The sequence below is a fragment of the Brachyspira suanatina genome (genome assembly GCF_001049755.1).
Classification (GTDB): Bacteria; Spirochaetota; Brachyspiria; order Brachyspirales; family Brachyspiraceae; genus Brachyspira; species Brachyspira suanatina.
The window spans coordinates 1,037,940-1,153,282 of the sequence record NZ_CVLB01000001.1; the positions used below are offsets into that span (position 1 = coordinate 1,037,940).

A 115,343-nucleotide genomic window follows, 5' to 3' on the forward strand; every position below is an offset into this window, starting at 1 on the left:
TAATGTAGTTAACACAGCAGAAAATGAGATGAAGGAGCTTGTCAATTCAATAGAGAATGTATCGAATTTGTCAAGTACAAGCAGTCATAATATGGAGACAATGGACAAGCGAATTAAAGAGTTGCAGTATATCTTCCTTCAGTTGTATAAATTAGTAATATCTTTCAAAACAGAGAAGAGTGAAGAAGAGATAGCAAGGGAGAAGAGTAAATCAACAGCAGTAGATAAGAAGCGAATCAGATTAGAACGTAAGGCCGAGAAAAATAGAATAAAAGAAGAAAAGAGAAGATTGAAAGAGTTGAAAAAAGAAAGTACTAAAGGAAAAAAATAAATTCTATCTTTAAGTATATTTAATATAACTTTTTAGTAATTAAATATAGTTTTAACTAGTAAATTTTATAAAAAATGGTATATTAATATATAAAAATACTTTGTAAAATTAAATAGGTTATTTTTCTAAATATTGATATTATTATACCGAAAATTAAAATAGTAACCCAATATTTTATAGGTTGAATAATATGTTTTTTAAAGTAAATGAGGATAGATTAAAAAGAAGATTAAAATTTTATATACCGATAGCATTCTTGATTATGGCTGCTATCTCAGTTGGTTCCTATTCCATACTATTAAAAACTATTTATCAGCAATCAAGCTCATTAAGAGGATATGTATATATATTTATACTTTTTTTAGCTATTTTTACAGCAGTAAGTATGTTTTTTGACTGTTTAAAAGTGGAAAGAGGAAAATCTATTCCATTAGGAAAAATATATGTTGTAAAATCTGGTATTGCTGTAGTTTTAGTAGCCATTGTTTCCTATACAGTTTATATATTAGATGGAAGTATAACATTATTTGAAATACTTAATATACGTTTAATAATGGTTATATTTTTGATTACTATAGCTATGGCTGTTTCTTCTATATTTTTTAATATATTAGTAAGACCATTGTATAAAAAAACAGGTGGGAAAGAATATTATTTGCCTATGGTTTATAACTTTTTACCTGTATCAATGGCAACAGTAATATTTATAGTTACTTTAATTAATGGTATGCATTACAGATCTGAAATAATTTATGATAGACAGTATGATATGATAATAAAAAAAGGTTATGCTAATGACTTTATTAATAATATTTCAGATTCTTTAGGAAAATATATTGCAATATCTGAAAATATAGTAGCATATATGAATATAATATATAGAAATGATTATACTTTAGAAGATTATACTAGTATATTATCAAGATATTTAAGTACAAGATATGCTAACAATAATAATATATCGTCTGTATCTATGTTTTTGTCAGATATAAAGAATGTTAATATAAATATTAATACTAATGGTGTTGATAATTTATCAATAAATTGGAGATATAATGATATTAATAATTTAGCTAGTATTAATACAAATTCAAGACCTAATATAGCAGGTAATTATTTTACTAGATTAGCTACAGAAACTAATTCTTTGATAGATATAACACCAAATGCTGATACTTTTTATATATATAGTCCTATTGTATTAAATAATAGAAATGTAGGTTTTATTACTTTAGAGGTTAAAAGCTCAGTATATTTAGAAGTATTATCAGATAGTCTATTTAAGGCTAATTTAAATATATTTTTAACAGATGATACATATAATATAAAAGCATCAAATAATCCTTCATTGATAGGTAATACTCAAAGAGATTTGGACAGCAGTGCTATAGGTATAGAAATAAAGAATAGCCGACATAATAATCATAAGAATGGAATAATAGATGTAAATGTAATTTCTTTTAAGGACTCTGATATATTAGCTATAAAGTATTCTTTATTTAATAATTTATATGTTATAAATGTATGGCAGCATAGTAATGCTTATCAAAATCAATTATTTAGAAATACTATAATAAAGGCTTCTGTAGCAATATATTTAGGTTTATTAGCATTTTTATTAGTTATATTGGCTTTGATACTTTCTTTGAGAAAGACTTTAGTATTTGCGAAGAATGTATCAGAATCATTGAGTGAAGGAGAAGGTGATTTAACAATCAGACTTCCAGTTATTAGTAATAATGAATCAGGAGAATTAGTACATTCTTTTAATAAGTTCTTAGAAAAGGTAAAAAATATCATTGTTAGTGTAAAAAACAATNATCAGACTTCCAGTTATTAGTAATAATGAATCAGGAGAATTAGTACATTCTTTTAATAAGTTCTTAGAAAAGGTAAAAAATATCATTGTTAGTGTAAAAAACAATGCTTATACTTTGACAGGTAATATTCAGAACATGAGAGCATCTATTAGTATAAGTATTAGTGATTTTAATACCATTTATAAAGAATTTGAGACAGAGCTTGCTAATTCTAATAAGATAGCAGAATCATCAGCAAATGCTGCTAGAGTAAGCTTTATGCAGCGTACAAGATTTACGGCAGTAAATGAGACAGTTCAGTTGTTATTAGAAAATATTAATGATATTAATGATAAGATGAAGCAGCAGTCAGAAGCGGTATCTAAGACTAGTAGTTCAGTACAGCAGATGATGGCGAATATAGTAACAGTAAGCCATGGAGCAACTAAAGCTAATGATTATGCTAAGATTCTATACACTGAAGCTCAAGATGGAAGTAATATAGGAGAGTCAGTAGTAGATTCTATACAAAGTATTAAAGAATATTCTAAACAGATTACTAATATTACACAGGTAATTCATAATATAGCGGAACAGACTAACCTCTTAGCTATGAACGCAGCGATAGAGGCAGCGCATGCCGGAGAACATGGCCGCGGATTTACAGTAGTAGCGGATAAGATTAGAAAGTTGGCAGAGGATACAGGTGAGAACTCTAAGATTATTAATGAGATAATTGAAGAGACAACTCAGGCAATAGATCATACAGTATCTTTAGCATTCAAGAGTTCTGAATCAATGGAGAAGATATTAGAAGGTTCTAATACTTTAGCGGATTTGATATCAACAATATCCGGTGCGAATGATGAATTAGATATAGGTCGCCGAGAGATCTTGATGAATATTAGCAATTTGAATAGTATTACAGAAGATGTACAGGAATTATCTTTAAAGCAGATGCAGATGAGTTCTGCGGTTAGTCAGAATATTTCTAGTGTAGATAAGTTAGCAGAAGATGTAGTTAATGTAGTTAATACAGCAGAAAATGAGATGAAGGAGCTTGTAAATTCAATAGAGAATGTATCGAATTTGTCAAGTACAAGCAGTCATAATATGGAGACAATGGACAAGCGAATCAAGGAATTGCAGTATATCTTCCTTCAGTTGTATAAATTAGTAATATCTTTCAAAACAGAGAAGAGTGAAGAAGAGATAGCAAGGGAGAAGAGTAAATCAACAGCAGTAGATAAGAAGCGAATCAGATTAGAACGTAAGGCGGAGAAAAATAGAATAAAAGAAGAAAAGAGAAGATTGAAAGAGTTGAAAAAAGAAAGTGCTAAAGGAAAAAAATAATTTTATTAAAAGTTTATGAAAAGAATTAGTTTATTTATTTTTATATTTTCTACTTTGATTTTCAGTATTTTACATTGTGAAATAACACATAAATTCTATTGGAATTTAGAAAAAGGAAAAAGAATAGAATCTGTAAAAACAGCAGATGTAGAATATTATGAAAATGGAATATTGACAAGCACATATAAAGAAAGAAATATAGTTGATTTAACAGTCATTGCCATAGCTCCAAAAGGCGGATATAGAGTAAGCGGAGTATTCAAGATTTTTAGAATGATGAAAGGTGATAAAGTTTTTCATCTTGATGAAGAATATACAAGCGATTTTATAATTCATACTAATGGAAAATTTGAAGTACCTTATAATTATTTTATGCCGAATGTAAGACATGTCCCGACTTTTCCTGATAATGAAGTAAAACTTACTGAATCTTGGAACAGAGAATCTATAGAAATTGTTAAAGTAAATAATGCTCCTAATTTAACAATGGCATTATCATCTGATTATCTATTCGCCAATATTGAAACTAATGATGACGGAAGCAGAAATGCTGTTATACAATATCATATTATGACTGATAAAGATTTACTTCAGGCTGGGCTTTCAAGAAAAGGTTATCCAGAAAGAATATATGGCTTTAATTATGGTACATTTCTTTGGGATATGGAAAAAAATATTCCTGTATCTCAGCAGGAGAGATATCAAATATTATTTGGTTATGGAAAAGAATTATCTTATGCTAGTTTGCAGTATAAAATGAATATTATCAGTACTTATAAAATTTATGATACAATAACAAAAGAAGAAGAAGATTATAACAGAAAAAAACTTGAAGATAATCTTTATAATGATGATAATGTTACTATAGATACAGTACCTGAGGGTTTGGTATTAAGACTTGGTGAGATTCTTTTTGATACTGATTCTTATACTTTGAAACCCGAAGCAAAAAATACTATAGATAATGTTATTAAGGCAATAAAAGAAACTTATCCTGACAGAGAAATAATAGTAGAAGGGCATACTGATAATACAGGAAGAAAAGAATATAATCAGGACTTATCAGAAAAAAGAGCAAAATCAGTTGCAGATTATATCTTGCCTAATCTTGATCATGATAAATTATCTTATAAAGGTTTTGCAGATGATGAACCTATAGCTTCCAATGATACAGCAGAAGGAAGAAGAAAAAATAGAAGAGTTGATATCATAATCAAATTAAGATAATAATTTTTGCTAAGAAATAATTTGTAATTAATAATAAAATTAAATTTCTTAATAAATCTATTTTTAATCATTATTTTATTTTTCAATTTGTTTATAGCATATTAGTTGAAAAAGTTGAATAAATTTTATACTATAGTGTAGCTATATATTTCTAATTTATAGCATTGATAAAATATGTTTTTATAATATAATTAATATTCAATAAATCAAAAATAATTAATTAGCAAGGTAATAATAAAATGGATCAATTTATAGATGTAGTAAGTTTTGAGATAGAAGCAGGACATGGAGGAGCTGGAAGCGTAAGTTTCAGAAGAGAGGCCCATGTACCTATGGGAGGTCCTGACGGAGGAAATGGAGGAGACGGCGGAGATGTTATCGTTAGAGTGGATGCAAGAATAAATAGTTTCGGTAAGATAAAAAGCAGAAAAAGATTCAGAGCAAGAGACGGAGAACCTGGAAGAGCTAGATTAAGTGACGGTAAAAGGGGAGATGATGTTGTTATAAGAGTTCCTATTGGTACAGTTGTTTATGATGAAGATACAAATAATATATTGGCTGATTTACTCGAGGACGGACAAAGCTATACTGTTGCTAGAGGAGGAAAAGGCGGAAAAGGAAATAAATTCTATGCCACAGCTACAAATCAGGCACCAGATTATGCTCAGCATGGTTTAGATGGTGAGAAATTAAATATAAGATTAGAAGTTAAACTTATAGCTGATATTGGACTTGTAGGTATGCCTAATGCTGGTAAATCAAGTTTGCTTGCAAGACTTACAAGAGCTAATCCAAAAATTGCATCTTATCCATTTACTACACTTACTCCGAATTTGGGTGTTTGTTATTTAGATTATGAGAGAAGTTTTGTTATTGCTGATATACCTGGAATCATAGAAGGTGCTAGCGAAGGAGCTGGACTTGGACTTACTTTCTTAAGACATATAGAAAGAACAGGTGCTTTATGTTTTGTTATAGATTTAACTGGTGAAGATGTAGCTGATACTTATAAAAAACTTAGAAATGAATTGAAGCAGTATAGTAAAGAATTAATAAAGAAAAAGTCTATTATCGTACTAAATAAAACTGATATGCTTGAAAAAGATGAGATAAAAGCAAAAGTAAAAGCTATAGAAAAAGCAGTAAAAAAAGAATATAAAAATAATAAAGAAACTCATTATGAAGAGCCTGAAATATTTGCTTTATCCGTGTTTAGTTTAGATGGAGAACTTCTAGATAAAGTTACAAATGCATTCTATAAAGCAAACGAAGAAAGATATGATAACACTAAAAAAGAAACTAAAGAGCCTTTGCTTCTCAATCAGAATAAAACTAAGTCAAAATTAAAAACAAAAAGAGTATTCGGGCCAGTAGTATCTAAAAGGTTGGGTAATTCTTTGGGAATAGATGTTATACCTCATAAAACTTGCTCTTATAATTGCATATACTGTCAATTAGGTTCTGAAGAAAATACTAGAACTAGTCTTGCTAATTATTATTCTGTTGATGAAATAATATATGAATTAAAAGAGGCTTTGCTTAATAATAAAAATATTGATTATATAACATTTGCAGGTTCAGGCGAGCCTACATTATATAAAGATTTAAAAAAACTTATTTATGAAATAAAGCAGATAACTGATATTCCTGTATGTATTATAACAAATGGTTCTTTACTTTATAAACAGGAAATGCGTTCTGATTTGCTTATTGCCGATTTGGTTATACCTTCTCTTGATGCTGGTAATATGGATACATTTAAACTTATAGATCAGCCTAATAAAGAAATTGATTTTGATAAAATGGTTAATGGACTTATAGAGTTTAGGAGAGTTTTTAAAGGCGAGTATTGGCTTGAGGTATTTTTACTTAAAGATATAAATGACAGCAAAGAAGAGCTTGATGATATAATAAAAATAGTAAATAAAATAAAACCTGACAGAGTACAGCTTGTTACAGCTACAAGAAGAACTTCAAATGAAAAGGCTAAAGCATTGAATGATGAAGAAATGGAGAATGCAAAAAAATATTTTGAAACAAATTGTAATATAGAAATAGATGTACCTAGCGTATCGGATAAGGCTAAAGGAAATACTAAAAAAATCACCGAAGAAGATATAATAAATTTTTTAATAAGACAGCCTGATACTGTTCATATGATAGCTATTAGTTTTAATGAAGATGAAAGCAGGGTAAGTGAATTATTAAAAAAATTAGTTGAAAGCGGAAAGGTGAGAGAAGAAATAGTTAATGGCGTATTGTCTTATGCAGTTAATATTTGATATTGTATTTTATATAAATATATATATTTTAAATATTGATTAATTTTATAATTTACTTCTTGATATATTTTTATTTAATAATAGAATTATATAATATTAATATAGAATGTAAATTATGAGAACCGTATTTATTATAATTTTTATAAGTATATGCTGCAATATTATATATTCATTTACCCAAAAAGAAAATGATTTAATTATGGCAGCCGAAAAGTCCGATATTATGTCAATTAGGAATATACTCAATAGCAAAGATGTTAATATTAATGTTCAGGACAGATACGGCGTTACTCCTTTGATGCATGCAGTATTCAATAAAGATATTTATATACTGGAATTATTATTAAAAAATAATGCAGATCCTAATATGCAAAACGACAGCGGTAAAACAGCTTTAATATATGCATGCAATACTTGTGAGTTTGATATGATACAAATGCTTATATGGTATAAAGCTGATGTTAATCTTACTGATAATTATAAATCTACAGCTTTAATGTATGCTTCAAGCAGAGATACTAATATTATAAAATTACTTGCTGAATCAGGTGCTGATATTAATGCTCAGAATTTAGATGGTAAAACAGCTTTGATGTATAATATTTTAAATAAAGCTGATGCTGAAACTATTAAAACTTTTATTAGTTTAGGTGCAGATATTAATATTCAGGATATTCATGGATATAGTGCTTTGATGTATGCTGCTATATTGGATTATAGAGAATTTGTTGAAATATTAATAGAAAATGGAGCTGATGTAAATAAAAGAAATAATTATAATAAAACAGCTTTAACTATGTCGGAAGAAAATAAAAATTATAAAATGGCTGAGATTTTAATTAAATACGGTGCTGTAAGATAATTAATTATTTTTAATTTATAGCTCCAAGTCCTAATAATTTTTTTATTTCTTTGTTATTCATTTTCTTTGCTATATCTATTGCTTTACTATCTACAACAGCATTATTTCTTATAAGTTTTCTGCACATTTCTAAATTATTGTTTTCTACAGCTATAGCTAATGGACTATATCCTCTTTTATCTTTTATATCAACATTAGCACCATTTAATAATAAATTATCAGTTATAGACATATTATTATTTTTTACTGCTGTATGTATAGGAGCGTATCCGTTATACATATTATTTAATTCAGATTTGGCATTTATTAAAATATTGGATATTTCAGTATCATTATTTGAAACTGCTATATTTAATGCTAATTGATTTTTCTCATTTAATATGTTTACATTTGCATTATATTTTATTAAAGCATTTATAACTTCTATATATTCATTTTTTGATTTATGAGCATTCATTACAGCTAAATGCAAGGCAGTATTTCCATTTTTATCTTTTATATTTGGATTTGCATTTTTTGATAAAAGCAAATTGACACTTTCAAGCAATTTATTAGAATTATTTTCTATAACATAATGCAATGATGTTTTTAAGTTTGCATTTGTATTGTCTATATCAGCACCTAATTTTATAAGTTCGCTTGCCGCCTCTATAGAACCGTGTCCAACAGCATAATGTAGCATAGTATTTGTATCTTTAGTATCAACATCTATTCCTAAATCTTTTACTAAATAGTTTATGTTTTCTACATTATTTCCAATGCTTGCTGATTTTATTAAAGATATAACATCTTCGCTGTTCATAAGCAAATATATATTTTTATTAAGATAAAGCTGTAATATTTGAGGATTAGCATATTCTGAAGCTAGAAACTCGCTTCTTGGTTTTTCTTTCATTTGGAAATTAATATTGGCTCCAGAATCTATCAATAATTTCACACTTTCAAAGTTTTTATTTATAGTTGCAATATCCATAGCCGAATAGTATGAACCATCTATATATTTATTTTTATTTGTTATTTTAGTATTATTATCCAAAAGAATATTTAAATCAGTATACGGAGAATTTTTAAGTACATTTATAGAAACTGTTTGATTATTTTCAGCAGCTATATGTATTAGTGAGTATCCTCTTTCATCTTTAATATTAGGACTTACATTTTGTGATAGAAGAGTCTGTATCGTTCTAATATCCCCTGTTTTTACGGCATTAATCATCTTGTTTTCATTTTCTGTTAATGCATACAAACTAATAATATTTATGAATAATGTTATTATTATAATTTTTTTCATATTATTTCCATTTATTATTAAGTTAATATTATGTATACTAATACATTATAATCATCGTTTTTATATTTATTTTGATTATAACTTTTTTGTTATTAAAATATTATATAAATATAAGAATAAAATATTGAAAAATAGAAAAATATAATATATACTTATGATAATATTTGGAGGTTTTTAAATGGCCAGTATAGAAAGAGATAAAGCTGTTGAATTATTTAAAAAATATAATGATGAGCATTCATTATTTAAGCATGCATTATCCGTGGAAGCAGTGATGAGATATTTTGCCAAGAAAAACGGCGAAGATGAAGACGAATGGGGTATGGTAGGATTTTTACATGATATGGATTATGAAAAATATCCTGATGAGCATTGTATTAAAGTGAGAGAAATACTAGAAGCTGAGGGACTTCCAGAAAGTTTTATAAGAGCAATTCAAAGCCATGGCTACGGACTATGTACGGATATTGAACCTTTAAGTAATATGGAAAAAACTTTATATGCTGTTGATGAACTTTCTGGTTTTATTACTGCATGTGCTTTAGTTAGACCTTCAAAGAGTTTAGATGATATGGAAGTTAAATCTGTTAAGAAGAAATTGAAAGATAAAGCATTTGCTGCAAAAGTAGATAGAACAGTTATAAATAAAGGTGCTGAAATGTTAGGCATTAATATGGATGAATTAATAAAAGAAACTATAGAAGCTCTTATTCCTGTGCAAGAGAGTATAGGGCTTAAGAAAATTTCCTAAATATTAATATTTACGGACTTGGGTTATGAGTAAAATAAAGATACTGACAATAGTAGATATGCAAAATGATTATATGGAAGGCGGCCCTATGGCTGTTAAAGGTGCTGCTAAATTAGTGCCCGTTATAAATGATCTTATAAAAAATGGAGAGTATGATGCTATAATTGCAACTCAGGATTGGCATCCTTCCAATCATATATCTTTTGCTTCAACTCATGAAAAAGAGCCTTTTTCAAAAATTAAAGTTATAGATCAAGATACAGGAGATGAAGAGATTCTTACTTTATGGCCTCGTCATTGTGTTGCTAGGACTTATGGTTCTGCTATAGTTGATGGACTTAGAAAGAAGAGAGATTACATATATGTTCAAAAGGGAGTTGATCCTGATGATGAAGGTAACTCCGGATTTTCTTATATGCATAAAGAGTTTATAGATGCTGCAAGAGAAAATAAAGAAACTTTAGTTCTTGATTTTGTTGGGGTTGCTCTTGATTACTGTGTATTTTTTACAGCAAGAGACACTGCTGAATATGTAGCTTCTATAGATGCAGAATATTTAGTAAGTGTAAATGTACTTGAATATGCTTCTGCTGCGGTTAATCCCGAATCTATTGAGGGTTTATATACTTCTTGTCCTCTTATCAATCTTAAAAAGGTTAGATTGTGAAAATTATTAGGCTTGAAAAAAAATCTAATTTTAATAAAGCCTATATTTATAAAAGCCCTATTGGTGATTTAATACTAACTGCTGATGAAACTTATCAATATATTACATCATTGGAATTTAATTTAAATAATATAAATATATCATTAAATGATGAAGAGCCATCTATAATAAAGAAAGCAAAAAAAGAATTAGATGATTATTTTTCAAATGGTTTAAAAAAATTTTCTCTGCCTTTAGCTGTATATGGTACAGATTTTCAATATAATGTTTGGATGGAAACTTCAAAAATACCTTTCGGAAAAGTTGTTACATATTCTGATATAGCAAGAAATATTTCAGATAAAAAGGGAAGCATATCAAGAGCAGTAGGTACAGCTGAGGGAAAAAACAAAATAGCTATTATAATACCTTGTCATAGAGTTGTAGGAGTAAATAAAAAATTAACAGGATATGCAGGCGGACTTAATAAAAAAGAATATTTACTAAAGCATGAAGGTTTTAATATAGTTAATTCTAAAATTATAATGAAGTAGGTTGATCTTATATGCTTAAAAAAACTTATAAAACAAATAGGCTTTTTCTAGTTCAGCCTAATGTAAATATCGCTTCTGAGATAGTTGATTTTTACAGCAGAAATAAAGAGTTTTTTAAAGAGTTTGATCCTCAAAGACCTGATGTATTTTATAAGGTTAATACTCATAAAGATATAATAAAAAGAGAGCTTGAAGAAGTTAAATATAAAAGAATGCTTAAATTTTGGATTTATAAAATAGAAGATAAAAAAAGAATTATAGGAATGATTAATTTCACTAATATTTCTATGGGGGCTTTTTTATCATGTACGGTTGGTTACAAATTAGATGAATTTGAACAGCATAAAGGTTATATGACAGAAGCACTTAAAGCAGCCATAATAATAGTATTTAAAGAACTGAAACTTCATAGAATAGAGGCTAATATAATGCCTCATAATAAACCTTCTTTGGAATTGGCTAAAAGACTTGGCTTTGAATATGAGGGACTTGCCAAAAAATATTTAAAAATTAACGGCAAATGGGAAGATCATGTTCATATGACTATAATAAATGATGAAGTATAAAATACTTGTTTTAATATAAAAAAATCTTTGAAACTATAGAATTATGTTTATTAATTTCTATAAATTCGCATAAAAATATATAAAATTATATCTTTAAAATCTTTACAAATTAAATATTATTTGTATAATATACGGCGAAAAATAAATTCTTAAGAGGTGTATAAATGTCTGTAAAATGTGTTTGGTGCGGAAAAAATGTAGAAGAAATACAAGGGCAGGCTACTATGGATACATGCGATGAATGCGAGGATTTTTTTGAAGAGCATATTGATGATATAGCAGAATCTTTAAATGAGATTCTTAAAAAAAATGAATCTTCATCGTCTAAACCTACAGAAAAAAAGGCTTGGATCAGCTATTCTCTTATAACAGCTATTCATATGCTTAGCTCCAAACCTTATATAGAATTTAAAGACTCTAAATATAAAGATTTAATTTCAGGTGATAAAAAATGAGAACATTATATATAATAACTTTGGTATTTTTTTGTTTTACTGCTAGCTTAAGACCTAAAACTCAGGAAAATTTCTATTGCGAATACTGCGGTAATAAATTTAGTTCTGTGAAATTATTAACTTCCCAAAATTGTATGCGTTATCCTGAAGGAAATTATAAAGGTAAGCATAAACTTTATGAAGGCATTGAAAAAGATGAATATACTTGTAAATACTGCGGTAATCAATATAAAACTATAAAACAATTAACTTCAGCAAAATGTATGCGTCATCCAAATGGTAATTATAAAGGATATCATTCTCCTGCTTTATAATATTAAAAACTTAATAATTTATTAGAATTAAATTTTAGAGGAACATATGTTTGATAATGAAAAAGAAGAAGAAAAGGTATTTGAACCTGAAATAGTTAATAATGATGAGCCTGATAAAAATAAATCTTTAAATTCTATACTTTCTTGGATTCCATTTGTACTTGCTTTGATATACACAGTTTCTCCTGTTGATTTTATTCCTGATGTTATACCTATTGCTGGTTGGGGAGAAGATGCCATGTTTTTAATAGTATCCGCTTTGCATGGCATTCAAAATACTGTTTTAGATAAAGATACATCTATATATAAAATAATTAAATATATAAAATGGGCTTCGTTTATATTAACTGTAATATTTATACTTATATTAGTACTTCTTATAGTATTAGTTTTTAAAGTTTCATCTAATTAATGATTATATATGCTATAATTTTCTATGTTAACTAAAAATTATAAATTCCGATTATAAGATAGTTAGAATATATTTTAAAGATAGAAAGATGGAAGAGATAAATAAATATTGGAATGAATTTTTAGATATTATAAGTGAAGATGATGAATTTGCAGGTGTTGCTTTACTCAAAGGCAGTGTTATTGTAGCTGATGATGAGAATAAAGCTGATATAGTATGTTCAGGAGATTTTACAGCAGCACATATAAAAAAAGATTTTTTAGGAAGAATAAAAGATTTTTTTGAAGATAAGTTAGGCCATAATATAGATTTGGATGTTAAAGTAGATGCTGAACTTGTTGATAAATATTTACATGTAGAAGAAATTGAGGAACCAGTTGATAATACTCATAATATTGAAAATCCTTCTAATAAAAATGTATTAGATGTTTCCAAAAAAGAAAATGCTTATAATAAAAGCAATTTAAATGATTATTTCAGATTTGATAATTTTATACAGGGAAATAATAATAAATATGTATTTGCAGCGGCCAAATATGTATCATCTAATCCTGGTAAAGAATATAACCCACTTTATATATATGGAAGTGTAGGCATAGGAAAGACGCATTTACTTCAGGCTATAGGCAATAGTTATATGCAAAGCAATCCTAATGCTAAAGTTCTTTATATAGACGGAAGCGGTTTCAGAGATGAATATGTATCAGGACTTCAGAATAAAAAACCAGAAATTTTCAAGAAAAGATATAAATCTTTAGATATGCTTTTATTAGATGATTTACAGCTTCTTGAAAGTGCTCAGGAAACATCTAAAGAGCTATTTGAAATATTTCAGGCTTTGGATAATGCTTCAAAACAGATGGTATTTGTAAGTGATAAGCCTCCTAAAGAGTTAAGAAACATAGAAGCAAGATTAAAAAATAGATTTGAAAAGAGCCTTATTCTTTCAATAGAGCCTCCTCAATATGAAACTAGACTAGCCATAATAGAAAGAAAGCTATTCGATTTGCATACAAGTATAGATGAAGAAGTTATGAAATATATGGCTGAAAATATTACAACAGATGTTAGAAAGATTGAAGGAGCAATAAGGGCGTATTTATCGGTTAGGGATTTAATGAAAATAACTCCTGATATAGAGCAATGCGAAAAACTTGATATATTTAAAGATTATTTCACAAATAAGCCTAAATTGAAGAATGCTACTATAAAAGAGATAAAAAAGATAGTGGCAGATTATTATGGTGTAGAAATATCATCTTTTGAAAGCAAAGATAGAACGAAATTTATATCTAAAGCTAGGCATGTTGCCATATATTTAGCATGCGAATATTCTAAAAAATCGGTTACAGAAATAGGGCTTGATTTTAACAGAGATCATGCTTCTGTAATACATGCCAGAGATAAAGTTAAAGATGAGTTGAAAACAGGCTCACATTTATACTCAGAAATCAATGATATAATAGCAGGAATATCATAAAATTATTCAAATAATCTGTAAAAAAACGATTGACTTTTATAAGATTTTATATATAATTTAATAGTATTATTAAATTAATACAATTTTTCATAAACCTCCTTATCACCCTGATGTCTTTTATCCAGGGTGATACTTTTTTAACCTAAATTCTTTTTTAACTGTTCAAAATTATCATCATAATACTTTTATTATATTGATATGTATAATAATAATACATAATCGAATATTTTTTCTGTATAAAAATGATACATTTAATATTATATATTTGTATATTTGCATATAATTAAAAATTACATATATATTTTAGTATGTTTTTGTATTATACTAAATAGTATATCATAATACATTAGTGTATTATTAGCAGTTTTTTACTATTTATATGTTTTATATGTAGTGTATTAACTTGTTGTTTTTAATCAAATATATTATTTAAACTTTATATATAAGAAAATAATTAAGAAATAATATAGAAGACTTTAATTATTGGCACATTTATTGCATATATTAGTAGTATAAAGTTGAGAATATTAAAAGTCATAAAATAATAGTTAATTAAAAGGAGAATAAATGGAAGAAGAAATAAAAGAAAACAGTGAAGATAAAGAGGAAGAAAATACAGAAGCAGAGGCTGTTGAAAATAATGAGCAATCAGAAGAGAATGCTGAAAATAATAATGAGGAAGATGAAATAACTGCTTTGAAAAAAAGAATAGAAGAATTAGAAAATGAATCTGCTGATATGAAAAATAAATATATGTATGCTATGGCAGAGGCAGAAAATATAAGAAAAAGAACTGCTAAAGAAAAAACTGACAGCATAAAAAGAGCAAATAAAGGCTTATTATTATCTCTTTTGACTTTTATGGATAATTTTGAAAGAGCATTGAAAGCAGGCGAGCAAGATTCTAATGTTCAGGGCAGTGAATACTATAAAGGCATAGAATTAATACATAAACAGTTTATAGACTTTATGCATGACAATGGAGTTACTGAAATAGAGTCTTTAGGTGAGGAATTTGATCCTAATGTACATGAAGCATTAACTATGATTGAAGTTCCTGATATAGATAAGGAAAAGGTTGTTGAAGTTTATGCTAAAGGTTATAAATTGAATGATGAACTTTTGAGAACAGCTAAAGTGGTAGTTGGAAAGCCGGCTGCTGCTAAAGAATAAATAAATTAATTAGGAGATTTTATGGCACATATTCAACTTTTTAGAGCTTATTACGAGCCGAAAGCAGACAAAAAAGAAAACATACAGCATATAAACAGAGTTCTTCAGGATTTAAGTGATGCAATAAATAATCATATTAAAGACAAAGAAGTAATCAATGTTGACCTTACTACTTCACATTTAGGTAATGGTCATACTGAATATGTTGTTAGCGTTCTGACGAAGGACTAATAACAAATAATATATAAACAATTTAAAATATATAAATATTAATTTTAATATTAAAAGATTTAGTAATATTGAATAAAAGGAGAAATTTATTATGAGTAAAATAATTGGAATAGATTTAGGAACAACAAATTCATGTGTATCAGTAATGGAAGGCGGTAAGCCTGTAGTAATAACAAATGCTGAAGGAAACAGAACAACTCCTTCTGTAGTAGCATTTACAAATAAAGGCGAAGTATTAGTAGGACAGCCTGCTAAAAACCAAATGGTAACTAACCCAGAAAATACAATCTTCTCTATTAAAAGATTTATGGGTAACACTTATGCTGAAGTAACAGAAGAGCGTTCAAGAATGCCTTATACTGTTATAGAAGACGGCGGAAAAGTAAAAATTAAAACTTTAGAAGGAAACTTCACTCCTCAGGAAATAAGTGCAAGAATACTTCAAAAGATGAAACAAACAGCAGAAGAATATTTAGGTGAAACTGTAACAGATGCAATCATTACAGTACCTGCATACTTCAATGACAGCCAAAGACAATCTACTAAAGATGCTGGACGTATTGCTGGACTTAATGTATTAAGAATAATAAATGAACCTACTGCTGCAGCTTTAGCTTATGGTATGGAGAAAAAGAAAGATGAAAAAATCGCAGTTTATGACTTGGGTGGCGGTACTTTCGATATATCTATACTTGAATTAGCTGACGGTGTATTTGAAGTAAAAAGTACAAATGGTGATACTCACTTGGGTGGTGATGACTTCGACCAAGCTATTATCGATTGGTTAATAGATGAGTTTAAGAAAGATACAGGCGTTGACTTGAACAATGATAAAATGGCTTTACAGAGATTAAAAGAAGCTGCTGAAAAAGCTAAAAAAGAAGTTTCAAGTTCATTACAAACTGATATTAACTTGCCATACTTGACAGCAGATGCATCAGGTCCTAAACACTTGAATGTATCTTTATCAAGAGCAAAATTTGAGGATTTAGTAAGAGATTTAGTAGAAAAAACTCGTATCCCATGTGAAAAAGCATTGAAAGATGCAGGACTTTCTACTAGCGATATAGATGAAGTTATACTTGTTGGAGGTTCTACAAGAGTACCTTTAGTACAGGAAACAGTTAAAAACATATTTGGAAAAGAACCAAATAAAAGCGTAAACCCAGACGAAGCAGTAGCAATGGGTGCTGCAGTACAAGGCGGTATCATTAAAGGTGATGTTAAAGACGTTCTTCTTCTTGACGTTACTCCGCTTTCACTTGGTATTGAAACAGAAGGTTCAGTAATGACTGTTTTAATCAACAGAAACACTACTATACCTACAAATAAAAAACAAGTATTCTCTACAGCAGCAGACAATCAATCATCTGTAACTATTAGAGTATTACAAGGTGAAAGAAAAATGGCTAATGACAACAGAGAGCTTGGAAGATTTGACTTGGTAGGAATACCACCTGCACCAAGAGGAGTACCACAAATTGAAGTTTCATTTGATATTGACGCTAACGGTATCGTACATGTTACAGCTAAAGATTTAGGTACTGGTAAAGAGCAGAAAATAACAATAGCTTCTTCAAGCGGATTAAGCGAAGATGAAATAAACAAAATGGTTCAGGACGCTGAAAAACATGCTGAAGAAGATAAGAAGAAAAAAGAGGAAGTTGAAGCTAAAAACAATGCTGATCATATGATTTATCAGACAGAAAAATTATTGAAAGAAAACGGCGATAAATTACAGCCATCAGATAAGTCTGAAATTGAATCAAAAATGAGTGCATTGAAATCAGCAGTAGATTCTAATAATACAGACAATATTAAAAGAGCTACAGACGATTTACAAGCAGCATGGAGCAAAGCTTCAGAGGCACTTTATAAACAAGCAGGAGCACAGCAGCAAGCACAGCCTGATGCAGGACAGCAAGCACAGCAAAATAACAGCCAAGATTCAGGCAGAAAAGATGACGGCGTAGTTGATGCTGATTATGAAGTTGTTGATGATAATGACAAAAAATAATATAGATAAAAAGTAAAAGTTGAATATATAAAGTCTAATGGGCGGTTGGAAGTTAATTTTTAAGGTTTGATTTTCAGCCGCCTATATTTTTATGAAGTATATAAAATGATTGAGTTATTAGAAGCTATTAAAAATAATGATTTTGAAAGAGTAAAAGTTTTTATATCAAATGGTGCTGATGTTAATATAAAAAACAGATATGGTAATACTCCTTTAAATACAGCTTCAGGATTTGGTTATTTTTAAATTGTTAAATATTTGATAGAGCATAATGCTGAAAATACTGATGCTTTGATTATGGCTTCTATGAACGGACATGAAAAAATAGTGAAATATTTAATAGAGCAGGGAGCAGATGTTGATATTCAAGATGAAAGAGGCGAAACTGCTTTAATAAATGCATCACAAAATGGGCATTATAATATTGTTAAATGTTTAATAGATAATGGGGCTAAAATTGATATAAAAGATAATGGATATCAAACGGCTTTAATGTATGCATCAAATAATGGTTATTTGGAAATTGTTAAGTATTTAATCGACAAAGGTGCAGATATTGATAATGAAAATAGGGACGGAGATACTGCTTTAGTATATGCTTCTGAAAATGGATATTTTGATATAGTTAAATATTTAATAGAATTAGGAACAGATGTTAATATGAGAGATTATTCATATCGAACGGCTTTAGTATATGCATCTGGGAATGGACATTTAGATATAGTGAAATATTTAGTTTCAAAAGGAGCAGACATAAATATAATAGGTGATAAATACGGAATAACACCTTTAAGCAATGCAGCAAAAAATGGACATTTAGAAGTTGTTAAATATTTGCTTGAAAATAAAGTCAATGTGAAAAATGATAGGCATGCTTTAAATGACGCTTTAAAAAACGGACATTATGAAATTGCTGAGTTATTAAAAAATTATAAATAATTTAAATATATTTTTTGTTCTTTGATAATTTTTTATAAATTTATGTTTTAATATATTTAAAAATTGGAACTATAAAAATGTTTCTAAAAATGTTTTTTTATGTTATAATAGTTGCCAATAAAAAATCAAGGTAAAAAAGTGAAAAATAGTTTTATAGCTTTTATAAAGAGAAAAAACGAATCCATTCATACAACAGAAACTATATACATAGCTTCTATACTTACTTTAGTTGGCGGATTTGTTGATGCTTATACTTATATTACCAGAGATGGAGTATTCGCTTATGCTCAAACTGGCAATATGATATTTTTTGCTATGCATTTGGCAAAGAAGGAATTCGCAGATACTATGCATTACTTAATACCTATTTTAGTTTTTGTTGTTGGTATTTGGACTGCTTTATATATAAAAAAAGTTTTAAATAAAAAAAAGTTAATGGAATTAGAATATGTTATTATACTAATGGCTGCTGTTATACTTTTTATAGTTGGTTTTTTACACAAGGGTATTTCAAATATTGTAGTTGTTAGTGTTATATCATTTATGTCAGCAACTTTGATGATAACTTTCAATAAGGTTGAAGGACTTGCTTATGTTACAAATATGTGCACAGGTAATTTGAAATCAGCTTCTGATAATTTATTTAGATTTTTATTTAATAAGGATAAGACTGGTTTAAAAAATGGAGTTATATATTTAACGATTCTATTTTCATTTACTTTAGGTGCTTTTTTAGGAAGTTTTTTTACTAATATTTTTGGTATTAGATCTATATGGATTGCTTCTGGATTATTATTTATTGTTGAAAGTTTAATGTTTTTTGAAAAATAAATGTATTGGTAATTTTTTATATAATTAAAGGATATTTATTATGGATAAAGATTATTATAAAATACTTGATGTTACTATATTTTCAAGCAATGAAAAGATAAAAAAATCTTATAGAGAATTGGCTATGAAATATCATCCGGATAGAAATCCTGGTGATGAAAATGCTCATAATATGTTTGTAGATATAAATGAAGCTTATGAGATTTTATCTAATAAAGATACTCGTATGCAGTATAATATTAAATATTTATCTTCCAATAAATATGTTGTTGGAGGTTTGGCTGCTGCAGGAGTAGGATTAGGTTTAATATTAAGCAGAAGAAGAAAATGATTTTTAATATTTAGAATAGATAATTTTATTAAGAGGATATGATAAATGGCAGAAAAAAGAGACTATTACGAAGTATTAGGAGTGGCAAAGACTGCTACTAATGATGAAATAAAAAAAGCATACAGAAAATTGGCTATGCAGTATCACCCTGATAGGAATCCTGGAAATAAAGAAGCTGAAGATAAATTTAAAGAAGCTACAGAGGCTTATGAAATATTATCTGATGAGAAAAAAAGAGCCCAATACGATCAATTTGGTTTCCAAGGAGTTCATAGTGATTTTGCTGATGCTTATGGCAGAGGTGGTTTTGACTTCTCATCAATGTTCGGCGGTGGCGGCGGATTTGGTGATTTAGATGATATATTCAGTTCATTTTTTGGTGGTGGATTTTCTGGAAGAGGATCAAGATCTCAAAGACGTGGAAATGATATAAGGCATGATGTTACTTTATCTTTAGAGGATGCTGTTTTTGGTAAAAAAATGGAAATCAAATTAGATAAAAATGATATTTGTGATGTTTGTCATGGTACAGGAGCAGAACCTGGAACTAAAACTCAAACATGTCCTACTTGCGGAGGAAGCGGAGAGGTTAGAATGGCTCAAGGATTCTTCAGTGTAAGAAGAACATGTAATAGATGTAATGGAAGTGGTTCTATAGTTACAACACCTTGTAAAAATTGCCGTGGAACTGGTACAGTGAAGAAAGTTAAAACTATCTCTGTTAATATTCCTAAAGGTATTGAAGATAATACTCAGCTTAGAGTAAGCGGAGAAGGAGAGGCTATAGGCGGAGGAGTAGCAGGAGATTTATATCTATATATACATGTTAGTCCTCATCCTTACTTTGTGAGAGATGGTATAGATTTGGTAACAGAAGTAGGAATCAATATTGCACAGGCAGCATTGGGTGCTGATATTTATATACAAACTTTAGATAAAAAGAAAGTTAAAATAAAAATTCCAGCAGGAACTAATAGCGGACAAATATTTAAATTAAAAGGAAGTGGGGCAACTCATATAAACAGATCCGGAAGAGGTGATTTACTTGTTGTAGTTAATATAGATGTTTCATCTAAATTATCTGCTGAAGAAAAAAGATTGTTTAATGAGCTTAAAAAGGTTATGCCTTCTAATGATGAACCTACTTTAAGAAAACCTAATAAAAGTAATTGGTAATAGTAAATTAATAATTACAATAATTATAAAAAGGGGGGATTATCCTCCTTTTTTAATTATGGCTGAAATTAGAGATTAATTCTAATATTTCATCTGTATTTTGCATTTCATCTATTGATGACATAAATAATTCATAAGATTTTTTATTTTCTGTCATTTTTTTTATTTTTGATATTATTGATATTGGATTTTTAGAATTGTATATCAATGCATTTTTATCATCTACAGCTATTTCAGCAGATGAGCTTTTAGCGTCTATTATAGGCAATGTTTTATAATGCCAAGCTGCTATTAACTGAGTATAGAAAGAATCTTTGATATTATGTATTATCATAGCATTTGAGGTTTCTATTTCTTTTCCTATATTTGAATTATCATATTCATCTATGAATTCTATATATTGTTCTATAGCTAATTTATGAATATTTTCTTTTAATTCTTTGTCATATCCTATTATTTTTAGTTTATATATATCATCGCTTTCTTTCAAATACTGTGCATAAGCTGCTGTACATTTGAAAATACTATCTTCTTTATTATAGAATATTATTATTGATTTGTCTTTTTCTTTTTTATTGTTATTAATAAATATATATGGTGAAAAATAAGGCTGTATTATTTCTATATTTTTTATATCTTTATGTAGATATAATAGTCTTTCCCTTGTTTTTTTACTTCCGCATATTATTATATCAATATTATCAGTATGCTCATAATCCAATTTCATAAGTCTTTTATCTATTAATTTTGTTTTACTATCTTTTTTTTCTTGAAAATATAAATGATTTTGGAAATTTAAAGTATACCATACTATTATAGGCAATTTATTAACTCTTTTTTTTATCAAAATATTTTTAGTCATAGATGCTATTATATTCATAGGAAAATCTATAGCTATGATAGCATCAGCATTTTCAGCGATATTTGCTATATCTTTTGCTGACTTTTTGAAAAATAATAAAGATAAATGTTTTCTTGCAATATAAGCTGGAAAGTTTTTTGGAAATGATTTTGAAAATACTGTTATTCTTATAGATGATTTATAGAAATGTTCTACCATATTAAGCATAAATTGATTAGATTTATCTTTTATATTGCTGGCATTAGATATTAGTACAATAATTTCTTTCATTTTTTATCCGTCATAATTAAAATATACCAAATCCCATTCCGATATTTGAAATGATAAATAAGGACTTGTTATGAAAATAAATAAAATTATATTTATAATTTTTACTATATATATTTCGGCATATTCTAGAGATATTTTACAATATCATAGTGTAATGAATGATAGAAATGCAAATATCACTTTAGAAAATATATCTGTAAATGCAAATAAAATTACTTTAGATATAAATACACAAAATAATTTAAATAAGGAATTAGATAAAGTTAGAAAATTTGTACAAGATGGTAATTTTTTTGAAGCAATCAATTTATGTAATGCTTTAGAAACTAATTATAAAGATTATTATGAAATATATTATCTTAGAGGACTTTCATATTATAGACGGGCTGATCTTTATTATGCCTCTTTAGATTTAAAAAAACTTTTATCATTATATATAGAAGAAAAAGATTATGATTCTGTTTATAGTTTGATTTTTGAGTTTTTTGATACTATTAATGAATATGAGGAAACTTTAAAATCCTGCATCACAGCTTATAAAACAACTAATAATCCATATTGGCTTTTTTTAGCTGGTAATTCTGCTTTAAAAAATGGTGATGTTAAGAGTGCTGATTATTATTATAATGCCTGTATGAAGCAGAATAATTCTTATGCTAATGAAGGATTCGGAGATATAAGCTATTTAAATAAGCAGTATGACAATGCTATAGATAATTACAGAAAGGTAAGATATTCTAATAACGAAGAAAAAATTAGAATTCAAACAAAAATAAGTAATGCTGTAGTAAAAAAAGAAATATATGCTTGGGATAGAAGTTTTTTATCACAAAATTATACAAATGCCATAAGTATACTAAATAATATTTCTTCATATTCTAAAGATTATCCAGAAATAACAGTAGGTTTGGCTAAAACATATTTTGCTTTAGAAGATTATAATAATGCCAAAAGTATATTATTAAAACTTATTTCATCTGTAAAAGATTTTGATGAGGCTTATGCTATATTAGCCCAAATATATTTATATGAAAAAAATGAAACTGAAGCTATAAAAATAATAGAAAGAGGATTAGAATATACATATAATAAACCTAGATTATATGAAACATTTGCTTCTATGCTTTATGATTTAGGGTATAGTTATTATCCAGATAGAATAATCTCTCAAATTCTAAATTTGTATAATATTTCTGATGAAAATAAAATTGATTATAGTAAGAGTTTAATAATACAAAAAAGATATGATGAAGCTTCTAAATTATTAAAATCTGTAGAATATTATAAAGATATTGCAAATAGCTTATTAAATAATATTGAATATAATAAAATATTAGATAAAGCAGAGTTGTTAAAGCAGCAAAAGTATTATGTTGATATAATGCAGCTTCTTTCTAAATATAAATTTGAAGGAAATGAGGAACAGCTTAGAATAGGCTATATTGCTGATGCTTATAATAATTTAGGTTCTATAGATGAAGCTATAAATATATTGAAAGAAAATTTTAATGCTAATACAATAAGTGTTAATAATGTATTTTTACTTAGAAAGTTATTAGGTATCAGAGCTTCAAACAATGATACATCAGCTTATCAAAAAGAGAGAGATGCTATAGATATAAGGGCTACTGAATATTGGGAAGAGGAATTAAAATTACATTTGAATTTGGTAACAGATAGGGTATTTGAATTTATTAAATTTAATCAATTTGATGAGGCTTTAGCTTATATATCTGATTTGAGAAATAAAAATTATGATGTTGCATATATAAAACAGATTGAGTCAACAACTTATGGGCTTTATGCAGCATATTTGTATAAGAATAAAAGATATGAAGAAGCAACCAAGACTGCCGCTTTAGCTGTTAGGAGAAATAGAAGCAATTATGATGCCATTGCTGTTCAAAATGAAATGTATATAGATTCTTATTTAAGTTCTATTGGCTATTATGACAATATAAGTGCTTATGTAAGTTTATCTTCTACTATGAAAGAAGTTTTAAGAATTTCTCCTGCATATATAGAAAATAGAATAAAACTTGCTGAAGCATACATATATGAATATAATATAGAAGGATTCAATATAATTAATAGAATTACTGAATATATTAATGTTAATGGCGGAAAGGATTTATTATTGGGAATGGCGTATAATAGAGCTTATTTATATGAGTATTCACTTTTATCTTATAACAGAGCTTTAAAATATCTAAATGTTAATCCTATATATATAGCTGAAAGTGCTGTTAATATAGAAAATTATAATCCTTATTCTAACGATCTTAAAAGATTAATTACTGAAAATGCAAATAATCCTGATAAGCTTTATGCTGTTTCAAAGATTTATACCAAAATTGGAAATTATGCTGAAGCTTTAAATATAATTAATAATGCTTTATCATTTGATGCTAATAATATTAATTATCTTTATCAAAGAGCGTATATAAAAGAACTTATGGGAAATAGTAAAGATGCATTATCCGATTATGAAAGTATAATTAGAATGAGAAAGAATTATGCTGCTGCTAATTATAGGGCTGCTTTAGTTTATTTGAATAATTTAAAAAATGATACAAATTCTGAAACCTATGCTTTAAATTATTTGGCATTAGTTCCTGATGATTACAGCGGTTATAAACTTTTAGCAGATATTTATAAATTCAGAGCTGAAAGATATATAGATAGCAATACAAAAAATTTACTTAAAGAGGCTTTAAATAATTATCAAACTGCTTTAAGTAAAGCCGTATGGGGTAGAGATTTAGAAGCTAGAAATATAATATTAAAAGAAATTAATTATATACAAAATAAATTAATAGAATAAATTTACAATTCATTATCATAAAAACTAATAAAGCATAAAGTGCATTCTTAAATCCCGCCCTTTATGCTTTTTTATTTGTTACTAAAAATAAAAGTTTTCATTAATTTTTTTACTTAATTTATAAAAGCATGCCCGCCCAAATTTTGATTATATTTTTTATCCGCATAACGCACGTTGAATGAATATTTATTTATAGTTTAGATTATAATTATTATTCAGTTTATATTTATAATTTTGTTCACCGTGCGATGATGATGTCAATAAATTTAAAAAACATTGGGTGGGCAGCAAAAATAACAGTGGTAGTTAAAAATAAATATAAAGTAGAAATGGCATGTATAAGTAGAAAACCTAAAGGTTGGGATTATATAGTATGTTCTTTATACTTAAAGTAAATTAAGCCTTTTTTCTATAGCTATTCCATAAACTCTATCATCATTTTCTTTTATAGATGCTTCAACACAATCATATATAAACTTTGTAGATTTTTTTAGAGCTGTTTCTATAGTATCGCCTTTTAATATATATCCTAATAAAGAAGAACCAAAAGCATCTCCTGTACCAGGTATGCTTATATTAATTTTAGGATAATAGCTTGTTATTATATTGTTATCTTTATAACATAAGCATCCTATATTTTCATCTTTTGAAACGCTTGTAACTATTACTGTTTTAGGCCCCATTTCAGAGAGCTCTCTAGCCATATCCTTAACTTCTTCTTCATTGTATTTTAGAGAAGGATCTTTTCCTAATAGTATAGCTAATTCTGTGATATTAGGAGTTGCTATATTGGCATATTTTATTAATTCATTCATAGCATTTACATGTTCATCGGACATAGAAGGGTATAGCTTACCATTATCACCAAGTATAGGATCTATTAAGACAGTACCTATATCAAAGTGCTTTATTATATCTACAACAATGGATGGCTGTTTACCAGATGCTATCCATCCTACATAAAAAGCATCAAAAGTAGGTTTTCTTATTTTTAGTTCCTCTACAATTTTTTCTAATTGCTCTGTCAAATCGAATGCACAAAAAGATTCAAAAGCAGTATGATTTGAAAGTATAACACTAACAAGAGGCGAAACTTTTATACCAAAATGCGATAATACAGGTATATTAACTGTTAAAGATGCCTTACCATAAGAGCATAAATCGTTTAGAAGTAGTACATTGAAATTATTATTCATAAATTATTTAAATATAATAAGAGCTTTACTATCGGCAAGAACTTTATATCCGGATATTTGCGCAAAGTATGCAAATTGTTCAAGAGTTATATCATATCTATCTTCAATTTCTTCTTTGGTAACTTTCATTTTTTTACCGCCAGATAAAAAAGAATTAAGTTCAAATCCGCTAGTTCCGAATTTTCTTTCAACTTCTTTTTGAAATGGATTCTTTTTACCTCTTCTCATTTATTGCTCCAAATGATATATTTTTATATAATATCATATAATAATTTTTTTTTCAAATAAATTTTACTAAAAAGCCTATACATAAAATAGTTATTAACAGATTCTATTATGATTTTTTGATAAAAATTAAGTATTTAATCTAATATTACATATATTTTATAAATTGTTTAATATGTATTTTTTATTTATATAAAAAAATCCTATTCATAGATTAATATGAATAGGATTGTATTTTTATATTAACAAATTATTTTATTGTTTAGTCAATTCTACAGCGCTTCCATCTGGTTTAGTATAAGTAGCTTTTGTTTTATCATCACTAAATGTTATTTTATGCTCTTTTATTTCTATTGGATCTACATCATTTTCAAAGAATATTTCTGATATAGTTAAATTATTTCCATTTATTATAGAAGAATAATAATCTCCTGTTGTAGCTGTGTTAATATTGGCATTGTTTTCATTTACATGTAAAGTAATATCTCCTGCAGAATATGTTCCTAAATAAGGAGTAAATAAATCTGATTTCATTAATTCATAAGAATATTCTTTTCCATATATGAAATTTATTTGATAAATTATTCTGTCTTTTTCTAATTTATAAGACATTATAACTTTTTCATTGTTCTTATCATTATGTTCTGATTGTAAAACATTACCGTTCAATGTGAAAGTCATACCAACATTTGTCATTCCTTTGTATCCATATATATTACCATCTTTATCTATAAGTATAGTGTAATTTTTTACTTTTATCTGACCATTATTATCATAAGTTGGTATATAATAATTACCAGCATAATTACCTAATTCTTTGAATTGTTTTATTACTATATAATCTTCATCAGGTTTATTAAAGTCTTCTTTTTCAAAAATATTTTTTCCGCTAAATTTAAGATGATCATCAAAAAGATTAACTTCAATTATTGAATATATTTGGTTATATGTATTACTTAACTGATTATTTCCATTAACATTCATTTCCAATGAATTTCCTGATAAAGTTAATTCATTTACTGGAGTTTTATCTTCACCTATATACAGGCTTCCATTTTCAATTCTAAAAGCAATATGTGTGTAATTTCCATTTGTAAATTCATGAAGATGGTAATATCTTCCATCGTATTTTTTTAGAAAATTAGATATTTCTGAAGGATTTGTTATTAGTGCTTCAGAAGTAGATTTATTTGCACTATTTCCAGAACAACTTACAGCAAATATAATAAATGCTGCTGCTAATAAAAATTTTTTAATCATTTTTTCTCCTTTTTATTAAATAATTATTATTTTTAAGTAAAAAAATAATAAGAATATAACATATTATGATACTTATAAAAAAAATAATATTCTAAGCAAATAAAAAAGTCAATATTTTTATATCTTTTATTTATTATTAATTTTCTAATAGCCTATGCTTATTTATTTAATTCAACAGTTGTTCCATCTGGTTTAGTATAAGTAGCTTTTGTCTTGTCATCGCTAAATACAAATTTATGTTCTTTATTTCCTTCTCTTGAAGAATATTGATATATAATTAAAGTATTTCCAATCATAACAGGGGTATAGCTATATTTAACAGTATTTATTTTTGCATCAGTAGTTTCTATTGTTAAAATTATAGTATTATCTGCTGATTTGTATGTACCGATATATGGACTGAATAAATTATATTTTATTAAAGTTTCATATTGTAATTGATTATTAATCCAAGTATTACCAAATATTAATTTATAATCTTTATTTCCATCTTTATCATAAAAATGTAATTCTTCTTTTATTGAAGTACCGCCTGTTTTTGTGTATGATATTATTAATACATTATTGCTTAATTCAGTTTTTGAATAATTTATTTTTAAATTCTCATCTATATATACTTGTCCAGTTGTATCTATAAGTATATAATATTTTTTTTTATCATCATAATCATAATAATAATAGTTTCCTGTATAAGTTATTAATTCTGATATAGGTTCTCCTATTTTTGTTTCATATCCTGAAGTTGGTTTTTGATAATTTTCTCTGTGAAATATTGCATTAGCGAAAAGATATATGTTTCCATCACTGCCAAAGTTAAAAGTATACATCTCATCATTCATTTCATATCCTAATGCACCAGAGCTTGCTTTTTTGCCTTCTATGTATATTTGAAGTTTATTTCCTACTAACGTTTTCATTGTTGCTTCAACTTTTGTACCATATCCATTGTATATTAAATCTCCATCTATTACATATCTAATTCCAAGGCTATCATCTTCATATCTTGAATAATAAACTCCATTATGTTTTTTTATAAATTCAGATATTTGTGTTTGATCTGTTATTATAACTTCTCCGGGATTTGGATTTGGTCTAGGTGTTGGATCTATAAAACTTCCGTCTCCAATATCAATTTCTTCTTCAGGATTCGGATTAGTTATTGTTGCTGAACAACTTAATATTAATAAAGATATTAATGTTGTTAATAAAATTTTTTTATACATATTGTCTCCTAACAAAAATTATTAAAAATATAAAAAAGTTTTATATAGTATTTAAATATTATTTTTATGAAGTTTTTTAGAAAATAAATATTATTGATGTATAGCAACATTATCATAAATATAATTTACCTTACTATAATCTATGTAAAATGATATAGTAACTATATTAAAAGTCAATATTTAATATTTATTTTTTATGAACTATAATAGGTTTATTTTTTAATTTATCTATATTTTACATTAGTTATGCAATATGAAGATATTAAAAAATATGTTTTTTCTTTACAATATATTGACATTATTTTTTTATTTGTTATAATACTTTCATACATAATCAAATACTCATGAGGGAGTAATTGGCGTATTTTACGCGGCAAAGTCAACATCGCAGCTCTTAAATGGTAGAGTTTGGCAAGCCTTAATTAATGAGACTCAGGTATAAATAAATCCTTAAGGATTAGTTTAATGTCCTTGATGATTTATTTATGCATGAGTCTTTTTTTATGCATTTTTTCTTTTATATAAAATAATTAAATGAGAGGTAGTTTATGGATAGTTTTTTAGGGAGTAAAAATGATATTTTAACGACTCTGAATGTTGATCCTAAGATAGGTTTAACAGAAGACAGCAGAAAAAAAAGCTTAGAAAAATATGGTGCCAATAGCTTTACAAAAGAAAAAGGTGCCACTTTGATTCAAAAGATATTGGAATCATTGAAAGAGCCTATGATACTTATGCTTATATTTGCAGGTATTATAGCAATAGGTGTAAATACTGTGGCGTATTTTAATGGAGGACATGCTGACTTTTTAGAATGCTTAGGTATATTTTTGGCTATAAGCTTATCTATAACAATTACTATAGTTATGGAAGGTAAAAGTGCAAAAGCATTCGAGGCTTTAAATAGCATTAATGAAGATATTAGAGTAAAAGTTATAAGAGATGGAAATATAGAAATAATAAATCAAAAAGATTTGTTAGTAGGCGATATAGCTTTTATAGAAACAGGAAATAAACTTCCAGCTGACGGAAGACTTCTTGAAAGCGTATCTTTAAATATTGATGAATCTGCTTTAACAGGTGAAAGCGAACCGGTAGAAAAAGATGCAGAAGCATTATTATCCGATACAAAAACTCCTGTAGCTGAAAGAATAAATATGGCTTATTCAGGTTCATTTGTTACTACAGGTAATGGTAAAATGATTGTTACTTCTGTAGGAGATGCAACAGAGTTCGGTAAAATAGCCAGAGAGCTTTCAAAAACAAAAAAGACTTCTACACCTTTACAAGAAAAACTTGCCCAGTTAGGCAAAAGAATAGCTATGTTCGGTATAACTGCTGCTGTAATAGTATTTATTGTACAGGTTGTTAATTTTATAAGAACAGGTAATGCTAGTTTTGATACTATTTCAGAGGCATTCATTACAAGTATAGTATTGATTGTAGCATCAGTACCAGAGGGACTTCCTACAATAGTTGCTGTTTCATTATCTATTAATATCATAAAAATGGCTAGACAAAATGCTTTAGTAAAAAAGATGGTTGCTTGCGAAACTATAGGAAGTGTTAATGTTATTTGTTCAGATAAGACTGGTACTCTTACAGAAAATAAAATGACATTAAATAAATTATTTGCTAATGGTGAATATATAGAACCTGAAAATATAAAAAATGAAAAGATTATAAAAAACTTTGCTATAAACTCTACTGCTGACGTTGATTATAAAGACGGAATTGCTAAGTTTTTGGGTAATCCTACAGAATGTGCATTACTTGTTGCAGCTAGTAAATCAGGATTTAATTATAAAGATATAAGAGAAAAATCAAAAATTATATATGAATATCCTTTTTCATCAGAAACTAAAAATATGACAACAGTTGCTAAAGTTGAAAATGAAACTATAGTATTCACTAAAGGAAGCCCAGAAAAAATAATGGCTATGTGCAGTATTAGCGACAATGAGAAAAAAGGTATTGAAGAGGCTATAGAAAAATTCCAAAATGAAGCAAAAAGGGTAATAGCATTCGCTCATAAAGTTGTTTCTGATAATGTTGAAAATATAAGAGAAAAATTAGAAAGCGATATGATATATGACGGCTTTGTTGCTATATCAGACCCAGTAAGAAAAGAGGTTTATGATGCGGTTGATCAATGCAGAAGTGCTGGTATAAATATAAAAATGCTTACAGGTGATAACATAGTTACTGCTACTGCTATTGCGAGAGAGTTAAAGATACTTAATGAAAACAGCATTGTTCTTGAAGCAAAAGATATTGATGCTATGGATGATAACACATTAAAACAGAATTTAAGTAAGATATCAGTTATAGCAAGAAGTACTCCTACAGTAAAAATGCGTGTTGTTAATGCTATAAAAGAAATGGGAAATGTTGTTGCTGTTACAGGCGATGGTATTAATGATGCCCCTGCTATTAAGAATGCAGATGTTGGTGTTGCTATGGGTATAACAGGTACAGAGGTATCGAAAGAGGCTAGCGATATAGTTCTTCTTGATGACTCTTTTGCTACTATTGTTAAAGCAGTTCAATGGGGTAGAGGAATATATGATAACTTCCAAAGATTTATACAGTTTCAGCTTACTGTTAACTTGGCTTCTGTTGTAGTTGTTCTTATCTCTACATTAACAGGATTTAAATCCCCATTTTCTGCCATACAATTATTATGGATAAATATCATTATGGACGGACCTCCTGCTATTGCTTTAGGACTTGAACCTATAAGAGATAACTTGATGAAAAGAATGCCTACAAAAAGAAATGCAAGCATTGTAACTAAAAAAATGATATTTAAAATAGTGTTCTCTGCCACAGTGATGATAATATTATTTATGCTTCAAAGTAAATTAAATATACTTAATGTTGCTGATGCAGAAAAATCTACAGTATTATTTGCTATGTTTGTAATGTTCCAAATATTTAATTCTTTCAACAGCAGAGAATTAGGATTTGACAGCGTATTTAAATACTTTTTGAATAATAAATTAATGCTTTTAAGTATGGGAATCACTTTTATATTACAAATATTGGCAACTCAATATGCTGGCGGATTCTTTAATACTGTACCTTTAAGTGTAAATACTTGGTTAAAAATTGTAGGAGTTTCATTTATTGTTATTTTAGCTGCTGAAATTTTTAAAATATTTGCTAGAATGTTAAAGAGATAAATTTTTTAAAATAAAATTGGAATTATTTTATAAAATAATATATAATAATTCCGAATTTATATATAGTTTAAATTTAAAATATAGAGTAGATATAAGATATGGATAATATTGCTATTATAGTATTTGTATGTGTATTCATTACACTTTTGCTTATAGTAAAAAAATTTTTGTTTGGTAAATCATTAGATAAAATATCTGATATTGATAAGGTAAATAAACTTATTAGTGAAGGAAGACATGATGTTGCCTTATTAAAACTTAAAGAGATTTTAGCTAAAGATAAACCAGGTACAAAAAGGGCCGAAATACATGCCATGATAGGTGATTGTTATAGTAGTTTAGAAGAGTATTCTTTTGCAATAGTAGAATACAGACATGCTATAGATGATGGAGATAAGAATCCAGAAACTATTTTGTCATTAGCTAGGGCTTTAAATAAAATCGATAGAAAGGGAGAAGCATTAGCCCAATATCTTACACTTTTTAAGATAGAAGATTATAAGCTTGTGGTAGCCCTAGAGATAGGTATAATATACTATGAAAATAGACAATATGAAACAGCTATAAAATATTTTGATGAAGCATTGGACGTTCAGCCTAATAATTCTGAGGCTTTAAAATATAAGGCTTTTTGTTTTGTTAATATAGGTAATTTCAATGATGCTATATCTGGTATGAATAATATATATAAGAAGTTTCCAGAGGATCCTTTATTGAATTATAATATGGGAAGAGCTTACAGAGGAAGAGAGGATTATAAAACAGCTATAAGATATTATGCTAATTCTTATAAAGATAAAGAATATTCTGTAAGATCATTATATGAAATGGGACTTTGTTATATAAAATTAGAAAATATTGAATCTGCTATAAAAACATTGGAAAAAGCTATAAGTTATGATAGCTATGATAAAGAATTAAATTTAGCTATACTTTATACTCTTTCTGAATGCTATGATATAGTTGGTAATATCAATAAATCTATGGAAATATTGGAAAGTATAATTGTAATGGATCCTAATTATAGAGATGCCAATGAAAAACTTAACAACTATAAAGATTCCAGATATAGTGAAAATATTAAAAAGTTCTTCAAATTGGAAGGGGATGCTTTTATTGATATGGCTTTAAAAGTTGTAGCAAGTATAGGGCTTATTCCATATTCTTCTAAGATAACTGATAAAAAATATTTAATAGTTTTTGCTAAAGAGACTAATAGTCCTCATTCTCCTAAAAAGATAGTTTATTTCAGAACTTCTTATAGTCCTATATTTAATGATGAGCTTGTACATTTATATGATTATGCTGTTAATGCTAATATTGCTAATACTATGCTTATAACTTGTGCTATGGTGAGTCCTGATGCTATAAGATATGCGGCTATGTCAAGAATAGATATTGTAGGAATAAAGAGACTTGAAAATTTGCTTGATAAATCTCAGCTTACAAATTTACCTGTAGGTGTAACTAGAACAGAAGAAAAACTTAATTGGATATTGTAAATAAGATAAATTGGTTATAGATGATAAAACAGCAATAGATGATTATTCGTTCTATTGCTGTTTTTATTTTAAATGTTATATTTTAATAGTTGATTTTTATTGAAAATTAATTCAAAATATATAAAAATTGTTTATGGGATAGTTTACAGCTAAATGAAAAAGGTACAGGATTTTTATTTTAAAAAAGCAAAAGAAGAAAATTATAAAGCCAGAAGTGTATTCAAACTTGAAGAAGCCCAGAATAAATTTAAATTTATAAAGGCATCAGATACAGTTCTTGATGTAGGATGTTCTCCTGGATCTTTCAGTCAGTATATGCTTAATAAAATATTGAAAAGCGGTTCAGTTGTAGGTGTTGATATACTTCCTAATTCATTTGCTCATCAGAGATTTACTTTTATATTGGGCGATATAAAGGAAATGGATATTACAACATTTAATAATACTTTATTTGATGTTGTAGTAAGCGATGCTATGCCGAATACTACATCGGATAGAGAAACCAATCATTTTCGTTCTATTGCTTTATGCAAAGCTATATTCAATTTAGCTAAAGATGTATTAAAGGAAAACGGACATTTTTTTATAAAAGTTTTTGACGGTAAAGATTTGCAGGACTTTAAAAAAGAATTATCTGAATACTTTGATTCTGTGAATGTGTTTAAACCTAAAAGTTCAAGAGATGAAAGCAGAGAAATATTTTTGTTTTGTAAAAACTTTAAAAAGTTACGATAATATAAAGGGGAGTAATAATGAAAAGAGAATTTGCTTTAGTATTAGAAACTTATGATAATAATGTAGCTAAAGTTGAATTGCAAAGAAGTGCAAGCTGTGATGGATGTACTATATGCAATTCTGGAAAACCTGTTGTTCTTAGGGCATTCAATAACATTAATGCTAATAAAGGAGACAGTGTTGTTATAGAAGTAGAAGAACTAAAAAGAGGTACTAACTTTTTTGTTTATGTAATACCTTTGATTTGTCTTATAGCAGGATATTTCATTGGAGAATATATATCTAAATTATCAAATATAAATCATAATTTAGGACCTATATTTGCTTTTATTGTATTTTTTATCTATGTTATTTTGGGATTAAGAAAATTAAAAAAGGATAATAAAATAATAGCAAATATAATTTGTAAGAATCAAGTTATAGAAAATTTTAATGAACAATAAGGCTTTATATGAAAAAAATAATACCAACTATAATAACTATCATTGCAGCATCAATCGTAACATATTTATTAATTTCTAAAGATAAACCTTATGAAGAATTGTATAAAATAGGTAATGATGCTGTATCATCTGTTAATAAAGTTACAGGATTGAAAATACATCCTAAAGTAGATGACATAGAAGAAGGCGACATAAAGATATTAAATTTTTATGATGTTGATGATGTGCTTAGCTATAGTGTTAAGTATGCAAATTATCTATGGAAGAATGAAGGATATTATATTACAACAAATTATTATTTTGGAAAACAGCCTGACGGAAAGATAGAGCTAGCAAAAAATTCGTCTGAAAATGGAAGAGTTATAAGAATAAATGTAGAGTGTAATACTAACAATTCATTTACAGTGATATTAAGTTTGCTAAACGGCAGTTTAATAATGAGAAACACTAATGAAATGAATACTAATAATAATGCTACTAATGAAGTAAATACAAATAATTAAAAAAATAATATATAAAAAAGCTGATAACTTTATTAATTGAGTTATTAGCTTTTATTTTTATAATAAATATTATTATATATTATCCATATTGAAATTAAGCCAATATCCTAATTCTTTAAATGATGCTTTTTCATCATCATTAAATTGTATATCTGTATTTTTATATTTGAGTATTATTTTATAAAATATATTCTCAAATGTATTTCTATCTATAGGCATATCGTTATTTGATAAAAATTTAACATCTTTAAGTACATCATATATTGTTTCTGTATTTCCTGTTTCATATAATGTATTCAAAGCATTTTTAATATTATCTCCGATTAAGCTTGATATTCCGCTGTTTGATATAAATATTCCTGCATTTCTTGCATCTTTTAAATTTTCAGATACTTCATCGTAAGCATCTCTTCCTCTTTCCGAAATTTTTTCTCTAAGTATAGGTGAAGCCATAGCACCCATTATTCTTCTATAGTCATAATCAGGAGTAATACTATTTAAATTAAAGTATGTGAAAAGTTTTCTATATTCAGGGTATATTTCATGCATTAAATGATCTAGTTTTTTTATGTCAGTTTCAAATAAGCTGTCTGCTAATTTATCTCTTATATCTGAATTTAAATCTTTTAAATACATTGTATAAACAGTGCATTTATCTAACTCATCATAATTTTCTGATATTTGTATTTGATTTTTAAATTCATGATTTTCACTTGATGTATTAACTCTGAAATATATATCAGCAGCTATATTATCTATTAATATACCTTCTATAATATTTTTTTCTATTTTAGTTGATTTTATTTCATGTTTGAAGATATTTATGTTTACATCTCTGTATTCGCTTGCTATAAGATTAAATATAAAATAGTTGATAACATAAAGTTTAGCAAATACATCAACTTTTGCTTCTTTTTCATAGAAGTATCTAGCACTATGATGTTCCGGTTTATTGCTTATAGATTTTTCTAACATTTTTAAAAATTCTTCTTGAGCCTTATCAACAAAGTCAACATTTTTATCTTTTACCAATAATCTAGCATAATGGAAAGACTGTTCTGCATACTGCATATTTTTTATAGGCTCTAATCTTGATACATCTTCAAAGAACCAACCGCAAGATGTATATGCAAATAATGAATATTTATAAGATTCCATTAAAAATACAAATTCTTTGAATGATATATATTTGCTGCATATTTCGTATAAATCTCTAGCATCTAAATCATTATATATAGCACGCACATATTCTTCTCTTAAAGAGTTTCTAGTTTCATCAGTAAAGTCTAAGAAAGTAGCAAATAATTTATCCTGCATCTTTCTTAATATATCAAATGCTTCACGCAAAGGACCTCTCCAAGATAAATCGCATCCGTCCCAGCCTCCGCATCCGCAGTTGCTTCTCCATCTTTCTACACCATGCGAACAGCTCCAAGAAGTTCCTCTTCCGCCTGTACCGCTATGAAGTATAACTTCTTCTGTAGGCGGATGAATATTCAAATAATGCTCATAATTAGTTGGCGTAATATTATCGTAATGAACATTTTCTTTAAAATATCTTGCTAAACACATATCAGCAAAAGGTTCATGGTGTCCGTAGCTTTCTCCGTCAGTAGCTATATTAACTAGTTTTCTTTCACCATAAGCATTTCTTATTTTTTCTGCAAGTTTATCAGAAGATGTGAGTAAATGTTCAAATGCTATTGCCTGAGATACATAAGCATCATAGAAAAATACAGCAACTCTTTTACCATTATGGCCGTAAAGCCAATAAGGTTTTGAAGTATCTATTTTTGCTCCTGAAACATCTGTAGTTGTGATATTTTTAACATAATGTGCTTGATATGGAGAGAGTATTGTAAATTTAACTCCGCAGTCATATAAAGCATCAACTACATCTAAATTTATTGCTGTTTCAGAAAGCCACATTCCGCTTGATTTTCTTCTGAAATATTTTTCAAAATTATATAAACCCCATTTTATCTGCACTCTCATATCTTCTTTTTTAGCAAGAGGAAGTATTATATGATTATAAACCTGAGCAATTGCATTACCATATCCTATTCTTTCTATACTTTTTTTATCTGCTTCTATTATTCTTTTTAATAAATCTTCTCTTGTTTTTGCTATATAATCAAGCAGAGTAGGTCCGAAATTAAAACTCATATATTCATAATTATTAGACATATCATTTATTCTTCCATAACCGTCTAATATTCTTGAATATGCATTAGGACTATAACATTCATTCGTTATTCTTTCATTCCAGTCATGAGCAGGGGCAGCACTTGCTTCTTTTTGTATTTCACCTAAAAATGGATTTTCTCTTGGGGGCTGATAGAAATGACCATGCAGTATCAAGTATCTCATATTATATCCTAATATCATTAAGTAACATGTTTTATGATTATAAGTATTTTGTGTATTATTGCAAGATTTTTTTACATGAAATCATATTATTTTTTATATATGAAATATTGTATGTAAATAAATACTTGACTTTTAATTATAGTCTAATATAATATAAAATATATTCTTTTTTGTAACTCATTTTAAGGAGATAGTTAATGAATAGAGTAGTATCCTTGATCTTATTATTTTTATTGACATTAAGCACTTTAACTTATGCTGTAGATAAAAAATATATACCCAATAATGTTGATAGTGTTTTTTCTATTAATGCCGGAACTATGGCAGAAAAGGGAGAAATAAATTTACAAGATATCTTCAATAAATTTTTTATGCAGCAATATGCTGACAGATATTTAGAATACAGAGACGATAATTTTGTTGCTGAAGTTATGACTAATAGATTGAATGATTATATAGATTTTTCTAAAACTTCAAGAATCGTATTTTTCAATGGCTATCAGCAAATGACATTACTTTTCGATGTTAAAGATATTACTGAGCTAGATAAGCTTATGATTAAAATGGCAAGTCAGGAAGATAAATTAGTTACTGTTGCTGAAAATGCTGCTTATAGATATTTAGCATTAGATGAATATAATTTGATTTCCTGGAATAAAGAAATATTTTCTGTTACATTAAAACTTAAAGATAATTATTGGTATAATGAAGAATTGAATAAAGATGATATTACTAATATAGCTAATTATGTATTTATTAATAATACTCCTTTAGAAGATGAAAAGTTTTTAGCTTTAGAAAATGAAACTAATGATTCCTATGTTTGGGCTAATTTATCTTTATTAGCTGATGAGAATTCTGATTTTGCAAAATTTTTATTCGGCAGAAGCTATGAAGGAATACCTAAAGAAGCATATAAAGATGCTATCATTACTACAAAAATAAATTTCAATAATGGAGATGCTCAAGTACTTCTTGATAGTTATACTCCTAATTATCCTTATGACAGTTTATTATTAAAAAAGGAATTAGCTGATAATATATATTCATTTGTTGATGGCGAAAATAATTACGGATTCTTATCATTAGCTTTTAATAGTAAAGAGTTATCTAGTTATCTTAAAAATATTATGGGAGATATGAATGGTCTTCCTCTCAAAGAAGAATTAAAAGCTCTTGAAGAAAATGGAATAGATGCTTATAAATTTATAGAACTTTTTGGCGGAGACATATTTGTATCTGTTTGGGATGATCCTAATGCCGATACGGATGAATCTCCTGCTTTATTGATTTCTGCTTCTATAACTGACACTGATGCAGTTAAAGTAATATTACAGGCATTTGCTGAAGATGTTACTGATGATATTTACACAATCGGTGGTCATTTATGCTATATAAAAGATTCTATATTATATATTTCTGATAATTCTAATGTTATAGACTCAATAATTAATGGTGAAAAACCAGCTACAACATTATCGTCTGATAAAGTTGAAATAGCTAAAAATAATACTATAGCTCTTTATTTGGAGTTTAATTCTAATTTATCATTATATGGTATTGGAGATGAATATACTGAAACTTTTGAATCAGTTCATCTAACTTCAAATATATTAGAGAATAATCATACTCAAATGCTTTTGAAAGTAAATACAAGAGATAAAGAAAAAAATTCTCTATCTATAATAAAATCTTTTCTTGGGTTATAATACTTTTATAGATGAGATTAGATGAGTATGTGCATGGTGAAGGCTATACTGAAAGCAGATCTAAAGCACAGGATATAATATTAGCTGGTTGTGTTTTTGTTAATGGAGTAAAGGTAACTTCTAAGTCTTATAAGATAAAAGGTACAGACAATATAGAAGTTGTTCAGAATATAAAATATGTATCAAGGGCCGGAGAGAAGTTAGAAAAAGCATTTTTAGAGTTTGATATATCTGTAGAAAATAAAATATGTTTAGATATTGGGGCTTCTACTGGAGGCTTTACAGATTGTTTGCTTAAATATGGTGCTAAAAAAGTTTATGCTCTTGATGTAGGACATAATCAGCTAGTTTATAAACTTCGTAATGATGATAGGGTAGTGTCTATAGAAGATTTTAATGCCAAAGATATAAAAAGAGAAATGTTTAATGATGAAATTCCTTCTGTAGTAGTAAGCGACGTTTCTTTTATATCAATATCAAAAATAGCACCTATTATATTCAAAGAGTTAAATGATTTGGAATTTTGGGTAACTTTAATAAAACCTCAATTTGAAGCTGAAAAGGGTGATGTATCTAAAGGCGGTATAATAAGAGACGATACACTTAGAGAAAAAATATTAAACAATGCTATTTCAAGGATAGTAGAAATAGGATTTAAAGAACTAAACAGAACGGTTTCACCTATAAAAGGGGCTAAAGGTAATATAGAATATTTGGCTCATTTTATTATTTAATCAGTTTCTATTTTATGAGTATTTCTTTGTTTATATATTTCATATTCTTTATAGAAACTTTCTACATCATTAACCATTAAATATCCTTCATCTGATATATCTAATGATTTGATTTTTAATATTTCAGATTCTATGCCTTTTTTGTATTCAACTCCAATCATAGAACAAATATCATTTATATTGTATTGAAATTTTATTTTATTTATGCTTTTAAATAGTAGTTCTGTTTTTATTAATGCTTCTATTATTATTACAAATTTACTTACTATTTTGTTTGCATTAAAAGATCTTATTCTTGAAATAGTGCTGTATACTCTCATACTCATCATTTTTACAAAGTATAATCTAAGAGTTCTGTCAGACTGCACCAAATTCATAGCATCTTCTTTTTTTATTAATTGTACAATAGAATCTTCCAAAACTATTGCTGTAGTTGAAAGATATTTATTATTTTTTGAAATAGGAGCATATCCGTTAAGTACATCATCTGTAGCTAATACTCTTCTAGTTACTTGTTTATAATCAAATATATTATATACTCCGATTTTTCCATATTTTATTACATATAGATTATCTTTACTTTGAAGTTCTGTATATAAACAATATCCTTTTTTATATTTGTATATATTTGCTTCTATATTTTCAGGTTCTTCTATTGGTTTTAGATTTTTGTATAAATTATTAAGCTCTTCTTTTCTTTCCTCATCATTAGGATTAAGTTCAATATATTGCTTGTATAATTTATACGATGCATCTGTAAAGCCATTATCAAGATATATTTTGCACATTTTTATAATATCAAGATTTTTAGACTTGCCATGTCTGCTATAATATGGATTGTTTTCTTTATGTAAAAAGTAATAGTATCTGTTAAGCCATCTTTCTATATTAATCATAAGATAATCATATATTTTATTTATAAGGCTTATAGTATCTATTTTTTCTATTTCATTAATATTCATTTCTATTACTTCTGTATCCTCCAATGCTTTTACTGTAGAAAAGTAAGGTTCATTCAAAACAGCATTGAATAATCCTATTATTTCACCTTCTTTATATTCTACAGTGTAATTATCAGCAAAATAACTATATACTACTACTCTTCCTTTTTTTATTATATAAAAAGTATATTTTGGTTCTTGCCCTTCTATAAATATTGTGGCAGATTTATTAAAATTGATAGTTTTGTAATTTAACATAAATAATCCCTATATTGTTTGTAAATATTGTAATACATTTATAGGGGATGTCAATAACTATTTTTTTGATATTCATGATATTCTGTAAAAAAATCATTGATATTTTTCACTCTTATGTATTTATCATTTATAATTTCTAATGATTTCATTTTTTTTAAATTATTAATGATATCATTTATTTCTAAATTTATTGAGTTTTGTATATCATAAATAGTATATGATAATACAGTTGTGTTTATATCTTCAAATAAAGTTTCTATTTTAAGCAAGGATGATATTAGTATAAATAATTTCAAAATAGTATTATTTTCTTCTATTGATCTTATTCTAGACAATATGTTTATTACTTTCATTGACATCATTTTTACATGATAGCTTCTAAGCTGCTTATCTTTTATTATCATTTCTATAAATTCTTCTTTAGTTACTACTTTTATATAAGATGTTTCCAAAGCAACAGCTGAAGTTAATAAAGGTTTATATTCTAATTTTGGTTCATATCCATCAAGAACATAATTTTTTTTGTATATATCTTTTAGAAAAAGTTTTCCATTTATAACATTGTATATTCCTACTCTTCCAGATAATATTATATATAAATAATTACTTGATTTAAATTCTGTATATAAACAGCTTCCTTTTTTATATAAAAGTATATTTGATGTGAATGTACTTGGATTATTAGCAGGCTTGAGTTTTAATAATTCTTTTTTAGCGTATTCTATATCGTTTTTATCTTCTAATGTTTCTATATAGTCTTCATATAATCTATAGGCCACATCAGGAAAATCATTTTTTAGATATATATCTGCCATTGTAAATATATTTTCTTTGTAATATAGATCTAATTTATTTTTTACTAAATTTATATAATAACGAGATAACCAAGTTTCTAATGTATTATTAAAATAATTGTATATTGTTTTTATTAAATCATTATTTGTAATATTGTTTATCTCAGATAAAGTCAATTCCAAAACTTCAACATCTTCTAAAGCTTCCATAGTTACAGAATATGGTTCTCCTGCCGCCAGATTAACCAATCCTATAATATGGCCTATATTATATTCTTTATTATAATTATTAGAGTTTATTGCATAAGATATTACTTTACCTTTTGTTATTATATAAAATGAATCTTTTGGGAAATTTCCTTCCTCATATATAAAAGAGGATTTAGAGAATTTAATAGTTTTGTAATTATTCATACTTTTATAAAACTAATTTTTTATTATATTGTAATATTTTATACAATCATTATCTTGTATATTTTTCGTATTCTTCCAAAAAACATTCTGTATTATTAACTATAATATTTTTAAATGTATCTAATTCTACATATTTAATATTTTCAATTTCTGTATATATTTCTTTTAAATCATTATCCAAATCTATCATGTCTATAATATCTTTTATTTTATACGGTAATTTAATTACTTCTTCTTTCTTAAATAAAACTTCTATTTTTATTATAGAATATAATATAATAATTAATTTATTTTTTAGTTCTTTTTCTTTTACTGCTTTTATTTTTAGAGTGACATTATTAACCTTTACTGCTGTTACAAGTATTAGGGCAATTCTTAGTTCTTCATTTTTATTTGCTGCAATTATTAGATCTTCTTTTTTCAATATTTCTATTACTGAATCTTCAATTACTATAGCAGTAGTTAATAAAGGTTTATATTCTAAAGATGGTGGATATCCATTTATTATGTAGCCTTCAGGATATATAAGTCTTACAGTTTGCTTTTTATTAATAATATTATATATTCCTACTCTTCCTGATTTTATTATATAAACATAATTACTAGAATATATCTCTGTATATAAGCAATATCCTTTTTTTATCTTGTATGTATTTTCAGATATAAGTTCAGGTTTCTTTTTAGGTCTCAGATATTTTAGAAATTGTTCTACTTTTTCTGTATTACATTCATCTTTACATAATTCTAAATATTTAATACATATTTTATAACTAGCATCTATAAAATTATTATTTTTATATATACTAGCCATAATTAATATATCTTCTTTATTATATAAATCAACTTTATTTTTTATAACTAGACTATAATATTTACTAAGCCAAGTTTCAAGCATATATGATAAATAATTTGATACTCTATTAACTAATTCTTTATTTGTAATTTGGGCAATATTATTTATATTGATTTTTAATACTTCAACATCTTCTAAAGCTTTAGTTGTGAGATAGTATGGTTCTTTTATTATAGCAGATATAAGCCCTATTATACCACCTTCTTTAAGTGATATTTTATAATTTTCATAAAAATTATTATAGGATATAACTTTACCTTTAGTAATTATATAGAAGTAATCTTTTGGTGATTCTCCATTATTAAATAATATTGAAGATTTATCAAATCTTTCTGTAATATTATTGTACATACATATATTCTAACACTATTAATAAAAATATTATACTATATATAATAATTATGTCAACTAAAAAATAATTACATTATGTAGTTTTCATATTCTCTGAAAAAATTCTCATAATTATTTATTGTAATGTTTTCTGATTTATCTATTCTCATATATTTCATTTGTTCTAAAAGTTGAAATATTTCATTATTCGGCGTATCTATATTTAAAATATTTTTTATATCGTTTATAGAATAGTATAATCGTACATTTTTATTTTTTTCAAATAGAGTATCCATTTTGATAAATGAATATATTAGTATTATTAATTTTTCATTTAATTCTTTTGCAGATAATGCTTTAATCTTTAATATTATGTTATTAATTTTTGCTGCTGTAGATTTTATATAACTATTAATAAATTTATTATTTCTATTTATAATATTGTTCATAAGGTCTTTTTCTATGATTTCTATTACAGAATCTTCCAATACTATGGCAGTTGTAAAAAGAGGTTTATAGTCCAAAACAGGTTTATAATAATTTATGATATAATTAGATGAGTAAATTGATCTTACTACAGCTTTAGAGTCTATTATACTATAAATACCTACTTTTCCTGATCTTATTATATATGTGTAGCTGCTAGGTTCTATTTCTGTATATAGACAATATCCTTTTTTTACACTGTAAACATTTTCTTCTATACGTGTTGGTTTTTCTATTGGCCTTGTATTTATGATTAATTTCTTGGCTTCATTTATATGAATATCATCTTTAAATAATTTTATACATCCATTACATATTTTATAGCTTGCATCTGTAAAGCCTCTATTTTTATAAATATTTGCCATTGTTACTATATCTTCTTTATTATATAAATTAACTTTATTGTTTGTAATTAATGAATAGTACTTACTTAGCCAAGTTTCAAATATTGAAGATAAATAATTTGATATTTTATTTATAAGATTATAATTATCTATTTTAGTCAAATCTTGTACCGATATCTTTAATACTTCTATATCTTCAAGACTTTCTATTGTAGAGTAATATGGTTCATTGATTATTGAAGAGATAAGACCTATAATATCTCCTTCTCTATAATTTATATCATAATTTTGATAAAATACATTATATGCTATAACTTTTCCTTTTAATATTATATAAAAATAGTCTTTAGCCGGCTCTTTATATTGAAAAATAATTGTTGATTTTTTTATTGTTACTTTGTTATATTGCTGTTCCATAGTATTTTTTCTATTAAAATTTTATTTTATATTGTGTAATTTTTATATTCTTCAAAATATTTATTTGAATCTGTAACTATAATATTATCAAGACAATCAAATTCTACATAATCTATATTTGTTAGTGTTTCCCGTATATCATTAATATCTGTATCATCATGGATCATATTTTTCAGATCTTTTATTTTATAATATAATTTAATATATATTTGTTCACAAAATAAAGTTTCTATTTTTAAAACAGAATATATTAAAACTATTAATTTATCTCTTAATTCTGTTCTTTTTATAGCTTTCATTTTTAATATTGTACTTATAACCTTCATAGCTGTCATTTTTACTATTTTGAATCTTAATTCTGTATCATTATATATCATTTTTATTAATTCCTCTTTGGTCATAATATCTATGACAGAATCTTCCAATACTATAGCGGTTGTGAATAAAGTTTTATACTCAAGATTTGGGGCATAAGAATCAATAATGCATTGTTCTGGATATATTATTCTAGTAATATAATCAGAATCTGCTATATTATATATTCCAACTTTTCCTGATTTTATATAATAAATACGGTTTGTTGTTTCTAATTCAGTGTATATACAATAGCCTTTATACATTTTATAAGAATTATTTTCTATTAGTTCAGGTTCCTTTGACTTAGTTAAGTTTTTCATAAAGTTTCTAATATTATTTAAATGATCATCATTATAATCTTTACTGAATAAATTTATATATGATGAGCATAATTTATAACTAGCATCTATAAATCCATTATATTTGTAAATAGATGCCATAATCAATATCTCTTCTTTATTGTATAAATCTAATTTGTTCTTTATTATCATGCTATAATATTTACTTAGCCATATTTCTAGTATAGATGATAAATGAGTTGATATTCTATTTATTAAATGCTTATTATTAATTCTATTTATGTTTTCTACTTTTATTTCCCATAACTCTACATCTTCTGCTGCTTCTATTGTGGAATAATAAGGTTCTTTTGTTATAGAAGCTATTAATCCTATAATATGTCCCATTTTATATGTGTGTGAATTATCATAGAAGTCGTTATGAGCTCTAACACTTCCTTTTGAAATTATATAAAAACAGTCTCTAGCCTCTTGGGAATATTTTAATATAATGCTACCTTTTGTATATTTTACTAATCTGTATTTTTCCATAAATATATATTCTTTAATATTATTTACTTAAAAATTATAATACTTAGAAAAATTATGTCAACTATAAAAGGTTATACTATATAGTTTTTATATTCTTTAAAATAATTCTCTATATTTGTTACTGTAATATTAGATTTATTATCTAATTTTATATATTTAATATTTTTTAATTCATTACATATTTCTTTATCATCACTATCAAGATTGAGCATATTTTTTATATCTTCTATAGTATAAAATAATTTTAATTTTGTTATATCCTTATGGTATAAAGTTTCCATTTTTAGTACAGAATATATAATAATGATTAATTTAATATTTAATTTATCTTTTTTAATAGCTTTAACTTTTAAAACAGCATTATTTACTTTTATAGCCACCATTTTTACAAAATTAATTCTTGATTCTTTATTATTATATATCATTTCTATTAATTGATCTTTATTGATTATATTTATTATAGAATCTTCAAGAACTATAGCTGTTGTTAATAATGGCTTATATTCTAATGTAGGGTTATATCCATTTACAATATATCCATCTGTATAAATATTTCTAATTATCTGTTTGGAATTAACTATACTGTATATACCAACTTTACCTGACTGAATTATATATATATTATCACTTGAATATATTTCTGTATATATACAATATCCTTTAGGAAATTTATATATATTATTTTCTATATGTTCTAATTCTTTAGTAGATTTTTTATTTTCTATATTATTCATAAAGTCTTTTATTTTATTTATATCATTGTTTTCAGGGAAAAGTTCAATATATTTTAGGCATAATTTATAACTAGCATCTATATAACCATTAGTTTTATAAATATTTGCCATAGTTATAATATCATCTTTATTATACAAATCTACTTTATTGACAGCTAATATAGTGTAATACTTACTTAACCAAGTTTCTAATATAAAATATAAATAGCTGTACATTTTTGTAAGTAAATTTTCATCTTTTATGTTTATAATGCTTTCAATATTTATTCTTATAAGTTCTGAATCTTCTTCTATCTCAACAGTTGAAAAATATGGTTCTTCTATAATAGCTGATATTAATCCTATTAAGCTTCCTTTTTTACTTTTATGTTTATACTCTTTATAAAAATCATAATATGATGTAGCTTTACCATTCATTAATATGTAAAAATATTTTGAAGGATTTTCGCCGGATTTAATAATAATGTCATTTTTATTGAATTTAATTATATCATATTTTTCCATAAAAATCCTATTATACTTTATAATTAGTATATATCACAGCGGAGTATTATATTATAAAATAATGTTATGTCAATATTTCAGTTTTTAAAAATTTTTCTAATAATAGAATTATTAAGATATATTTGAATTTCTCTTTCTGTACATTTCATACTCTTTGAAAAAAAAATCTATATTTGGAATTATTATTTTTTCCTGACTAGAGAATAATATCACTTTTGTTTTATTCATTTCAGATTTTATATAATTAGTATTTTCTATACCAACCATAGAGCATATATCATTAATAGTGTATGGCAGCTCTAAAAAATCAATATTCTTATCAAATAGCAATTCTGTTTTAACAAATGAATATACCATACTATAAAATTTTCCTATAGGGCTTTTCATAGTAATGCTATAACTTTTTATTATTGTATTGTATGTTCTTCTCGCCATTATATTTACAAGATGATATTGAAGTTTTGTATTGTTAGAAGCTAGTCTTAAAAAATCTTCTTTGTTTATTACCTGTAATATTGTATCTTCTAATACTATACAAGTTGTAAGTAATAATTTATTTCCAAGTATAGGTTTATATCCTATGATATTTCCGCTTTTAAATATTATTCTAGTGATAATTTTTCCATCAAATACACTATATATACCAACTTTTCCATCTCTTATTACATATAGGTTTGTATTATTTTCTAATTCAGAAAATATGCATGTACCGTTTTTATATTCATATAGATTATAACTTATTTCTAAAGGTGGTTTTATATTATAATTAGTTTCTATATCATGTATTTTTTCGTTTATTTCTGTATGATCTTCATTTGGAAAAATTTCTATTATCTTTTTATATATATAAAGAGCAGCAGATTTATATCCATTATCATTATAAATATTTGCTATTTCTAGAGCATTATTTTCTTTATAGCTTCCTACATTTAAAGATTCTGACAATTTAAAGAAATATTTTCCTAACCATATTTCCATAAATTTTATTAAATACTTATATATTTTTTCTATTATTTTTGTATCTTCTATATTGTATATATCTTTTACATGTATTTCTACTAATTGCACATCAGTTACAGCAATTGCAGTTGAGTAGTAAGGCTCCGAAAGTACAGCGGAAACCATACCTATTATATCTCCTTGTGAAAATTCAAAATTAGTATTTTCTACAACATAGTTTTTTTCTATTATAATACCTTCTTTAATGATGTAAAATACATTTCTTGCATTTTCTCCGGCAACAAATATTGCGGAATCTTTTTTAAATTCAACTATATTAAAATCAATCATAATTAATACCTATAAATTTTATATATAGATATTATACTTTATAATCTGCATATAACAAGATATTAATTATTTTTATTAATGTGAATTTATAAAAATATAAAACATTATAATATTGTAATATTATACTTATAAAAAGTATAATTTTATATAATATAATACTTATATTTCTTAACATAATAAAAATTCTTTATTTGACTTTAATTGAAATTTACATTATTATTAATATCCTACTATAATTATATTTTTGTTTATAATAATTTTTTGTTAAAGGGATATTAAAATGGAAGATAAAAAATACAGTATTGAAGAATCCATAGAATTAATCACAAGAGGAATAAGTGAAGTTATTGGATTAGAAGAAATAAAAGAAAAATTAAAAAGCGGAAAGCAATTAACTGTAAAGGCTGGATTCGATCCTACAGCACCTGATATACATTTAGGGCATACTGTACTTTTAAGAAAGATGAGACATTTTCAATTATTGGGTCATAAAGTTATATTTTTGATAGGAGATTTTACAGGAAGAATAGGAGATCCTTCTGGAAAGACCAAAACAAGACCAAGACTTACTTTGGAAGATGTTTTGAAAAATGCAGAGACTTATAAACAGCAGGTTTTTAAAATATTAGATCCGGAAAAAACTATAGTTGAATTTAATTCTAAATGGCTTGAAAAAATGAGTTTTGCAGATGTACTTGGACTTACTTCAAGATATACTGTAGCTCAGATGATAGAGAGAGATGATTTTTCTAAGAGATATAAAAATGGACAGCCTATAAGTATTATGGAATTTTTGTATCCGTTAGCACAGGGATATGATTCAGTTTCTTTAGAATGTGATGTTGAGCTTGGAGGAAATGACCAGAAATTTAATTTGCTTGTAGGAAGAACTTTAATGAAGGAATATGGTTTATCTCCTCAGGCAGTTATTACTGTACCTTTGTTGGAAGGTTTAGATGGTGTTGAGAAGATGAGTAAATCTCTTGGAAACTATATTGGAATATATGATAGTCCTAAAGATATGTATGGTAAAGCTATGAGCATACCAGATAGTTTAATATCTAAATATATGGAACTACTTACAGATATACCTCTAGATGATATAAAGAATTATGTTAAAGCTATGGAAAATGGAGAAAATCCTAGAAACATAAAAGGTATATTAGCAAAAGAAATAGTAAAAATATATCATGGAGAAGCAGAAGCTTTAAATGCTGAAGAAGAGTTCAAAAGAATATTTAGTTCTAAGGGACTTCCAGATGAAATAGAAGAAGTTACTATTAATAAAGATGATAATATTTTAAATGTATTATCAATTTGTATGTCATCAGAAAGTAAGTCTAATCTAAAAAGACTTGTTTCTCAAGGAAGTGTTACATTAGATAATGAAAAGATAAATGATATAAATGCTGTTATTTCAAAAGAGGGTATTTTAAAAGTAGGGAAACGCAATTTCTTTAAAATTAAATTTTCTTAAATTAATGATTGAGTTTTAGAGGATATAATGCGAATCTTTATCTTGTTATTATTTACATTAATATTTAATGTATGTTTATATGCTCAAGATACTAATGCAGATAATACTATTGCAACAAATAATACTGCTGTAACTAATAATATCGGCGAAAGTGCAATAATGCAGATAAATAGATTCGATGCTAAGAGAAATCCTGTGTCATTCATTAATTTAGTTAATTTTACTCCATATTATGTATTGCAGGAATATGCAAGAGTTAATAATATAGAAATTTACCCTTATGATACTGAAAGCACTTTAAGAGCAAGGATCATTGAAAGACAGGTAAATATAAAACAAGAAGTAATTAAAAGCAGTGATCAAATAAGAGAAGTAGCAAGAACAACCATAAATAGAGGCGGAGCTCAGGTAGAGCTTATAGGTGCTGATTTTGCGGAGAGATATACAATAGAAGAAGCAGAAGAGGAACTTATATCATTATATGGTAATGTAACTATGAAAATGTATAATAATACATTGACTGCGGATAAGGTTGTTTACAGCTTAAAGACAGGGGAAGTTTTTGCTGCTGGAAATTTAACTGTAGCATCTGAAGGAAGTACTTTTAGAGGCGAATGGTTTATGCTTAATAGAGAAAGTAAAAAAGGAATTCTATTCGGCGGAAATACAAAATTCATGAGTTTTACAGTTGAAGGCCGTATAATTAAATTTAATGATCAGGATTTTTTTGCTGAAAATAGCAGCGTAAGTTTTTCACGTCTTACACCAATAGCCCATGACTTTTTAGCTAGCAGAGTTTATCTTTGGGATACTAAAAAGATGATGGTCTTTAATAGTATTTATAGGGTAGGAAGACAGCCTGTATTTTATTTTCCATTATTTATACAGAACAATTTTGGTACAGGTATAATATCTTCTTTTGGTCAGTCATTGAGAGAAGGTGTTTATATTCAGAATTATAAGATATTCAATTTATATGGTGTGCAGCATAAAATAAGATTTGATGCATATCAGAAACTAGGTTTTTTAATCGGAGATGAAATAAGATATACAAGTCAATATCAGAATTTAGCACTTGATGCTATGTTTGCTTTAGGAAGACAATATTATTTATTTGATTCTTATATTACTTCAAGTGTTGGATTTGGTACTAGGTATGTTAACTATTTTGGTTCTGGAGAAGGCGGAAAGTTTGTACCAAGATATAAATTTCAATATGATCATACCATTCAATTATATAATAGTCAAAATATAAATAGTTATATAACAGGTAAATTAAATTTAAATAGCGATTTATATTTCAGATCTGATTTTTATAATCAGAGGGGGCAGTTTGATATATTAACATTTTTTACTTCTCTCACAGGAAATTTGCAGGATATAGGAGATTCTTATCCTGAAACTTATATTGAAAATTCTGTTTATCTTAATAATAATATTTACGGATTAAATTTAAAAGTAGGTGCTGAGTGGAATTTAGAAGCTGTTAGAAATATATCAGTTGATGTTAATACTAATTTTGATTACTATATGCCTAAACCATATAAGCTTATTCTACCTTCTGTAGAAGCTAGTTATAGTTCTATATTTGGAGATGAAACATCTTATTACTTTCCAAATGTCAATATTAACTATAATTTAAGAGCTAATTATAATCATACTATAAATTATAAAACTTCTGAGGGTATTGCTTTTTATAATAATCCTATACTTGACTCACAATTAAATGATAAACTTGCTGAAAGGGATAATCTTAACTTATATGGCGATATATCAAGAACTTTTACTAATGATTTTATAAGATTTGTACCTAGTGTTAATATGGAATATGCATATCAAAATAGTGTATCTCCTACAGCCGAAGATTTAATTTATGATAAAGATAATACATATTTTGGTATAGGAACAGGAATGAATTTTTCTATGTTTTTACCTTATAGTATATTACCTTATAATTTTACTCAATATTTTGAACCTACTATAAGATGGGATACAACTTATACTTTAGGATATAGATTCAAAGAAAAATATATTGATACCGATTATCAAAATGCACAGTTTGGAGAATTTAATAATCATAATTTCACTACTAGGTTTTCTATGGGCGGAACAGGATATAGTTTATTTTATTTGCCTGATTTGAATCTTAATATGGAAACATTTATAACAACAGGTTATGATTTTATACCTACATATAATTCAGAAACTAAAACTTATCAAGTTGAATTTTCTACAAATAAAATGCTTACAACTGAAGTAGGTGCTTCAGCAAGACTTTTATATAATCAATCTTATGTTTCTTATGATATAACTAGAAATTTATTAGGTACTAATTTAACAGCAAATAGAATAAATGCTTATTTTCACTTTCCAATACCTTTAGGTAAAATTACAGATTGGATTTTGATAAAAAATAATAAAAAGCCTTTTTTTGATGGAGTGGTTAATGATTTTAATTTGTATTTTGGTTTTTCTTTTACTCATGATTTTATCAATTACAGATATAATACAGCTGCATTTACATTTGGTATAGAACTCCAGGTTTTGAATCAATGGAAATTTAGAATAGCAACTACTAGTGCAAATGAAAATGCATACAGATATATAAAATCTTATGCCGAAAAAGAAAATCAAACTTGGGTCAATCCTTTCTGGGATATTATAGATTCATTTAATTTCTCGGATTCAAAAAAGAGAACTGATAGTCTATTTAAATTAAAATCTATAGAGGCTAGTGTTTGGCATGAATTGGATGGATGGCAGATTCAAGCTACATTTGCTGTAAGACCTTCTACACTTCCTTCTGATATTACTTCAGGATCTGTAAAAGGTGTTTATTGGAATAAGGAATTTTGGATTGAATTTACTCTTACAGACTTTCCTACTGTTGGATTGCCTAAGAAAGAGTATAATCTTAATAGTACTATTACTGATTTACAAGATAGTGCTGCTACTACTACACAATAGTATATTATTATTTATATAGAGAGTTATTTTTTATGAATAAAATTTTAATAATTATGTTTTGTTTTAATATATTTCTATTTGCAGAAAATGATTATCTATTTTATACCAATGAAGCTGATTTATTAACTAATGAAATGATATCAGATGATAATTTAAATGTAAGTTATGAAAATTTATATGAAGCTATAGATAATTATGATGCTGAATATATAAGAACAGCTATAAGCAATGGAAATATAAATATCGACTCAAAGCTTCCAGATGATTATCCTAATAATTTAGGAGGAGCTACTCTTTTACTTTATTCTATATATAAAAATGCTGGAGAAATAACTAAAATTTTAATAGAGAATGGAGCTAATTTAAAAGCAAGGGATTTTAAAACTTGGAATAGTATTATGTATGCTGCTGCTTTTTCAGACTTGAATACTATATCATTAATTGCTGAAAAAGATAGTACATTGCTTGATAGTAAAACTGAATTTAATGTAACCCCTTTGCATATAGCTTGTGATTATAATAATCTTGAAACTGTAATGTATTTATGCACTAATTCTAATATTGATATTAATGCAAGAGATATAGACGGCTGGACTGCTCTTTATCATGCGGCACATTCTAAGAGTATGGAAACATATAACTTACTTATTATATTAGGAGCGAATACTAATATAGCTGATAATAATAATGTGCTTCCTGAAACTGTGCTTACTAGAAAGATTGAAGATGAAGTTAATGAATTAAGAGATATTGATATTGAATTATTTAAAGCTATAGAAAAGGATGATTATAAAAATATCAGAGCTTTAATAAATAGAGGAGCGAATATTAATGCTAAAGATGGATATGGATTGAGTGCTTTGCATTTAGCTATAAAGAATAATAGTTTTAAATCTGTTGATGTACTTCTAGCAAATAGGAATATTGACTTAGAATCAAAACTGCCTGAAGGTTATTTTACTCATTTAGGAGATGATTCTACTGATGCAGTTTATATAGGTGAGGCAACTCCTCTTATTTATGCTATATTTAAAAGCAAGGGCAATTCAAGAATAGTTAATGAACTTATAAAAAAAGGCGCCAATGTGAATGCTACAGATGAAGAAGGATGGTCTACATTTTTATATGCGGCTGCTTTTGGAAATACTTCTATGCTGAGAAGTATCGCATCTAAAAATAGAAAACTTGTTAATTCAAAAACCAAAAATAATGTAACTCCTTTACATATGGCTGTTGTTTATGATAATATAGATAATATCAAATATTTAGTTAGAAATTTAAAAGTTGATATTGATGCTAAAGATGATGATGGTTGGACTGCTCTTTATTATGCTGCAGCTAACAACAAAAAAGAAGCCTATAATTTACTTTTGAGATTAGGTGCTAATAAAAACATAGCCAATAATGAAGGATTAAAGCCTGCTGACGTTTTACATTAAAATATAAATTTTGTTGTTATTAATTAATTATTATTATATAATTTTGTAATTATGTTTACTTATTAAAATAAATATATTTAGGAAATTGATGTTATGATTAGAAACGGATTTTTATTAATTATATTGCTTTTTAGTATTAGTTTTAATGTATTCGCACTTACTGAAAAAGAGCAGGAATTTTTTGATGCTATAAAAGAAAATAAATACGAATCACAATTAAAAAATCTTTTAAGATATAAAATGGATTTGAATGCTACAAATGAAAAAGGATTAACTCCGCTTTTGTATGCTATCGAATGTAATAATGAAAAAGCTGTAAGAGTATTGCTTGAATATAGCGATGTTAATATAGAATATAAACTTCCTGATAATTTTGCAGATTATCCATATATAAATAAAGTTGAAGGCGATAGCTTTAATATAGGAGGGGCTACTCCTTTAATGTTTGCTATATTCAAAAATAATGCAAGAATAGTTAAGCAGCTTATAGATAAAAATGCTGATGTTAAAGCTAGGGACAATGAGGGAACTCCTGTTTTTTTATATGCATGCAGTTTTGGAAACGGTAATATTATAAGAATGCTTCTTGTAAAAGACAGAACATTAGTTAATGATAAAACTTCTAATGGTAATATTAACGGGCTTCATTATGCTGCTTCTCTTAATAATTTAGAAACTATTAATTTTTTAATTAAAAATGTTAATGTAAATATAAATGATAGAGATTCAAACGGATGTACTGCTTTATATTATGCTGCTTATTATAAAAAAAGAGAGGCATATAATCTTCTTATAAAACTTGGAGCTAATAAAGATATAGGTGATAATTATGGAGTAAAGCCTGAATATATTTTATCAGGAGGAAGTTCTGCTGTTGATTTAGATGATAACTCTAATAGTAATGATGATAATTTACTTACAAATACTGATGATGAAAATATGTTTATTGCAAGAACCATTCAAACATCAGACACTAATGCTTTAAGAAATATAATGATGTATTCTAATTTTAATATGAATTCTGTAATTATAGCTTATGAAACTCCTCTTACTTATGCTATACATCTTGGTAAAGATGATATGGTTAATGAGCTTCTTAAGTATAGAATGAATAATACAAATATTATCAATATAGAAACTTCTTTTTTACCAGCAGAAGAAGTGTATTTTGATGAAAGCACTAATGGAATAGAAGCTGTAGGCAATGTATATTTGGGTGATGCTAGTCCTTTGCAGTATGCTATATTTAACGGTAATACTAATATAATAAATACTCTTTTAAAACTAGGTGCGGATATAAACAGAAAAGACAGTTTAGGAAATAATGCCTTGATGTATGCAGCAAGTTATGGAAGTGCTGAAACTATTGACACAATTCTAAATTATTCAAGCAATGCTTATAGGGTTGTTGATGTTTATGGTGATACTCCTTTGCATAATGCTGCAGCATTAGGAAATACTAATACTTTGATTGCACTTATGAATAGAACTCCAATCAATATAAATGCACAAAATATTGACGGTAATACTCCTTTGCATTTTGCGGTAAAAAATCATAATAGTAATACATACAGATTTTTATTATTAAAAGGTGCTGATTATACTATAAGAAATTATGATGGAAAAACCGCATCCGATTTACTATATGGTGATGGTATTGAAAGTATAGAAAGTATTATAAGTAATAATACAAATAATATTATAACTAATAACATTATGACAAATTATGGTTCATATAGTAATTTTTATACCAATGAAAGGCTAAATAATAGTAAATCAAATAATGATTTATATGGAAATACAAATTTAGATAATATGGATGATACAAATTACAATTCAGTATTAACTAATTCATATTATAATATGCGCTACAATGATAATATGTTTGATGATATTAAAGTGCAGCAAGTTAATAATTTTGCTGATGATTTAATATATGAATATAGTGATGATAAAACTTTTGATGATGCGAATGATGACCATGTAGAACCTGATGTTTCTGATGATTATTCTCATATATACGAAGCTAGTAAGCCTTTATTTGATGCCATATATAATGGTAATATTGAGGATATTTTAAAAGCTATTTCAAGCGGTATAGATATAAATTCAAGAAATGAAGAAGGTTTTACTCCATTACTTTATGCTATTAATTATGATCAATTAGAGGCGATGAAGGCACTTTTAAGTTATAGTAATGTTATAGATATAGAAATGCCTCTTAATAATTACACTAATACTTATTCTATAAAAGGTGGAAATTTTAGCGGAGAAGTATTATTTAATGGTACAACTCCTTTACAATATGCGATATTTAAAGGTAATACCAATGCAGTTAATTTGCTTATAGAAAATGGTTCTGATATGAGAAAAAAAGATTATAACGGTTATTGCAGTTTATTCTATGCATCAGCATTTTCTGATCCTGATATGATACATTTTTTACTTGAAAAAGATTCTAGCTTAACTATGGAAAAATCTTTAAGCGGAAGAACTGTTATGCATTTTGCCGCTATGTATGGTAATGATAATGCTATATCATATTATTTATCAAATACTTTTTTAAGCATTAATTCTCAGGATAATGATGGAAACACTCCTTTGCATTATGCTAATGAAAAAGGATATGCTTCAACTATAGAACTGCTAATAAAAAGAGGAGCAAAAACTGACATAAAAAATAATGCTGGGCTTATAGCTTCAGATCTATTAAAAAAATAAATGTATAAAACGTATCTTAAATGTTTTATTATTTTTAATCACATTTAATTAAATATAATATAATCATATTATTAAATTGAAATATAATAAAAATTACTATATACTGCATACCACTATATAGTAAAAATATTCAATATTTTAATTAGGAGTTATTTTATGAAACAAGAAAAAAGTAATCTTTTTACACCTTTGAAAATAGGTAATCTTGAAATAAAAAACCGTGTAGTAATGCCTCCAATGTGTATGTATTCTGCAGATGATGGATATGTTAATGATTGGTATATTCAGCATTATGCTACAAGAGCTATAGGAGGAACAGGTTTAGTTATAGTAGAAGCTACAGGAGTGCTTCCTTATGTAAGTTCTATTACAGATAATGATTTAGGTATATGGGATGATAAATATATTGACGGTTTATCTAAGTTAGTAAATGCTATTAAAAGTAATGGTGCTGCTGCCGGTATACAAATAAACCATGCTGGAAGAAAATGTGAATCTGCAAAAGTTGATAAAATTTATGCTCCTACAGCTGAAGCATTTAGCGATAAATATAGAACACCTGTTGAAATGACTAAAGATGACATTAATGAAGTTGTTGATGCATTTGTTAAAGCATTTGTAAGAGCTAAAAAAGCAGGTTTTGATATGATAGAAGTTCATGCTGCTCATGGTTATTTAATTTCTACATTCTTATCTCCATTATCAAATAAGAGAACTGATGAATATGGTAAAAACAGGGCTAAAATTTTAGAAGAGATTTTAAGAAAAGGTAAAGAAGCAGTAGGTAAGGATTATCCTATACAGATAAGAATATCTTCTTATGATTGGAGAGAAGGCGGAAATACAGTGAAAGATTTTGCAGATATGTTAAAACCATTAGAAGCAGAAGGTTTATTCGATTCTATAAATGTTAGTACAGGTGCTGTTACTGCAGACGGAAAAATTATTCCTTATGAAGGATATCAAATTCCTTTCTGCCGTGAATTAAAACAATATATGAAAGTTCCTTGTATAGGCGGAGGACTTATATACGATCCTAAAATGGCTAATATGATGGTAAGAAATGGAGCTGCTGATGCTATCTACATAGGAAGAGAATTATTAAGAAATCCATATTGGGCATTACAGGCTGCTAGAACTTTAGGTATTGATGTACCATTCCCTAAACAATATGAACAAGCTAAAAGATAATAGTCATTAATATTTTTATTTAATTTGAAGTCTGATTATGTTTATTCATAGTCAGGCTTTTTATTATCTTAATTATTGATTAAATATTGTCTTTGACAAAATCATTTATTTTTATTATAATGTTATATATTAATTTTTTATAGGTTGAATATATGTCAAATAAAATCGCTGTGCTTTATAAAAGTAAATATGGAACTACAAGAACTTATGCTAAATGGATAGCTGATAAAGTTCATGGAGACCTTTATAGTATTGATAATGTAACTTTTCAAAATTTAGATACTTATGATTTTATAGTTTTTGCCGGTGCTCTGTATGCTGGTAAACTTTCATCAGCTAAAGGTATAAAAAAATTCTATAAAAAATTAAAAGGCAGAAAAAATTTATATTGTATTATAGTAGGTCTTGGAGATCCTGCAGATAAAGAATTATATAATGCTTATGTTAATAAAAATTTTAATTCTGATGAAAAAGAATATATGAAATTTTATTTTTTAAGAGGATGCCTAGATTTTGATAAATTGAAGCTTCATCATGCATTAATGATGTATATGCTTAAAAGAATAATATCCGCTAAGTCAGTAAAAACAGAAGATGAAAAAGCCTTATTAGAAAATTATGGAAAAAAAATAGATTTTCTCAATAAAACTTCTGTTGAAGAAATAGTATTGGATATAAAAAATAAAAATAAAGAACTTCAAAATAAATAATATTTTTATTTAAATGTAATTATATTATTTTGAAATTAAGTATTTTAAATAATTATTAATCATATAATAAATATTAATCCAAAATAAATCATTAAATTCTCTTATTTTAAATAATTAATGTTTTATATTAATTATTTAAAACGAATCATACCAAATATTATAATTCTTAACTATATTATTATTTTTAATGTAATTATAATGTAAAAATCTTTATATAAAATCAAATATCTATGCAATTTTATATTACATTTAATACAAATAACTATAAAATTGTAATTTTTTTTAAAAAAACGAACTATATATACGCGTTTTTCATAAAAAACGCTTGTATTTATACTTGTATTTGTTATATTATATATATAAGCAAAAATAAAGAAAAACGCTTATAATAAGGAATGAAAACAATTATAAAGGAGTATATAAATATGACTAACAATAAAAAATACGATATAGTAATAATAGGTTCAGGATTAGGAGGATTAACTTCTGGAGCTTATTTAGCAAAAAAAGGAAAGAAAGTTTTAGTTTTAGAAAGTCACAATATAGTTGGAGGATGTGCTACAGTATATAAAAGAAAAAATGTTAAGTTTGAAGTAGGTCTTCATGAAATGGATATGGCTAAAAAAAGCAGAGATGGAAAATATCCTATATTAAAACAATTAGGTATTTATGATAGAGTTGATTTTGTTAAATTACCTCAAACTTGGAGAATAAAAACAGAGTCTACAGATTTAGTTATACCTGAAGGCTATCAGAATGTTATGAATACATTAGAAAAAGAATTCCCAGAGGAGAAAGGCGGTATAAAAAAATATTTCGGTGGGCTTTCAAGAATGATGTATATGATAAGAAGACTTCCTTATGACTTGAAGTTTTTTGATTTCCTATTTTATCCTATAACAACATTCCCAATGAATTTATATCATTTATTTACTCAAAAGAAACTTGGAAATGTTTTGGATTCAATAATAAAAAGTGATAAGTTAAAAAGGATATTAAATATTAATATAACTTACTATCATGATAATCCTTATGAATTTACTTGGTATTATCATGCTTGTGCTCAAGGTGGATACTATAATCAAGCTTGTTTTATCAAAGGCGGAAGTCAAAACTTATCAAATGCTTTAGCTGATATAATAAGAGAAAACGGCGGAGAGGTGAGAGTTTCTTCAGAAGTTAAGAAAATAAATGTAAAAGGAAATATTGCTGAAGGTGTTACTTACTTTGACAAAAGAGCAAAACAGGAAGTTACAGTGAATGCTGATTATGTAATAGCTAATGCTGCACCTAAAGTGGTATATGATGAGCTTCTTCCAAAAGGATATGAGGATAAGAGAATAAATAAACTTAAAAACTCTGTATCATTATACACAGTTTACATAATATTTAAGAAGAAATTTACAGAGCTTTATCCTAACAATGCATACTCTACTTTTATAAGTACAGAAAAAATGTTGAATACTCCATTTAAAGAAGATGCTAAAGGACAAAGAAACATACCAGTAGAAGATAGAAACTTTGTATTTGTTGATTATTCTACAATAGACAGCGGACTTGTAGAAGAAGGTGATGAACGTTCATTTGCTGTATTGACAGGGCCTTCATATTTAGATGAGTGGAAAGATTTAAGCGATGAAGATTATAAAGCTAAAAAGAAAGAATTAGCAGAAAAATTGATAGACAGGGCAGAAAAGCATTATCCGGGATTCAGAGATAATATTGAGTATTATGAAGTTGCTACACCAAAAACAATAAAGAGATATATTAAAACTCCAGAGGGTACAGCTTATGGATTCGTTCAAGATGGTTATTTGAAAAAAAGCCGTTCTGTGAGAGTATCTCCTACAGTTAAGAATTTACACTTTGCTAGTGCTTGGGGATTTCCTGGCGGAGGATTTACAGGTGCTATAATGAGCGGGTATTTAGCAGCAAGAAATATATTGTTCCCTATAAAGCCTTATATAGTATTGAGAATACTTCTTTGTGCTGCTTTCGGAACTGCTGTAGGCACTGCTCATCATTGGATTCCTGCTTTGATGAACTTGTTTAAGTAATAAATGAATCTTCACAGTCTTATTTAATATTGATTATGGTAAGACTGTGAATTTTGAAAACATATTATAAAAAATGAAAACATATAAACATAAAAATATAAAAAGGAGAAATATAAATGAAAAATAAAATCATAACAATACTAATTTTTACAATGATATCAAGCATAATGGCTTTCGCACAAAATGCTGATGATATAGTTGGATTATGGTACAGTCAGGCTGATGCTAAAAATAGAGTTTCTGTAGTTCAAATTTATAAAGAGAATAATAAATACTATGCCTATTCATTTGCCTATCAGAATTCTACTGATACTGTGAATGATGTTAATAATCCTAAAGCAGAATTAAGAAACTTGCCTTTAAAAGGACTTGTATATTTATATGATTTAGAGTTTTCAAAAGGCGAATGGAAAGGCGGTAAAATATATAATCCTGAACAGGGCAAAACATATAATGCCAAAGCAAGCCTTTCAGATAATAAACAAGAGTTAAAAATAAAAGCTACTATAGACGGAGCCGGACTTTTTGGTAAAACTCTCACTTGGAAAAAAGTACCTAGCAATGAAGTTTCTAAATATATGCCATTAAATAAAAGCGAATTAAGAAAACTTAATTAAAAAGACTCAATTAAAAATATATTAAGTCAGTGTATAGTAATTGCTGTACACTGACAGTAAAGAATGCATAAGGAATAAGGAATATAGAAGAAATTATAAAGTTTACTGAATAAAAAATAGGAGAATATTATGAAAAAAATATTAGCAATTATACTCATTACAATTATAAATATACCGTTATTAGCACAAGAAGATGTAAAGCCTCAAAGGGATTTAACTGACAAGTCTGATGAAGGCTGGTATTTTTCAAACCACTTTTTAGGCAGGTGGAATCATTTTGGGGCTTTATACCAAGGACAATTATTCTATAAAAAGGCTTTATTTAGGGAGATGAATAATTTCTTCTTTGCTGATTCTTATGTACTTGCCGGAATAGAACAGGAATTAAGCAGTTTTTCAAGAACTTCAGCTTATGTGGAATTTCAGCCTTTAATAGCATTGAAAATGTTATTTAAGTTTACTTATGAGGCAGGACTTGCTGATCCCGGAAGACCTGTTTTAGTTGATGGAAATACTAAAGAATTCAATCATGCACTTCCTCCATTTACTGGACTTAATCCTATGAATAAAAAACCGCAGTATGTGGGAGGAAATACTATATATGTTCAGTTTGCTCCTACACTTACAATGGGAGGACCTGCAGGACCAGGTTTGATAGCTTTAATATATACTCCTTATATAAATTATGTCAGAGCCTTTGGTGTTGATAAAAATGAATATGTTTATTTAGCTAGAGAGTCCATAGTTGTAAAGGCTGAAGATGTATATTTCAATCATGATATAAAATTGGGATACAGCATGAAAGAATGGGGTATGGCTTTCGCTATCAATACAACAATAGAGCATATGCTTTCTTCTGTTAAGGATTTATACAGAGTAGGGTTATTTGCCGCTTATTCTTATAAAAAGGCATTAAATAGTGTTCCTAGTCTTTCTCCATTCGTAAGTACTAAGATAGGTACTTGGCTTATTGAAAAGCATGCACAATATAAATTTGTTATACAGTTAGATGCTGGTATAGAATGGAAGTTTTATTAATAACATATTTTAATTTTGAATATTATAAAACTTGCATAGATTAATTATCTTTGCAAGTTTTTATTAAAATAAAAGCGATAAAGATTTTACCAAAAACTAAAACTTATGTTTTATTATGTAATAAGAATATTAAAAAATAAGGACAACTAAGGTAAATTATGAAGAAAAGATTTTTATTTGTATCAGCATTATTAATATTTTCGGTATTAGCTTTAAATGCACAAGATGTTAAAGCTAATGATGTAGTTGGATTATGGTATGCTGAAAAAGATTCTCTTGGAAGAATTCCTGTTGTAGAGATTTATGAGGATGGAGGAAAATATTATGGTTATTCTTTTGCCTATAAAGAATCATATTATGGACCTGAAAGTTTAGATGAAAAAAATCCTAATCCGCAGCTTAGAAAGCTTCCATTAAAAGGATTAGTGTATATTATGGGATTATCTTTTGATAAAAAAGAATGGAATGGTGGTAAAATATATAACCCTTATGATGGAAAAACTTATAATGGTAAAATGTCTATAGATAAAGATGGAAAACTTATTTTAAGAGGATCTATTGATAAATCCGGAGTTTTTGGTAAATCTATGAAATGGACTAGAATTCCTGATTCTGAAAAATCAAGATTTACACCTCTTAAAAGATCAGAATTAAGAAAACTTAATTAATATTTCATAAATATATAAACTATTTTTTATAACAGTAGTAGGGAGGCTTTAATAAAGTTTCCCTTTTTTATTTTCTATTTTTTATTTTATCTGTTATTTTGTCGCCTATGCTGCTGTATATTATACCAATAAGTATTAATATTCCTCCTAATACCTGAGATAATAATAATTTTTCATTTAGAAGTATAACAGCTTCTAAAGATGAAAAGAAAGGAACAGAATCATATATTATAGCTCCTTTTATAGCACCTATTTTAGCAATAGCTATATTCCAAAATATGAACCCTAATGCTGAAGGAAAAACACCTACATATAAAAGTATTAATCCTGTTTGTATATTTAAGGCATGAGCATTATTAGAAGCATGTAAATATATCATTGCAGCCATTAAGGGTATAAATCCTATAATAACCATAAGATAAAAGAAAATATGATGAGGCATTTCTTTAGGTTTAATTCTTAAAATTAAAGTATATATTGAAAATATTATAACAGCTATTAGCATATAAAAATCACCTATGGCAAATTGCAGTTTCATTAGTACTTCTATACTTCCATTAGTGATTAAAATAACAACTCCTACTATTACAGCTAATAATCCTATTTTCTGATATATAGTTAATTTTGTTTTCCATACAACTCTGCTTATTAATGCTATTACTATAGGGGATAAGGTAGCAAGCAAAGACATATTTGTAGCATTACTTGTATGTGCTGCCATATATACAAATGTATTGAATAAGGTAACGCTTAGTATAGATAGTATTATAACTTGTATCCATATTCCTTTTATATATTTAATAGTTTCTAGTAGTTTTTTTATACAGAATGGAGTTAATACTAAAAGAGTGACTAACCATCTGTAAAAAGAAATTTCTATTGGAGTTAAATTTACAAGAAATCTAGCAGCTACAAAATTACCGCTCCATATAATAACTGCTAGTATTGCGAAGATATAACCTAAATTATTATTTAATTTATTATTTTCTGACATAAAAAAATCCGTAAAAATTTAATGCAAATATACTATTATAAATTTTATTTTTTGCAATTATTTTTTATAATTTTATGATTTTTTTATTTGTCATATAATAAATTATTGCAATTGCTGCTGATAAGAAAGAAATTAAAGCAAGTACAATATAGGCAACATTTATAGAGTATATATCTATTAATTTACCTGTTATTATAGGAAATATAAATATACCAAAAGAATATGTAGATTGAAAAAATCCCATAGCTGATGATTTCTTTTCGATATCTATTTCTTTTATAGATTCACTTGTAAGCAAAGAAGCTAGTATTCCTGAAGAAAATCCTCCAAAAATTTGAGAAGCTATTATAATAAATACATTGCTGCTTGATATAACAGCTATGCAGTATAAAGCCATAACAACAAAAAATATCTGTATATACTTTTTTATATTATTTTCATTTTTTATTCTGCTTGGGGCAAAAGCTCCTAATATAGCAAAGAACATACTTATTATTGACGCCATACCTACATTTTGATCAGTTCCTCCTAGTTCTTTTATTCTATTTAAAGTAAACGATATAACCGCAGCCATCTGTATCCCCTGCATTACTATAGCAAGCAATGAAAATACTATTAATCTTTTATTTTTTATAACGGAGAATAATCCTTTTATTGATAACTTTTTACTATGTTTTTTATCCTGAAGAAAAATACCCAATATAAAAACTAAAGCTCCTGAAACAGCACTAACATAGAGAAGAAATTTCATTCCAAATTTATTATAAGAAAAAGCAGCTATCAAAAAAGCCAAAAACATACCTGTTACACTTGCCACTAGAGATTTACTCGTTGCTTTATATTCTTCACTTTTATCAAAGTAAGAAGCATATAGAACCATGAATACTGTCCAGATAGATGCAGATATTCCGCATAAAATTCCGCCAATCAAAAATCCTGCAGCATTTAAATTTAGTAATCTTATTACGGCACCAATAGATGTAAGAAGCCCTGCTAATAGTATAAATATTTTACATCTTCCAACATAATCATTGAGAAGTCCAAATGGAAATTTTAAAAACATTTGTGCAGCACCATAAAGTCCTATAATGATTCCTATCATAGATGAATTTATATTAATAGATGATAAATAAGGAACTTGATATGGTATATAAACGTATAATGAAAGCCATAAAAGAGTCATTATAATAAATAATAAATTAGACATGAAATTATCCCCAATTTTTTATTAAATAAAAATAAAGCTGCCTAATAATATTAAACAGATTTAAAATCAAATACTAAAAATTTTTATTATTGTTATGCTCGCCGACGAAGTCCTACTATTTATTGCTAATAAAAATTGTTCGCATTCATTAGTATGCCAAGTAAACTAGCAGATGCTCACAATTTTTATAATTAGCCTAGTAATATTTAAAAATTATATTTATATTATTAACAATAAGAAATTAAAATTTTTCTACATCTATTTCTGCTACAGAATTAAATATATAATTCGGTCTGTATGGAAACTCTTCTATCATTTCTTTTGTAGTAACCCCTGAAAGTACTAAAGCTGTTTTCATACCGGCACCAAGTCCTCCTAATATATCTGTATCCATTCTGTCGCCAACCATCAAAGTATTTTCACTATGAGCATTTATTTGATTTTTAGCTATAGACATCATAATAGGATTAGGTTTGCCTACTATATAAGGCTTTTTACCTGTAGCTGTTTCTATTGCTGCCAATATAGGTCCTACTGCTGGTATTAATTCTCCATTAGGAGCTGGGTCTACTATATCAGGATTGCATCCTATAAATTTTGCACCTTTATTTATTAGATGCACTGCCTTTTGAAGCATATCAAAGTTAAAAGCATTAGTTTTACCAACTACTACATAATCAGGATTAACATCGTTTATGCTGTATCCCACATTATATAATTCGCTTACAAGTCCGCCTGTTCCTATTACATAAGCAGTACCGTTTGCAAGCTGTCTTTGTAAGAATATAGCTGTTGCCTGTGCTGCTGTGAAAAAATGTTTTTCATCTAATCCGTTCACACCCAATGACTCTAATTTTCTTTTTAAATCTCTAGGAGTTTGTTCAGCATTATTTGTTAAAAATAGAAAAGGTACATTTTTATATAATAACATTTTTATGAAATCTTCTGCACCTTCTATTAAGTTATTACCTCTGTATATAACTCCGTCCATATCTGATATTATGCTAATCATTTATTACCTCTATTATTATTTATAAAAATTGTTCGCTCCGCTTTGCGTGCCTACGGCAAAGGATCTGCCAAGTAAACTTGTCAGAGGCTCACAATTTTTATTTAGTTATTTATAAAAATTGTAAGCTCGCTTTGCATACCTATAGCAAATACTCTATCAAGTAAACTTTAAATGTTTATTTTGCTATATATAAAATATACTAAATAACTTGCATAAAAATATGTGGCTTTTACTATATTCTATACATTGTTATTTATTAATTTTTAACTTATAAATTGTATAAATATAAAACAAAAAGTCAATTAGAATTTTTAATTTTTATTTGTATTAAAGGTAGTGTAAATTATAGTGCTTGTAAAAAAAGATATTTTATATATAATATATAGTTAAAGTAAACATATTTTGTTGGAATGGATTATGGGGGTATTATGTTGAAGAAAATAATTTATATTATTATATTAATTCATATACTAATGTTTTCAAGCTGCAGTAAAAATGAATCTATAAATAATAATTTAAATACAAATGATATACAAAATAATAATTATTCTAATAATATTCAGAAAAATGATAATAATTTTTTTGATATGAAATATGTTTATAAATCAATCAGATCAGATAAAGAAAGCTTCAGTAATGCTTTGATTAGTTATTACCAAGATGCCAATTACAGCAACATCATAAATAGAAATAAAGATTTCCTTAATAAAAAACTAGTGGGTGATAATGATATAAAAAAATATTCTATAGATTATATATCTAATACATATCATAATCATTATAGTGATGATGTGCATAGTGATAATTCAGTTTTTTCTTATGCCTCTGAATATAACTATGTTGAACAAAATTTAGCTTTAAAAAAGGCTAGAGAACTTCTTTTAAGTATAAAAAATAAAGATGCAGATATTTATTTAGCTTTATTTTTATCACATTTTGCTACAGATTCTTTATATAATTTTTATGATATGCAAAATTATTTGAAAGAGTGGAAGAAATTGGGTTCTACAAATATAGATATGATTATTGGTATTGTAGCTGAAGGTAATAATATAAATAATATTTATTCAAATAAGATGAAATTGATAAATTATATAATAGAAGCTCCTAATGATTTAGGTGTTGAAAAGCTTATAGCTGATGCTTATGAGAATGGATTTTTAAACGATATATCAAAGAATACTGGTTATTTGGATATTTATAATGAAAATAATTATAATCTATCTTCTGTGATATATAATAATACTTCTAATATATCATACTTTACTGTTGCAAAAGATATAGTAAATACTAACATAATGGATGAATATATTAGAACTTATATAGGAAAAACTTTAAGCAGAGATAAAATGACTTCTTCTGTATATTATGAAAATTTTTACTATACATATAACCCATCTTTAGATGAGAAGTATGAGGATTTTGCAGATATATATTTTTTAGAGTTCAATAAAAATACATTTATTTATTCAATTAAAGCAAACAAACTTCAAGGTGTGTATTATTTAAATCCTATGTATATAGGAAATATAAAATATGCTGATTATAAGATAGAAGAAATATTTAACTTTCATCTTGGAGATGATTCAAAGTTGGAAAGTGCTAAAATATCTGCTGTTAAGACAGCTGAGTTAAAAAACATATCCACAAATTCTCAATTTATATTAGATGGAAAATTTGATAAAAATAAATATGCTGAATATTTAGATGATATACTTTCTTTCCCTATATACAATCCTGAATTTTTCTTATGTGATATAAATAATGATGGAAAAGATGAAATAATGGTTAGAGGCACTTACAAACATTCAGGTGAAAGGAGCGGAATAGCTTCATATACACTTCTTTTAAAAGATAATTTAGAATTGAATTTAGAAAGCACAATTGGAAAATCTATCAATGGAAGCAGTAAACAAGGATTAAATAAATTTCAAAGAATTTATTTAGAAGACGGTAAAAATAAGATACTTCTTGTAGACCCTTCAGCTAATATGGCACAGGATATATTTGCTGAGAATGGTGTTGTAAATGTATATGAGTTTACATACAAAACATATAAATATGAACCTAGATTAGTTTGGAAAGGAAAAATAGTAAATGGAGTACCTGACGGAGTTTTAAAAACAGATGCCGGATTTGATATGTATAAAGCAGAAAGCGATTCTGATAAAGCAATAATATCTGATAAAACTCTAAGAGTAGCCGATAAACTTATAATTGATAAATATTATAAAGAAGTTGAAAAATCAGATAAAGATAAACAAGATGAACTTTTAGAAAAAAGGCGCTCGAATATGGAAGCTATTCAAGATAAATATGGTGATATAGTTCAGATAGAAAATGAAATGATTAAAATATTGGGTATAGATAAATAATAGTGAATAGTAATAATATAAATACAGCTGCTTATAAAAATATAATTAAGAATTTTAATATCGTTATAGGTATTGGTTTTGTATTATTGGTTTCGGCTATATACATTACTTATATATTAAATATTAACATTCCTAAATTAGATTCTAATACAGATTTAGCAGCATTAGAAAGCATAACTGTAGAAAGTTTTATCTATAATATAAGGATATTTTTTTCTTTTTTAATTCCTTTATCATTTTTTATATTTTTATTTCTTTTCGTTCTTAATCCTATTAGCGTAAAAACTATATTAATATCTTTTGCACTTATTTTTGTGATGGCTTTTTATTTATATAAACTTCCTTATGAGATATTAATAAATCCATTTGAAGATTTTTATAGTTTTATTAAGTTGATAATAAATATTATATCAGCAAATTTAATTATACTTTTTATAGTAGGTTTATCATTTATCAGATATGATATAAAAAAGTTTTCTGTTTTATATGACTTTTATACTATGATTACTGAAATCATGATATGGAGTTTTTTAATATTATTTGTAATTTCATTAATAGTATTGTCTATAATAGCTGCATTATATTTCAATGATAAAATAGACGCTAAGAGAATTTTCAGATTTTTAATAAGAAATGATATGAAAAATTTAAAAATAGTTTTATCTATTTTATCATTATTAAAGATTTCTATAATTTATTTTTCCTATTTATTATATAATAAAATGATTAATACTAAATTATCAATAAGTGTTTCAAGAGTTATTACTCCAATTATATCCATTTCATCTATTATAATTATGGCAGAGACTTTCAAATATGATATCATCAGTAATCATTATTTTAAATTTTTATTTTTATTGTATATTTTGTTTATGATAATTTTTGTATTTAATATTTTTCTATTTAGAATAGACAAAGAACATAATAAGATAGAATATTACATATATGTAATTTCAAATATATTTGGCATTGTATTTTCAGCATTTTTATTATATATAGTTTTTAGTAAATTTTTGTACTATCATTTTATAATATTTAATGTAATGCTTATTATTAATTTTTTATATAATATATTCATATCTATTATGAAAAAGTACATAAAATTCATGTTTTTATATAATTATATATATATAATATTTTTTATTATATTATTATTTTATTGACTTTATATAATATTTTGCTATACTATATATATGTATGATAATATATAGGGGATAAATTGAGAAATAGAATATTTTTAACAATAATTTTTATATTTATTATATCTTTTAACTTAAAAGCTGTTAATTTATCAATTGGATTTATAAGTCAGTTTGGTATGAGCGGTGCAAATACAAATGCTTCAAAAGTATTTCCATCTGGATTTAGGGACTTTGATTCAGGATTTTCATTTTTAATAGGTATTAATCAGCCTGTGGCATCTTCTATGTCTTTTTCTATACTGCTTGATCTAGGATATTATCATGACTCTTATGATTTCAGATATACTATAAATGGAAAAAGGGTAACAGAAAATTATCAATTTGACAGTTTTTTAATAGGCGGATATGGTAGATTTAATTTTGGATTTTTATCATTAGGTGCAGGCGGAGGAGTAAAAATTCCAGGAATGGCTGTATATAGAATAAATGGATATGATATTGGAAGAAGATATAGATTTTCTTTCGGTGATTTGAGCGATATATTTGAAAGTGCAGTTATACCTTATTTAAGATTTTCTATTGATTTTAGTATATTTAATTATTTGCTTATAGGTGTATATGCTAATTATGATTTTCCTTTATATTTCCAGCATAATAATTATATGAATGATGTATTTGTCAATAAAGATTCTATAAGTGCTCTTGATATAGGAATTCAATTTGGATATTATCTTAACATTAATTTTGATAAATATTATTAGGAGTTATTATGAAAAGGATATTTATATTATTTATCTTACTCTTATCTTTTAATGCACTTTATTCTGCAGATTTTGTTGCTGGTTTTGTAGGACGTTTCGGAGCCAGCAGTGCTACCACTGACAGAAGTAAAGTATTCACAACAGATTTTAGGGATTTTGATAATTCTTTTTCTATTCAGCCAGGTATATTTTGGGGATATGATGATTTCTTATCTGCAGGTTTCTTTTTTGATATAGGATATAGCAAAGATAGATATGAAATCAAATATACTGTAAATGGTAAAAGAGTATTGGAGAATTACGATTTTGGAAGTTTATCTATAGGAGTATTTCCTCGATTTAATATAGGTTTCTTCTCTATAGGCTTTGGAGGAGGAATTAAATTACCATTATCTTTGAAATATACTAAAGAGGGAGATCAATTCAGCAGAGAAAGATATTCATTAGATTTCGGAGATATACAGGATGCTTTCACAACTTCATATATACCTTATATAAAAGTTTCAGCAGATTTTCTTGTTAAAATCAATAGAAAATTTATGATGTCATTCGGTTTATATGCTAATTATGATTTTCCTATTGATATAGATAAAAATGGCATATTTAAAGACTTTACAATCAATCAGGATTCTTTAGCTTCATTTGATATAGGTTTCCAAATTGGTATGTATTTCTTAAGAAGATGATTATTTTTTACTGTTAATAAAATAATGAGGGCTTTATTTTTCAATATAGCCCTCATTTTTTATTTAATTCAATTTTATTATATTAAACTAAATTTGTATATTGTTCTATGATTATATTCTCTATCAGGATAAAGTATAATGCTTGGGAAATGATTAAAATTCAATGAACATGATAAATATTGAGTTTCTAAACAGAATGCTTCATGTCTGTTTAATATTTGATTTCTAACTTTAAAATTATTGAAATGATTAGCTGTATAGAATAATACAGAAGGTTTAGTAGTAAATACTTCCAAAGCTATATTTGTTTTTCTTGATAATATTTTTACTCTTTGTTTATTTATATTACTATCATCGAAAATAAAGCAATTATCACAGCCATCTTTTGATTTTATTATTTCATCAACTTTTTTCAATGAAGTGAAATCATAAGGAGTATTTTTAGTTTTCAATACTTCTCCTGATGTTATTGAATTTTCTTCAGCAAGATAGTATTTGGCATCTATAAACATTTCATGATCTTTTATACTTCCACTGCCATTTAAATTAAAATACGAGTGATTCATTATGTTTAAAGGAGTTGGCTTATCAGTAGTTGCAATATAGTCTATTATTATTTCATTTTCATCTGTAATTGTATATTTTACTATTAGATTAAGATTTCCCGGATATCCTTCTTCTCCATCTTTAGAGACATAAGAAAATAGTACTTCATTATCTTTTTTTTGTATTGAGTTGTACATTACATAAGAAAGTCCGTTTATTCCTCCATGAGTGTGATCTGGAGCTTTATTTGCTGTTATATTATATTCTTTATCATCTATTGTGAATTTAGCACCTATAGTTCTTCCTGCAACTCTTCCTACAGTAGCACCCATATGACCATTTTTAGCTTCGGGTGTATAAAACTCTATATCATCAGAACCAAATGCTACTTCTACTTCTTTTCCATCCTTATCTTTGAAAAATATCCCAGTTATACTTGCTCCAACTTCTGCCAATTTTACTTTTAATCCTTTATCATTTTCCAATGTATAGATATAAGAATTTTTTCCAAAATCTTCTTTTTTTGATCTAAACATAATAATATCCTTATAATAATTTATGCCTATATTATACATTATTTTTATTTTTTTATATATAAATATTTTTAAAATTAATTTATTTTTAATACTTATATAGGGTATATTGACAATTTCTTTTTTATTTATATACTTTAAAATAAATATTTAAACTTAAGGAGTCAATATGTGAATAATAATAGAGTTAATTGGTTCAATTGCTAACTTTATAAAAAAAAAATTTTTTACCAGTAAAGCCAAAAATACTAGAGAGGAATAAAATTATAGCATTATGTATTTTTATTTTGATATAATTTGTACATAAACTTTTCTATTTCTAGCACCGTCGAATTCAAAGAAGTATATGTCCTGCCAAGTACCTAATACTATTTTTTTATTTTCTATTATTACTGTTAAACTAGGAGCTACCAAAGATGATAATACATGAGCTTGTGAATTACCTTCTCTATGTTCATAATTATCATGCTGAGGTACTAATTTATTGAAAGCATTCTTCATATCAAATACAACATCAGGATCAGCATTTTCATTTATTCCTACAGCAGCAGTTGTATGCGGTACAAATATAACAGCTATTCCATTTTCTATATTTTCATCATTTATGCATTTTTGAACTTCTCCTGTAATATCAACTATATCAAATCTGGCTTTAGTTTTTACATTAATAGTATGCATTATAATATCCTTTTTATTATTTTATTATATATTATACGATAATAAAATACTTGTCAATTTGATTATTTTTCTATTAATGTATATAATATTACTATGTTTAGAGAAATGAGAAGGAAAAATCAATTATTATCAAATTCACAAAGCATTTCAATATTAGAAAAATGCAGCTCTGGAGTACTTGCTGTTTCAGGTGATGATAATTATCCTTATGCTGTTCCTTTAAGTTATGTTTATTATGATAATAAAATATTTTTTCATATAGCTAAAAGCGGATATAAATTAGATGCTATAAAAAATAATAATAAAGTTTCTTTCTGTGTCATAGAAAAAGATGATATAAAGCCAAAAGAGTATACAACTTATTATAGAAGTGTAATCATTTTTGGTAAGTCTTTTATAGTTGAAGATGATAATCAAAAAAGAGAAGCTATTGAAAAACTTGCATTGAAATATTATCCTAATGATACACAGTTAAATAGAAATAATGTAATTGATAAAGAGTATGATGCTTTTTATATTATAGAACTGCATATAGAATATATGACAGGAAAAGAGGCTATAGAGTTAGTTAATAATGGTTTTAAATAGTTTTAATTGAAACTAATAAAAAAGGAGAAGAAATGAAATATTTTAATTTTGATGAAAATTTTTTGCATACAGTTTTAGAAGAAGCTTTAAAAAATGGCGGCGAGTATGCTGATTTATTTTTTGAAGATACTAAAGTTAATTCGATAAGTTATTTAGATTCAAAAGTTGATGATATGAGTCTTGGCAATAATTATGGTGTCGGATTAAGAATTATAGTTAATAAAAAAACAATATATTTGTATTCTAATGATACAAGTAATAACAGTTTAATTAATTTGGCAAAATCTGCAGCTTCTATTGTAAATGATAAAAAGTATATAGTTAAAGATTTTATTCAGTCAAAAGAAAAAGATAATCACCCATTACATATAAATCCTTTCGATATAAATTTTGATGAGAAAATAGAAGTTCTTTCGTTTTTAGATAAAACATCAAGAGGAGTATCAGATAAAATAAAACAAGTTAATGCTATGTATTCAGAAAAGCAAAGAAATATTTTAGTATGTGCAAGTAATGGAATATTAAAAGAAGATTCTCAAACATATATAAGACTTATTATGATGGCTATGGCTAGCGATGGAACAAATACTCAAACAGCACGCAGAACAAAAGGAGCATTAGACGGATTCCAAATTATAAAAGATATTAATTTAGAAGATATGGCAATGGATACATCTAACTCAGCTATAAAGATGCTTAATTCTAAATATCCTAAATCCGGAAAATATCCTGTTGTAATAGATAATGCATTCGGAGGGGTAATATTCCATGAGGCTTGCGGACATGCCTTGGAGGCTACATCTGTTGCTGATAATGCCAGCGTATTCTGCAATAAATTGGGAGAGAAAATTGCTTCCGATGTAGTTACTGCTGTAGATGATGGAACTATAAAAAATGCTTGGGGAAGTTATAATATTGATGATGAGGGTAATGAGGCACAAAGAACGGTTTTAATAGAGAACGGTATATTAAAAAGCTATTTAGTTGATGAGCTTGGTTCTATGAAGATGAATCAAAAAATAACTGGAAGTGCTAGGAGAGAAAATTATAAATATCCTCCTACTTCAAGAATGAGAAACACATTTATAGACAAAGGCAATGCTAGTTTTGATGAGCTTATATCAGGAATAGAGTATGGACTTTATGCTAAAAAAATGGGAGGCGGTTCAGTTGATCCTGCTACAACAGATTATAACTTTGCTGTTTCTGAAGGTTATTTAATAGAGAATGGAAAAATTACTGAACCTGTAAGAGGTGCTACACTTATAGGACGCGGAGATGAAACACTTATGAATATAGAGGCAGTTTCATCAAATTTAGAATTGGCTGATGGTTTGTGCGGAAGTATTTCAGGTTCTGTTCCTACTACTGTTGGACAGCCTGCTATTAAAGTTAAAGAGCTTACTGTTGGAGGAAGATAAATGTCAGAGAATAGTTTTATAAATAGAATAAAAGAAATATATAATGATATAAAAAATAAAGCAAAAGATATTGATGAAATAGAAATATATATGTCAAGCAATGGGGAAGAGGAGTTTACTGTAAGAGAAAAAGATTTAGATAAATATACTTATGCTAAATCTGGAGGCATAGGATTAAGATTAATTAAAGACGGTAAGGTTGGAATAAGTTTTACAGAAAAGATAAGTGCTGATATTAATATAGATGATCTTATTAATAATGCAAAAACTTCATTACATTATGCTGATTCTGAACCTGAATACAATAAACTTATATATAAAGATGATGATGAAAAAAGTTATGATATGATTAATAAAGATATAGTTAATCTGTCTAATGATAAACTTAAAGAAATTTCATTGTCAATAGAAGATAAATTATATTCTCTTGATAATAGAATTGTCAATGTACCATCTGCAGGATTAGCTAGGTATAATTTTAATAAATGTATAATAAACAGCAATGGTATATGCAAAGAAGAAAAGAAAAATAGTATAGCATATTATGGTGAAGTAATAGCAAAAGAAAATGATACAGTAAAAACTTTTTTTGATGTTTATTCTTCAACAGATGCTGTTTTTGATATTGATTCTTTTACAAAAAATATAGTTGATAATGTTGTAAATAAATTATCTGCAAAGCCTATAGAAAGCGGAAAATATAAAACTGTATTCACGAATAAAGCTATGAGAATAATTATAGGTGCTTATTTAGGTTTATTTTCTTCAGAGGCAGTTCAGAAAAAATTATCGCTTCTTCAGGGAAAATTGAATCAGAAAATAGCAAGCAGTATCATAAATATCAAAGATGTTCCTATTTATGATAAAGGTTTGGCAAATACAAATTTTGACGGAGAAGGTTCTAAAACTAAGGATTTAAATATAATTACTAACGGGGTTTTAAATAGCTATCTTTATAATAGTTATACTGCCAAAAAAGATGGTATAAAAACAACTTCGCATGCTTCAAGAGGATTCAAAACTTCTATAGGTATATCTTGTCATAATTTTATTTTGGAAAATGGAAATAATACTGAGGAAGAATTGATTTCTCAAATTCAAAATGGTGTATTAGTTAATTCTTTGACAGGAACTCATGCAGGAGTTAATGCTATAAGCGGAGATTTTTCTTTACAGGCTGAAGGTATAAAAATAGAGAATGGTAGATTAGCTTATACAGCAAGCCCTTTCATTGTTTCAGGTAATATATTAGACCTTTTAAGCAATGTAGAAATGCTTGCCAATGATACTGATTATCATCATTCATCTATATATGCACCTAGTGCTTTGATTAAAGAACTTTCATTTGCTTCATAATTTTTATTTATAGTATTGAAGTTTTTTTTTATTTTTAATATACTTTATAAAATGAATAGAAGAAATCAGTTTTTTGATAAAATACTGCAGAATTTCGATAAAGTTTCTGATAATGAAAAGAAGAAAGTTTTTAAAAGGCTGTCAACTCTTTGGTATTCTCAAAACATTATTTTAGAAAATCTTGAAGAGGGTATAATAGCAATAGACGATAAGAATGCTATACAAGGAATAAATAAAAAAGCCTGCTTTCTCTTTTCAATACCTAGAAATTCTGAAGGAAAAGCTCTTTCAAAATATATGTCATCAACTGATATAGGAAGATCTATATTAGAACTTATAAAAGATAATATTTCAGATACAAAATTATTAAAAGATGATGAAAATGAAAGGATACTTCAGATAAATATACTTCCGATAGGAGATAGCGGAAGAATAATAGGTACGCTCATAAAAGCATTCGATATTACTAAAACCTATGAAAGTGCTCAGAAACTTAAAAGAGCCGAACAATTGGCTTCTCTTACTACACTTGCAGCAGGAGTAGCCCATGAAATAAAAAATCCTCTAGGTTCTATTTCCATATATGTACAGCTTATAGATAAGATAATAAAAAAGAATATGGATAATGAATGCCAATGCTATAAAGATTTTAAAGAGTATTCTGATATTATTAAAGAAGAAATAAGCAGACTAGAGGAAACTATCAATTCATTTTTATTTTCTGTGCGTAAATTAGAACTAAATATTGAAGATGTTAATATAAATGAACTTATTTTATCTACTATAGCATTTTTGAAATATGAGATAGAAAAGAATAATATTAATATTGATGTTAAATTTGATAAGGATAATCTTATATTAAAATTAGATGAGAAATATATAAAGCAATCTTTAATTAATATAATACAGAATGCTATAGATGCTATGAGTTATAATGCAGATGATAAAAAGAAAGAAATTTTTATAAAACTTAAAACTGTTGATAATTATGCAGTGATAAGTATAAAAGACACAGGTATCGGAATAAAAGAAGAATCTCTTGGCAAAATATTCGAGCCTTATTTTACAACTAAAAGACATGGTACAGGACTCGGACTTACAAATGTAGTTCGTATAATAGAAGCACATAATGGAAATGTAACTATAGAAAGCGAATATGGAAATGGAAGTGAGTTTATCATAAAACTGCCTTTGCAGCAGGAGAATCAAAAATTTTTAGAAACGGATTTATAAATTATGCCTAAAATATTAGTAATAGATGATGAGAAAAATATAAGAGATGGTATTAAAAAATCATTGGAATTTGAAGGTTATGAAGTTGTAACTGCTGAAAACGGCGAGAAAGGAATAGAAACTGTTTATAAAGGCGGAATTGATTTAGTTATAACTGATTTAAAAATGCCTGAAAAAACAGGTGAGGAATTTTTAAAAGATATTTTAGATTTTGATAAGCATATACCTGTAATAGTATTAACTGGGCATGGAAATGTTGAAACTGCTGTTGAAATGATGAGGCTTGGTGCTTATGATTTTATGACAAAGCCTTTCAATCTTGATAAAATGCTCCTTATTATAGCAAGAGCTTTAGAGAGTAAAAATATTAAGAAGACTAATGAAACTCTTGAGAGCAGAGTGGATTATCATGAAAGTTTCTACGGTATGATAGGGCATAGTCCTAAAATATTAAAGGTTTATGAGGCAATAAAACAGGTTGCAAGAACTAAGGCTACAGTATTGATAGAAGGCGAGAGCGGAACAGGTAAGGAATTAGTTGCTAGTGCTATTCATCAAATATCAGATAGAGCTAAACAACCTTATATAACTGTAAACTGTGCGGCACTTTCAGAAGGTGTTTTGGAAAGCGAATTATTCGGACATGAAAAAGGTTCTTTTACAGGGGCTATTGATAAAAAAATTGGAAGATTTGAGGCTGCTAATAAAGGTACTATATTTTTGGATGAAATAGGGGAGATAAATCAAACTGTTCAGGTAAAACTTTTAAGAGTACTTGAGGAGAGGGTTATAGAAAGGGTAGGATCTAATACCCCAATTGAAGTTGATATAAGAGTTATTGCTGCTACAAATAAAAAATTATCAGAGGAAATAAAAGAGGGTAAATTTAGAGAGGATTTGTATTATAGGCTTAATGTCATAAAAATAGAAATGCCTCCTCTTAGAGAAAGAAGGGAAGATATACCTCTTTTGATAGATAATTTTATTAAAGAGTTTTCTAAAGTACATTCTATAGAAATAAAATCGGTTGATAAGAAAGTGTATAAAATATTGTCTTCATTGCAATGGGAAGGAAATGTAAGAGAGCTTAGAAACACAATAGAAACTATGGTTGTTATGTGTAAAGACGGAAAAATTGATGAGAGCAATATACCTGATTGGGCTTTAAAAAATAGCGACAGTAATTTTGTAGTTGAAAATGATGTTACATTAGAAGAACTTGAAAGAATGTATATTAATCATTTGCTTAGTAATAATAATTTTAATAAGGCTCAGGTTGCTAAAATACTTGGAATTGAAAGAGCCACTCTTTACAGAAAATTAAAAGAAGATAGTAAAGATGCTAAAGAATAAAAAAAGAGGAGCTTTTTACTTCTCCTCTATATAGTCAAAATATATGTTATTTTTTATTTTACAGCGGTCATTATAACATCACCTTCAGAAACACTTCTAGGATCAGTTTTAGTTAATGATTTTAATTCAGAGAAATTAGGTATTATAACAGGAGAAGTAATATCATATTCTTTTTCTACCTCTTCTTTATCAAATTCTATTAATAAAGTACCTACTTTAACTTTATCACCTTCTTTTACATGTGCTTTGAAGTGTTTACCGCCCAATTTTACAGTATCCATTCCAATGTGTATAAGTATTTCGATGCCTTTAGATGATAATCCTATAGCATGGTTACTATCAACCATTGTTATAATTTCTCCATCAACAGGTGAATATACTTTTCCTTCATCTGGTACAATAGCCATTCCGTCGCCAAGTGCTTTTGTAGAGAAAGCTTCATCTTTTACTTCTGTAATGTCTACTAATTTGCCTTTTATAGGGCTTTTTATTTCAATTTTTTTAGAGAATAATCCCATATAAATACCTCCGCTAAATAACTTTATTTTTTATTTTATCACAAATGTTTATAAAGTAAATAACTTTATGCTAAAAAATATTGTAATAGTTTTTATGAATGTTCAGTTTAATTTGCATTTTTATAAAAATGGTAAAAAAAGAATGAATAAATTGTATAATACTTGATAATATAAGAAATAAGTATTATACTATAATATATAAGTAAAGAATAATTATTTTTTACTTTTTTAATTTTTATGGAGGATATATGTTTAATTATCTACAAAGAATAGGTAAGTCCCTAATGGTTCCAGTTGCTGTATTGCCTGCAGCAGCTATTCTATTGGGTATCGGTTATTGGATTGACCCAAATGGATGGGGCGGCGGAAGTCCTGTTGCAGCTTTCTTTATTAAAGCTGGAGGATCTATTATAGACAATATGCCTATACTTTTCGCTATTGGTGTTGCTTTCGGTATGTCCAAAGATAGAAATGGTTCTGCTGCTTTAGCTGGTTTGGTTGCTTTTCTTGTTGTAACAACTCTTTTAGCTCCTGCTACAGTTGGTATGATTCAAAGTAAACCTGTAGAGCAAGTTCCTGCTGGTTTTGCTAAAATCAATAACCAATTTATAGGTATATTATGCGGTGTTATAGCAGGAGGTTTATATAATAAATTTTCTGAAATCAAATTGCCTGAATTTTTGGCATTCTTCAGCGGAAGAAGATTCGTACCAATAATTACATCTGTAGTTATGATGGTAGTATCTTTCATCTTAATGGTTATTTGGCCTGCTATTTACGGCGGTTTAGTAGCATTTGGTGAAGCTATAATCGGTCTTGGTCCTATAGGAGCAGGTATTTATGGTTTCTTCAATAGATTATTAATCCCTGTTGGTTTGCACCATGCTCTTAACTCAGTATTCTGGTTTGACGTTGCTGGTATTAATGATATACCTAATTTCTTAGGAGGACAGGCTTCTATAGATGCTGGTACAGCTACAATAGGTGTTACAGGTATGTATCAGGCTGGTTTCTTCCCTATTATGATGTTCGGACTTTTAGGTGCTTGTTTAGCTTTCATCAAAAATGCTAAGCCTGAAAATAGAAATAAAATTAAATCTATAATGTTGGCTGCTGGTTTTGCTAGCTTCTTTACTGGTGTTACTGAACCTATAGAATTCTCATTTATGTTTGTGGCTCCTGTATTATATGTAATACATGCTTTACTTACTTGTATTTCTTTGATTATTTCTGCTAGCTTTAAATGGATGGCTGGATTTGGATTCTCAGCTGGTTTAATAGACTTGCTTCTTTCTACTAAAAACCCACTAGCTTGTAACTGGTATATGTTGATTATACAAGGTATAGTATTCTTTGTATTATATTTTGTTATATTTAATTTTGCTATACAAAAATTCAATCTTAAAACTCCTGGAAGAGAAGATGATGATGATGTAGAAGTTACTGTAACATCTTCTGGTGATGCTTCTTATGCAGAAAAAGCATTGTTACTTCTTCCTTTACTTGGCGGTATAGAAAACATAGTTGATATTGATAACTGTGCAACTAGATTAAGATTAGAAGTAAAAGATAATACTATAATACAAGCTGCTGAAATTAAAAAGATATTCCCTGGTGTATTAACTCCTGGTAAAACTTCTGTACAAGTGATTGTAGGACCTAAAGTACAATTCTTAGCAGATGAATTTAAGAAAGTTGCTAAAAAATAATTATTTATATAATAATTGATCTATGATAGCCTGCATTTTTATATTGCAGGCTATTTTTTGTAAAAATAAATTAATGTTAGTATTTATATAAAAATATTTTGAATTATATGATTATATATTTATGTTATGTTTGTAACATATTTTATCTATATATAATTGTATTTATTAAAAATTATAGACTATAAGTACAATATTTAAATTATACTAGAAATAAAATAAATATTATGTTAGTATTTATTATATATTGACATAATGAGGTTTTATAATGGAATCAAATAAAAAAGATGTTAAATTTATGCTCCCTATGGATTTACTTGGAGGCAGAGAAAATATAGTAAAAGTAAACAACTGTGCTACTAGATTAAGACTAGAAGTAAAAGATGCAAATAAAGTAAATGCTGAAGAAATAAAGAAATATTATCCTGTTGTACAGAAAATAAATGATACAGAAGTTCATATAGTAGTTGGTACAGATGCAAGCGAACTTGCTGAATCTTTAAGAAGAATAATAGCTTTTGATTATGATCCTTCTAGTATGGCTATGACTCTTATTCCTTTGGTTGGAGGAAGAGAAAATATAGTAAAAGTAAATAATTGTGCTACTAGAGTTAGACTTGAAGTTGTGAATGCTGATAAAGTTAATGAAGAGAAATATTATCCTGTAATACAGAAAATAAGTGCTAAAGAGGTTCATGTATTAGTAGGCACTAAGGCTTCTGAGGTTGCTAATGAATTATCAAAGATTTTAAATATCTCTGACAATAATACAAATACAAACTATTCTTATAGAGCTTGGCTTCTTTTTCCTATGCTTGGTGGAATAGAAAATGTTGTAAAAATAAATAATTGTGCTACTAGATTAAGACTTGAATTAAAAGATGCTAATAAAGTAAATATTGAAGAAATAAAGAAATATTATCCTGCTGTACAGAAAATAAGTGATACAGAGCTTCATATAGTAATTGGTACGGATGCAAGTTTATTTGCTGATGCTTTTAGAAAAATATTTGAAAGCCATAAATTCAAAACAGCTTTAATTCTTCCATTGGTAGGCGGTATAGATAATATAACTAAAGTTACTAATTGTGCTACTAGATTAAGATTAGAAATTAAAGATATTAATAAAGTAGATATTGAAAGTATTAAGAAATATTATCCTGCTGTTGAAAAGATAAGTGATCATGAGATTCATATTGTAGTTGGTATTGATGCTAATTTACTTGCCAATGAATTTAAAAAATTTGTAATTTAAAATAAAATGGAGGGTATTATGTAAGTACCCTCCATTTTTATAATCAAAATATATATTTTGTACTTATATTATAATGTTATCCAATATTTTAAATAATTCTTCTTTGTTTTCACATTTCATAAGTTCTATTTTATTTTCCATTCTATATCCGGTAAGATATTTCATAATAAACTTACGCATAAAATGTATTCCGCTAACTTCTCCATAAAGTTCGCAGCATCCGTTTATATGTTCTTTTATTATATTTTTTAAATTGTCTTCTTCTTTTATTTCATTATTATATTCATCGTTATCTTCGAATATAGTATTAAGTTCTGTAAATATCCAAGGATTTCCTATAGCACCTCGTCCTACCATTATTCCATCAACTTTAGATATATTGAATGCCTTTACAGCATCTTCTTTATTTTTTATGTCTCCGTTTCCTATTAAAATATAATCTTCACCTAATGCTTCTTTTATTTTTGCTATAGCTTCCCAATCAGCTGTTCCTCTGTACATGTCACTTGCATATCTTCCATGTAATGTTAAAAAGCATGCTCCATTTTCTTTCATAGCTAAAGCTCTTTCTATTTCTCCGCCTTCACCTCTTTTTAGTCCTAATCTTATTTTAACGCTTACAGGTAAAGGTGATACACTTTTTACAGCATTTAATACTGAAATCATTTTATCAGTATCTTCTAAAAGTCCCGCACCTCCATTATTTTTTACCACTTTTTTTGTAGGACATCCCATATTAATATCTATAAAAGAAAAACCGCTTAAATCTGTTATTTCTATGGCTCTCTTATAATCATCTTCATTTGCACCGAATAGCTGAAGTGATATAGGGTATTCATCTTCCTTATGTTCCATATACCTATAAGTTTTTTTTACCTGTCTGGCTAAAGCAGCGGCGCTTACTAATTCTGTTATTAAAAGTCCTGCTCCGAATTTTCTTGATAATCTTCTAAATACATAGTCTGTATATCCAGCCATAGGTGCTAAAAAAAATCTTGATGGTATATTTACTCCTTCTATTAATATATTTCTTTTCATGTTTTCCTTTAATTAAATAGTATTAAAATTTTGGTATAATATAAACAATTAATTAAAAAACTTCAAGAGTATAAAAAGATCAAATATATGTTGACTATAAAATACTCTATGATATAATAAAATAGTATATACTAACTAATAATTAGAGGTAATTTGTGGATATATATGATATAGTTGACGATCCAGAAAAGCAGTTGGAAGTATTTTCTGGAATTATTAAAAGAATGAATGCAAGTAATGATCATGATGAAACTTTGATTACTATTATATCTGAAATAAAAACTATAATGTATACAGATTCTATATTATTATATTTAGTAGATCAAGAATTATATAATTTGCATTATGAAATGTCCATAGGACCTCTAGGAAGCAAATTTTTTGGTAATATTATAGATAATGAAAAACCTTTAGCAGTAAGAGCATATACTACATCTTGCTCTTTATATTCTAATGATCCTCAGGAAGATTCTGCGTTTATACCTATGAAAGAGATTCTAGGGGAAGATTTAAAAAATATATTATTTGTGCCTTTAAAAGTAAGAAAGAAAAATATAGGTTCTTTATTTTTAATTAATAAGAAGAATGGTAAATTTATAGAAAAAGATACTGTTGTAATGTCATTATTTGCTAATCTTGTATCTTTGGCTTTAGTTAATAAAATGGTATATGACAGAGCACAATCAAGAGCTTATGAGGTTGGTGCTTTATATCAAATGTCTATTTCTATTAATAAATGCGAAACTATTGAAGAAATACTTAATGATAATATAAGTATAGTTTGTGAGGCATTTGAGGTACATAGAGTATCTGTAATATTGAAAGAGAATGGTGTTTTCAAATTTAAAGCAGGAATAGGTATTGATGAGAATGTACTTAAATATGGTGTTGTAACAGTTGATGATAACGTTCTTGCTGAAGTGCTTCGTACTGGTAAGCCAGTTTATTCTATTGATGTAGACAGAGATATTAGATTCAGACCTAATAAAAATCTTAGATATACTAGAAATAGTTTTATGGTTGCTCCTATAGTTGGAAAAGATGAGATTATAGGATTTCTTTCTGCAACTGAGAGAAATATAAATAAAGCATTTAATTTAAGCAATTTATCTCTTTTAGAAATGCTTGCTCAGCAAATTGGTGAAAATTATATGCATGTACTTTTATCTGAGGAGTCAAAAATAAAGGAATCTTTAACAGAGGAAATCAACTTTACAGAACAGCTTCAAAAAAGCGTACTTCCTAAAGAATTTCCAAGCAATGGATTATTTGATATTGCTGCTGTAAGCATACCTAGTAAGAATGTAGGCGGTGATTTTTACGATTACATAAAAATAAGCGATACTAAATACGGACTTGTTATTGCTGATGTATCAGGTAAAGGATTAGGAGCAGGATTCTTTATGACTATGACTCGTTCTATACTTAGAGTATATTTCTCTGAGATGGACGATCCTGCTAAAATATTAGAATCTACTAATAAGCATATATACAAAGATTCTAATAATGGTATGTTTGTTACATGTTTTCTTATCGTTATTGATACAGAGAATAAAACTATTACATATTCCAATGCAGGACATTTGCCTCAGTTCTTAATAAAGAAATATTCAATAAGCACTTTGGATTCTATACATGAGATGCATACTCATGGAAAGCCTTTAGGATTTATTGAAAATGCTACTTATCAAAATAAGCAAATTCCTTATTCTAGTTCTGATACTATAGTTTTGTTTACTGATGGAATTACAGAAACATTTAATAAATCTGAAGAAGAATACGGAGAGGAAAGATTAAAATCTCTTCTTAAAAATGATTATGATAATGCTAAAGAATTAGTTGATGATATAGTAAATGAAACAATTTCATTTAGAGGAAAAACTCCTCAATTTGATGATATTACTCTTTTAGTTGCAAGATTATTAAATTGATCATTATTACGTTTTAATAAATTTATTATGTTTTTATTGAAATAAATACGGCTTTATGGTATATTGTCATTAATATTCTATAAAGGATTTTCTTATGAAAAAAATATTTTTATTAATCACGATTATGTCTTTAATTATAATTCAATGCGGTAATAAAACAGATACTCAAACTACTTCTGCTAATACAAATGAAGCAGTACAGTCAGATAATACTATACCAGCAACAAAAATATTATCACAAGCAGATACAGCATTTTTAGAGAAAGTAAAAAATAGAATAGTAATAGACAGAAATTCTCAATATACTTTCAAAGAGAATGGAGATATAGAATATGTATATGATTTTGGAGATTATAGGGAAGATAAAAATTATATCTTTGAATCTTCAAAAGATGGAACTAATGCTTATTATTATGAAACTTATAATATACAAGATAGATACGAAGAAGGACCAAGCAATATAGCTACAAATTATGAAGGCTTTTCTGTAATAAATGGAATTCTTTATGAAGATAATTATGAAGGTTATGAGGGCGATCCTATTGAAACTATAATGGTTAAATGGGAAAAAGAAAATTATTATTCTAATTACTATTACAGAGAAGTAAAAGAAAATCCTAACTTTGATAACTTCCCTTATGAGAATAAAGCTGATGTAACTTTCGATAACTATAATAGAATATCAAGAGGTGTGTTAATATCAAAATCAGATTATAAACTTGAAGAAGTAGGGGATATCAGCATGTATAATTTTGATAATGTATATACAAATGGTTATAATGCATCTATTGAATTAAAGAAAAATGATGACGGAACATTCTATTTCTATGCTATTAATATAACTACAGATGAAAACGGACAAACAGTAACTAATATTCAAAGCACAGATACAGATAAAATGGTATTACAAGAAAATCAGTATGTTGAGCCTTATTGTGAAATATTTGATGATTCTATTCAGTATGGAGAAGTTTACGGTGCTGATGGTACATATATAATAGATATAACTCCTATAAGTTCTGATGCTTTAATTTTAGTTGAAAACAATGGAAGCTATGGATTCAGCGGAGTTTTTAAAAAGCAGTCTAATTAATTATATTTAGTTTTAAATTTTAAGGCTTTATCAATTACTATATTGGTAGAGCCTTTTTATTTTATAAATATTATTTAATATATAATCAATAATACTTATATTGAAATAAATACATCTATATAGTATACTTATTTCAATAATATAAAAGGAAAAACTATGAAGAAAATATTTTTACTCATTACAATAATGTCTTTAATTATAATTCAATGCGGTAATAAAACTGATAATCAAACTAATACAAATACTATTAATACAAATGAAGCAGTACAGTCAAATGAAACTATACCAGCAGCAAAAATATTATCAGATGAAGATGCTGCATTTTTGGATAAGGTAAAGAATAAAATAATTATAAGCGGCATGGCTAAATACACTTTCAAAGATAACGGCGATATAGAATATGTATATGATTCCGGAAGTTATAGAGAAGATAAAAATTATATCTTTGAATCTTCAAAAGACGGAACTAACGCTTATTATTATGAACTTTATAATATACAGGATAAGTATGAAGAAGGACCAAGTAATATAGCTACAAATTATAAAGGCTTTTCTGTAAAAAACAGAATTCTTTATGAAGATAATTATGAAGGATATGAAAGTGATCCTAATGAAACTATAATTACTAAATGGGAAAAAGAAAATTATTATTCTAATTACTATTACAGAGAAGTAAAAGAAAATCCTAACTTTGATAATTTCCCTTATGAGAATAAAGCTGATGTAACTTTTGAATCATATAATGAAAGACAGCAAGGTATATTAATATCAGAATCAGACTATAGACCGGAAGAAGTAGGTAATATTAATACTTATAATTTTAATGGTATATATTCAAATAATGATTCTTTTATAGAATTAAAGAAAAATAATGATGAAACTTTCTATTTATATGCTATTAACATAACTACAGATGAAAATGGACAAACAGTAACTAATATTCAAAGCACAGACACAGATAAAATGATATTAGAAGAAAATCAGTATGTTGAGCCTCATTGTGCTATAGGTTCTCATACTTTAGATTATGAAGAGACTGTAGGAATGGATGGCGGTTATATTATATCTATTCAGCCTATAAATGCTGATACTATTATGGTAACAGAGCCTAATGGAAGTTATGGATTTACTGGTATATACAAAAAAGCTCCTGAAATGGCGGATGCTGTAGATTCTAATGATAAAAGCACTAAAGAAAAAGCATATTATAATGCTTGCAGATGGTATGCTGAAAATTACAGTGAATTAAATGATATTTTTAATAAAATTGTAGATTTTGATTTTGAAGGCGGCGGATATTATGAGATTAATATGGAGAATGTATATCTCTATATAGCTAAATTTAAAAATGCAGGATATTTTTCTGACAATTATATTAAAAATTTAGAAAATAGTTTTGAAGAAATAAAAAAGAATTTGGAAGAAAATAAACAAAACGATGGAACTGTTGATGGTATGGATTATGATTGGTTTTTAGCTACACAAGATATTGATTATTATATTAGTATTATAAATGAAATGAAGCTTAAAGATATAGTAACTTATGGAGATGAAGCAGATTCTTTATGCATAAGTAACGATGAAGGAGAGTTTGTAATTTTAGAGGTTAAAAAATATGGTAATGAATGGTTAATTGAAAGATAAATAAAAACAAATAATATGAATTTTTTAATTAAAAAATAAGGCTTTACTCAATTACTTAATTTGTAATGGTAAAGCCTTATATATTATTTTAATTTTATAAGTTTCAAATCCACTGCTATCATAAATACACAAGGTAAAAATATCAATGTTATTAATGTTGAGAATATAAGTCCGTAAGCTAAACTCATAACTATAGGCACTATCAAATCAGCATCTCCTCCTATACCATAAACGGTAGGCATCAATCCTCCAACTGTAGTTACTGTAGTTAAGAATATAGGTAAAAGTCTTTGAGTAGCGCCTTCAACTATAGAATCAAATGCAAACTTTTTAGGATTATCTAAAGCATCAGGATTTGTTTTACCTGATTCTATGATTTTGTTTATTAAGTCTATCATTATAATACCATCATTAACAAGTACACCGCATAATCCTACTATACCTATAAAACCTATAAATGACATAGGCATTCCATGAACATAAAATGCTATGAATACCCCTGTTAATGTAAATGGTATTAAGAACATTATCATCAAAGGCTGAGCGAATTTTTTAAATTGTAATAATAATATTAAATATATCAAAACTATTGCTATAAATAATGTAACTGTAAGCCCATCTAAAGCACCTACTGTTTGATCAGCCTCTCCTCCAAATCCTATTATAACACCAGGATATCTTTGGCTTATATCTTTGAATTTATTCTGTATGGCAAACATTACCTGTATAGATGTATTTTGTCCCTGAACTAAATCTGCATTGATTGTTATACATCTCTGTCCATTATAATGCCTTATTGCAGATACTCCATTAGTTTCAACTATTTTAGCAACATTTTTCAAATAAAGAAGTCTGTTATAAGTATTAGGTATTACTAAATTATTAAGTACATTAGTGTCATATATATAATCTCTGTTTAACTGAACTCTAAAATCTAATTTATAATCAAGTTCCTGTATTGATGTTGCAACTGTTCCGCTGTATGCAGTTCTAAGTTCATTTGCAACATTAGCAACATTCATACCTAATTGAGCTATTTCATCATAGTCGAATAATACTCTTAATTCATCTTTTCCTATCTTGTCATCATCATAATAATTTATAACCCCGTTTAAACTAAGTAAATATGCTTTTACTTCATCTCTTACTTTTCTAGTTTGATTGATATCATTACCTACGATTTTTATATCAACTGCTTTTCCCGGATCCATTGGAAGTTTAACTGACACCATCAAAGCATCAAGCTCCTGTCTTAAACTTGTTTTTGCTAATTCGGCATTTATATCGTCCATTATATCATAGGCTGTTTTTTTTCTTTCTGTAGAAGGTATAAGATAAACTGTAATGCCGGCAAGATTTGCAGATTCCTCTGAAATATCAACTATATTTTGATTAACCTGTTTTCCAACTACACTATTTACTGCAACTAAGTTTTTAGGATCAACAGATTTGTATATGGCATTTTCTATTTGCTCAACATATTTCATAGTGTTTTTAATAGAGTTTCCTATTCCTGAATCGATATTTATCATTATACTGTCTGAGCTTGTATCATATATAAGTATGAATTTTTTAAGGCTGTCTTTTGCTAGGAAAAATGAAAATATCAAAAGTATTACAAAAAATAAAACAACAAGATATCTGAATTTTAATAATATTTTCAAAGCCTTATTAAAAGGATTCTTCATAGCATTGAATAGTTTTTCTTTATCAAAATCTAATGGATTTTTTATTTTTTTTAGGAAATTAAATTTTGAATTCTTTTTAGTTTTATCCTGCAAATTATTAGGAAGCAGGAATATAGCCTGAAATAAACTGGCAATCAAAGCAACTACAACAACTTTAGGAAAAGGAGCAATCAATTTTCCTACAACATCTTTAGTAAGAAGCATAGGCATAAAAGCAACAACGGTAGTCATAGTAGCAACCATTATAGGGCTTACAACATCTCTTACAGCCTCTACTGTACCGTCAATACCTGTTTTTCCCACCTTTTGAAAGTCATATATATTTTCGCACACTACAATACTATTATCAACAACCATTCCTATAACAGTAATTATTCCGGCAAGAGATATTATATTGAATGTTAAATCAGAGAAATGTATATATGAAAAAGTGATAAATATTACAACTATCATTCCTATGCTTGTAAATAGGGCACTTTTGAAATCTAAGAATATTAAAAGAACCACTAATATTATAATAAAACCAAATATTAAATTGCTTGTTGCAACATTTGTAAGAGCTAATACCATTCTTGAAGTTTCTCCCATAGTTGTAACTTCAATATTTTCAGGTATTAAATTTTGATTATTTTTAAGAAATGCATTTATATTTTCTGTAGTTTTTACTATATCAGCATTTTCTTTTTTTAATATGCTTAATGAATATCCTTCTACGCTGTTTATTCTTACATATATAGACTTTTCAACGAAACCGCTGTCTACCTTTGCCAAATCCTGTATCCTTACTCTCTGACCATTGAAAGTAGAGCGTACAACCACATTAGTAGCCTCTGTAGGATTTTCAAATTGCCCCATTGTAACTATTGTTTTTTCTTCTTCATTTTCTTCTAAATCCATATAAATAGGCTTTTTTAAATCACCGCTTGTAGCTCTTATGTTTCTTGCAGAAAGTGAATTTACTATGTCAGTGAGAGAAATATAATATTCCTGAAGTTTTTTAGGATCAGCTGAAATTTTTATTTCAGGATCTGTTCTTCCCTGCACCCTTATATCAGCAACTCCATCAACATATTTTAATTGTCTTTCTAACTCTTTACTGAAATCGTATAAAACTTTTTCATCTCCATTATATCCTTTTTTGAAATGTACACCTATATTATATATTGGAGTCAATTTTGGGTTTATATCTGTTATCTCTATAGTTTGAACTTCTGAAGCCATATCTGGTACGCTTTGCATTTTTCTAAATATTTCATCTTTAGCTTTGCTTGTATCTATTTCCATATCTAACTGTACAAATATAATAGCAGCATTTTCTGTTATTATAGAAGTAAATTCATCTATTCCTGATATAGTCCTTAATTGGTCTTCTATTTGTATAACAGCATTTTGCTCAACATCTAATGGAGAGGCTCCGGGATAAACAACTTGCAAAATCATTAATTCCAAGTCTGTAGAAGGGAATGATTCTTTATCTATATTATAGTATGAATATAGACCTATCATAATAGAAACGAATATTATGATATTTACCAGCATTCTATTATTAGCAAAAAAGTATATTAAATTTTTCATTATATTATTATTCCAGGTTATATATTATACATTATAGTATAGCAAATTTTATTATGAATTTATATTGTTAATTAAAAAAATTATATATTAAATAATATTCATAATCGGATTATTTTATAAATAGTAGAAAATAGGACTATTTTATAGACATAAATATTATATTGTTGTTTATTGTGAAATTAATTTATGTTTTTTATGAAAATATTTATAATTATAAAATATAAATTGTTTACATTTTATTATATTATAATATAATATACATAAGTCTATTAATATTTTTTATTTATCAAAATCTAGGACATTTTATATGAAAAGCAATTCAAATAAAAATAATGCCAGAGTAAAAAAAACTAAAAAGTTGCTTGAAGACTCTCTTGGTCTTTTATTGGAAGAAAAACCGTTTGAAGATATAAGAGTAATTGATATTTGTGCGAAAGCTAATATGCATAGAAGTACTTTTTATACTTATTATAATGATAAATATGAATTATTAAAATCTAAATTAGATGAATATGAGGCAAAATTTTTAGAAGATTTAAATAGATATAAGATAGAAAATAAATTAAAAGACTCGCATGTTGATATAATGGAAAAAATACTTCAGTATTTTTATCTAAATAGAAAATATTTAAAAATAATATTTCAAAATAATAAAGACGGAAGTGTTACTAGTATTTTGAGAGAATATTTAGCTTCTTATGTGATAGAGGGTATAAAAGATTTTAAGACTATACGCCCAAATAAAGAGAATGTTATAAGGGTTATGGTTAGCTTTTATTCTGGAGCATTCATATCAGTTCTTACAGATTGGATAGTTAATGATTGTTTTATATCTGTAGAAGAATTGGCATCTTATATATCAGATATTATTATGCAGAGAGTTTTTTCTGAATAAATCTAATTTTTATAATTAAATTTTTTATTGTTACTATATTATTCCGATAATAATACAGAAAATTGTATTTTACATTTACACTTTTTATTTGATTTATATATAGAAAAATAGGAGAATATAATTATTATGAAGAAAGTATTTTTGTTTGTATTGCTATTTGTTTTTTCATTTAATTTTTTAAATGCACAAAATATAACAAAAGATAGCGATTACTCTAAAAATTGGTCTAGTTTTATATTTAGAAAGACAATAGATATGAGGGGAGCTTTATATGAAGGAAGACCTGGTGGGGATTTAGAATTAGTTTCAGGTAATAATCCGCTTCATTTAGTTAAAATTTATAAATTCATAGGGGCTAGATCAGATACTCATGCATATTATAATCATCAGGTGCCTATATCTATGTTTTATGATAATGCCCCAGCTTTAGGCCTTAATTTGGTTGAAGGTTATTCTATAGAAGGCGGAAAAATAATGAGATATTCAAAATATATAAAAAGCTATCAAGGCAAATTAGATTCTTGGAAAAAAGCTAACTCTACTTTTACAAATGAAAGATGGGTAGCAAATGCAGATGCTGATTGGAATTCTTATCCTGTACCTCAGCCTGAAGATGTTAACTGGGCTGAAGGTGAATATGCAGGAGAGTTATATTAAAAAATATAATGTCGTATATTTCTATTATATTAGTTATATTATTAGTTTTAACGGTTTTATTTTTTATAACTAATAAAACCGTTATTTCTTATGATAATGCCTGGATTAAATTAGTAAAGACTAGAATTGTAAAGGAAACTGATAGAGATTATCTATTCAAAGAAGATGGCGACCTTATAATAAACAAAAAAAAGAGATTAAGTTTTATTCAGGCAAAACATGAGAATATGGCAGTTTACAGCAATACAGATTATTTAAATAAATTTATGCTAGTTTTTTCTGGGTATCCTTCTATAAAAGTAACATTTATGGAGGGGTATATAGTTGAAAACAATAAATTATACTATACTTATGCCTACAAACCTTCCTATTATACCAAACTCAATAAATGGATGAAATTTAATGGTATTTTTGAAGATAAAGAAAATTGGATTGCCAAAAAAAATGTTAAATGGAGTACTTTTCCTTGTCCTCAGTCATCAGATATAAATTGGGAAAAAAAAGCTATGATAGGAATTTTATCATAAGATTCAATTTTTAAAAAATTATATATTACAATTTTATTAATATATTGTTATATATGTAAGTATATTGAATATTTTTTTTTATTTGTTATACTTAGAAAATCAATTATTAGTCAAGGAGAAATATATGAGTTTAAATATAGAAGATAAAGGAAAAGTTAAAGTTGTAAGTTTAGTTGGTAAATTAGATGTTAATTTATCAGTATCTATTGAAGCTGAATTAGAGCAATTAGTAGAATCAGGTTCTATTAATTTAATATTAGAATTATCAGGTATTGAATATTTAAGTTCAAGCGGTATAAGAGTATTCATTTCTATAATGAGAAAAATTAAAGATAAAAATGGAAGATTAGTATTAGCTTGTGTTCCTGATATAATTAAAAAGATATTAAAAACAGTAGAATTAGAAGATTTATTTGAAGTATATGAAAGCGTAGATGATGCCGTAGCTTCATTTTAATATTTTAGATTGATTTTATTTGTTTTTTTTGTATAATACTTTACATATGGTTTTAGTTTTGTAATAAATTATTATAATTGGAAGAGTATGAGATTAAAGTGTTATATGAAATTTAAAATATTAATTTTATTTTCTTTTATTCTATTTGCTTGTGCATCAAGTCAAAAAAGTTCTGATTATGGATTCAGTAGTAGACCTTTTTTGAGAGAATATAAAAGATATTCTTTAACATATGGAGAAGTAAATCCGGCATTGGATGCTGTAATTGATAGAGAAGGTACTTGGATTTATTATTCAAGGGAAAATGCCGGAAATACTGATATTTTTGCCGTAGATTCGTATACTCTCGAAACTTACAGATTGACTAGAAGTCCTGGGATAGATACATCTGTTTCTATTGATGATAAATCAAGATATATAGTATTTTCTTCAACTAGAGATGATGCTTTCGGAGATATTTATTTATATAAACTATACAATCTTGGAATAAGAACTTCAAAAAATAATTTAGAAAATTTAGAGCAAAGTATTATAAGACTTACAGATTATAAAGGTTATGATACTGATCCTGTTGTCTCTCATAAAGGTAATATCATAGCATTTGTTTCAGATAGGGACGGAGGAGTAAAGAAGCTTTTTGCTGTAAGACCTAATGGTAAAGATGTTCAAAAATTATCTGATATTGAAGCCAGTTCTCCAACATTTTCTTTTGATGATACAAAAATAGCATTTATAACTTCTAAAGCAGGAGAAAGATATTCTCAGTTAGCTATATTAGATTTAATTCCTAATACTAATAATCAAACTAATTTAACCATACTCACAGATACAGAAACATTTAAATTTAACCCTACATTTTATAATGATGATACTATTATTTTCTTTGAGATAGAAAAAGATTCTGACAGAGACGGCAATTTAACCTATTATGATAAAAGACGTTTAATGTCATATTCTTTGGCAACTCATCAATATTATGTTTTATCAGAAGATACACAATTAACTACTTTTGATGTTGCATATCCTTCCGCTTTAGTAGGTGCTTATGTTGTAAGCGAAGATGGCACAAGTGTAGTAACAATGGGGTCTACTAAGGAGTATTTTATAAAAGATGCTAATTCTGCAACTATGTATAATAGTTTTGTGGAGCTTCCATACAATAGAAAAGTTGATGTTATAGATAGATTTGCTGAATATTTTCCTTTTTCTGAAGATCAAAATAACGTTGCTAAAGCATATTTTAATATGATGATATCATCATACACTAATAATAATCTTAAAGAATATAATAATACTAAAAAAGTATTAACATCTGAATATTTAGATACATTCCCAGGATTTTTAACATCAAAAATAGATGAGAATTTTGATACTAATAATAATTGGTTTGATATAGAATCTTATACAAATGAATATTTTTTAACTAATAATGATTTGGAAATGACAAATCTAATAGCTTGGACAGGATATATATCAGCCAATGAAAAATATAAAGCTAATAAAAACAATAAAGATACATTTGCAATACTTAGTGAAATTCTTAACTTGAATATTAATAAAGATTTATATTTGCTTATAGCTAAATTATATGCACATTCAGTTGAAGATAATGGATATAAATACCCTGAAGATGATGATATTTATAATAATCCTTATAAAAGAAAAGATTTATTATTTTCAGATAGATTGGAGATTGCAAAAGATTTCATAAAAGATTCAAAAATTTCTTATGATACTATAATAGAAAATTCACATCCTTATGCTCCTTTAGCTGTGGCTACAAGACTTATATATTTAGACGGGCTTATACTTTCAAGAAATTATGATGATGCTACCAATTTGTTTAAGCCTTATGTTGAATCTAAAAATGATATAATGCTTGCCTTGGGATATTATGCTAATGCTAAGGTTCTTATGGCAGAGAAAGATGACGGTGCTTATGCTTTGTTTAAAGAAGCATTGAGTTCAGGAGGAAAGAATTTTGATTCTACTTATGAAGCTCAATATTGTAAAGATACATTAGCTAATTATTATAAATCTTTAGCAGATAAAGCCTACAATGAAGGTAAATATGCAGCTGCTTATGATAATTATAATGAAACTTTGAAATATAACCCTAATGATACTTCATCATCATCAAGAGTTATAGAGAGCGGTCTTAGAGCTTACAGTACAATAGAGTCTCTTGAAGAAACTATATTTGAGAGAGAGAGAAATATCTTATCAACTAGATATTCTTCTCATGAGGCACATGCTGAACTTGCAAATGCTTATTATTATTTGGCTAATAGATATTATGGTATAGCTGTGTCAAAACAGTATAGTCCTGAACGCTATGTCGTAAGCGATAAAAAAAGAGAAGACGGATTTTATTTGTATTTGAATAAGGCTTTTGATACTATAGTTGAAAAGGCTGCTTCATATATTAATTTTGCCATATTCTTATACCCTGATGAAGAAAATTATTATATAAAAAAAGCTGAGATGTTAACATTTGCTCAGGCTTTAAGAATGCAGGTGCTTCAAGATGAAAAAATATCCAGAAGTGTAATAGAGTTAGTACCAGCTTATAAAGATAATGCTATTACTAATGGTCAATATATGGGATATAATATGCTAGCATTCCAAACACAGAATTTGGATTCAGAAATTATAGATTCATTAATAATGGCTAAAAGTAAGGTAAGAACTAAACCTAATGTTGTATCTATAATGCTTGCCAATTCTTATTTGATAAACGGAAGATATTCAGATGCAGTTAATGAATATAAAGAAGCTGAAAGTTTGCTAAATCAAATAGGAACGGATAAGAGCAAGGCTTGGTATCATTTCTTTTATGGTTATTCTTTATGGATGAACAATGATATAAAAGGAGCTTATAGAGAATATGATAAAGCCCGTGCTTTGTTTGAAAAATTAGGTGATAAAGAAAGTGTATACAAAATAGTTGGATATACTTCTGTTGCTGCTATAGAACAAGAAGATTATGAAAAAGCTATAGAGTATTTATTAGAAAGAGATAAACTTACAAAAGATGATGTTAATAAAAATGAACTTAATCAGCTTTTACTTGCTGCATGTTATTTAAAATTAGAAGATTATAATAATGCTTTGGCTTATTGTGATAGCGTAAAGGCTCAAATAGATAGTTTGGATTCTTCTGTTTATACTCCTAATTATGTTAGTATTACTTTATATGGTGCCAATATTAATGTAGTGAATTTAGGTCTTGCTTCATTTGGAGGATATATACCTGGAGAGCCTTTAAACGTAGATAAACAGCAGATGTTATATTCTATATATCAAGAATTGTATGAGAAAATGGGAAGATATTCCGAAGCTAGAGAGGCTTTATCTTCATACCGTAATTATATTATTCAGGATAAGCCTAAAAAATCTATTCAGCCTTTAATGCTTGCCACATACTACAACAATGAAGGGTATCTTTATTACAGACAGGGTGATCAGTCAAATTCTATAATGTCTTTTAAAACATCTATAGAAGAATATCAGAAAACTTTAGATAAAAAAACTTTGGAAAATAATCCTAATCTGCAGTATCAGAATGCTGAAAATGATGCTAAAAACTATTTAAGTTTATCATCTTTATATTTAAGATATTTATCAGAAAATGATTTAACTTCTATTAAAAGAGAATTCTTTATAGAATTATTTAATACTACTAAAACACTTCAGATATTATCTACAAATAATGTTGTAAGTACAAAGGATAGATTATTATTATATTCTCATATAGCAGCTTTCAATTATATAATGGCATTCAAACTTACAGCTGATAATAGTGTTAATTATAGAAAAAAACAATCAGATGATCCTACAGATATGAGAGATCATGATGTTAATGTACAAAGATTATCTATGCTTAAAGATGCTATAGATAGATATAAATATATTTTATCATCTAATTCTAATTTCCCAGTAGATTTAAAAACAGAAATTATTATAAGATATAATTTAGCTAAAGCTTATGAATTAGCCGGATATATAGAAGAAGCGGCAAGAGAATATATGTCAGCATTCTCAAAAGCACAGACCTCTGCATTTGCTGTTGAAGAAATAGCAATACTTACTACCTTGATTGATTTCAGCTCTAAATATAGAAATAGATATCCTGATAGTTTGGATTATCCTGTGCAGTATGTATTTAGAATATTAAAAAGATTAAGAGAAAGTGTATTTATGATAACATTTGTAGAAGATAATAACTTTATATTAAGACAGGCTAAATATAAAGTTATAGAGTTTTTACAAGACAGTTATCCTGATGCTAGTATCAATATACTTGCTATGTTTGATGCTATTGATATGCGAAGAAAATTCTTAGATAGAAGACTTTATACTTTGGGTGAGAATAATTATTATCTTAGAGAATATTATAAACTTTATGAAAAAGCTTTATACTCATATCAAATGTATTTAAATGCTGTAGCTACTCCTTATGACAGTAAGATGGAAGCTGCTATGCTTAAGGAAATATCTAAATATGAAAAAGAAGCAATAGAAAAATTCTCTAATACTCCTATAGAGCCTATAGTTATATGCGATGTTAAACCTGAAGATATTGATAAATCTATGCGTAAAGATGAAACTCTTATTTGGGATACTTATTTAGGATATAGATTCGTTAGAGAAAATGGAAAAACTAAATTCTATATGCAGACTAATGCTATGCCTAAAACTAAAAACTATGTTACTCATATAGGATTTAGACCTATTGTTATAAGCAATAAAAATATTTTTGTAAGAGAATTGTATGATTCAACAGAATATATGCTTCCGGCAAAAACTGCTTATATAGATGGCAAATTGATAGCATTCTTTAGAACTACTAGAAATGCTCAGAAAGAAATAAATAATAGTATGACTATGGCAAGTAATACCAATGCCACTAATAGTGTTTATAGTTATAATAATTTGACAAATGAAAGCGAATTAAATAATAATAATAATAATTTATATATGAATGTTTCTTATAATCCTGAAGAAACTAATACTATGTCTTCAAATGATATGTCTGCAAATATGACTTCTACAAATACAGTTTCTACAAACAGGAGAAGAAGAGGCAATTTCAGATTTATAGAGTTAAAAGATATTATTACTAATTCTTATGTTCCATTGGTTACTGATATAACAGGTGCTAGTGCTTCCGATATATCTAATATAATGAAAAAGAATTTGTATATAGTTTATTGTGATAATGAAACATTTACAAACAATAGAAGAGTGATAAGAAATATAAATAATATAGCTTTAGTTGTAGGAAAAGACGGAAAAGATTCTAGAATAATGTTCTACACTAATTATTTCAGAAAACTGTCATCTAATTCTTTGGAAGTTAGTATGAAAGGCTATGATAATAATATGTTTACTGTATATGGAAAACCTGACTACAGTGTATCTTCATTGTCAAATGCAGCTTATGAGTTTAAAACTAGACTTTATAGTTCTTATTCTTCAAGTGCTTCTCCAAGCATAACAATGATGTCGAATGTTATTGCTTATTCTCAGAGCGATAATGAAAAAATGCTTAATTATGCTAGAATTGTTGAGGACAGATATGAGGTTAGAGATACAAATACAGCTTATTTATTCTCAGAAGAAGGTTATAAATTCTTTTCAAGTTCATATACTAATATAAGTGATTCTAATGCTTATAGATTTATAAAAGCAATGCTTCCTGTTTATAGAAGAATGGGAGAAGAAGGGGCAGTTAAAGGTGCTAACAGAGCATTGCATTTTATGTATTTGTATACTAATAATAATTATGATTTAATAGATGAATACTTTACACCTAGAACTTTATCAAGATTCTTAAAAGCTAAAAATGATCCTAAAGAGTCTGTAAGATATTTGAATTATATTGCAAATAGGGTAGACGGAGAAAATAAAGATAAAATTTTAGAAGTTGCTGTTCTTTATGATTTAATATACGCTAAGACTCCTATTGATACAGTAACTAATTTCCTGAATAGAATGCAAAATACAAATGAGATATTAACTGTTGCGAATACTATAATGAATACAGATGCAACTAATGAAAATGATATATTTACAACTATGAATTATATTTATGGAAATCAATATATATTTGAAGCTGAAACAGTAGCCTCTTTTGCTAATAGATTCTATTCATTATATAAAACTAATTCAGCTTATATATACGGATTATTAAATAAAATAAGAGTTCCTGAAAGTAATTTTGATAATAATATAAAAGATGCTTATGAAATATTCTCTAATGAAAATACTAATACTATGTTTATATTCTATGCTTATGAGGATAATAAATATGCAGCTTATAGTTATGTTATAGGCGACAGTGAAGTAAAAAAAGCTGTTTTGATAGACAGAGATAAACTTAATACATATTTAAATAGCTTTACAAATGTAGCAAAACCAAGGGATAGAAGAAATTCATTAAAATCTATTCAAAGTGCTATGCTTTCATCTGATATAATTAAAGATGCTGAAAGAGTGAAGACTATATATATAACAGGTTCGGCTGCTAATTTATTTACTGTTCCTTTTGCATATTTGGAGGCATTCCAGAATAATGATGTTATAAAAATAAGAGAGTTCCAGTATTCTCCTTCATCTATCTTGGATGTTGGTAAGCCTTCTATAAAACTTAATACTGAAACTAACTTCTATACTTCATTAGAAAGTTTAGCTGTAAAATCATTCGATAATGCTAATGGAAAAATACCTTTAATGCATTATATAGGAATAGATACAAACAGAGATAAGCCTTATGATGATATGGATATTTTCTTATCTCCAGCTAGAAATAATGATATCAACAGATATTTAAAAGCTAGAAATGATACTAAACTTTTATTTACATATACAACTAATGCTTCAGGTGATTATTATACTGTGATGAAGTATTTATATAATAATTTTGATAAAGGTATAATTGATTCATACAGATATATAAAGACATATAGAGTTCCTATTAATGCTATAAATCCAAATGACAGAGATACTTTATATATGGCTAATTATGCTTTATTTGATTATATACTTCCAGGTATACCTAGAAATTATGTTGATAAATAAATTTTACTTTATTTGTGATATTTATCTTTTTTAGTAAAAAATATTTACTTTTTCTTGACATTTTATTTACAATGTATTATAATATAATTATAAATAATTAATAAAGGAGTGTTTATGAAAAAGATACTTATCGCAATTATTAGTATTTTTATAATTCAATTCAGCACTGTTTTTGCAGATTTTAATGGCGGTATAGGAATATACATACCATTAGGCGCATCTATTTCTCAAAGTTATCAGGATCATAAATTAGGAGTTAATACAAGTGATGGTAAATTGACTACTGATGCTGGTTTTGAGTGGGGTATAGGAATAACTCCTGGTATATACAACGGTTTTGATAATTATATGGGATTTTCTATAGCATTGGATTTGGCTTATCATAGAGATGTTTATGCCTTTAATGAAAGCAAGCAAGCTGGTGCTGCAGGTCAATATCAAAATGTAAAAACAACTTATTATTTCGATACACTAAGTATAGGTATACTTCCTAAATTTAATATATATAACTTTTTTATTGGATTAGGTGGAGGAGTTAAAATTCCATTAGCAGGCGGTGAAACTACACAGAATTATAATACAACATATGGTCAATTTGAGAATGTTAATAATTATTATACTTTAAATGATATAAAAAACAAATATCAAATGTCAGTGATTCCTTATCTTAAATTTACATTGGATTACTTATTCTTCTTTAGTGATGAAACAGCTTTAGGATTAGGTCTTTATGTTGGATATGATTTCGGACCTGGAAGAGTAAATGATACAAGATTCAATAAAAATGATTATGGTGCTGTTGATATAGGCGGACAATTCAGCTTCTACTTTGTAGACAATTAATATATTCCAAATAGTATTTTTAAGCAGGGTATTCATTATCCTGCTTTTTTATTTAACTAATATATTTACAAATAAAATTTTTTATTGTATTCCAATATAAATCTTCATTACTAAAAACAGCAGATATATGATGACCATCTTTTATAATGAGTTTTTCTTTTTCAGATGAACAAGCATCATAAAGTTTATTAACCATATTATAATCTACAAGCTCATCTTTATCACCATGTATAAAAAGAATCGGTATTTTTGACATTGCCACTCTTTTTTTAACGTCAATATCTTCAAATGAAAATCCTAATCTTATTTTTGCCATTAATGATGTTGCTTCAACTATTGGAAGAAAAGAAAATTTATATGCCATATCTAATCTTCTTTTTAATTGTTCATAAGCATTTGTAAAACCTGCATCTTCTATTATTACTTTTACATTATTTGTGTTATCTTCATTACAGCACATCATAACAGAATTTGCTCCCATAGAAATTCCATAAAGAATTATTTGGCTATTATCATAATTATCATTTATATATTTTATCCAAGCAAGTACATCTAATCTTTCTAAATATCCTAAAGAATATATTTTTCCTTCGCTTTCCCCATGAGTTCTTAAATCTATTGCTAATATATTAAATTCCATATTGTAAAATTTTTCTATAAAATATTTCATATAAGATCCTCTGCCTTCATATGGGTGAACTATTATAACATATATATTGCTGTTATTATTTATTAGATGAGCATGCAATTTTAAATTATCACTTGAAATAGTGTAGACATCTTTTTGAGAGCTTTCAAACCATATTCTTCTTTGTTCTTTTATACGTTTTTTTTCTTCGCTTTCTTCCTTACTGCTTTCTTTTCTTTCAAATAGTTTTTTATTTGTTTTTATTAGAAGTTTATTAACGAAGTGATTAGCTATTATTATCAATGATAGTACAATTACAGCTATTATAGCAAATATTATATAAATAATCATTATTAACCTTTAGAATTTATTTGCAATTATTATATAATATTTTTTGTTAATTTAAAATACTTAATAAATTATTTGTTTTTATAAAAAAATTACTGATATTTTTATAGAATATTATAATATAATTTATATTAAATAGATTGATAAAATCATAATATTGATAATAGCTACAATTAAAGGTATTTTGATAAGTATATAATTGAAAATAAGGTTGTATATGACAAATAAAGTTTTACAATTTATAAATGGAAAAGAATTTTGGGAGTCTAAATATCCAAATGTATCTTGTTATTTAAAAACTTTAATTTTAGATAATGACTCATTTTCAAAAAAAGAAAAGAAAGAGTTATTCAATTATTTTTTTGATTTAAGAAAAAAATTAGAATTACCGTATTTTACAACATACTATTATGGAAAAACTGATACTATTACAGAAGCCAACTTTTTTAATGATATAATAGATATAATTGTAAATAGTTTAGAATCAGAAATTAAAAATATTTTAGATAAAAAGAATATAGATTCTCAGGACATTTTTAATTTATTTGATTATATAGTATGTGTTAATAACCATATTGATAAAAACAAAATTATAGAATATGTAAATAATTCATTATTGGCAATATTAAATATATTGGAAGCTAATCATACTAAAGATGATGAAGAGAAAATAAAATCATCTATAGCTATGCTTAATGATATAGACATAAACATATACGATATAGAAGATCATTTATATAAAATAATCTCTTTTATATATCAAACAAAAAACATCAGTAATAAATTAGTATTAGAATTATCCGAACAAATAGGATTTATTTTAAAAAAAGAAGAAAATATTGATAATGTAAATAAAGATATTATATTATTTGTATTATACAATTTTAATAGAAATATTAATGATTATAATTTTTATTCTTTTATTTACACAAAACTAATATTAAATATTTTAGATAAAATAAACGACGTGGATTTTGAAATAGAAATATTTGATTATACTTTTCCAAATTTCTTAAAAGATGTCTTATCAAATAGTTCAGACTATTTATTCAATTTATACTTATAAAAAAATTACATCAAAAAGGCTGTACTGAAAAATTAGATATAAATCAAAAAGATTTTCTATTTAAATATATTGCTTTTCATTTCACAGATACTAATTTTAAAGTAAAAATAAAAGATGAAGAAATAGATTTATATGAATTAAAAGATACCATTTTTAATTATATTATTGACATATTTGAAATTTCTGAAAGAGAAGATAATTTTTTATATTGGCAAATAATTGTAAATTATATAGATTCTCAGGAAAAATATGATAAGTGCTCAAAAAAAGTAAAAAAATATAGAATTAGCCTAATATTTTCTATAAATGATCCAATTTATAATATAAAAGAAGATGATAAAGAAATTAATAATATTTTAAAAGCAAAACAAGAAGACATAGAAAAATCACAAAAGTTAAGGTATAAAATAGAAAAATATAAAGAAGATAAAGAAAATGAAAAAATAAATTGTATAAAAAAATTTTTTGATTTTGAAGCTATTAAAGAAGATATGGGTTTTATATTAAAAGAATTTGATAATAATATTATTATTAAAACAGATTTTTATAAATTAAATAGTAAATATGAATATTTATCATTTGATAATAAAAATAAGATTATAGACGATAGTTTCACTATACCTATTTTTAATCCATTCTGTATATTTTATATATATGAAAGTTTTGATTTTGATTTTCATTATAAAGAAGAAGTTGATCTTAATATTGTTTATAAACATTTGATAGATAATTGGAGTAATTTTTATATATTGCATTTATATAATTATTTAATAGCAATAAGCAAATATGATTATAATTTTTCTAATGAAGAAAAAGAAATAATAAGAAATTATTTTAAGAATATTAATATACAATTTCCTAAATATATACTTTTACATTTAGAAAAAGTATTTGGATTTAACATTGATTTAAAAAGATTTATTGATGATAAATCTATTATAGAATTATTAAGTTATCCTTATGATTTTTTAAAAGATTTTCCTAGTCAAATTTTTGTATCAGATCGTATTGCAATAAAATTGCCAGTTGGAAGACTTATTAATACAGATTTAGAATTTGAAACTTTGGATTTCAATCCAATAATAAAAAAACTAAATATAGATAAATATTATATATTAGATTTATTCATAAAACATATTGATATAGAAAATGCTATTAATTTTCCATCATATAAATATTATTTTCTTCTATCTACTGTTAATTTATATAATTCTATAGATAATAAAATTAAGTATACAGACAAAATAAAAGAAATAATTTTAGAATATTTTAAAGTTACATTAGAGAAAGCAAATAATAGTGTAACTCATATATCAACTTTATTAATAGATAGTGTTATAAAATTAGATTTAATGAAAGATTTATTAAAATTAATATTAAATTCTAATCTTATAGGATTAGTGCATTATAATATAGTTTCAAAATGGCAAGATGATATTATATTTAATGATTTATATAATAAAGAATTATTAGATTATATATATAAAATTAGAGAAAAGATAATAAAAAAAGAAATAAGATTAGTAAAATCTAGTATTAAAGAAAATGATAAATTAGCACAAGATTTTAGTAAATTAAAAGTAATGATTGATAATGCTATAAATATAGAAGATTTCGATCATAAATTAATGGAGTTGTCTAATATTACTAATGATATTAATAAAAAATTAGAAAAATATACATATAATAAAGAATTACTTTATTATATGTATGATAATATAGTATCATCATTATTCTTTATAGATATGAATAGTGATATTTTCAAATATTTTTGTGAATCAAAAATAAAAGATTATGATATGCAAAGAGAATCTATAAAAATTTTTGATTTTATATTCAATAATATAGAAAACTATAAAAATGCATTTATTGATATTACGAATATAATAAGACAAATATATGATAGGCTTGAAAATAAAATAAATTATCCAATTGAAACTGTATATACTCGTATATTTGAATTGAGATATGTTATTGAACATATAATAGATAAAATAATGAAAACTGACTATTATTTTGATGAAAAAGTATATGATAATTTATTAGAAATTACAAAATTGGAACCTAAAAAATCAGAAGAAAAAATATTTTTAAATAGTTTAGAAAAAAGATTAAAATATAAAAAGAAATTACAAGTCCAACCTATAAAAATATATAAAAATCAATCTCCATTAGAATATGTCATAGAGAATGAGCAAGGGGATAAAATATCATATGATAATTTAGAAAAACTTATTCAAGATTTAAATAATAGATTTAATAAAACGTCTAAAATATCAAGAATACTTGAATTTGAACATTTAGTAAAAGATATTGAAAATAGATGTATCACAATGTCGCATCCTTATTTGTTTGAAGATGAAAATGAAAATCAATATGATATAAATAATAAACTTTATATTTCTTGTTTTAGTTATAGTACAGGGGATTAAAATGCTTATGCATGGTGGAAGATTTATGGCAGTAAAACAAAATTTAGAATGACTATAGATATTAAAGATTTTATAAAAAGTATTATCTCTATATTATGTAATTATAGTGTAGAAATATATTTAGGTTCTTTACACTATATGGATGAAAAAAAATAAAAAGTAAAAATGAAAATGTGTGGGATTTTTTTGATAAAAGGAATGATTTTAAATTTGAAAATGAATTAAGATTAATGATAGAAATTAATAGCGAAATACAAAATACAGATTCTAAGTCAATAAAAATTGAGAATATAAAAGGGATTCCTATTTTATGTAGTTTTCCAATAAAAGAATTGGATATGTATAAAAATATGTTTACGGATGAAAAAGATATAATTTTTCACCCTTATGACAAAACTTTATTATATAAAGATAAAAAAGCTATGTTAAGTATATTAGAAGAATTAAAGAGTAAAATATAATTAAAAATTATATTTAATTACCCTAAAGCCACATCTAAAACCATCATTATAGCGAATCCGAATATAAAGCCGAATACACCAAAATGATTATGTTCTTCAGCAACAGCTTCAGGCACAAGTTCTTCTATAACAACATACATCATAGCACCGGCAGAAAAAGCCAAAGCTATTGGAAGTATGATTGTGAGCTTTGTGACAGCCAAAGCACCTATAACGGCAGCAATAGGCTCTACTATTCCTGATATTGCACCAAGTGAAAAAGATTTTAATTTTGACACTCCTGTTGTTTTAAGAGGAAGAGAAACCGCAGCACCTTCAGGGAAATTCTGCAAACCTATACCAAGTGCTAAAGCTAATGCAGCATTGAATGTTACTCCGCTGTCTCCAACAGAAAAAGCTCCGAATGTTACGCCTACTGCTAAACCTTCAGGTATATTATGTAAAGTTATAGCTAAAAATAATAGTATGCTTTTTGATAATTGAACTTTAGTACCTTCTGTTTCTTCATGACCATTTACTATATGCATATGAGGCATTACTTTATCCAATACCCATATAAAAAATGCCCCTAATAAAAATCCTGCTACTGGTATTAACCAATTAGGAAGATTAGTATTTTCTGATAATTCTATTGAAGGTGCAAGCAATGACCAGAAACTAGCTGCAGTCATAACTCCTGCTGCAAATCCGTACATAGTTGCTAGTAGTTTAGGTTTTATTTCTGACATAAAGAAAAATACAAGTGCTGAGCCTAATGCTGTAAATGCAAAAGTGATACCGCCTCCAAATAATGCCAACGATACAGGTGAATAATTTTCTATCATTTTTATACCTTTTGTTTTTATTTTTTATAGATTGATTATATATATTATGAAAATTAATTTCAATACTTATTGATAATAATTACTAATAATATTATTTATTTTTTTATTATAATGTAGATTAATTTTTCATTTTGATTTATTATATTTATATTGCAACAGTTTTTTAATTATAAAATTATATTTTAATTATTAGGAGAATTATTATGAGTAATTATAATGAAGATAAATATTTTGATAAAGATTGTATATTTTGTAAAATTATAAAAGGAGAAATTCCTTCACAGTTTATAAAAGAAAATGAATACTGTGTGGTATTTAAAGATTTAAATCCTAAAGCAAAAGTACATTTACTTGTTGTTCCAAAGCCTCATGTTAAAAATATATTGGAAACAGACGAGTTTATAATGAATAAGGTTCTTGAAACTATAAAAGAAGTTGCCAAAGAACAAGGTTTAGAATCTTTTAGAATAATGAATAATTGCGGCGCTGGAGCGGGTCAGACAGTATTCCATGTTCATTTCCATATACTTTCAGGCGATAATTTAGAAGAATAATAAAAATAGATTATAATTGGAGTTAACATAATGATAGACAGTCATTGCCATCTTACATATATATCTAAAAAAAGCAAAGATTTAGAGGAAGTTTTAGAGCGTGCTAATAAGGCAGGAATATTTTATTTTGTAGATATAGGAGTTCATCCAGATGATATAGACGAACGTATGTTTATATTATCCGATGCTGAAGGTGTATTCTTTAGTATGGGGTATTATCCTGATTATGCAAATGAGAATGATGAAGACACTTTACAAGCTTTTGAATTAAAAATAAAGAATTTAAATAAAAAAACATTAGAGAAAAGAAATAAATCAATATATGCTGTAGGGGAAATAGGACTTGATTATTATCATAATGAAGATAATAAAAATGAACAAAAAGCATTTTTTAGAGCTTTATGCGAGGCAGCAAAAAATGTTGATTTACCTATATTGATTCATAGCAGAGATGCTTTCAAAGATACTTTTAAAGTTCTTAGAGATGCCGATTTGCCAAAAAGAGGAATATTTCATTGTTTCAGCGGAAATGTAGAAGATGCAAAAAATGCTTTGGATTTGGGATATATATTATCTTTTTCAGGATCTTCCACATATATGAAAAATGATTTTATAAGAGATGCTGTAAAATATGTACCTAAAGATATGTTCACAATAGAAACTGATGCTCCTTATCTTACTCCTCAAAAGGTTAGAGGCAGAGCAAATGAACCATCTTTTATTCCTTATACAGTAGAAGTACTTGCAGAGGTTAGGGGAGAAAGCAGTGATGATATTATGAGAACTGCTTTAGAGAATGCTGTAAGAGTTTTGGAATTGCCTGTTGATTTGAATAGAATATGATTAATATAAAAAGCTCTGGGTAATATAGAAATTATTACCAAGAGCTTATTTTTAATTAATATTTTTTTAATTAATAGATTTAACAACTTCTTTTAATTTGTTTAAATCATCAGCATTAGGGTGTCCCATAGCATTATCATAATTTGCTAATTTAGCTTGAACAACTTTTTTCTCGTCTTCGCTTGCAGCTTTTTCAAGCATGTTTTCTAAATTTTTCTTCTGTCCGTCTATCCATTGACCCTGACAAGCATAAGTACCGATTAAATTATTTGAAGCATCCAAGAAAGTTTTAGCAGGATTAAGCATTTTATCATAATAAGCCTGATTATCACCATAACCAACAGTCATAAATAAGAATACTTTTTTATTTTTTAATGTCTGCATAAATTTTCCAGCAGCTTCATCGCAAGTGCCTTTATAGCTTCCAGCCCCAACGAATACTACATCTGAATCATTAACTTTAGCATTATCTGCTGCATCTGGCTTTACGCATTGAAGACATTCTCCATTAGCAGCTTCTTTTATAGCCAAAGCCAATTTTTCAGTATTTCCGCTTTTACTTGTATAAACGATAGAATATTTCATTTTTTAACTCCTTTTGTTAGATTATTCTAATTTATTATAACACTTTTTAAAAGTTTAGCAATATACTATATGGTAGTATTTGGTTTATTTTTTATTATGATTATTTTTAATACTTGCTATTGTATGTAAAATATGTTATAATATGGAAATTATAAAGTGAAATTTATTATATTATTTAATAGAGTAAATAAGGAGAAGGCAAATGGAAGTTATCTTAAAAAGAGATTTTATATCATTAGGTTATGAAGGTGATATATGTAAAGTAAAAGACGGCTATGCAAGAAATTACCTTATTCCAAGAAATATAGCAGTAGTAAAAAATGCTGCTAATTTAAGAACTTTAGCTCAAATGCAAAAAAGCTTAGAAAAGAAAAGAGCTAAAAGAAAAATGGAAGCAGAAATATTAAAAGGTAAAATTGTAGACATTACTGTTGTTATACCTATGAAAGTTGCTGAAAACGGCAAATTATATGGTTCAGTTAGCCAACAGACTATAGTTGATGCTTTAAAAGAAAAAGAAATTGATATAAACAAGCGCGATGTTCATATGGAAAAACATATAAAAGAACTAGGCGATTTTGAAGTTGAAATCAAATTATACCATAGCGTTAATGCTAATATCAAAATTAAAGTTGTAAATGTAGATGAAAATCCAGCTGCAGAAGAAGTTAAAGAAGAAAATAATGCAGCAGTTGAAACAGCATCTGCAGAAGCTTAAGTAAAAAGCTAATATCCAATTAATAGGCATAATATTTAATGAATAATACACCCTGCTCAATAGAGGCTGAAGAGTCTCTATTGGGTGCCATGCTTCAAAATTCTCAGGCTGTATCTGTCGCTATATCCAAAATAAAATCTACTGATTTTTACAGTGAAAGAAATCGTATGCTCTATGAAAGCATTTTAGAAATGCATAATAGAGGAATAGCCATCAATGCAGAAACAACTTTGAGGTATCTTAAAGAAAATGGTTTATTTGAAAAAATCATTCAGAATGATGAAGCATATTTAATTCGTATTATAGATGGAACTCCTTTTCATCAGAATGCAAAATATTATGCTGAAATTATTGCAGAAAAATCATTATTGAGAGATTTGATAACTGTTTCTCAGGATATACAAAAATCAGCTTATGAGGCAAAAGATGCTGAAACTAAAGATATTGCTGATTTTGCTGAGAAGAAAATATTTGAAGTTACTCAAAGAAGGTTGGATAATGATTTTATTCATATAAGAGATTTACTTTATGAAGCTTTAACTACAATAGAAAGCAGAAAAAAACATAAAGGTACTGTTACAGGAGTGCCTTCCGGTTTTATAGCACTTGACAAGGTTACACATGGTTTTCAGCCATCAGATTTAATAATATTGGCTGCAAGACCTTCTGTGGGTAAGACTAGTTTTTCTTTAAATATAATAGAACATGTCATTACAAATATAGAAACTTCTAACTTCGGTATTGGCTTCTTTTCTCTTGAAATGAGCAGAATGCAGCTTGTAGAAAGATTGATTGCAAGTAAGGCTAGAATAAGTTTATCGAGAATAAGATCCGGAGATTTAGAGAAACAGGAATGGACTAAACTCGGACAAACTTTTAATAGCCTATCTCAGGCAAATTTATTGATAGATGACTCAAGCCAATTAACTATTATGGAAATAAGGGGAAAGGCTAGGCAAATGAAATATAAATTTGCTGAAATGAGTAAAACAACAGGCAAGGAAATAGATTTAAAATTAATTGTTGTTGATTATTTGCAGTTAATTCATTCCGGTTCTAATGCTAGAAGAAATGGTACAAGAGAGCAGGAAATAGCTGATATTTCAAGGGGGCTTAAAGCATTAGCAAAAGAGCTTAATGTACCTGTTATATCTTTGGCACAGTTATCAAGAGCTGTTGAACAAAGACAGGATAAACCAAGACTTTCAGATTTAAGGGAGTCAGGTTCTATAGAGCAAGATGCTGATATAGTAATGTTTTTGCATAGACAAAAGTCTAATAAAGAAGGCAAAGATGATGAAGTCATAGATGAAAGAACTAATCAAGTTGAAGTTATACTTGCAAAACATAGAAATGGTGCTATACATGATGGTATACCGCTTCATTTTATAGCAGATCAAACAAGATTTGAAAATATTTATAATAGTAGTGAGTCTTAATTATAAGGAGTAATTTTATTATGGAATTATTTGATATGAAAATAGAATTACGAAAGGGCGTAAAAAATAAGATAACATATTTTTTGGCAACTTTGGGTGAATTTGCAACTCTTATGATAGAGGTATTTAAATATACATTCAGACCTACATTTTCTTTTAAACTTTTAAAAGAGCAGATAATAAGAATGGGTGTTGATTCTTTTGTTGTTGCTGCTGTTACGGTACTTTGTACAGGAATGGTTATGTCATTGCAAATAGCTGTAGTTCTTGATAGCGTATTGAAAGGTATATCTCAATTTGTAGGTTCTATGGTTGGTAAAGCTATGGTTAAAGAGTTATCTCCTATGCTTCTTGCATTGATATTTGCTGGAAGGGTTGGAAGTTCTGTTACTGCTGAGATTGGTACTATGCAGGTAAGTGAACAGTTAGATGCTTTAAAAACTTTATATACTAATCCAATAGAATATGTTGCTGTTCCTCGTTTCTGGGCTGCTGTTATATCACTTCCTATGCTAACAGTTTCTGCAGATGTTATAGGAGTTTTGGGAGGTGCCGTTGTTACAGTATTCGTTTTACGCAGCGATCCTATGCATTATTTTGACAGAGCCATTGCAGTTATTAGTGTTGGGGATTTTATAGGAAGTTTGATAAAGTCCACTATATTCGGTGCTGAAGTTATGCTTATATCTTGCTTTTACGGATTTAGAACTTCAGGCGGTGCTGAGGGAGTAGGTAAGGCCACTACTACAAGCGTTGTTTATAGTTTTATGATAATACTTATAACTGATTATATACTTGTTTCTATACTTGGTATGTTTGGAATGTAATTATAATTCATATACATAAATGAGCAGGCAATATATCAAATTATTGTCTGCTCATATTTTTTTAAATATTAGGATAATACTTTTTTAAAGCTTCTCTCGCTTCTTCTCTATCATCGAAATGTATTGTTTTATCAGGGAATATTTGATAAGTTTCATGTCCTTTTCCAGCTATTATAACTATATCATTTTCTTTAGCTTCTTTTACAGCTTCAAATATAGCTTCTTTTCTGTCAATAATTTTTTTATAATTGTTATTTTTGAATCCTTTTTCAATATCGCTCATTATCTGATTAATATCTTCAGTTCTTTGATTATCAGTTGTGAGTATGGCTATATCAGAATATTTTTCAGCTATTTCTGCCATTATAGGGCGTTTTTTTCTATCTCTATCCCCTCCGCATCCAAATACTGATATAACCCTGTTTGGATTTAACTTTTTAGCTTCTACCAAAATATTTTCTAAACTATCTGGTGTATGTGAATAATCAACTGCCACTATAAATGGATGCTTTTCTTTGGTTACTATTTCAAATCTTCCTGCTACTTGTACTTTTCTCATAGCCTTTATTGACTTTTCTATATCCAATTTATTTTCGCAAACATATGCTAAAATTGAAAGTGAGTTTAAAATATTGAATCTTCCAAGCATTGATAATTTTACTTTTGATATTAATTTTCCTTTGGCATAGAATTCATATTCTGTATTTTTAGAATTTAATGAAATAACTTTTCCGTAGTAATCAGATTTTTCATTAATTCCGTAAGTAACCATTTTTATTCCAAGTTTTTTTATATGATTAGATATTTGTTTGAAATTATCAGTATCTATATTTACTATTGCTAACTTTTTCTTTTTACTGCTTTCTTTTAATAATGAAAATAGTTTTAATTTTGCTTTAAGATAATTCTGCATATCTCCATGATAATCAAGATGATCTTCTGTGATATTAGTAAAGATTGCTGTATCATAATTCAAATAATCACATCTGTTCATAGCAAGTGCCTGAGATGATGATTCCATAACTATATGGGATACTCCTTTTTTTAATGACTTATCAAATATACTTTCTAAATCAATAGATTCAGGAGTGGTGAGATTAGTTTTTATTTCTGTTTTACCTATCATATTTTTGATAGTGCCTATTAAAGTTGTTTTATTTTTATTAGCTTCAAGTACTGATTTTAATAAATATGTTGTAGTAGTTTTTCCATTAGTTCCTGTTATTCCTATTGTATTGATTTTTTTAGTAGGCTCATCAAAGAATTTTGCTGAAATATATGCTAAACATTCTCTAGGGTTTTTTACAGCAACAAAATGTACATCTTTATGATTATCTTGTAATTTTTTTATAAATTCTTTATCTGCAGTATTATCATATATTATAATGGCGGCTTTATTGTTAATTGCACTTTCTATATATTTATGTCCATCATCTTTAAGTCCTTTTATAGCAACGAATAAATAATTTTTCTTTATTAATCTTGAATTATATGCTATACCTTTTATTTCTGTGTTTAAGCATTCTTTTGTTAATTGATTTTCCTTTGAAACTTTATAATTTTTAATTAATTCTTTAAAATACTTCATATTTTTTCCTATAGATTTTGTACTTATTAAATAATAACAATATTATAAATTTATGGTAAAAAAATTATATATTACTTTCTCATTATATTATAAAAATAAATTACTTGATTTTTCGCCATAAAAGATATATAACTATACTATACTAAAAATATTTATGGAAGTAATTTATGAATATATTTATGGTATCCAGCGAAGCATATCCATTTTCTAAAACAGGAGGTTTGGGAGATATTGCCGGAAGTTTGCCTTTGGAATTATCTTCCATTAAATTGGGTCCTTCTAATATTAATGCATCTTTAGTCATACCTTTATACAAACAAAATTATAAATTAATAAGCAAAAAAGATATTATAGCTGAATTTGAAATAGAGCATGGAAAAGAAAAAATAAAAGTAGAAGCAGCTAGAATAAAGCATCCAGAAAATGATAACGTAAATATTTATTTTATAAAGCAGGATAATTTCTTTAAAAGAGATGGATTATATTCTGAAAATGGTATTGACTATCCTGATAATGCAAGCAGATTCATATTATTTTCGAAAGCTGTTATTCAATTAATAATATATTTATACGAAGAAGAAAATTTAAAATTGGATATAGTTCATATTCATGATTGGCAAACTGCTTTGATAGCTCTTTATATAAAAGAAGTTTATAATGATGAAGAGGCTTTAAAAAAATTAAAAGTAATGTTTACTATTCATAATTTAGCTTATCAGGGCAATTTCTCTTCTGA

At 26.5% G+C, this 115,343-nt stretch carries 94 protein-coding genes and 2 pseudogenes (2 of these 96 cut by a window edge); 70 read left to right on the forward strand and 26 right to left on the reverse strand.

Annotated elements, in window-relative coordinates:
- The 6 genes and pseudogenes from BRSU_RS04615 to BRSU_RS04640 form a co-directional block, all read left to right on the forward strand.
- Positions 1 to 331, forward strand: partial view of a methyl-accepting chemotaxis protein gene (locus BRSU_RS04615; RefSeq protein ID WP_048594101.1) — the 3' portion only. The gene continues 2,525 nt to the left of window position 1, outside the view; 331 of the gene's 2,856 nt are visible here — the last part of the coding sequence; its start codon lies off the left edge, out of view; it ends in the stop codon at positions 329 to 331.
- 190 nt (positions 332 to 521) lie between these two features.
- A pseudogene (locus tag BRSU_RS15070) lies at positions 522 to 2,141 on the forward strand (methyl-accepting chemotaxis protein); the annotation flags it as partial.
- A 10-nt stretch (positions 2,142 to 2,151) separates the two neighbouring features.
- Positions 2,152 to 3,483, forward strand: a pseudogene (locus BRSU_RS04625) (methyl-accepting chemotaxis protein); the annotation flags it as partial.
- Between the two features lie 15 nt (positions 3,484 to 3,498).
- Positions 3,499 to 4,710 carry an OmpA family protein gene (locus BRSU_RS04630; protein WP_048594105.1) on the forward strand — a complete coding sequence of 404 codons (1,212 nt, stop codon included), beginning with the start codon at positions 3,499 to 3,501 and terminating at the stop codon, positions 4,708 to 4,710.
- 239 nt (positions 4,711 to 4,949) lie between these two features.
- Positions 4,950 to 6,992 carry a GTPase ObgE gene (gene obgE / locus BRSU_RS04635; RefSeq protein ID WP_048594106.1) on the forward strand — a complete coding sequence of 681 codons (2,043 nt, stop codon included), beginning with the start codon at positions 4,950 to 4,952 and terminating at the stop codon, positions 6,990 to 6,992.
- Positions 6,993 to 7,107: 115 nt separating this feature from the next.
- Positions 7,108 to 7,854 carry an ankyrin repeat domain-containing protein gene (locus BRSU_RS04640; RefSeq protein WP_048594108.1) on the forward strand — a complete coding sequence of 249 codons (747 nt, stop codon included), beginning with the start codon at positions 7,108 to 7,110 and terminating at the stop codon, positions 7,852 to 7,854.
- 10 nt (positions 7,855 to 7,864) lie between these two features.
- Here BRSU_RS04640 and BRSU_RS04645 read toward each other — a convergent pair whose 3' ends face one another.
- On the reverse strand, positions 7,865 to 9,145 hold the full coding sequence (locus BRSU_RS04645) for an ankyrin repeat domain-containing protein (RefSeq protein WP_048594110.1): 1,281 nt from the start codon (positions 9,143 to 9,145) through the stop codon (positions 7,865 to 7,867).
- Positions 9,146 to 9,323: 178 nt separating this feature from the next.
- On the opposite strand from BRSU_RS04645, the gene BRSU_RS04650 reads away from it, so the two are divergent.
- The 16 genes from BRSU_RS04650 to dnaJ all read left to right on the forward strand — a co-directional run bounded on the left by BRSU_RS04650 (position 9,324) and on the right by dnaJ (position 21,021).
- Positions 9,324 to 9,896 (forward strand): HD domain-containing protein, encoded by a 573-nt coding sequence (locus BRSU_RS04650; protein WP_048594112.1) that lies wholly within the window; start codon positions 9,324 to 9,326, stop codon positions 9,894 to 9,896.
- A 25-nt stretch (positions 9,897 to 9,921) separates the two neighbouring features.
- A complete protein-coding gene (locus tag BRSU_RS04655) occupies positions 9,922 to 10,563 on the forward strand; it encodes an isochorismatase family protein (RefSeq protein ID WP_048594114.1) in 642 nt (213 codons plus the stop codon).
- Complete coding sequence (locus BRSU_RS04660) at positions 10,560 to 11,096, forward strand: methylated-DNA--[protein]-cysteine S-methyltransferase (RefSeq protein ID WP_048594116.1); 537 nt, start codon at positions 10,560 to 10,562, stop codon at positions 11,094 to 11,096. The genes BRSU_RS04655 and BRSU_RS04660 overlap by 4 nt, the downstream gene beginning before the upstream one ends.
- 11 nt (positions 11,097 to 11,107) lie before the next feature.
- The gene (locus BRSU_RS04665; RefSeq protein WP_048594119.1) at positions 11,108 to 11,662 is read left to right on the forward strand and encodes a GNAT family N-acetyltransferase; all 555 of its coding nucleotides are present in this window, start codon (positions 11,108 to 11,110) and stop codon (positions 11,660 to 11,662) included.
- Between the two features lie 164 nt (positions 11,663 to 11,826).
- Positions 11,827 to 12,117 (forward strand): hypothetical protein, encoded by a 291-nt coding sequence (locus BRSU_RS04670; RefSeq protein WP_048594121.1) that lies wholly within the window; start codon positions 11,827 to 11,829, stop codon positions 12,115 to 12,117.
- On the forward strand, positions 12,114 to 12,431 hold the full coding sequence (locus BRSU_RS04675; protein WP_048594123.1) for a hypothetical protein: 318 nt from the start codon (positions 12,114 to 12,116) through the stop codon (positions 12,429 to 12,431). The genes BRSU_RS04670 and BRSU_RS04675 overlap by 4 nt, the downstream gene beginning before the upstream one ends.
- 46 nt (positions 12,432 to 12,477) lie before the next feature.
- Positions 12,478 to 12,843, forward strand: a complete 366-nt coding sequence (locus BRSU_RS04680; protein WP_048594125.1) for a YkvA family protein — start codon at positions 12,478 to 12,480, stop codon at positions 12,841 to 12,843.
- Between the two features lie 88 nt (positions 12,844 to 12,931).
- Positions 12,932 to 14,323, forward strand: a complete 1,392-nt coding sequence (gene dnaA, locus BRSU_RS04685; protein WP_048594127.1) for a chromosomal replication initiator protein DnaA — start codon at positions 12,932 to 12,934, stop codon at positions 14,321 to 14,323.
- Positions 14,324 to 14,890: 567 nt separating this feature from the next.
- Positions 14,891 to 15,496: a nucleotide exchange factor GrpE gene (locus BRSU_RS04690; RefSeq protein WP_048594129.1), complete on the forward strand. Its 606-nt coding sequence runs from the start codon at positions 14,891 to 14,893 to the stop codon at positions 15,494 to 15,496.
- A gap of 21 nt (positions 15,497 to 15,517) precedes the next feature.
- Positions 15,518 to 15,727 (forward strand): hypothetical protein, encoded by a 210-nt coding sequence (locus BRSU_RS04695; RefSeq protein WP_020063423.1) that lies wholly within the window; start codon positions 15,518 to 15,520, stop codon positions 15,725 to 15,727.
- Positions 15,728 to 15,818: 91 nt separating this feature from the next.
- The gene (gene dnaK, locus BRSU_RS04700) at positions 15,819 to 17,744 is read left to right on the forward strand and encodes a molecular chaperone DnaK (RefSeq protein ID WP_048594133.1); all 1,926 of its coding nucleotides are present in this window, start codon (positions 15,819 to 15,821) and stop codon (positions 17,742 to 17,744) included.
- Positions 17,745 to 17,849: 105 nt separating this feature from the next.
- Positions 17,850 to 17,990: an ankyrin repeat domain-containing protein gene (locus BRSU_RS14310; protein ID WP_083997864.1), complete on the forward strand. Its 141-nt coding sequence runs from the start codon at positions 17,850 to 17,852 to the stop codon at positions 17,988 to 17,990.
- Between the two features lie 12 nt (positions 17,991 to 18,002).
- Positions 18,003 to 18,683: an ankyrin repeat domain-containing protein gene (locus BRSU_RS04705; RefSeq protein ID WP_048594134.1), complete on the forward strand. Its 681-nt coding sequence runs from the start codon at positions 18,003 to 18,005 to the stop codon at positions 18,681 to 18,683.
- A 138-nt stretch (positions 18,684 to 18,821) separates the two neighbouring features.
- Positions 18,822 to 19,514 (forward strand): YoaK family protein, encoded by a 693-nt coding sequence (locus BRSU_RS04710; RefSeq protein ID WP_048594135.1) that lies wholly within the window; start codon positions 18,822 to 18,824, stop codon positions 19,512 to 19,514.
- Positions 19,515 to 19,554: 40 nt separating this feature from the next.
- The gene (locus tag BRSU_RS04715) at positions 19,555 to 19,845 is read left to right on the forward strand and encodes a DnaJ domain-containing protein (RefSeq protein ID WP_048594136.1); all 291 of its coding nucleotides are present in this window, start codon (positions 19,555 to 19,557) and stop codon (positions 19,843 to 19,845) included.
- A 45-nt stretch (positions 19,846 to 19,890) separates the two neighbouring features.
- Positions 19,891 to 21,021 (forward strand): molecular chaperone DnaJ, encoded by a 1,131-nt coding sequence (dnaJ, locus tag BRSU_RS04720; protein ID WP_048594137.1) that lies wholly within the window; start codon positions 19,891 to 19,893, stop codon positions 21,019 to 21,021.
- 52 nt (positions 21,022 to 21,073) lie between these two features.
- On the opposite strand, the gene BRSU_RS04725 is transcribed toward dnaJ, so the two are convergent.
- On the reverse strand, positions 21,074 to 22,153 hold the full coding sequence (locus BRSU_RS04725) for a glycosyltransferase (RefSeq protein ID WP_048594138.1): 1,080 nt from the start codon (positions 22,151 to 22,153) through the stop codon (positions 21,074 to 21,076).
- Positions 22,154 to 22,223: 70 nt separating this feature from the next.
- On the opposite strand from BRSU_RS04725, the gene BRSU_RS04730 reads away from it, so the two are divergent.
- Positions 22,224 to 24,977 (forward strand): tetratricopeptide repeat protein, encoded by a 2,754-nt coding sequence (locus tag BRSU_RS04730; RefSeq protein ID WP_048594139.1) that lies wholly within the window; start codon positions 22,224 to 22,226, stop codon positions 24,975 to 24,977.
- Between the two features lie 386 nt (positions 24,978 to 25,363).
- Here the strand turns inward: BRSU_RS04730 and BRSU_RS04735 are convergent, their stop codons facing one another.
- The 4 genes from BRSU_RS04735 to BRSU_RS04750 all read right to left on the reverse strand — a co-directional run bounded on the left by BRSU_RS04735 (position 25,364) and on the right by BRSU_RS04750 (position 28,881).
- The gene (locus tag BRSU_RS04735; RefSeq protein ID WP_048594140.1) at positions 25,364 to 26,173 is read right to left on the reverse strand and encodes a pyridoxamine kinase; all 810 of its coding nucleotides are present in this window, start codon (positions 26,171 to 26,173) and stop codon (positions 25,364 to 25,366) included.
- A 3-nt stretch (positions 26,174 to 26,176) separates the two neighbouring features.
- Complete coding sequence (locus BRSU_RS04740; protein ID WP_014487650.1) at positions 26,177 to 26,401, reverse strand: hypothetical protein; 225 nt, start codon at positions 26,399 to 26,401, stop codon at positions 26,177 to 26,179.
- Between the two features lie 252 nt (positions 26,402 to 26,653).
- A complete protein-coding gene (locus BRSU_RS04745; RefSeq protein WP_048594141.1) occupies positions 26,654 to 27,658 on the reverse strand; it encodes a hypothetical protein in 1,005 nt (334 codons plus the stop codon).
- A gap of 158 nt (positions 27,659 to 27,816) precedes the next feature.
- A complete protein-coding gene (locus tag BRSU_RS04750) occupies positions 27,817 to 28,881 on the reverse strand; it encodes a hypothetical protein (protein WP_048594142.1) in 1,065 nt (354 codons plus the stop codon).
- 548 nt (positions 28,882 to 29,429) lie between these two features.
- Between BRSU_RS04750 and BRSU_RS04755 the strand changes: the two genes are divergently transcribed.
- From BRSU_RS04755 to BRSU_RS04775, 5 genes are all read left to right on the forward strand, one after another.
- A complete protein-coding gene (locus BRSU_RS04755; RefSeq protein ID WP_048594143.1) occupies positions 29,430 to 32,066 on the forward strand; it encodes a calcium-translocating P-type ATPase, PMCA-type in 2,637 nt (878 codons plus the stop codon).
- Between the two features lie 98 nt (positions 32,067 to 32,164).
- Positions 32,165 to 33,568 (forward strand): tetratricopeptide repeat protein, encoded by a 1,404-nt coding sequence (locus BRSU_RS04760; RefSeq protein ID WP_048594144.1) that lies wholly within the window; start codon positions 32,165 to 32,167, stop codon positions 33,566 to 33,568.
- Positions 33,569 to 33,721: 153 nt separating this feature from the next.
- Positions 33,722 to 34,303: an SAM-dependent methyltransferase gene (locus tag BRSU_RS04765; RefSeq protein WP_048594145.1), complete on the forward strand. Its 582-nt coding sequence runs from the start codon at positions 33,722 to 33,724 to the stop codon at positions 34,301 to 34,303.
- A gap of 17 nt (positions 34,304 to 34,320) precedes the next feature.
- Positions 34,321 to 34,746: a SoxR reducing system RseC family protein gene (locus BRSU_RS04770; protein WP_048594146.1), complete on the forward strand. Its 426-nt coding sequence runs from the start codon at positions 34,321 to 34,323 to the stop codon at positions 34,744 to 34,746.
- Between the two features lie 8 nt (positions 34,747 to 34,754).
- Positions 34,755 to 35,249 carry a hypothetical protein gene (locus tag BRSU_RS04775; protein ID WP_048594147.1) on the forward strand — a complete coding sequence of 165 codons (495 nt, stop codon included), beginning with the start codon at positions 34,755 to 34,757 and terminating at the stop codon, positions 35,247 to 35,249.
- 72 nt (positions 35,250 to 35,321) lie between these two features.
- Here the strand turns inward: BRSU_RS04775 and BRSU_RS04780 are convergent, their stop codons facing one another.
- Positions 35,322 to 37,619 (reverse strand): DUF3536 domain-containing protein, encoded by a 2,298-nt coding sequence (locus tag BRSU_RS04780; RefSeq protein ID WP_048594148.1) that lies wholly within the window; start codon positions 37,617 to 37,619, stop codon positions 35,322 to 35,324.
- A 197-nt stretch (positions 37,620 to 37,816) separates the two neighbouring features.
- On the opposite strand from BRSU_RS04780, the gene BRSU_RS04785 reads away from it, so the two are divergent.
- Together BRSU_RS04785 and BRSU_RS04790 are read left to right on the forward strand one after the other, a co-directional pair.
- Positions 37,817 to 39,328: a hypothetical protein gene (locus BRSU_RS04785; RefSeq protein WP_048594149.1), complete on the forward strand. Its 1,512-nt coding sequence runs from the start codon at positions 37,817 to 37,819 to the stop codon at positions 39,326 to 39,328.
- Between the two features lie 11 nt (positions 39,329 to 39,339).
- On the forward strand, positions 39,340 to 40,062 hold the full coding sequence (locus BRSU_RS04790; RefSeq protein WP_048594150.1) for a TlyA family RNA methyltransferase: 723 nt from the start codon (positions 39,340 to 39,342) through the stop codon (positions 40,060 to 40,062).
- Here BRSU_RS04790 and BRSU_RS04795 read toward each other — a convergent pair.
- The 7 genes from BRSU_RS04795 to BRSU_RS04825 all read right to left on the reverse strand — a co-directional run bounded on the left by BRSU_RS04795 (position 40,059) and on the right by BRSU_RS04825 (position 48,614).
- Positions 40,059 to 41,261: a cyclic nucleotide-binding domain-containing protein gene (locus tag BRSU_RS04795; RefSeq protein WP_048594151.1), complete on the reverse strand. Its 1,203-nt coding sequence runs from the start codon at positions 41,259 to 41,261 to the stop codon at positions 40,059 to 40,061. The genes BRSU_RS04790 and BRSU_RS04795 overlap by 4 nt on opposite strands.
- Before the next feature lie 50 nt (positions 41,262 to 41,311).
- Positions 41,312 to 42,469, reverse strand: coding sequence for a cyclic nucleotide-binding domain-containing protein (locus BRSU_RS04800; RefSeq protein ID WP_048594152.1), 1,158 nt, complete (start codon positions 42,467 to 42,469; stop codon positions 41,312 to 41,314).
- Positions 42,470 to 42,518: 49 nt separating this feature from the next.
- Positions 42,519 to 43,673 (reverse strand): cyclic nucleotide-binding domain-containing protein, encoded by a 1,155-nt coding sequence (locus BRSU_RS04805; RefSeq protein WP_048594153.1) that lies wholly within the window; start codon positions 43,671 to 43,673, stop codon positions 42,519 to 42,521.
- A gap of 68 nt (positions 43,674 to 43,741) precedes the next feature.
- Positions 43,742 to 44,899 (reverse strand): cyclic nucleotide-binding domain-containing protein, encoded by a 1,158-nt coding sequence (locus tag BRSU_RS04810; protein WP_048594154.1) that lies wholly within the window; start codon positions 44,897 to 44,899, stop codon positions 43,742 to 43,744.
- Positions 44,900 to 44,925: 26 nt separating this feature from the next.
- Positions 44,926 to 46,086: a cyclic nucleotide-binding domain-containing protein gene (locus BRSU_RS04815; RefSeq protein WP_048594155.1), complete on the reverse strand. Its 1,161-nt coding sequence runs from the start codon at positions 46,084 to 46,086 to the stop codon at positions 44,926 to 44,928.
- A 71-nt stretch (positions 46,087 to 46,157) separates the two neighbouring features.
- Positions 46,158 to 47,324, reverse strand: a complete 1,167-nt coding sequence (locus tag BRSU_RS04820; RefSeq protein ID WP_048594156.1) for a cyclic nucleotide-binding domain-containing protein — start codon at positions 47,322 to 47,324, stop codon at positions 46,158 to 46,160.
- A 111-nt stretch (positions 47,325 to 47,435) separates the two neighbouring features.
- Positions 47,436 to 48,614 (reverse strand): cyclic nucleotide-binding domain-containing protein, encoded by a 1,179-nt coding sequence (locus tag BRSU_RS04825; protein ID WP_048594157.1) that lies wholly within the window; start codon positions 48,612 to 48,614, stop codon positions 47,436 to 47,438.
- Positions 48,615 to 48,894: 280 nt separating this feature from the next.
- Here BRSU_RS04825 and tyrS point away from each other — a divergent pair, with 280 nt between their 5' ends.
- The 11 genes from tyrS to BRSU_RS04875 all read left to right on the forward strand — a co-directional run bounded on the left by tyrS (position 48,895) and on the right by BRSU_RS04875 (position 63,499).
- The gene (gene tyrS / locus BRSU_RS04830) at positions 48,895 to 50,091 is read left to right on the forward strand and encodes a tyrosine--tRNA ligase (RefSeq protein ID WP_048594158.1); all 1,197 of its coding nucleotides are present in this window, start codon (positions 48,895 to 48,897) and stop codon (positions 50,089 to 50,091) included.
- A gap of 27 nt (positions 50,092 to 50,118) precedes the next feature.
- Entirely contained in the window at positions 50,119 to 53,058 is a 2,940-nt protein-coding gene (locus BRSU_RS04835; RefSeq protein WP_048594159.1) for an LPS-assembly protein LptD, read from the forward strand.
- 32 nt (positions 53,059 to 53,090) lie between these two features.
- Positions 53,091 to 54,497 carry an ankyrin repeat domain-containing protein gene (locus tag BRSU_RS04840; RefSeq protein ID WP_048594160.1) on the forward strand — a complete coding sequence of 469 codons (1,407 nt, stop codon included), beginning with the start codon at positions 53,091 to 53,093 and terminating at the stop codon, positions 54,495 to 54,497.
- 93 nt (positions 54,498 to 54,590) lie between these two features.
- On the forward strand, positions 54,591 to 57,218 hold the full coding sequence (locus BRSU_RS04845; RefSeq protein WP_048594161.1) for an ankyrin repeat domain-containing protein: 2,628 nt from the start codon (positions 54,591 to 54,593) through the stop codon (positions 57,216 to 57,218).
- Between the two features lie 156 nt (positions 57,219 to 57,374).
- Positions 57,375 to 58,409, forward strand: a complete 1,035-nt coding sequence (locus tag BRSU_RS04850; RefSeq protein ID WP_048594162.1) for an NADH:flavin oxidoreductase/NADH oxidase — start codon at positions 57,375 to 57,377, stop codon at positions 58,407 to 58,409.
- 152 nt (positions 58,410 to 58,561) lie between these two features.
- Positions 58,562 to 59,119, forward strand: coding sequence for a flavodoxin domain-containing protein (locus tag BRSU_RS04855; RefSeq protein WP_048594163.1), 558 nt, complete (start codon positions 58,562 to 58,564; stop codon positions 59,117 to 59,119).
- A 230-nt stretch (positions 59,120 to 59,349) separates the two neighbouring features.
- Complete coding sequence (locus BRSU_RS15075; protein ID WP_425339085.1) at positions 59,350 to 59,508, forward strand: hypothetical protein; 159 nt, start codon at positions 59,350 to 59,352, stop codon at positions 59,506 to 59,508.
- 6 nt (positions 59,509 to 59,514) lie between these two features.
- Complete coding sequence (locus BRSU_RS04860) at positions 59,515 to 61,176, forward strand: phytoene desaturase family protein (protein WP_157031452.1); 1,662 nt, start codon at positions 59,515 to 59,517, stop codon at positions 61,174 to 61,176.
- Between the two features lie 116 nt (positions 61,177 to 61,292).
- Positions 61,293 to 61,793, forward strand: a complete 501-nt coding sequence (locus BRSU_RS04865) for a DUF2147 domain-containing protein (RefSeq protein WP_048594165.1) — start codon at positions 61,293 to 61,295, stop codon at positions 61,791 to 61,793.
- A 129-nt stretch (positions 61,794 to 61,922) separates the two neighbouring features.
- Positions 61,923 to 62,831, forward strand: coding sequence for a hypothetical protein (locus BRSU_RS04870; RefSeq protein ID WP_048594166.1), 909 nt, complete (start codon positions 61,923 to 61,925; stop codon positions 62,829 to 62,831).
- 158 nt (positions 62,832 to 62,989) lie between these two features.
- Positions 62,990 to 63,499 carry a DUF2147 domain-containing protein gene (locus tag BRSU_RS04875; protein ID WP_048594167.1) on the forward strand — a complete coding sequence of 170 codons (510 nt, stop codon included), beginning with the start codon at positions 62,990 to 62,992 and terminating at the stop codon, positions 63,497 to 63,499.
- Between the two features lie 67 nt (positions 63,500 to 63,566).
- Here BRSU_RS04875 and BRSU_RS04880 read toward each other — a convergent pair whose 3' ends face one another.
- The 3 genes from BRSU_RS04880 to BRSU_RS04890 form a co-directional block, all read right to left on the reverse strand.
- Positions 63,567 to 64,493 carry a DMT family transporter gene (locus BRSU_RS04880; RefSeq protein WP_048594168.1) on the reverse strand — a complete coding sequence of 309 codons (927 nt, stop codon included), beginning with the start codon at positions 64,491 to 64,493 and terminating at the stop codon, positions 63,567 to 63,569.
- A gap of 64 nt (positions 64,494 to 64,557) precedes the next feature.
- Positions 64,558 to 65,700, reverse strand: a complete 1,143-nt coding sequence (locus BRSU_RS04885; protein WP_048594169.1) for an MFS transporter — start codon at positions 65,698 to 65,700, stop codon at positions 64,558 to 64,560.
- A 241-nt stretch (positions 65,701 to 65,941) separates the two neighbouring features.
- A complete protein-coding gene (locus BRSU_RS04890) occupies positions 65,942 to 66,712 on the reverse strand; it encodes an HAD-IIA family hydrolase (protein WP_048594170.1) in 771 nt (256 codons plus the stop codon).
- Between the two features lie 428 nt (positions 66,713 to 67,140).
- Here BRSU_RS04890 and BRSU_RS04895 point away from each other — a divergent pair, with 428 nt between their 5' ends.
- The 4 genes from BRSU_RS04895 to BRSU_RS04910 are packed head-to-tail and all read left to right on the forward strand — an operon-like array spanning position 67,141 to position 71,676.
- Positions 67,141 to 69,087 (forward strand): hypothetical protein, encoded by a 1,947-nt coding sequence (locus BRSU_RS04895; RefSeq protein WP_048594171.1) that lies wholly within the window; start codon positions 67,141 to 67,143, stop codon positions 69,085 to 69,087.
- Positions 69,088 to 69,089: 2 nt separating this feature from the next.
- Positions 69,090 to 70,250: a hypothetical protein gene (locus BRSU_RS04900; RefSeq protein WP_048594172.1), complete on the forward strand. Its 1,161-nt coding sequence runs from the start codon at positions 69,090 to 69,092 to the stop codon at positions 70,248 to 70,250.
- A gap of 56 nt (positions 70,251 to 70,306) precedes the next feature.
- On the forward strand, positions 70,307 to 70,990 hold the full coding sequence (locus BRSU_RS04905) for a hypothetical protein (RefSeq protein WP_048594173.1): 684 nt from the start codon (positions 70,307 to 70,309) through the stop codon (positions 70,988 to 70,990).
- Positions 70,991 to 70,998: 8 nt separating this feature from the next.
- Positions 70,999 to 71,676 carry a hypothetical protein gene (locus tag BRSU_RS04910; protein ID WP_048594174.1) on the forward strand — a complete coding sequence of 226 codons (678 nt, stop codon included), beginning with the start codon at positions 70,999 to 71,001 and terminating at the stop codon, positions 71,674 to 71,676.
- 77 nt (positions 71,677 to 71,753) lie between these two features.
- On the opposite strand, the gene BRSU_RS04915 is transcribed toward BRSU_RS04910, so the two are convergent.
- Both BRSU_RS04915 and BRSU_RS04920 read right to left on the reverse strand, forming a co-directional pair.
- Complete coding sequence (locus BRSU_RS04915; RefSeq protein WP_048594175.1) at positions 71,754 to 72,758, reverse strand: aldose epimerase family protein; 1,005 nt, start codon at positions 72,756 to 72,758, stop codon at positions 71,754 to 71,756.
- A 279-nt stretch (positions 72,759 to 73,037) separates the two neighbouring features.
- Positions 73,038 to 73,433: a secondary thiamine-phosphate synthase enzyme YjbQ gene (locus BRSU_RS04920; RefSeq protein WP_048594176.1), complete on the reverse strand. Its 396-nt coding sequence runs from the start codon at positions 73,431 to 73,433 to the stop codon at positions 73,038 to 73,040.
- Between the two features lie 93 nt (positions 73,434 to 73,526).
- On the opposite strand from BRSU_RS04920, the gene BRSU_RS04925 reads away from it, so the two are divergent.
- Genes BRSU_RS04925 through BRSU_RS04945 form a run of 5 tightly spaced genes read left to right on the forward strand, consistent with a single transcriptional unit; the run spans position 73,527 to position 79,384 of the window.
- Positions 73,527 to 74,021 carry a pyridoxamine 5'-phosphate oxidase family protein gene (locus BRSU_RS04925; RefSeq protein ID WP_048594177.1) on the forward strand — a complete coding sequence of 165 codons (495 nt, stop codon included), beginning with the start codon at positions 73,527 to 73,529 and terminating at the stop codon, positions 74,019 to 74,021.
- Positions 74,022 to 74,053: 32 nt separating this feature from the next.
- Positions 74,054 to 75,442, forward strand: coding sequence for a TldD/PmbA family protein (locus tag BRSU_RS04930; RefSeq protein WP_048594178.1), 1,389 nt, complete (start codon positions 74,054 to 74,056; stop codon positions 75,440 to 75,442).
- Positions 75,443 to 76,798, forward strand: a complete 1,356-nt coding sequence (locus tag BRSU_RS04935) for a TldD/PmbA family protein (RefSeq protein ID WP_048594179.1) — start codon at positions 75,443 to 75,445, stop codon at positions 76,796 to 76,798. It begins immediately after the preceding gene.
- A gap of 51 nt (positions 76,799 to 76,849) precedes the next feature.
- Positions 76,850 to 78,031 (forward strand): two-component system sensor histidine kinase NtrB, encoded by a 1,182-nt coding sequence (locus BRSU_RS04940; protein WP_048594180.1) that lies wholly within the window; start codon positions 76,850 to 76,852, stop codon positions 78,029 to 78,031.
- Positions 78,032 to 78,034: 3 nt separating this feature from the next.
- Positions 78,035 to 79,384: a sigma-54-dependent transcriptional regulator gene (locus BRSU_RS04945; protein ID WP_048594181.1), complete on the forward strand. Its 1,350-nt coding sequence runs from the start codon at positions 78,035 to 78,037 to the stop codon at positions 79,382 to 79,384.
- Between the two features lie 53 nt (positions 79,385 to 79,437).
- On the opposite strand, the gene BRSU_RS04950 is transcribed toward BRSU_RS04945, so the two are convergent.
- The gene (locus BRSU_RS04950; protein ID WP_048594182.1) at positions 79,438 to 79,902 is read right to left on the reverse strand and encodes a PTS sugar transporter subunit IIA; all 465 of its coding nucleotides are present in this window, start codon (positions 79,900 to 79,902) and stop codon (positions 79,438 to 79,440) included.
- Between the two features lie 248 nt (positions 79,903 to 80,150).
- Here BRSU_RS04950 and nagE point away from each other — a divergent pair, with 248 nt between their 5' ends.
- Positions 80,151 to 81,611, forward strand: coding sequence for an N-acetylglucosamine-specific PTS transporter subunit IIBC (gene nagE, locus BRSU_RS04955; RefSeq protein WP_048594183.1), 1,461 nt, complete (start codon positions 80,151 to 80,153; stop codon positions 81,609 to 81,611).
- A gap of 265 nt (positions 81,612 to 81,876) precedes the next feature.
- Positions 81,877 to 82,863 carry a PTS sugar transporter subunit IIB gene (locus BRSU_RS04960; protein WP_048594184.1) on the forward strand — a complete coding sequence of 329 codons (987 nt, stop codon included), beginning with the start codon at positions 81,877 to 81,879 and terminating at the stop codon, positions 82,861 to 82,863.
- Positions 82,864 to 82,926: 63 nt separating this feature from the next.
- On the opposite strand, the gene BRSU_RS04965 is transcribed toward BRSU_RS04960, so the two are convergent.
- A complete protein-coding gene (locus BRSU_RS04965) occupies positions 82,927 to 83,901 on the reverse strand; it encodes a tRNA dihydrouridine synthase (RefSeq protein ID WP_048594185.1) in 975 nt (324 codons plus the stop codon).
- Positions 83,902 to 84,056: 155 nt separating this feature from the next.
- Between BRSU_RS04965 and BRSU_RS04970 the strand changes: the two genes are divergently transcribed.
- The 3 genes from BRSU_RS04970 to BRSU_RS04980 all read left to right on the forward strand — a co-directional run bounded on the left by BRSU_RS04970 (position 84,057) and on the right by BRSU_RS04980 (position 88,569).
- Entirely contained in the window at positions 84,057 to 85,832 is a 1,776-nt protein-coding gene (locus tag BRSU_RS04970; protein WP_048594186.1) for a GAF domain-containing SpoIIE family protein phosphatase, read from the forward strand.
- Between the two features lie 94 nt (positions 85,833 to 85,926).
- The gene (locus BRSU_RS04975) at positions 85,927 to 86,925 is read left to right on the forward strand and encodes a hypothetical protein (RefSeq protein WP_048594187.1); all 999 of its coding nucleotides are present in this window, start codon (positions 85,927 to 85,929) and stop codon (positions 86,923 to 86,925) included.
- Positions 86,926 to 87,081: 156 nt separating this feature from the next.
- Positions 87,082 to 88,569 carry a hypothetical protein gene (locus BRSU_RS04980; protein WP_048594188.1) on the forward strand — a complete coding sequence of 496 codons (1,488 nt, stop codon included), beginning with the start codon at positions 87,082 to 87,084 and terminating at the stop codon, positions 88,567 to 88,569.
- An 83-nt stretch (positions 88,570 to 88,652) separates the two neighbouring features.
- Here BRSU_RS04980 and BRSU_RS04985 read toward each other — a convergent pair whose 3' ends face one another.
- Positions 88,653 to 91,832, reverse strand: coding sequence for an efflux RND transporter permease subunit (locus tag BRSU_RS04985; RefSeq protein ID WP_048594189.1), 3,180 nt, complete (start codon positions 91,830 to 91,832; stop codon positions 88,653 to 88,655).
- Positions 91,833 to 92,139: 307 nt separating this feature from the next.
- Here BRSU_RS04985 and BRSU_RS04990 point away from each other — a divergent pair, with 307 nt between their 5' ends.
- The 6 genes from BRSU_RS04990 (at position 92,140) to BRSU_RS05015 (ending at position 102,294) form a co-directional block, all read left to right on the forward strand.
- On the forward strand, positions 92,140 to 92,727 hold the full coding sequence (locus BRSU_RS04990) for a TetR/AcrR family transcriptional regulator C-terminal domain-containing protein (RefSeq protein WP_048594190.1): 588 nt from the start codon (positions 92,140 to 92,142) through the stop codon (positions 92,725 to 92,727).
- A 126-nt stretch (positions 92,728 to 92,853) separates the two neighbouring features.
- Positions 92,854 to 93,384 (forward strand): hypothetical protein, encoded by a 531-nt coding sequence (locus BRSU_RS04995; RefSeq protein WP_048594191.1) that lies wholly within the window; start codon positions 92,854 to 92,856, stop codon positions 93,382 to 93,384.
- Between the two features lie 8 nt (positions 93,385 to 93,392).
- Positions 93,393 to 93,911 carry a hypothetical protein gene (locus BRSU_RS05000; protein ID WP_048594192.1) on the forward strand — a complete coding sequence of 173 codons (519 nt, stop codon included), beginning with the start codon at positions 93,393 to 93,395 and terminating at the stop codon, positions 93,909 to 93,911.
- Positions 93,912 to 94,035: 124 nt separating this feature from the next.
- Entirely contained in the window at positions 94,036 to 94,368 is a 333-nt protein-coding gene (locus BRSU_RS05005; RefSeq protein WP_012670189.1) for an STAS domain-containing protein, read from the forward strand.
- A 105-nt stretch (positions 94,369 to 94,473) separates the two neighbouring features.
- The gene (locus BRSU_RS05010; RefSeq protein ID WP_048595139.1) at positions 94,474 to 101,451 is read left to right on the forward strand and encodes a PD40 domain-containing protein; all 6,978 of its coding nucleotides are present in this window, start codon (positions 94,474 to 94,476) and stop codon (positions 101,449 to 101,451) included.
- Between the two features lie 114 nt (positions 101,452 to 101,565).
- The gene (locus BRSU_RS05015) at positions 101,566 to 102,294 is read left to right on the forward strand and encodes a hypothetical protein (protein WP_048594193.1); all 729 of its coding nucleotides are present in this window, start codon (positions 101,566 to 101,568) and stop codon (positions 102,292 to 102,294) included.
- Positions 102,295 to 102,346: 52 nt separating this feature from the next.
- Here the strand turns inward: BRSU_RS05015 and BRSU_RS05020 are convergent, their stop codons facing one another.
- A complete protein-coding gene (locus tag BRSU_RS05020; protein WP_048594194.1) occupies positions 102,347 to 103,273 on the reverse strand; it encodes an alpha/beta hydrolase in 927 nt (308 codons plus the stop codon).
- Between the two features lie 214 nt (positions 103,274 to 103,487).
- Between BRSU_RS05020 and BRSU_RS05025 the strand changes: the two genes are divergently transcribed.
- From BRSU_RS05025 to BRSU_RS14800, 3 genes are all read left to right on the forward strand, one after another.
- A complete protein-coding gene (locus BRSU_RS05025) occupies positions 103,488 to 104,336 on the forward strand; it encodes a hypothetical protein (RefSeq protein WP_048594195.1) in 849 nt (282 codons plus the stop codon).
- 491 nt (positions 104,337 to 104,827) lie between these two features.
- Positions 104,828 to 106,768 carry a hypothetical protein gene (locus BRSU_RS05030; protein ID WP_245158053.1) on the forward strand — a complete coding sequence of 647 codons (1,941 nt, stop codon included), beginning with the start codon at positions 104,828 to 104,830 and terminating at the stop codon, positions 106,766 to 106,768.
- A 173-nt stretch (positions 106,769 to 106,941) separates the two neighbouring features.
- Positions 106,942 to 107,229 carry a hypothetical protein gene (locus BRSU_RS14800; protein WP_245158054.1) on the forward strand — a complete coding sequence of 96 codons (288 nt, stop codon included), beginning with the start codon at positions 106,942 to 106,944 and terminating at the stop codon, positions 107,227 to 107,229.
- A 17-nt stretch (positions 107,230 to 107,246) separates the two neighbouring features.
- Here BRSU_RS14800 and BRSU_RS05035 read toward each other — a convergent pair whose 3' ends face one another.
- Positions 107,247 to 108,053, reverse strand: a complete 807-nt coding sequence (locus BRSU_RS05035) for a ZIP family metal transporter (RefSeq protein ID WP_014487603.1) — start codon at positions 108,051 to 108,053, stop codon at positions 107,247 to 107,249.
- Positions 108,054 to 108,256: 203 nt separating this feature from the next.
- Here BRSU_RS05035 and BRSU_RS05040 point away from each other — a divergent pair, with 203 nt between their 5' ends.
- Together BRSU_RS05040 and BRSU_RS05045 are read left to right on the forward strand one after the other, a co-directional pair.
- Positions 108,257 to 108,607, forward strand: coding sequence for a histidine triad nucleotide-binding protein (locus tag BRSU_RS05040; protein ID WP_014487604.1), 351 nt, complete (start codon positions 108,257 to 108,259; stop codon positions 108,605 to 108,607).
- Positions 108,608 to 108,637: 30 nt separating this feature from the next.
- Positions 108,638 to 109,450: a TatD family hydrolase gene (locus BRSU_RS05045; protein WP_048594196.1), complete on the forward strand. Its 813-nt coding sequence runs from the start codon at positions 108,638 to 108,640 to the stop codon at positions 109,448 to 109,450.
- A 66-nt stretch (positions 109,451 to 109,516) separates the two neighbouring features.
- Here BRSU_RS05045 and BRSU_RS05050 read toward each other — a convergent pair whose 3' ends face one another.
- Positions 109,517 to 110,035: a flavodoxin family protein gene (locus tag BRSU_RS05050; protein ID WP_048594197.1), complete on the reverse strand. Its 519-nt coding sequence runs from the start codon at positions 110,033 to 110,035 to the stop codon at positions 109,517 to 109,519.
- Between the two features lie 202 nt (positions 110,036 to 110,237).
- Between BRSU_RS05050 and rplI the strand changes: the two genes are divergently transcribed.
- From rplI to BRSU_RS05065, 3 genes are read left to right on the forward strand one after another with little or no spacing between them, the layout of a single operon-like run.
- Positions 110,238 to 110,753 carry a 50S ribosomal protein L9 gene (rplI, locus tag BRSU_RS05055; RefSeq protein ID WP_048594198.1) on the forward strand — a complete coding sequence of 172 codons (516 nt, stop codon included), beginning with the start codon at positions 110,238 to 110,240 and terminating at the stop codon, positions 110,751 to 110,753.
- Between the two features lie 38 nt (positions 110,754 to 110,791).
- Entirely contained in the window at positions 110,792 to 112,192 is a 1,401-nt protein-coding gene (gene dnaB, locus BRSU_RS05060; protein WP_048594199.1) for a replicative DNA helicase, read from the forward strand.
- A 20-nt stretch (positions 112,193 to 112,212) separates the two neighbouring features.
- Positions 112,213 to 113,019: an MlaE family ABC transporter permease gene (locus tag BRSU_RS05065; RefSeq protein ID WP_048594200.1), complete on the forward strand. Its 807-nt coding sequence runs from the start codon at positions 112,213 to 112,215 to the stop codon at positions 113,017 to 113,019.
- A gap of 61 nt (positions 113,020 to 113,080) precedes the next feature.
- Here the strand turns inward: BRSU_RS05065 and BRSU_RS05070 are convergent, their stop codons facing one another.
- Positions 113,081 to 114,607: a UDP-N-acetylmuramoyl-L-alanyl-D-glutamate--2,6-diaminopimelate ligase gene (locus tag BRSU_RS05070; RefSeq protein ID WP_048594201.1), complete on the reverse strand. Its 1,527-nt coding sequence runs from the start codon at positions 114,605 to 114,607 to the stop codon at positions 113,081 to 113,083.
- Between the two features lie 167 nt (positions 114,608 to 114,774).
- Here BRSU_RS05070 and BRSU_RS05075 point away from each other — a divergent pair, with 167 nt between their 5' ends.
- Positions 114,775 to 115,343, forward strand: partial view of a glycogen synthase gene (locus BRSU_RS05075; RefSeq protein WP_048594202.1) — the beginning only. It continues 928 nt past the right edge of the window; only the first 569 of its 1,497 coding nucleotides appear in the window; its start codon is at positions 114,775 to 114,777; its stop codon lies beyond the right edge, outside the window.

What these genes read in the sequence shown, in the direction of transcription:
- BRSU_RS04630 (WP_048594105.1), top strand. Translation starts at nt 3,499, where the DNA reads ATGAAAAGAATTAGTTTATTTATTTTTATATTTTCTACTTTGATTTTC.
- obgE (WP_048594106.1), top strand. Translation starts at nt 4,950, where the DNA reads ATGGATCAATTTATAGATGTAGTAAGTTTTGAGATAGAAGCAGGACAT.
- BRSU_RS04640 (WP_048594108.1), top strand. Translation starts at nt 7,108, where the DNA reads ATGAGAACCGTATTTATTATAATTTTTATAAGTATATGCTGCAATATT.
- BRSU_RS04645 (WP_048594110.1), bottom strand. Translation starts at nt 9,145, where the DNA reads ATGAAAAAAATTATAATAATAACATTATTCATAAATATTATTAGTTTG.
- BRSU_RS04650 (WP_048594112.1), top strand. Translation starts at nt 9,324, where the DNA reads ATGGCCAGTATAGAAAGAGATAAAGCTGTTGAATTATTTAAAAAATAT.
- BRSU_RS04655 (WP_048594114.1), top strand. Translation starts at nt 9,922, where the DNA reads ATGAGTAAAATAAAGATACTGACAATAGTAGATATGCAAAATGATTAT.
- BRSU_RS04665 (WP_048594119.1), top strand. Translation starts at nt 11,108, where the DNA reads ATGCTTAAAAAAACTTATAAAACAAATAGGCTTTTTCTAGTTCAGCCT.
- BRSU_RS04670 (WP_048594121.1), top strand. Translation starts at nt 11,827, where the DNA reads ATGTCTGTAAAATGTGTTTGGTGCGGAAAAAATGTAGAAGAAATACAA.
- BRSU_RS04675 (WP_048594123.1), top strand. Translation starts at nt 12,114, where the DNA reads ATGAGAACATTATATATAATAACTTTGGTATTTTTTTGTTTTACTGCT.
- BRSU_RS04680 (WP_048594125.1), top strand. Translation starts at nt 12,478, where the DNA reads ATGTTTGATAATGAAAAAGAAGAAGAAAAGGTATTTGAACCTGAAATA.
- dnaA (WP_048594127.1), top strand. Translation starts at nt 12,932, where the DNA reads ATGGAAGAGATAAATAAATATTGGAATGAATTTTTAGATATTATAAGT.
- BRSU_RS04690 (WP_048594129.1), top strand. Translation starts at nt 14,891, where the DNA reads ATGGAAGAAGAAATAAAAGAAAACAGTGAAGATAAAGAGGAAGAAAAT.
- BRSU_RS04695 (WP_020063423.1), top strand. Translation starts at nt 15,518, where the DNA reads ATGGCACATATTCAACTTTTTAGAGCTTATTACGAGCCGAAAGCAGAC.
- dnaK (WP_048594133.1), top strand. Translation starts at nt 15,819, where the DNA reads ATGAGTAAAATAATTGGAATAGATTTAGGAACAACAAATTCATGTGTA.
- BRSU_RS14310 (WP_083997864.1), top strand. Translation starts at nt 17,850, where the DNA reads ATGATTGAGTTATTAGAAGCTATTAAAAATAATGATTTTGAAAGAGTA.
- BRSU_RS04715 (WP_048594136.1), top strand. Translation starts at nt 19,555, where the DNA reads ATGGATAAAGATTATTATAAAATACTTGATGTTACTATATTTTCAAGC.
- dnaJ (WP_048594137.1), top strand. Translation starts at nt 19,891, where the DNA reads ATGGCAGAAAAAAGAGACTATTACGAAGTATTAGGAGTGGCAAAGACT.
- BRSU_RS04725 (WP_048594138.1), bottom strand. Translation starts at nt 22,153, where the DNA reads ATGAAAGAAATTATTGTACTAATATCTAATGCCAGCAATATAAAAGAT.
- BRSU_RS04730 (WP_048594139.1), top strand. Translation starts at nt 22,224, where the DNA reads ATGAAAATAAATAAAATTATATTTATAATTTTTACTATATATATTTCG.
- BRSU_RS04735 (WP_048594140.1), bottom strand. Translation starts at nt 26,173, where the DNA reads ATGAATAATAATTTCAATGTACTACTTCTAAACGATTTATGCTCTTAT.
- BRSU_RS04740 (WP_014487650.1), bottom strand. Translation starts at nt 26,401, where the DNA reads ATGAGAAGAGGTAAAAAGAATCCATTTCAAAAAGAAGTTGAAAGAAAA.
- BRSU_RS04745 (WP_048594141.1), bottom strand. Translation starts at nt 27,658, where the DNA reads ATGATTAAAAAATTTTTATTAGCAGCAGCATTTATTATATTTGCTGTA.
- BRSU_RS04750 (WP_048594142.1), bottom strand. Translation starts at nt 28,881, where the DNA reads ATGTATAAAAAAATTTTATTAACAACATTAATATCTTTATTAATATTA.
- BRSU_RS04755 (WP_048594143.1), top strand. Translation starts at nt 29,430, where the DNA reads ATGGATAGTTTTTTAGGGAGTAAAAATGATATTTTAACGACTCTGAAT.
- BRSU_RS04760 (WP_048594144.1), top strand. Translation starts at nt 32,165, where the DNA reads ATGGATAATATTGCTATTATAGTATTTGTATGTGTATTCATTACACTT.
- BRSU_RS04765 (WP_048594145.1), top strand. Translation starts at nt 33,722, where the DNA reads ATGAAAAAGGTACAGGATTTTTATTTTAAAAAAGCAAAAGAAGAAAAT.
- BRSU_RS04770 (WP_048594146.1), top strand. Translation starts at nt 34,321, where the DNA reads ATGAAAAGAGAATTTGCTTTAGTATTAGAAACTTATGATAATAATGTA.
- BRSU_RS04775 (WP_048594147.1), top strand. Translation starts at nt 34,755, where the DNA reads ATGAAAAAAATAATACCAACTATAATAACTATCATTGCAGCATCAATC.
- BRSU_RS04780 (WP_048594148.1), bottom strand. Translation starts at nt 37,619, where the DNA reads ATGAGATACTTGATACTGCATGGTCATTTCTATCAGCCCCCAAGAGAA.
- BRSU_RS04785 (WP_048594149.1), top strand. Translation starts at nt 37,817, where the DNA reads ATGAATAGAGTAGTATCCTTGATCTTATTATTTTTATTGACATTAAGC.
- BRSU_RS04790 (WP_048594150.1), top strand. Translation starts at nt 39,340, where the DNA reads ATGAGATTAGATGAGTATGTGCATGGTGAAGGCTATACTGAAAGCAGA.
- BRSU_RS04795 (WP_048594151.1), bottom strand. Translation starts at nt 41,261, where the DNA reads ATGTTAAATTACAAAACTATCAATTTTAATAAATCTGCCACAATATTT.
- BRSU_RS04800 (WP_048594152.1), bottom strand. Translation starts at nt 42,469, where the DNA reads ATGAATAATTACAAAACTATTAAATTCTCTAAATCCTCTTTTATATAT.
- BRSU_RS04805 (WP_048594153.1), bottom strand. Translation starts at nt 43,673, where the DNA reads ATGTACAATAATATTACAGAAAGATTTGATAAATCTTCAATATTATTT.
- BRSU_RS04810 (WP_048594154.1), bottom strand. Translation starts at nt 44,899, where the DNA reads ATGGAACAGCAATATAACAAAGTAACAATAAAAAAATCAACAATTATT.
- BRSU_RS04815 (WP_048594155.1), bottom strand. Translation starts at nt 46,086, where the DNA reads ATGGAAAAATACAGATTAGTAAAATATACAAAAGGTAGCATTATATTA.
- BRSU_RS04820 (WP_048594156.1), bottom strand. Translation starts at nt 47,324, where the DNA reads ATGGAAAAATATGATATAATTAAATTCAATAAAAATGACATTATTATT.
- BRSU_RS04825 (WP_048594157.1), bottom strand. Translation starts at nt 48,614, where the DNA reads ATGATTGATTTTAATATAGTTGAATTTAAAAAAGATTCCGCAATATTT.
- tyrS (WP_048594158.1), top strand. Translation starts at nt 48,895, where the DNA reads ATGGAAGATAAAAAATACAGTATTGAAGAATCCATAGAATTAATCACA.
- BRSU_RS04835 (WP_048594159.1), top strand. Translation starts at nt 50,119, where the DNA reads ATGCGAATCTTTATCTTGTTATTATTTACATTAATATTTAATGTATGT.
- BRSU_RS04840 (WP_048594160.1), top strand. Translation starts at nt 53,091, where the DNA reads ATGAATAAAATTTTAATAATTATGTTTTGTTTTAATATATTTCTATTT.
- BRSU_RS04845 (WP_048594161.1), top strand. Translation starts at nt 54,591, where the DNA reads ATGATTAGAAACGGATTTTTATTAATTATATTGCTTTTTAGTATTAGT.
- BRSU_RS04850 (WP_048594162.1), top strand. Translation starts at nt 57,375, where the DNA reads ATGAAACAAGAAAAAAGTAATCTTTTTACACCTTTGAAAATAGGTAAT.
- BRSU_RS04855 (WP_048594163.1), top strand. Translation starts at nt 58,562, where the DNA reads ATGTCAAATAAAATCGCTGTGCTTTATAAAAGTAAATATGGAACTACA.
- BRSU_RS15075 (WP_425339085.1), top strand. Translation starts at nt 59,350, where the DNA reads ATGCAATTTTATATTACATTTAATACAAATAACTATAAAATTGTAATT.
- BRSU_RS04860 (WP_157031452.1), top strand. Translation starts at nt 59,515, where the DNA reads ATGAAAACAATTATAAAGGAGTATATAAATATGACTAACAATAAAAAA.
- BRSU_RS04865 (WP_048594165.1), top strand. Translation starts at nt 61,293, where the DNA reads ATGAAAAATAAAATCATAACAATACTAATTTTTACAATGATATCAAGC.
- BRSU_RS04870 (WP_048594166.1), top strand. Translation starts at nt 61,923, where the DNA reads ATGAAAAAAATATTAGCAATTATACTCATTACAATTATAAATATACCG.
- BRSU_RS04875 (WP_048594167.1), top strand. Translation starts at nt 62,990, where the DNA reads ATGAAGAAAAGATTTTTATTTGTATCAGCATTATTAATATTTTCGGTA.
- BRSU_RS04880 (WP_048594168.1), bottom strand. Translation starts at nt 64,493, where the DNA reads ATGTCAGAAAATAATAAATTAAATAATAATTTAGGTTATATCTTCGCA.
- BRSU_RS04885 (WP_048594169.1), bottom strand. Translation starts at nt 65,700, where the DNA reads ATGTCTAATTTATTATTTATTATAATGACTCTTTTATGGCTTTCATTA.
- BRSU_RS04890 (WP_048594170.1), bottom strand. Translation starts at nt 66,712, where the DNA reads ATGATTAGCATAATATCAGATATGGACGGAGTTATATACAGAGGTAAT.
- BRSU_RS04895 (WP_048594171.1), top strand. Translation starts at nt 67,141, where the DNA reads ATGTTGAAGAAAATAATTTATATTATTATATTAATTCATATACTAATG.
- BRSU_RS04910 (WP_048594174.1), top strand. Translation starts at nt 70,999, where the DNA reads ATGAAAAGGATATTTATATTATTTATCTTACTCTTATCTTTTAATGCA.
- BRSU_RS04915 (WP_048594175.1), bottom strand. Translation starts at nt 72,758, where the DNA reads ATGTTTAGATCAAAAAAAGAAGATTTTGGAAAAAATTCTTATATCTAT.
- BRSU_RS04920 (WP_048594176.1), bottom strand. Translation starts at nt 73,433, where the DNA reads ATGCATACTATTAATGTAAAAACTAAAGCCAGATTTGATATAGTTGAT.
- BRSU_RS04925 (WP_048594177.1), top strand. Translation starts at nt 73,527, where the DNA reads ATGTTTAGAGAAATGAGAAGGAAAAATCAATTATTATCAAATTCACAA.
- BRSU_RS04930 (WP_048594178.1), top strand. Translation starts at nt 74,054, where the DNA reads ATGAAATATTTTAATTTTGATGAAAATTTTTTGCATACAGTTTTAGAA.
- BRSU_RS04935 (WP_048594179.1), top strand. Translation starts at nt 75,443, where the DNA reads ATGTCAGAGAATAGTTTTATAAATAGAATAAAAGAAATATATAATGAT.
- BRSU_RS04940 (WP_048594180.1), top strand. Translation starts at nt 76,850, where the DNA reads ATGAATAGAAGAAATCAGTTTTTTGATAAAATACTGCAGAATTTCGAT.
- BRSU_RS04945 (WP_048594181.1), top strand. Translation starts at nt 78,035, where the DNA reads ATGCCTAAAATATTAGTAATAGATGATGAGAAAAATATAAGAGATGGT.
- BRSU_RS04950 (WP_048594182.1), bottom strand. Translation starts at nt 79,902, where the DNA reads ATGGGATTATTCTCTAAAAAAATTGAAATAAAAAGCCCTATAAAAGGC.
- nagE (WP_048594183.1), top strand. Translation starts at nt 80,151, where the DNA reads ATGTTTAATTATCTACAAAGAATAGGTAAGTCCCTAATGGTTCCAGTT.
- BRSU_RS04960 (WP_048594184.1), top strand. Translation starts at nt 81,877, where the DNA reads ATGGAATCAAATAAAAAAGATGTTAAATTTATGCTCCCTATGGATTTA.
- BRSU_RS04965 (WP_048594185.1), bottom strand. Translation starts at nt 83,901, where the DNA reads ATGAAAAGAAATATATTAATAGAAGGAGTAAATATACCATCAAGATTT.
- BRSU_RS04975 (WP_048594187.1), top strand. Translation starts at nt 85,927, where the DNA reads ATGAAAAAAATATTTTTATTAATCACGATTATGTCTTTAATTATAATT.
- BRSU_RS04980 (WP_048594188.1), top strand. Translation starts at nt 87,082, where the DNA reads ATGAAGAAAATATTTTTACTCATTACAATAATGTCTTTAATTATAATT.
- BRSU_RS04985 (WP_048594189.1), bottom strand. Translation starts at nt 91,832, where the DNA reads ATGAAAAATTTAATATACTTTTTTGCTAATAATAGAATGCTGGTAAAT.
- BRSU_RS04990 (WP_048594190.1), top strand. Translation starts at nt 92,140, where the DNA reads ATGAAAAGCAATTCAAATAAAAATAATGCCAGAGTAAAAAAAACTAAA.
- BRSU_RS04995 (WP_048594191.1), top strand. Translation starts at nt 92,854, where the DNA reads ATGAAGAAAGTATTTTTGTTTGTATTGCTATTTGTTTTTTCATTTAAT.
- BRSU_RS05000 (WP_048594192.1), top strand. Translation starts at nt 93,393, where the DNA reads ATGTCGTATATTTCTATTATATTAGTTATATTATTAGTTTTAACGGTT.
- BRSU_RS05005 (WP_012670189.1), top strand. Translation starts at nt 94,036, where the DNA reads ATGAGTTTAAATATAGAAGATAAAGGAAAAGTTAAAGTTGTAAGTTTA.
- BRSU_RS05010 (WP_048595139.1), top strand. Translation starts at nt 94,474, where the DNA reads ATGAAATTTAAAATATTAATTTTATTTTCTTTTATTCTATTTGCTTGT.
- BRSU_RS05015 (WP_048594193.1), top strand. Translation starts at nt 101,566, where the DNA reads ATGAAAAAGATACTTATCGCAATTATTAGTATTTTTATAATTCAATTC.
- BRSU_RS05020 (WP_048594194.1), bottom strand. Translation starts at nt 103,273, where the DNA reads ATGATTATTTATATAATATTTGCTATAATAGCTGTAATTGTACTATCA.
- BRSU_RS05025 (WP_048594195.1), top strand. Translation starts at nt 103,488, where the DNA reads ATGACAAATAAAGTTTTACAATTTATAAATGGAAAAGAATTTTGGGAG.
- BRSU_RS05030 (WP_245158053.1), top strand. Translation starts at nt 104,828, where the DNA reads ATGGGTTTTATATTAAAAGAATTTGATAATAATATTATTATTAAAACA.
- BRSU_RS05035 (WP_014487603.1), bottom strand. Translation starts at nt 108,053, where the DNA reads ATGATAGAAAATTATTCACCTGTATCGTTGGCATTATTTGGAGGCGGT.
- BRSU_RS05040 (WP_014487604.1), top strand. Translation starts at nt 108,257, where the DNA reads ATGAGTAATTATAATGAAGATAAATATTTTGATAAAGATTGTATATTT.
- BRSU_RS05045 (WP_048594196.1), top strand. Translation starts at nt 108,638, where the DNA reads ATGATAGACAGTCATTGCCATCTTACATATATATCTAAAAAAAGCAAA.
- BRSU_RS05050 (WP_048594197.1), bottom strand. Translation starts at nt 110,035, where the DNA reads ATGAAATATTCTATCGTTTATACAAGTAAAAGCGGAAATACTGAAAAA.
- rplI (WP_048594198.1), top strand. Translation starts at nt 110,238, where the DNA reads ATGGAAGTTATCTTAAAAAGAGATTTTATATCATTAGGTTATGAAGGT.
- dnaB (WP_048594199.1), top strand. Translation starts at nt 110,792, where the DNA reads ATGAATAATACACCCTGCTCAATAGAGGCTGAAGAGTCTCTATTGGGT.
- BRSU_RS05065 (WP_048594200.1), top strand. Translation starts at nt 112,213, where the DNA reads ATGGAATTATTTGATATGAAAATAGAATTACGAAAGGGCGTAAAAAAT.
- BRSU_RS05070 (WP_048594201.1), bottom strand. Translation starts at nt 114,607, where the DNA reads ATGAAGTATTTTAAAGAATTAATTAAAAATTATAAAGTTTCAAAGGAA.